This is a genomic window from Campylobacter sp. 7477a (assembly GCF_014892335.1).
GTDB lineage: Bacteria > Campylobacterota > Campylobacteria > Campylobacterales > Campylobacteraceae > Campylobacter_A > Campylobacter_A californiensis.
Genome location: NZ_JADBJH010000004.1, coordinates 1 through 115,343 on the forward strand (window position 1 = coordinate 1; position 115,343 = coordinate 115,343).

General features: G+C 37.5%; 120 protein-coding genes, 2 tRNA genes and 4 pseudogenes (1 of these 126 running past the window's edge). 35 read left to right on the top strand and 91 right to left on the bottom strand.

What is annotated here, in order from left to right:
* Window positions 1-5 precede the first annotated feature (5 nt).
* Complete coding sequence (locus tag CCAL5182_RS02280; RefSeq protein ID WP_336610219.1) at window positions 6-911, top strand: radical SAM protein; 906 nt, start codon at window positions 6-8, stop codon at window positions 909-911.
* Window positions 912-1,055: 144 nt separating this feature from the next.
* A tRNA-Asn gene (locus tag CCAL5182_RS02285) sits at window positions 1,056-1,130 on the top strand.
* A 225-nt stretch (window positions 1,131-1,355) separates the two neighbouring features.
* Here the strand turns inward: CCAL5182_RS02285 and mnmA are convergent.
* The 11 genes from mnmA to aroQ are packed head-to-tail and all read right to left on the bottom strand — an operon-like array spanning window position 1,356 to window position 10,233.
* The gene (mnmA, locus tag CCAL5182_RS02290) at window positions 1,356-2,375 is read right to left on the bottom strand and encodes a tRNA 2-thiouridine(34) synthase MnmA (protein WP_169937239.1); all 1,020 of its coding nucleotides are present in this window, start codon (window positions 2,373-2,375) and stop codon (window positions 1,356-1,358) included.
* 48 nt (window positions 2,376-2,423) lie between these two features.
* Window positions 2,424-3,017 (bottom strand): TIGR00730 family Rossman fold protein, encoded by a 594-nt coding sequence (locus CCAL5182_RS02295; RefSeq protein ID WP_169937237.1) that lies wholly within the window; start codon window positions 3,015-3,017, stop codon window positions 2,424-2,426.
* A gap of 9 nt (window positions 3,018-3,026) precedes the next feature.
* Window positions 3,027-3,881, bottom strand: a complete 855-nt coding sequence (gene fliY / locus CCAL5182_RS02300; protein ID WP_169937235.1) for a flagellar motor switch protein FliY — start codon at window positions 3,879-3,881, stop codon at window positions 3,027-3,029.
* On the bottom strand, window positions 3,871-4,971 hold the full coding sequence (gene fliM / locus CCAL5182_RS02305) for a flagellar motor switch protein FliM (protein ID WP_169937234.1): 1,101 nt from the start codon (window positions 4,969-4,971) through the stop codon (window positions 3,871-3,873). The genes fliY and fliM overlap by 11 nt, the downstream gene beginning before the upstream one ends.
* On the bottom strand, window positions 4,971-5,675 hold the full coding sequence (locus CCAL5182_RS02310) for an RNA polymerase sigma factor FliA (protein ID WP_169937232.1): 705 nt from the start codon (window positions 5,673-5,675) through the stop codon (window positions 4,971-4,973). Before CCAL5182_RS02310 ends, fliM begins: the two co-directional genes overlap by 1 nt.
* A complete protein-coding gene (locus CCAL5182_RS02315; protein WP_169937230.1) occupies window positions 5,647-5,991 on the bottom strand; it encodes a hypothetical protein in 345 nt (114 codons plus the stop codon). The genes CCAL5182_RS02310 and CCAL5182_RS02315 overlap by 29 nt, the downstream gene beginning before the upstream one ends.
* Window positions 5,992-6,003: 12 nt before the next feature.
* Window positions 6,004-6,870, bottom strand: coding sequence for a P-loop NTPase (locus CCAL5182_RS02320; RefSeq protein ID WP_169971803.1), 867 nt, complete (start codon window positions 6,868-6,870; stop codon window positions 6,004-6,006).
* Window positions 6,867-8,243, bottom strand: coding sequence for a flagellar biosynthesis protein FlhF (gene flhF, locus CCAL5182_RS02325; RefSeq protein WP_169971804.1), 1,377 nt, complete (start codon window positions 8,241-8,243; stop codon window positions 6,867-6,869). Before flhF ends, CCAL5182_RS02320 begins: the two co-directional genes overlap by 4 nt.
* Window positions 8,244-8,255: 12 nt before the next feature.
* The gene (folK, locus tag CCAL5182_RS02330; protein WP_169971805.1) at window positions 8,256-8,732 is read right to left on the bottom strand and encodes a 2-amino-4-hydroxy-6-hydroxymethyldihydropteridine diphosphokinase; all 477 of its coding nucleotides are present in this window, start codon (window positions 8,730-8,732) and stop codon (window positions 8,256-8,258) included.
* Window positions 8,729-9,754, bottom strand: coding sequence for a M24 family metallopeptidase (locus tag CCAL5182_RS02335; RefSeq protein ID WP_169937222.1), 1,026 nt, complete (start codon window positions 9,752-9,754; stop codon window positions 8,729-8,731). Before CCAL5182_RS02335 ends, folK begins: the two co-directional genes overlap by 4 nt.
* Complete coding sequence (gene aroQ / locus CCAL5182_RS02340; RefSeq protein WP_169937220.1) at window positions 9,751-10,233, bottom strand: type II 3-dehydroquinate dehydratase; 483 nt, start codon at window positions 10,231-10,233, stop codon at window positions 9,751-9,753. Before aroQ ends, CCAL5182_RS02335 begins: the two co-directional genes overlap by 4 nt.
* Window positions 10,234-10,391: 158 nt before the next feature.
* Here aroQ and mqnF point away from each other — a divergent pair, with 158 nt between their 5' ends.
* Both mqnF and sppA read left to right on the top strand, forming a co-directional pair.
* Window positions 10,392-11,609 (top strand): aminofutalosine deaminase family hydrolase, encoded by a 1,218-nt coding sequence (mqnF, locus tag CCAL5182_RS02345; protein ID WP_336610155.1) that lies wholly within the window; start codon window positions 10,392-10,394, stop codon window positions 11,607-11,609.
* Window positions 11,597-12,460 (top strand): signal peptide peptidase SppA, encoded by an 864-nt coding sequence (gene sppA / locus CCAL5182_RS02350; RefSeq protein WP_336610156.1) that lies wholly within the window; start codon window positions 11,597-11,599, stop codon window positions 12,458-12,460. Before mqnF ends, sppA begins: the two co-directional genes overlap by 13 nt.
* On the opposite strand, the gene ribD is transcribed toward sppA, so the two are convergent.
* From ribD to CCAL5182_RS02405, 11 genes are all read right to left on the bottom strand, one after another.
* Window positions 12,461-13,558, bottom strand: coding sequence for a bifunctional diaminohydroxyphosphoribosylaminopyrimidine deaminase/5-amino-6-(5-phosphoribosylamino)uracil reductase RibD (gene ribD / locus CCAL5182_RS02355; RefSeq protein ID WP_336610157.1), 1,098 nt, complete (start codon window positions 13,556-13,558; stop codon window positions 12,461-12,463).
* A 125-nt stretch (window positions 13,559-13,683) separates the two neighbouring features.
* A complete protein-coding gene (locus tag CCAL5182_RS02360; protein WP_169971808.1) occupies window positions 13,684-15,333 on the bottom strand; it encodes a formate--tetrahydrofolate ligase in 1,650 nt (549 codons plus the stop codon).
* Window positions 15,334-15,750, bottom strand: a complete 417-nt coding sequence (rimP, locus tag CCAL5182_RS02365; RefSeq protein WP_169937210.1) for a ribosome maturation factor RimP — start codon at window positions 15,748-15,750, stop codon at window positions 15,334-15,336.
* Entirely contained in the window at window positions 15,743-16,108 is a 366-nt protein-coding gene (rbfA, locus tag CCAL5182_RS02370) for a 30S ribosome-binding factor RbfA (RefSeq protein WP_169937208.1), read from the bottom strand. The genes rimP and rbfA overlap by 8 nt, the downstream gene beginning before the upstream one ends.
* Window positions 16,105-18,771, bottom strand: a complete 2,667-nt coding sequence (gene infB, locus CCAL5182_RS02375) for a translation initiation factor IF-2 (protein WP_336610158.1) — start codon at window positions 18,769-18,771, stop codon at window positions 16,105-16,107. Before infB ends, rbfA begins: the two co-directional genes overlap by 4 nt.
* Complete coding sequence (locus CCAL5182_RS02380) at window positions 18,758-19,012, bottom strand: DUF448 domain-containing protein (RefSeq protein WP_169971810.1); 255 nt, start codon at window positions 19,010-19,012, stop codon at window positions 18,758-18,760. The genes infB and CCAL5182_RS02380 overlap by 14 nt, the downstream gene beginning before the upstream one ends.
* A gap of 21 nt (window positions 19,013-19,033) precedes the next feature.
* Entirely contained in the window at window positions 19,034-19,918 is an 885-nt protein-coding gene (gene thrB, locus CCAL5182_RS02385; protein WP_336610159.1) for a homoserine kinase, read from the bottom strand.
* An 8-nt stretch (window positions 19,919-19,926) separates the two neighbouring features.
* Window positions 19,927-20,328 carry a glycoprotease gene (locus tag CCAL5182_RS02390; protein ID WP_336610160.1) on the bottom strand — a complete coding sequence of 134 codons (402 nt, stop codon included), beginning with the start codon at window positions 20,326-20,328 and terminating at the stop codon, window positions 19,927-19,929.
* 41 nt (window positions 20,329-20,369) lie between these two features.
* Window positions 20,370-21,254 carry a UDP-3-O-acyl-N-acetylglucosamine deacetylase gene (lpxC, locus tag CCAL5182_RS02395; RefSeq protein WP_336610161.1) on the bottom strand — a complete coding sequence of 295 codons (885 nt, stop codon included), beginning with the start codon at window positions 21,252-21,254 and terminating at the stop codon, window positions 20,370-20,372.
* Between the two features lie 60 nt (window positions 21,255-21,314).
* Complete coding sequence (locus tag CCAL5182_RS02400) at window positions 21,315-22,685, bottom strand: M23 family metallopeptidase (protein WP_169971813.1); 1,371 nt, start codon at window positions 22,683-22,685, stop codon at window positions 21,315-21,317.
* A 59-nt stretch (window positions 22,686-22,744) separates the two neighbouring features.
* Window positions 22,745-23,575, bottom strand: a complete 831-nt coding sequence (locus CCAL5182_RS02405) for a prephenate dehydrogenase (RefSeq protein ID WP_169937195.1) — start codon at window positions 23,573-23,575, stop codon at window positions 22,745-22,747.
* Window positions 23,576-23,670: 95 nt separating this feature from the next.
* Here CCAL5182_RS02405 and bamA point away from each other — a divergent pair, with 95 nt between their 5' ends.
* The 7 genes from bamA to recO all read left to right on the top strand — a co-directional run bounded on the left by bamA (window position 23,671) and on the right by recO (window position 30,373).
* Window positions 23,671-25,908 carry an outer membrane protein assembly factor BamA gene (gene bamA, locus CCAL5182_RS02410; protein ID WP_336610162.1) on the top strand — a complete coding sequence of 746 codons (2,238 nt, stop codon included), beginning with the start codon at window positions 23,671-23,673 and terminating at the stop codon, window positions 25,906-25,908.
* A gap of 148 nt (window positions 25,909-26,056) precedes the next feature.
* Entirely contained in the window at window positions 26,057-27,001 is a 945-nt protein-coding gene (accD, locus tag CCAL5182_RS02415) for an acetyl-CoA carboxylase, carboxyltransferase subunit beta (protein WP_169937192.1), read from the top strand.
* A gap of 3 nt (window positions 27,002-27,004) precedes the next feature.
* Window positions 27,005-27,460 (top strand): 23S rRNA (pseudouridine(1915)-N(3))-methyltransferase RlmH, encoded by a 456-nt coding sequence (locus CCAL5182_RS02420; RefSeq protein WP_169937190.1) that lies wholly within the window; start codon window positions 27,005-27,007, stop codon window positions 27,458-27,460.
* Window positions 27,461-27,469: 9 nt separating this feature from the next.
* Window positions 27,470-27,826 (top strand): RNA polymerase-binding protein DksA, encoded by a 357-nt coding sequence (gene dksA / locus CCAL5182_RS02425; protein ID WP_169937188.1) that lies wholly within the window; start codon window positions 27,470-27,472, stop codon window positions 27,824-27,826.
* A 10-nt stretch (window positions 27,827-27,836) separates the two neighbouring features.
* Window positions 27,837-28,838 carry a LapA family protein gene (locus CCAL5182_RS02430; RefSeq protein ID WP_336610163.1) on the top strand — a complete coding sequence of 334 codons (1,002 nt, stop codon included), beginning with the start codon at window positions 27,837-27,839 and terminating at the stop codon, window positions 28,836-28,838.
* On the top strand, window positions 28,835-29,758 hold the full coding sequence (locus CCAL5182_RS02435; RefSeq protein ID WP_169937184.1) for a tRNA dihydrouridine synthase: 924 nt from the start codon (window positions 28,835-28,837) through the stop codon (window positions 29,756-29,758). Before CCAL5182_RS02430 ends, CCAL5182_RS02435 begins: the two co-directional genes overlap by 4 nt.
* Window positions 29,759-30,373: a recombination protein RecO gene (gene recO / locus CCAL5182_RS02440; protein ID WP_169937182.1), complete on the top strand. Its 615-nt coding sequence runs from the start codon at window positions 29,759-29,761 to the stop codon at window positions 30,371-30,373.
* An 8-nt stretch (window positions 30,374-30,381) separates the two neighbouring features.
* On the opposite strand, the gene CCAL5182_RS02445 is transcribed toward recO, so the two are convergent.
* From CCAL5182_RS02445 to CCAL5182_RS02570, 26 genes and pseudogenes are all read right to left on the bottom strand, one after another.
* Window positions 30,382-31,128, bottom strand: coding sequence for a tRNA 2-thiocytidine biosynthesis TtcA family protein (locus CCAL5182_RS02445; protein ID WP_169937180.1), 747 nt, complete (start codon window positions 31,126-31,128; stop codon window positions 30,382-30,384).
* Complete coding sequence (locus tag CCAL5182_RS02450; RefSeq protein ID WP_336610164.1) at window positions 31,125-31,808, bottom strand: 5'-methylthioadenosine/adenosylhomocysteine nucleosidase; 684 nt, start codon at window positions 31,806-31,808, stop codon at window positions 31,125-31,127. Before CCAL5182_RS02450 ends, CCAL5182_RS02445 begins: the two co-directional genes overlap by 4 nt.
* The gene (gene fabD / locus CCAL5182_RS02455) at window positions 31,805-32,725 is read right to left on the bottom strand and encodes an ACP S-malonyltransferase (protein ID WP_336610165.1); all 921 of its coding nucleotides are present in this window, start codon (window positions 32,723-32,725) and stop codon (window positions 31,805-31,807) included. Before fabD ends, CCAL5182_RS02450 begins: the two co-directional genes overlap by 4 nt.
* Before the next feature lie 152 nt (window positions 32,726-32,877).
* A pseudogene (locus CCAL5182_RS02460) lies at window positions 32,878-33,462 on the bottom strand (FKBP-type peptidyl-prolyl cis-trans isomerase); the annotation flags it as partial.
* A 52-nt stretch (window positions 33,463-33,514) separates the two neighbouring features.
* Window positions 33,515-34,363, bottom strand: coding sequence for a tetratricopeptide repeat protein (locus tag CCAL5182_RS02465; protein ID WP_169937171.1), 849 nt, complete (start codon window positions 34,361-34,363; stop codon window positions 33,515-33,517).
* A 6-nt stretch (window positions 34,364-34,369) separates the two neighbouring features.
* Window positions 34,370-34,873 (bottom strand): OmpA family protein, encoded by a 504-nt coding sequence (locus tag CCAL5182_RS02470; protein ID WP_169971818.1) that lies wholly within the window; start codon window positions 34,871-34,873, stop codon window positions 34,370-34,372.
* A 59-nt stretch (window positions 34,874-34,932) separates the two neighbouring features.
* Complete coding sequence (gene tolB / locus CCAL5182_RS02475) at window positions 34,933-36,198, bottom strand: Tol-Pal system protein TolB (protein WP_336610166.1); 1,266 nt, start codon at window positions 36,196-36,198, stop codon at window positions 34,933-34,935.
* Between the two features lie 51 nt (window positions 36,199-36,249).
* A complete protein-coding gene (locus CCAL5182_RS02480; protein WP_336610167.1) occupies window positions 36,250-37,119 on the bottom strand; it encodes a hypothetical protein in 870 nt (289 codons plus the stop codon).
* 1 nt (window position 37,120) lies between these two features.
* Window positions 37,121-37,519: a biopolymer transporter ExbD gene (locus tag CCAL5182_RS02485; protein ID WP_169971820.1), complete on the bottom strand. Its 399-nt coding sequence runs from the start codon at window positions 37,517-37,519 to the stop codon at window positions 37,121-37,123.
* Between the two features lie 5 nt (window positions 37,520-37,524).
* A complete protein-coding gene (locus CCAL5182_RS02490; RefSeq protein ID WP_169937162.1) occupies window positions 37,525-38,109 on the bottom strand; it encodes a MotA/TolQ/ExbB proton channel family protein in 585 nt (194 codons plus the stop codon).
* The gene (gene atpC, locus CCAL5182_RS02495) at window positions 38,110-38,499 is read right to left on the bottom strand and encodes an ATP synthase F1 subunit epsilon (protein WP_169937160.1); all 390 of its coding nucleotides are present in this window, start codon (window positions 38,497-38,499) and stop codon (window positions 38,110-38,112) included.
* A gap of 18 nt (window positions 38,500-38,517) precedes the next feature.
* Complete coding sequence (atpD, locus tag CCAL5182_RS02500; protein ID WP_169937158.1) at window positions 38,518-39,915, bottom strand: F0F1 ATP synthase subunit beta; 1,398 nt, start codon at window positions 39,913-39,915, stop codon at window positions 38,518-38,520.
* Between the two features lie 18 nt (window positions 39,916-39,933).
* Window positions 39,934-40,821 (bottom strand): ATP synthase F1 subunit gamma, encoded by an 888-nt coding sequence (gene atpG, locus CCAL5182_RS02505; protein ID WP_336610168.1) that lies wholly within the window; start codon window positions 40,819-40,821, stop codon window positions 39,934-39,936.
* A 9-nt stretch (window positions 40,822-40,830) separates the two neighbouring features.
* Window positions 40,831-42,348 carry a F0F1 ATP synthase subunit alpha gene (gene atpA / locus CCAL5182_RS02510; protein ID WP_169937154.1) on the bottom strand — a complete coding sequence of 506 codons (1,518 nt, stop codon included), beginning with the start codon at window positions 42,346-42,348 and terminating at the stop codon, window positions 40,831-40,833.
* Window positions 42,349-42,361: 13 nt separating this feature from the next.
* The gene (locus CCAL5182_RS02515; RefSeq protein ID WP_336610169.1) at window positions 42,362-42,892 is read right to left on the bottom strand and encodes a F0F1 ATP synthase subunit delta; all 531 of its coding nucleotides are present in this window, start codon (window positions 42,890-42,892) and stop codon (window positions 42,362-42,364) included.
* Entirely contained in the window at window positions 42,892-43,404 is a 513-nt protein-coding gene (locus tag CCAL5182_RS02520) for a F0F1 ATP synthase subunit B (RefSeq protein ID WP_169937150.1), read from the bottom strand. Before CCAL5182_RS02520 ends, CCAL5182_RS02515 begins: the two co-directional genes overlap by 1 nt.
* Window positions 43,405-43,413: 9 nt before the next feature.
* Entirely contained in the window at window positions 43,414-43,836 is a 423-nt protein-coding gene (locus tag CCAL5182_RS02525) for a FoF1 ATP synthase subunit B' (RefSeq protein ID WP_169937148.1), read from the bottom strand.
* A 97-nt stretch (window positions 43,837-43,933) separates the two neighbouring features.
* Window positions 43,934-44,800 carry a ParB/RepB/Spo0J family partition protein gene (locus CCAL5182_RS02530; RefSeq protein ID WP_394346903.1) on the bottom strand — a complete coding sequence of 289 codons (867 nt, stop codon included), beginning with the start codon at window positions 44,798-44,800 and terminating at the stop codon, window positions 43,934-43,936.
* Between the two features lie 8 nt (window positions 44,801-44,808).
* The gene (locus CCAL5182_RS02535) at window positions 44,809-45,591 is read right to left on the bottom strand and encodes a ParA family protein (protein ID WP_169937146.1); all 783 of its coding nucleotides are present in this window, start codon (window positions 45,589-45,591) and stop codon (window positions 44,809-44,811) included.
* Window positions 45,588-46,223, bottom strand: a complete 636-nt coding sequence (locus CCAL5182_RS02540; protein WP_336610170.1) for a biotin--[acetyl-CoA-carboxylase] ligase — start codon at window positions 46,221-46,223, stop codon at window positions 45,588-45,590. The genes CCAL5182_RS02535 and CCAL5182_RS02540 overlap by 4 nt, the downstream gene beginning before the upstream one ends.
* Complete coding sequence (gene fmt / locus CCAL5182_RS02545; RefSeq protein WP_336610171.1) at window positions 46,204-47,109, bottom strand: methionyl-tRNA formyltransferase; 906 nt, start codon at window positions 47,107-47,109, stop codon at window positions 46,204-46,206. Before fmt ends, CCAL5182_RS02540 begins: the two co-directional genes overlap by 20 nt.
* 17 nt (window positions 47,110-47,126) lie before the next feature.
* On the bottom strand, window positions 47,127-48,173 hold the full coding sequence (gene obgE, locus CCAL5182_RS02550; protein WP_170015075.1) for a GTPase ObgE: 1,047 nt from the start codon (window positions 48,171-48,173) through the stop codon (window positions 47,127-47,129).
* Window positions 48,174-48,219: 46 nt separating this feature from the next.
* Window positions 48,220-50,019: a Na/Pi cotransporter family protein gene (locus CCAL5182_RS02555; protein ID WP_336610172.1), complete on the bottom strand. Its 1,800-nt coding sequence runs from the start codon at window positions 50,017-50,019 to the stop codon at window positions 48,220-48,222.
* Window positions 50,020-50,158: 139 nt separating this feature from the next.
* Window positions 50,159-50,416, bottom strand: a complete 258-nt coding sequence (gene rpmA / locus CCAL5182_RS02560; protein ID WP_169937136.1) for a 50S ribosomal protein L27 — start codon at window positions 50,414-50,416, stop codon at window positions 50,159-50,161.
* A gap of 11 nt (window positions 50,417-50,427) precedes the next feature.
* Window positions 50,428-50,742, bottom strand: coding sequence for a 50S ribosomal protein L21 (rplU, locus tag CCAL5182_RS02565; RefSeq protein ID WP_169937135.1), 315 nt, complete (start codon window positions 50,740-50,742; stop codon window positions 50,428-50,430).
* Between the two features lie 149 nt (window positions 50,743-50,891).
* Window positions 50,892-51,926, bottom strand: a complete 1,035-nt coding sequence (locus tag CCAL5182_RS02570; protein WP_336610173.1) for a cytochrome-c peroxidase — start codon at window positions 51,924-51,926, stop codon at window positions 50,892-50,894.
* 197 nt (window positions 51,927-52,123) lie between these two features.
* Here CCAL5182_RS02570 and flhB point away from each other — a divergent pair, with 197 nt between their 5' ends.
* Entirely contained in the window at window positions 52,124-53,197 is a 1,074-nt protein-coding gene (flhB, locus tag CCAL5182_RS02575) for a flagellar biosynthesis protein FlhB (protein WP_169937131.1), read from the top strand.
* Window positions 53,198-53,233: 36 nt separating this feature from the next.
* On the opposite strand, the gene CCAL5182_RS02580 is transcribed toward flhB, so the two are convergent.
* Window positions 53,234-54,904 (bottom strand): anaerobic C4-dicarboxylate transporter, encoded by a 1,671-nt coding sequence (locus CCAL5182_RS02580; RefSeq protein WP_169971827.1) that lies wholly within the window; start codon window positions 54,902-54,904, stop codon window positions 53,234-53,236.
* A 262-nt stretch (window positions 54,905-55,166) separates the two neighbouring features.
* Between CCAL5182_RS02580 and larA the strand changes: the two genes are divergently transcribed.
* The 6 genes from larA to ttdB are packed head-to-tail and all read left to right on the top strand — an operon-like array spanning window position 55,167 to window position 60,607.
* Window positions 55,167-56,420, top strand: coding sequence for a nickel-dependent lactate racemase (gene larA / locus CCAL5182_RS02585; RefSeq protein ID WP_336610174.1), 1,254 nt, complete (start codon window positions 55,167-55,169; stop codon window positions 56,418-56,420).
* The gene (gene larC / locus CCAL5182_RS02590) at window positions 56,420-57,586 is read left to right on the top strand and encodes a nickel pincer cofactor biosynthesis protein LarC (RefSeq protein WP_169971829.1); all 1,167 of its coding nucleotides are present in this window, start codon (window positions 56,420-56,422) and stop codon (window positions 57,584-57,586) included. Before larA ends, larC begins: the two co-directional genes overlap by 1 nt.
* Window positions 57,561-58,337, top strand: coding sequence for an ATP-dependent sacrificial sulfur transferase LarE (gene larE / locus CCAL5182_RS02595; protein ID WP_169971830.1), 777 nt, complete (start codon window positions 57,561-57,563; stop codon window positions 58,335-58,337). The genes larC and larE overlap by 26 nt, the downstream gene beginning before the upstream one ends.
* A complete protein-coding gene (larB, locus tag CCAL5182_RS02600; RefSeq protein ID WP_169971831.1) occupies window positions 58,334-59,080 on the top strand; it encodes a nickel pincer cofactor biosynthesis protein LarB in 747 nt (248 codons plus the stop codon). The genes larE and larB overlap by 4 nt, the downstream gene beginning before the upstream one ends.
* A gap of 17 nt (window positions 59,081-59,097) precedes the next feature.
* Window positions 59,098-60,000 (top strand): L(+)-tartrate dehydratase subunit alpha, encoded by a 903-nt coding sequence (gene ttdA / locus CCAL5182_RS02605; protein WP_169937119.1) that lies wholly within the window; start codon window positions 59,098-59,100, stop codon window positions 59,998-60,000.
* Window positions 59,993-60,607, top strand: coding sequence for a L(+)-tartrate dehydratase subunit beta (gene ttdB, locus CCAL5182_RS02610; RefSeq protein ID WP_169971833.1), 615 nt, complete (start codon window positions 59,993-59,995; stop codon window positions 60,605-60,607). The genes ttdA and ttdB overlap by 8 nt, the downstream gene beginning before the upstream one ends.
* Window positions 60,608-60,640: 33 nt before the next feature.
* Here the strand turns inward: ttdB and polA are convergent, their stop codons facing one another.
* From polA to gap, 6 genes are all read right to left on the bottom strand, one after another.
* Window positions 60,641-63,292, bottom strand: coding sequence for a DNA polymerase I (gene polA, locus CCAL5182_RS02615; protein WP_336610175.1), 2,652 nt, complete (start codon window positions 63,290-63,292; stop codon window positions 60,641-60,643).
* A gap of 33 nt (window positions 63,293-63,325) precedes the next feature.
* The gene (locus CCAL5182_RS02620; protein WP_336610176.1) at window positions 63,326-64,348 is read right to left on the bottom strand and encodes an NADH:flavin oxidoreductase/NADH oxidase; all 1,023 of its coding nucleotides are present in this window, start codon (window positions 64,346-64,348) and stop codon (window positions 63,326-63,328) included.
* Window positions 64,349-64,569: 221 nt separating this feature from the next.
* Window positions 64,570-65,388 carry an enoyl-ACP reductase FabI gene (fabI, locus tag CCAL5182_RS02625; protein WP_336610177.1) on the bottom strand — a complete coding sequence of 273 codons (819 nt, stop codon included), beginning with the start codon at window positions 65,386-65,388 and terminating at the stop codon, window positions 64,570-64,572.
* 239 nt (window positions 65,389-65,627) lie between these two features.
* Window positions 65,628-66,302, bottom strand: coding sequence for a triose-phosphate isomerase (locus CCAL5182_RS02630; RefSeq protein ID WP_336610178.1), 675 nt, complete (start codon window positions 66,300-66,302; stop codon window positions 65,628-65,630).
* Window positions 66,299-67,507 (bottom strand): phosphoglycerate kinase, encoded by a 1,209-nt coding sequence (locus tag CCAL5182_RS02635; protein ID WP_169937107.1) that lies wholly within the window; start codon window positions 67,505-67,507, stop codon window positions 66,299-66,301. Before CCAL5182_RS02635 ends, CCAL5182_RS02630 begins: the two co-directional genes overlap by 4 nt.
* A 1-nt stretch (window position 67,508) precedes the next feature.
* On the bottom strand, window positions 67,509-68,510 hold the full coding sequence (gene gap / locus CCAL5182_RS02640) for a type I glyceraldehyde-3-phosphate dehydrogenase (RefSeq protein ID WP_169937105.1): 1,002 nt from the start codon (window positions 68,508-68,510) through the stop codon (window positions 67,509-67,511).
* A 203-nt stretch (window positions 68,511-68,713) separates the two neighbouring features.
* On the opposite strand from gap, the gene nadD reads away from it, so the two are divergent.
* Window positions 68,714-69,589, top strand: coding sequence for a nicotinate (nicotinamide) nucleotide adenylyltransferase (gene nadD / locus CCAL5182_RS02645; protein WP_169971837.1), 876 nt, complete (start codon window positions 68,714-68,716; stop codon window positions 69,587-69,589).
* Window positions 69,590-69,642: 53 nt separating this feature from the next.
* On the opposite strand, the gene ypfJ is transcribed toward nadD, so the two are convergent.
* The 19 genes from ypfJ to gpmI form a co-directional block, all read right to left on the bottom strand.
* On the bottom strand, window positions 69,643-70,506 hold the full coding sequence (gene ypfJ / locus CCAL5182_RS02650; protein WP_169937101.1) for a KPN_02809 family neutral zinc metallopeptidase: 864 nt from the start codon (window positions 70,504-70,506) through the stop codon (window positions 69,643-69,645).
* 64 nt (window positions 70,507-70,570) lie between these two features.
* On the bottom strand, window positions 70,571-70,981 hold the full coding sequence (locus CCAL5182_RS02655) for an SseB family protein (protein WP_169971838.1): 411 nt from the start codon (window positions 70,979-70,981) through the stop codon (window positions 70,571-70,573).
* Window positions 70,982-70,989: 8 nt separating this feature from the next.
* On the bottom strand, window positions 70,990-71,997 hold the full coding sequence (locus CCAL5182_RS02660; protein ID WP_170000380.1) for a YeiH family protein: 1,008 nt from the start codon (window positions 71,995-71,997) through the stop codon (window positions 70,990-70,992).
* Between the two features lie 6 nt (window positions 71,998-72,003).
* Entirely contained in the window at window positions 72,004-73,590 is a 1,587-nt protein-coding gene (gene argS / locus CCAL5182_RS02665; RefSeq protein ID WP_336610179.1) for an arginine--tRNA ligase, read from the bottom strand.
* Window positions 73,591-73,600: 10 nt separating this feature from the next.
* Complete coding sequence (locus tag CCAL5182_RS02670) at window positions 73,601-73,822, bottom strand: Sec-independent protein translocase subunit TatA/TatB (RefSeq protein WP_169971841.1); 222 nt, start codon at window positions 73,820-73,822, stop codon at window positions 73,601-73,603.
* Between the two features lie 47 nt (window positions 73,823-73,869).
* On the bottom strand, window positions 73,870-74,481 hold the full coding sequence (gene gmk / locus CCAL5182_RS02675; RefSeq protein ID WP_169937092.1) for a guanylate kinase: 612 nt from the start codon (window positions 74,479-74,481) through the stop codon (window positions 73,870-73,872).
* Window positions 74,481-75,764: a hypothetical protein gene (locus CCAL5182_RS02680; RefSeq protein ID WP_336610180.1), complete on the bottom strand. Its 1,284-nt coding sequence runs from the start codon at window positions 75,762-75,764 to the stop codon at window positions 74,481-74,483. The genes gmk and CCAL5182_RS02680 overlap by 1 nt, the downstream gene beginning before the upstream one ends.
* 62 nt (window positions 75,765-75,826) lie before the next feature.
* Complete coding sequence (gene fliR, locus CCAL5182_RS02685) at window positions 75,827-76,588, bottom strand: flagellar biosynthetic protein FliR (protein WP_169971843.1); 762 nt, start codon at window positions 76,586-76,588, stop codon at window positions 75,827-75,829.
* Window positions 76,589-76,704: 116 nt separating this feature from the next.
* Window positions 76,705-77,352, bottom strand: a complete 648-nt coding sequence (locus CCAL5182_RS02690) for an ABC transporter ATP-binding protein (RefSeq protein WP_169937086.1) — start codon at window positions 77,350-77,352, stop codon at window positions 76,705-76,707.
* Window position 77,353: 1 nt separating this feature from the next.
* On the bottom strand, window positions 77,354-78,418 hold the full coding sequence (gene tsf / locus CCAL5182_RS02695) for a translation elongation factor Ts (protein ID WP_336610181.1): 1,065 nt from the start codon (window positions 78,416-78,418) through the stop codon (window positions 77,354-77,356).
* A complete protein-coding gene (gene rpsB, locus CCAL5182_RS02700; RefSeq protein WP_169937083.1) occupies window positions 78,418-79,203 on the bottom strand; it encodes a 30S ribosomal protein S2 in 786 nt (261 codons plus the stop codon). The genes tsf and rpsB overlap by 1 nt, the downstream gene beginning before the upstream one ends.
* A 705-nt stretch (window positions 79,204-79,908) precedes the next feature.
* A complete protein-coding gene (locus CCAL5182_RS02705) occupies window positions 79,909-80,124 on the bottom strand; it encodes an acetyltransferase (protein ID WP_169937081.1) in 216 nt (71 codons plus the stop codon).
* A 1-nt stretch (window position 80,125) separates the two neighbouring features.
* Complete coding sequence (pgeF, locus tag CCAL5182_RS02710; protein ID WP_442862136.1) at window positions 80,126-80,830, bottom strand: peptidoglycan editing factor PgeF; 705 nt, start codon at window positions 80,828-80,830, stop codon at window positions 80,126-80,128.
* Between the two features lie 29 nt (window positions 80,831-80,859).
* Window positions 80,860-81,468 (bottom strand): riboflavin synthase, encoded by a 609-nt coding sequence (locus tag CCAL5182_RS02715; protein WP_169971846.1) that lies wholly within the window; start codon window positions 81,466-81,468, stop codon window positions 80,860-80,862.
* 115 nt (window positions 81,469-81,583) lie between these two features.
* The gene (accA, locus tag CCAL5182_RS02720; protein WP_336610183.1) at window positions 81,584-82,519 is read right to left on the bottom strand and encodes an acetyl-CoA carboxylase carboxyl transferase subunit alpha; all 936 of its coding nucleotides are present in this window, start codon (window positions 82,517-82,519) and stop codon (window positions 81,584-81,586) included.
* 2 nt (window positions 82,520-82,521) lie between these two features.
* A complete protein-coding gene (locus CCAL5182_RS02725) occupies window positions 82,522-83,733 on the bottom strand; it encodes a beta-ketoacyl-ACP synthase II (RefSeq protein WP_336610184.1) in 1,212 nt (403 codons plus the stop codon).
* A 38-nt stretch (window positions 83,734-83,771) separates the two neighbouring features.
* Window positions 83,772-84,005: an acyl carrier protein gene (gene acpP / locus CCAL5182_RS02730; protein ID WP_169937071.1), complete on the bottom strand. Its 234-nt coding sequence runs from the start codon at window positions 84,003-84,005 to the stop codon at window positions 83,772-83,774.
* Window positions 84,006-84,062: 57 nt separating this feature from the next.
* On the bottom strand, window positions 84,063-84,806 hold the full coding sequence (fabG, locus tag CCAL5182_RS02735) for a 3-oxoacyl-ACP reductase FabG (protein ID WP_169937070.1): 744 nt from the start codon (window positions 84,804-84,806) through the stop codon (window positions 84,063-84,065).
* A gap of 100 nt (window positions 84,807-84,906) precedes the next feature.
* Window positions 84,907-86,376 carry a 2,3-bisphosphoglycerate-independent phosphoglycerate mutase gene (gene gpmI, locus CCAL5182_RS02740; protein ID WP_336610185.1) on the bottom strand — a complete coding sequence of 490 codons (1,470 nt, stop codon included), beginning with the start codon at window positions 86,374-86,376 and terminating at the stop codon, window positions 84,907-84,909.
* A 76-nt stretch (window positions 86,377-86,452) separates the two neighbouring features.
* Between gpmI and mraY the strand changes: the two genes are divergently transcribed.
* From mraY to CCAL5182_RS02760, 4 genes are all read left to right on the top strand, one after another.
* Window positions 86,453-87,517: a phospho-N-acetylmuramoyl-pentapeptide-transferase gene (mraY, locus tag CCAL5182_RS02745; protein WP_336610186.1), complete on the top strand. Its 1,065-nt coding sequence runs from the start codon at window positions 86,453-86,455 to the stop codon at window positions 87,515-87,517.
* Between the two features lie 22 nt (window positions 87,518-87,539).
* On the top strand, window positions 87,540-88,742 hold the full coding sequence (murD, locus tag CCAL5182_RS02750) for a UDP-N-acetylmuramoyl-L-alanine--D-glutamate ligase (protein WP_336610187.1): 1,203 nt from the start codon (window positions 87,540-87,542) through the stop codon (window positions 88,740-88,742).
* A 79-nt stretch (window positions 88,743-88,821) separates the two neighbouring features.
* Window positions 88,822-88,897 (top strand) — tRNA-Phe (locus CCAL5182_RS02755).
* Between the two features lie 216 nt (window positions 88,898-89,113).
* Entirely contained in the window at window positions 89,114-90,460 is a 1,347-nt protein-coding gene (locus CCAL5182_RS02760; protein ID WP_336610188.1) for a tyrosine-type recombinase/integrase, read from the top strand.
* On the opposite strand, the gene istB is transcribed toward CCAL5182_RS02760, so the two are convergent.
* The 10 genes and pseudogenes from istB to purB form a co-directional block, all read right to left on the bottom strand.
* The gene (gene istB / locus CCAL5182_RS02765; protein WP_336610189.1) at window positions 90,449-91,234 is read right to left on the bottom strand and encodes an IS21-like element helper ATPase IstB; all 786 of its coding nucleotides are present in this window, start codon (window positions 91,232-91,234) and stop codon (window positions 90,449-90,451) included. The two genes, CCAL5182_RS02760 and istB, sit on opposite strands and share 12 nt — an antisense overlap.
* A complete protein-coding gene (gene istA / locus CCAL5182_RS02770; protein ID WP_336610190.1) occupies window positions 91,234-92,331 on the bottom strand; it encodes an IS21 family transposase in 1,098 nt (365 codons plus the stop codon). The genes istB and istA overlap by 1 nt, the downstream gene beginning before the upstream one ends.
* A gap of 213 nt (window positions 92,332-92,544) precedes the next feature.
* Window positions 92,545-92,871, bottom strand: a complete 327-nt coding sequence (locus CCAL5182_RS02775; protein ID WP_336610191.1) for a hypothetical protein — start codon at window positions 92,869-92,871, stop codon at window positions 92,545-92,547.
* A gap of 9 nt (window positions 92,872-92,880) precedes the next feature.
* Window positions 92,881-93,312, bottom strand: coding sequence for a hypothetical protein (locus CCAL5182_RS02780; protein WP_336610192.1), 432 nt, complete (start codon window positions 93,310-93,312; stop codon window positions 92,881-92,883).
* Between the two features lie 101 nt (window positions 93,313-93,413).
* Window positions 93,414-94,539: pseudogene (locus CCAL5182_RS02785) on the bottom strand (molybdopterin-dependent oxidoreductase); the annotation flags it as partial.
* 306 nt (window positions 94,540-94,845) lie between these two features.
* Window positions 94,846-96,714 carry a tRNA uridine-5-carboxymethylaminomethyl(34) synthesis enzyme MnmG gene (gene mnmG, locus CCAL5182_RS02790; protein ID WP_169937515.1) on the bottom strand — a complete coding sequence of 623 codons (1,869 nt, stop codon included), beginning with the start codon at window positions 96,712-96,714 and terminating at the stop codon, window positions 94,846-94,848.
* Window positions 96,715-96,793: 79 nt separating this feature from the next.
* Window positions 96,794-97,102, bottom strand: a complete 309-nt coding sequence (locus CCAL5182_RS02795; protein ID WP_169937516.1) for a hypothetical protein — start codon at window positions 97,100-97,102, stop codon at window positions 96,794-96,796.
* Between the two features lie 44 nt (window positions 97,103-97,146).
* Window positions 97,147-98,097: a WYL domain-containing protein gene (locus CCAL5182_RS02800; RefSeq protein WP_336610194.1), complete on the bottom strand. Its 951-nt coding sequence runs from the start codon at window positions 98,095-98,097 to the stop codon at window positions 97,147-97,149.
* A 119-nt stretch (window positions 98,098-98,216) separates the two neighbouring features.
* On the bottom strand, window positions 98,217-99,617 hold the full coding sequence (locus tag CCAL5182_RS02805) for an anion permease (RefSeq protein WP_336610195.1): 1,401 nt from the start codon (window positions 99,615-99,617) through the stop codon (window positions 98,217-98,219).
* Window positions 99,618-99,793: 176 nt separating this feature from the next.
* Window positions 99,794-101,140 (bottom strand): adenylosuccinate lyase, encoded by a 1,347-nt coding sequence (purB, locus tag CCAL5182_RS02810; RefSeq protein ID WP_169971860.1) that lies wholly within the window; start codon window positions 101,138-101,140, stop codon window positions 99,794-99,796.
* Between the two features lie 206 nt (window positions 101,141-101,346).
* Here purB and CCAL5182_RS02815 point away from each other — a divergent pair, with 206 nt between their 5' ends.
* From CCAL5182_RS02815 to CCAL5182_RS02835, 5 genes and pseudogenes are all read left to right on the top strand, one after another.
* A complete protein-coding gene (locus CCAL5182_RS02815; RefSeq protein ID WP_336610196.1) occupies window positions 101,347-102,111 on the top strand; it encodes a DUF4198 domain-containing protein in 765 nt (254 codons plus the stop codon).
* 87 nt (window positions 102,112-102,198) lie between these two features.
* Complete coding sequence (locus CCAL5182_RS02820; protein WP_169937524.1) at window positions 102,199-102,702, top strand: chemotaxis protein; 504 nt, start codon at window positions 102,199-102,201, stop codon at window positions 102,700-102,702.
* A gap of 151 nt (window positions 102,703-102,853) precedes the next feature.
* A complete protein-coding gene (locus tag CCAL5182_RS02825) occupies window positions 102,854-103,267 on the top strand; it encodes a tetratricopeptide repeat protein (RefSeq protein ID WP_336610197.1) in 414 nt (137 codons plus the stop codon).
* 519 nt (window positions 103,268-103,786) lie between these two features.
* Window positions 103,787-104,266 (top strand): 4Fe-4S dicluster domain-containing protein, encoded by a 480-nt coding sequence (locus CCAL5182_RS02830; RefSeq protein WP_442862137.1) that lies wholly within the window; start codon window positions 103,787-103,789, stop codon window positions 104,264-104,266.
* Window positions 104,267-104,280: 14 nt separating this feature from the next.
* Window positions 104,281-104,370, top strand: a pseudogene (locus tag CCAL5182_RS02835) (formate/nitrite transporter family protein); the annotation flags it as partial.
* Window positions 104,371-104,450: 80 nt separating this feature from the next.
* Here the strand turns inward: CCAL5182_RS02835 and CCAL5182_RS02840 are convergent.
* A pseudogene (locus CCAL5182_RS02840) lies at window positions 104,451-104,669 on the bottom strand (helix-turn-helix domain-containing protein); the annotation flags it as partial.
* Here CCAL5182_RS02840 and CCAL5182_RS02845 point away from each other — a divergent pair.
* Complete coding sequence (locus CCAL5182_RS02845; protein ID WP_336610198.1) at window positions 104,606-104,821, top strand: phage major tail tube protein; 216 nt, start codon at window positions 104,606-104,608, stop codon at window positions 104,819-104,821. The pseudogene CCAL5182_RS02840 and the gene CCAL5182_RS02845 sit on opposite strands and share 64 nt — an antisense overlap.
* A gap of 1 nt (window position 104,822) precedes the next feature.
* Complete coding sequence (locus tag CCAL5182_RS02850) at window positions 104,823-105,053, top strand: phage tail assembly protein (RefSeq protein ID WP_336610199.1); 231 nt, start codon at window positions 104,823-104,825, stop codon at window positions 105,051-105,053.
* Between the two features lie 111 nt (window positions 105,054-105,164).
* Here CCAL5182_RS02850 and CCAL5182_RS02855 read toward each other — a convergent pair whose 3' ends face one another.
* The gene (locus CCAL5182_RS02855) at window positions 105,165-105,425 is read right to left on the bottom strand and encodes a hypothetical protein (RefSeq protein ID WP_170000584.1); all 261 of its coding nucleotides are present in this window, start codon (window positions 105,423-105,425) and stop codon (window positions 105,165-105,167) included.
* A 74-nt stretch (window positions 105,426-105,499) separates the two neighbouring features.
* Here CCAL5182_RS02855 and CCAL5182_RS02860 point away from each other — a divergent pair, with 74 nt between their 5' ends.
* Together CCAL5182_RS02860 and CCAL5182_RS02865 are read left to right on the top strand one after the other, a co-directional pair.
* Window positions 105,500-106,009, top strand: coding sequence for a phage tail tape measure protein (locus CCAL5182_RS02860; protein WP_336610200.1), 510 nt, complete (start codon window positions 105,500-105,502; stop codon window positions 106,007-106,009).
* A complete protein-coding gene (locus CCAL5182_RS02865) occupies window positions 105,972-106,319 on the top strand; it encodes a hypothetical protein (RefSeq protein WP_336610201.1) in 348 nt (115 codons plus the stop codon). Before CCAL5182_RS02860 ends, CCAL5182_RS02865 begins: the two co-directional genes overlap by 38 nt.
* Here the strand turns inward: CCAL5182_RS02865 and CCAL5182_RS02870 are convergent.
* The 4 genes from CCAL5182_RS02870 to CCAL5182_RS02885 form a co-directional block, all read right to left on the bottom strand.
* Window positions 106,264-107,127: a GNAT family N-acetyltransferase gene (locus CCAL5182_RS02870; RefSeq protein ID WP_336610202.1), complete on the bottom strand. Its 864-nt coding sequence runs from the start codon at window positions 107,125-107,127 to the stop codon at window positions 106,264-106,266. The genes CCAL5182_RS02865 and CCAL5182_RS02870 overlap by 56 nt on opposite strands.
* 226 nt (window positions 107,128-107,353) lie before the next feature.
* Window positions 107,354-107,491, bottom strand: coding sequence for a hypothetical protein (locus tag CCAL5182_RS02875; protein WP_336610203.1), 138 nt, complete (start codon window positions 107,489-107,491; stop codon window positions 107,354-107,356).
* A gap of 21 nt (window positions 107,492-107,512) precedes the next feature.
* Complete coding sequence (locus CCAL5182_RS02880; RefSeq protein WP_169937551.1) at window positions 107,513-107,926, bottom strand: acyl-CoA thioesterase; 414 nt, start codon at window positions 107,924-107,926, stop codon at window positions 107,513-107,515.
* Entirely contained in the window at window positions 107,910-108,473 is a 564-nt protein-coding gene (locus CCAL5182_RS02885) for a hypothetical protein (protein ID WP_336610204.1), read from the bottom strand. Before CCAL5182_RS02885 ends, CCAL5182_RS02880 begins: the two co-directional genes overlap by 17 nt.
* A 238-nt stretch (window positions 108,474-108,711) precedes the next feature.
* Here CCAL5182_RS02885 and ciaB point away from each other — a divergent pair, with 238 nt between their 5' ends.
* Both ciaB and CCAL5182_RS02895 read left to right on the top strand, forming a co-directional pair.
* Window positions 108,712-110,550, top strand: coding sequence for an invasion protein CiaB (gene ciaB, locus CCAL5182_RS02890; protein WP_336610205.1), 1,839 nt, complete (start codon window positions 108,712-108,714; stop codon window positions 110,548-110,550).
* Between the two features lie 2 nt (window positions 110,551-110,552).
* Window positions 110,553-112,916 carry a putative bifunctional diguanylate cyclase/phosphodiesterase gene (locus CCAL5182_RS02895; protein ID WP_336610206.1) on the top strand — a complete coding sequence of 788 codons (2,364 nt, stop codon included), beginning with the start codon at window positions 110,553-110,555 and terminating at the stop codon, window positions 112,914-112,916.
* On the opposite strand, the gene CCAL5182_RS02900 is transcribed toward CCAL5182_RS02895, so the two are convergent.
* Window positions 112,892-113,434 carry a hypothetical protein gene (locus tag CCAL5182_RS02900; RefSeq protein WP_336610207.1) on the bottom strand — a complete coding sequence of 181 codons (543 nt, stop codon included), beginning with the start codon at window positions 113,432-113,434 and terminating at the stop codon, window positions 112,892-112,894. The genes CCAL5182_RS02895 and CCAL5182_RS02900 overlap by 25 nt on opposite strands.
* An 87-nt stretch (window positions 113,435-113,521) precedes the next feature.
* Between CCAL5182_RS02900 and CCAL5182_RS02905 the strand changes: the two genes are divergently transcribed.
* Window positions 113,522-115,343 carry the 5' portion of a putative bifunctional diguanylate cyclase/phosphodiesterase gene (locus CCAL5182_RS02905; protein WP_336610208.1) on the top strand. The gene runs 521 nt beyond the window's last position, so only the first 1,822 of its 2,343 coding nucleotides appear in the window; the start codon lies at window positions 113,522-113,524; the stop codon falls past the right edge of the window.

Here is a 115,343-nt window from a genome sequence, read left to right on the forward strand (position 1 = left end):
TGTCTGTGGTGTTTGGGCCGGTTAGTTCGCGTAGATTTGGCATGAGTTTGGGGATCGACCTTTCGCCGCATGCTAAGTCGTGCAACTTTGATTGTGTTTATTGTGAACTAAAGATAGCCAAAAAGGTGGATAAAATTTCAAATCCACCAAGCGTAGACGAGATCATAAACGATGTCTCGTCCGCGCTTAAAGTGCATCCAAACATCGACGTTATAACACTTACGGCAAATGGCGAACCCACTCTTTATCCATACTTAAAAGAGCTTATCGCCAAACTAAATTTAATAAAAAATAGTGCAAAATTACTAATCCTATCAAACGCGACAGGCGTCGTAAAACCTGAAATTTACGACGCTCTCTTAGGACTTGATATAGTAAAATTTAGCCTTGATAGTGCGATAGAAAAGACTTTTCGCAAGATAGACCGAGGACATAAAGAGCTAAATGTAGCGGATATCATAGAAAAAATGACTGAGTTTAAAAGGGATTTCAAAGGCGAGCTCGTCCTTGAAATTTTAGTCGTAAAGGGATTAAACGATGCTGCACAAGAATTTAACGCACTAAACAAAGCCATAAATCAAATTTCGCCAAATCGCATAGACATAAGCACGATAGACCGACCACCTGCCTATCCTGTCAAAGGCGTAAACACAGACATGTTGCGCGAACTATCGGCTCATATCAAAAATATACCTTGCGTTATCGCTAGCGCAAAATACAGCGGTGAAAATTTAGACTTTAGTAAAGACGAACTAATAGCGCTACTTTCTCGTCGCCCACAAAGCGAGATAGATGTAAAAAATAGCTTTTCAAGCATATCAAAGCAAAATTTACAAGAACTCCTAGCCGATAATAAAATCTATGAAATCAGCGTTAGTGGGGTTAAATTTTATAGGACAAATGAGCAATAAACGCCATATAACACTATTTTTATATCACTTGTTAAGCCTATTTTACTCTAAAGAATACAAAATTTGAATATTTTTTAAAATTTAAGCTAAATTTTATTGACAAACGCTTTCAATTTGTCTATAATACGATTTCTTTTAAATTGTTCCGGATTAGCTCAGCGGTAGAGTAGGTGACTGTTAATCACTTGGTCGCTGGTTCGAACCCAGCATCCGGAGCCATTTCTTTTAATATCCCTTTAAAATTCAAAAACTTTATTATCTAAATTTGCCGCCTTGCTTTTAAAAATACTTTATACAGCAATTATTTAATAATTAACACAAAAAATATCTACATATGCCAGCAAAGATAGGATAAAATATATTTTATACACGCAAAAAGATATACAAATTTAACAAGTTGTAACCCCAAGCGGATTATGTTATTTCCGCTTGGTTGGTAGAAGTTTATTTTATAAAGCCGCTAGCGATGACTTTATCTCCGTCATACATCACACAAAGCTGGCCTTGGGCGACACCAAGAGCGTTTTGGTTAAGCATTAAAACTGCCGTTTTATCCTCTTTGTTTATCTTGACCGAAGCTTCGAGTTTCGGACTTCGGTAGCGAATTTTTACTTCACTATCAAATTCATCCTTATCAATAAACAAATTTACATTTTCAAGCTCGACCATCTTTTGAGCCAAATCATCTTTTGAGCCAACTACGATCTCGTTCTTATCGGCGTTGATCTTTAAGACAAAGTGTGGCTCATGCGCACCGTAAATTTCAAACCCGCGACGCTTTCCGATAGTGTAGTGCATGTAGCCTTGATGACGACCCACGATATTGCCGTTTTTATCCACAACATTGCCTGGTAAATTTGTATTGTAATGTTTCTCAAGAACCTGGATATATGTATCTTCCACAAAGCAAATTTCACTACTTTCAGCCTGTGTGCCAAACTCGCTTAGCACATCTATGCTTTTGGCAAGCTCTTTTATATCAGACTTAAATTTATCACCCAAAGGGAAAACAACATCCTTTAAAACCTCTTTTGGAACTTGAGCCAAAAAGTAGCTTTGATCCTTGCTCGGATCCTTGGCTTGCGTAATAAGACCGTCCACAACTTGCACATAGTGTCCTGTGGCAAGCTTTTCACAGCCCTGCTCTTTAGCAAAATCCAAAAGCGCTCCAAGCTTGATAAAGCGATTGCATAAGGCACACGGATTTGGCGTTTTACCCTCTTTATAAAGTTTTACAAACGGATCGTAGACAAATTCGTTAAATTTATCTTGCAAGTCTAAGATGTGAACTTGTATACCAAGATACTCTCCGACCTTTTTTACTTTTCTTATATTTTCTTCATGATAGCCTGGCTTTGTGTGCAATTTCATATAGCAGCCTTGCACTTCATGTCCCTGCTCTTGTAAAATCTTGGCGGTCATCGTGCTGTCCACGCCTCCGCTCATCGCAACCATTATCTTCATAAAAACCTTTGTAAAAATATTGTAAATCAGACATTATATATCTGAATTTTAAATATTTAAAATTTCACTTACGATATAGTCGATATCATCACTTATATGATATAAATTTACATCTTGAGGATTGATAGTTTTTTCATTTACAAGAGTGGTTTTTATGAAATTATCTAGACCGCTCCAAAACTCAGACCCAAAAAGGAAAATTTTAACCTTTTTAGTTCCTACTTGAGCTAAAACCAATATCTCAAAAAGCTCATCAAGTGTGCCATATCCACCAGGAAACACAACAAAGGCGACAGAGCTATCAGTAAGCGCAAATTTACGTGGGCTAAGGCTTGAAAAAAGATAATCAGCGGTCGTGTAAGGATTGGTTCGTTGCTCAAACGGCAAGCGCACATTTAACGCCACACTTGGGCTTTTGCCACTTTCGTAAGCACCCTTATTTGCCGCACACATTATGCCATCTCCTCCGCCAGTAAGCACGGCAAAACCAAGCTCGCCAAGCTTATAAGCAAGCTCTCTTGCGCTCTTATAATACAAATTTTCTTCGTCAAATCTAGCAGAGCCAAAAAATGTTACATTTTTATTATTATGAGCCAAAACACCTTGAAATTTAACAAAATCCTCGATCAAATCACTACTCAAATACCACTCCTATTTTAGCTGTTGTAAGCGCTCGCGTTTTGAGCCTATTTGAGTTATTTGTATGCCGAAATTTCCGTCTATTATCACAACTTCACCCACGGCTATAACCTTATCTCCGATTAAAATTTCAAGCGGGTCGTTTGCAAGTTGATTAAGCTCTATAACAGAGCCGATATCCATGGTTAAAACATCTTTTAATAACATTCTTTTTGAGCCGATACGAACGCGAATAGGCAAACGCACATCCATGATAAGCCCGATATTTCTCATCTCTTCAGCACTAAATTCGCTCTTTAAGGAAGCTTTTGACGGTGCTTCTGCTTGCGCCAAGCCTTGCTCTTGCGATCTTGGATCAAGTATATTCATTAAAGATTGATCACAAGCGATCCCTATGCCTTCGCTTATCTCGTCTATGTTTACATTAAATAAAAACAGCTTCTCATAGCCGCTTAGGTCCAAATTTGAATTTTCATCCAGAAAACTAACGCTTGATATATCAAAACCAAGCTTTGGCAACTCTTTTTGAGCGCCTAGTGAGGTGCTAAACGCTCCTAGTAAATTTGAAAAAATTTCCTTTGCCGCATCAAGCTCATCTACGCCTAAATTTTCATTACGAGAAATTTCCTCCTCACCCATCATCCATTCGCCAACGGCACTTATTAAAACAGGAGTGCAAACTATGGCGATCTTGGCACTTATGTCGCCTTTTGTCATGATGTTTGCAATGGCGACCGGAGGTTTTATGCCGTTTTGACTAGGTGCGTCAAAATCGTTTCTCTCACCAACTTCAAGCATGCGTCCTGTAAGCCCCTCGATGGTCGCTTTTAGCTCATTTGTAAATAAATTAAAAAAATTATTCATCATCTTCGTAGTTCTCTTCTTCTTCTAAATTTTCTGCGTGGTCATACTCCATAAGCTTAGCCTTACGCTCCTCTTCGTAGTGTTCGAGGATAGACTTGATTTCATCCTTATCGGAGCGTATAAGTTTTTCGATCTTGATAGATTTTCTAAACCTATGAAGTCCTACTTCAGCTAAAAATACCTCTTTTTTATCTATGCAAACGATAGCCTTATCGTCCGCACCTCTATCAAGACGCAAGATGTCACCCTCTTTTAAATTTAAAAATTCATTTACACTAACTACGGTTTGACCAAGGATCGCTTCATAAAGCACCTCGGCACGCCCGATCAATGTTTTTAGCTCTTTATTTCTACTTTTTTTAGCGCTCGTTTCTCCAAGCATTATATCACGGTTTGCTAGACGTCCAAGGATCGGCTCAAGGTAGATAACCGGATAGCATAAATTTATCATGCCACTTGAGTTGCCGACTATTATCTCCATAACAACCATGATAACGATCTCATTTTGGCTTACTATCTGAACGACGTTTGGGCTACTCTCTTTTGCCTCGACGTTTGGATACATATCAGTTATCATCGCCCAGCTCTCTTTTAGGCGTTGCATTATCATCCTAAGCACAGCATCAAGTAAATTTATCTCTATATCAGTTAGCTCTCTACTGGTTTCGAAATTCTCACCGTTACCGCCCAATAAACGGTCTATCATAGGAAAAGCTATGCTTGGATTTATCTCCAAAACGCAGTTGCCATCAAGCGGCTTTATCGAAAAGACGTTAAAGCTTGTTGGACTTGGAAGACTCATTAAAAATTCACCGTAAGTCATCTGATCTACACTGTGCAAGCGAATTTCTACTATACTTCTCATCACGCTTGAAATTTGACTAGCCAAGTTACGTGCTAGTTTATCATGTATGCCTTTTATCGCACGAAGTTGCTCTTTACTGACACGGTTAGGGCGCTTAAAATCGTATATAATTATCTGTTTTTGTTCGGTTTGGCTGACTTCTTGCTCGCCTATACTGCTAGTATCGCCACCCTCGTCAACGACTTCAAGTAGTGCGTCTATCTCTTCTTGACTTAAAATATCAGCCATTAAGCCCCCAAACTACTGCGAATTTTGCCTAAAAGGCGTTTATGAATTTGTGAAATTCTACTCTCGCTTATTTGCATTATCTCGCTTATCTCTTTTAAATTTAACTCTTCGTAATAATAAAGCTGAACTATCAGCTGATCGCGCTTATCAAAACCTTTAAGCACCTCTTCGATCTTTTCTATCAAGTCCTCTTTTTCGACATTATACTCAACATCGCTCTCGCCGTAAAGTTCTATTTGCTCGTCGATAGGAAGTATCGTAATGATAGAACTAACACCTCTTGCTTCACGTATCTTTTCTACATCTTCGCCAAGTTTTTGAGCTAGATACTCATCGCTTGGCTCTTCTTCATGCTCGTTAAAATATATATCAATCTCTAAATTTATACTCTTTACCAGTTTTCTATCAGCCCTACTTATCACGTCAAGCTCACGCAAAAAGTCAAGCATAGCACCATAAATTCGTTTTCTTCCATATCCCCAGAATGAATCATTCTGATCCTTGTCGTATCTTCTGCTAAGTTTTATCATCTCTTCGACGCCGATACCTATAAGGTCGTTCACATCTATACTTGGCGGAAGCCTCTCTTTTAGTTTGTAAGCCATCGCACGAAGAGCCGGCATATACTGCAAAACTATCTCATCTTGCTCTTTTTTGATTGTATTTTGATATGCGTTAAGCTGCTTTTGCTTTAATTCTTGCATTCTGCTTGCCTGAAATTTTATCCGAATTTGTAAGCTTTGACATCACATTATCCATACGCTTTTCCCTAATGGCAAGCTCGGAAATGAGATAATCAGCCACCTCTTCATGTCTATCTCTATCAAAAAATCTCTTAACCGTTCGCCCTACATCAATGTAGTTCATGATAATAATATGGATCACAAGATAGAAGAAAAATGTAATAAGCATAGTATAAACTAGCATTTCAACAGGATCGTTTAGCTTTATCAACGTAAAAACCATGCCGATAAAAAACCCACACACCGTAAAAAATGCTATAAAATTTTCAGCCTTCACGCTCACTCCCCGTCAAAATTGTTCTATCAGGCGTTTAAAAAAAGCACCAAAACTTCTGCTTGTGTCGTCTGTAAGCACTTTTCGTTCCAACCTATAAAGCAAATTTGAAACTATCTGTTTTATCTGCATACTTGACAAACCATAAGAAGTATCGTCCGTAAATAGCGTGCGTTGCTTTATACTTCTTGAAACTTCTTTGTCGGCCTCAAGATGACCGATAAGCTCAAGTTTCAGCTCAGGTCCTATGTTTGCCGCGGCAACTCGCTTGATATTTTCAAAAATTCTAACAGCTTCATTTTCGTTTTTCACCATATTCATAAGTAAAAGCTGGTTGTTTTTAAACCTTGAAACTATCTTTATAACAGCATACGCATCGGTTATAGCTGCAGGATCAGGCACGGTAACGACGATTATCTCATCTGCGGCCTCTAAAAATTGCTGAGTATTACCGCCTATGCCGGCTCCCGTGTCTATGATCATAAAATCAAGCTCGTCAAGCTCGCTAGCCTCGTTTAAAAATCGCTCGTATAAAAATTGGTTATTAAATTTTAAGATCTCATCTCCGCTTTCACCTGGGATGAGAGTTAAATTTTTATTAATAGGTATTAAAATTTCTTTTAAAGAGCATTCGCCTTTTAGGACATGAAGCAAATTTTTACCCATCTTTACATTTAGGATGACATCTAAATTTGCAAGTCCGATGTCAGCGTCTAGCAGCCCTACTTTGTATCCGTTTTTAGATAGCACATTTGCCAAATTTGCACTTATCGTGCTTTTGCCAACACCACCCTTGCCGCTTGTTATAGCAATAAAGTGTGTGTTTTTTTTGTTTGTTTTAGAAGAGACGAGAGTTTGAAGCTTTTGAGCTTGATTTATCATTTTTCGTCCTTATCTTCTGAATTTTTAGAGTAGCCTTCAAGCACGCATTCAACTAAAAATTCGCTTTTTGCCTCAAGTAAATCATCAGGCACCTCTTGCCCGACGCAAAAATAACTAACAGGGGTATTTGTCTCATAAATGAGCGAAAAAACATTGCCGAAAATTTTGGTTTCGTCAAATTTTGTTATGATCAAGGTGTCGATATCTAAAAAGCTAAAACCGTTATAAATTTCTATCAAGTCTTCTACTTTAGAGCCGGCAGACAAGACCAAATTTACGTCTATTTGCACATCGCTGTGTTTTAAAAATTTATCAAGCTTGTCAAGTTTTTCTTTATCATACTGCGAATTTCCAGTAGTATCTATCAGTATGATATCGCAGTAATTTAGCGTTTTTAACGCGTTTTTAAAGTCCTCAACCTCTATCACATCAAGGATAGGAAGCTTCATCATCTTAGCATACTGAAAGAGCTGCTCGACCGCACCTATACGATAAGTATCAAGCGTGATAATGCCCGTTTTATAGCGCTTTTCACTTCCGTAAGCAAACCTTGCCGCAAGCTTGGCTAGAGTCGTAGTTTTACCAACTCCAGTTGGGCCTACAAGCATCATTATGCGCTGTTTTCTGTCGTTTATCTCTTTTCTACAAGGAAGCATGTTGCGCAAAAGAGAGTAAAAATACCGCTTAACTGCGGTTGGATTTGCCTTCATTGATGTTGGCATGTTTTCTATCGTAGCGTTTATTATCGCTTCTAAGTGCTCTTGTTTCATCCCGCTTTGTTTTGCGGCTTTGTAGATACTTGCAAACTCCGGTGGTATGGCTAGATTATTACGACTTGGGGCACGCTCGTCCCATATCATGTCAGTTATCAGACCAAGTTTTTCGTTTAAGACGCTTACTTGTTTTGCTACGTCGTCGATTTTTTTATTAACACCGTGAGCTTGCTCATCTACCGCTTTTATCTTGCTCATATCGACATTTGCGATCTGACTTATCTCTTTTGCAGCTTCAGATATATTTAAAAGCACGCTTTCATCGACATCATAAGGACATGCCGGAGTTGTTTTTATCTGAGGTTTTTCTTTTGCGGGCTCTTCTGTGATATTAAATTTAGGCTTTATTGGCTCATAACTAGAGTTAAATTTAGAGTATGCATTCTCGTAATTAACAGCTTTTGGGTTTGGTTTTGGCTTTTGAGGCACATCCTCTTCTTCAACGCTAACTAAAATTTCATAAAGAGGCTTTTTGTTTATGGTCTTAGCCTGAATTTGTTTTGTGGTAACAAGTATCGCTCTCTCACCACATGTTTCTTGCGCTTTTTTTAACGCTTCTATGCTGCTTTCGCCTGTAAATGTATAAAATTTAGTTGCCATATATTTCCCTCTTTAGCTTCTCATCAAACCCATCGGCACTATCACGCTCATCCTAGTTGTTACTCCGGGATGTGGTATGGTTAGTTTAGGACTTCTAAGCACTTTTGCTCCAAAGTATAAAATATCCAGATCAAGCGTTCTAGGCGCATTTTTAAAGCTTCTAGTTCGTTTAAATTTCAGTTCGTATCTTTGTAAAATTTTAAGTAAAGCATACGCAGATACACTTGTTTGTAAATTTATAACAGCATTGCTAAAATCAGCCTGATCTTCATATCCAAACGCCGCATTTACAAGTATCGGCGAAACCTCAACAACATGAAATCTCCTGTCATCAAGCAAAACTCTTATAAATTTATCAAACCTTTTATCGCTTCTACCGATATTGCCGCCAAGACCAACAACAGCGACATACCTAAAGCCATCTTTAAAACCAAAATAACACGGGCAAAATCGGCTACGAACAAGCCCCCTAGCCCCGAGTATTTTCATAAAATTCTTGCTCCGTCCTTGGTTGCCACAACAACATCTTCTATACGAACTCCAAATTCGTTTTCAAGATATATCCCCGGCTCTATGCTAAAAACCATGCCTTCTTTTATAACCGCTTCGCTTCTTGCACCGATGACAGGCAGTTCATGTATATCAACTCCAACCCCGTGTCCCGTTGAGTGGAAAAACGCCTTTTCATATCCGGCTTTTACTATCACATCTCTTGCGGCTTTATCTATCTGGCCAGCTTTTATACCAACCTTTACGGTATCTAACGCGACTTTTTGAGCCTCTTTAACGATCTCATAAATTTCTTGGTGTTTTGGATTTTTAAATTTTTGCTCTTTGCTAAAATTAAAATTCTCATCAAAACACGCCGTTCTTGTCCTGTCCGAGCAGTATCTGTTAAATTTTACTCCCGCGTCAAGCAAGAGCAAATCCCCGTAACGCAAAATTTTATCACCTGGTAAGGCATGGGCTTTAGCTGCATTTTCATTTATAGCAACGATAGGGTCAAAACTTAGCCCAAGTTCGTTTTTACGTTTAAAAATACTTTGAGCGTTAAAGTGAAGTTCTCGTTCGCTCATTCCCTCGCCATTTTTCCTTACAAACTCGGCAAATTCATCAAAACATTCAGCGCCAAATTTCGCCGCACGAGATAAAATTTCTATCTCTTCTTCGCTTTTTATCATGCGCTTTATCTGAGAGAAATTTGCCTTTGGCTTGAAATTTATACCAAGCCCTTTTGACAAAACGGTAAAAGTACTTACGCTAAGTTCGTCGGGATTATAAACCAAGCTTTTTGGTTTTAATTTTCTAAGAAGCATCCTTGCTTCTTGTATTAAATTTCTTTGTGCTAAAACAACGACAACGCCGTGATTTACGAGTTTTTTTGCTTCAAAATAATACCTCGCGTCACTTAAAAAATACTTCACTCCATCAATGCAAAGTAAAATTTCATTATCACAACTGTATCCGCACTCAAAAAATACGGCGTTTTCGTCTTTTAGTATGTAGTTCATTGTTGTTGCTGATTTGCCGCTCTTATGGCTTTTACTTGTTCGAAAATTTGAAGCATGCCTATCATAGCAAGATGGTATCCAACAGGTCCAAAACCTACGATCTGACCCGCACTTACCGGAGCGATAAGGCTTTTATGACGGAAGTCTTCACGTCTGTGGATATTGCTGATATGCACTTCGATAACAGGCAAACTAACTGCACTTAACGCATCTCTAATCGCTATAGAAGTATGAGTGTATGCGGCTGGATTTATGATGATACCGTCAGCATCACCTAGGCACTCTTGAATTTTATCTACGATCTCGCCCTCTAGGTTACTTTGAAAAAATTCAATATCAATATCATTTTGATCGGCTACGATTTTCATTTGCCCATGGATGTCTTCCATCTTCATAGCACCGTAAATTCCAGGCTCTCTAGCTCCTAGCATATTGATATTTGGTCCTTGGATAACCATGATTTTTAGTTTTTTGTCCATATTTTTGCCTTTTGTTAAAATGTCATTTGATTATACATTTTTGTTCCTAAATTTTTGCTACAAGAAGCCCTAAAATGCCCTTTGCGTTGATTAAATTTCAAAATTTAAAGCCTTTTATATCTTTTTTGATACAATTATAAAAATTTTAAAGGTTAAAGATGCAAATTTTAAAAGCAAAATACATCGTAACAAGCGATGAAAATTTCACTATTTTGCAAGATAAAGCCATAGCTTTTGATGATAAAATTTTAGCCATAGCCGATGCTAATGAGCTGATAAAAAGATATAAAAATGCAAATTTTATCGACTTAAAAGAGGCGCTTATCGCTCCTGCTTTTGTTAATGCCCACGTTCATTTGGAATTTAGCTCAAATAAATCCGAGCTAATTTACGGAGATTTCATCACTTGGCTTGGATCTATCATACAAAACGGAGCAAATTTGACTCAAAAATGCACAAAGCAAATCATACAAGAGGCGCTAAATTCGGCACTAAAAAGCGGAACGGCCACATTTGGGGCGATATCAAGCTTTGGCAAAGATCTTGAAATTTTATCATCAAGCCAGGCAAGAGTTGTATTTTTTAATGAAATTTTAGGCTCAAACCCTGAGTTTATAGAGCAAAATCGTCAAAATTTCATCACTCGTTTTAATGAAAGTAAAAAGTATGCGAATGATCGTTTTAGCCCTGGTATTTCGCTTCATTCGCCATACTCTATACATCCAAAATTAGCAGAATTTGCAATAAATTTTGCAAAAGAAAATAATCTTGTCGTCTCCACCCACTTTTTAGAAAGCAAGGCTGAGATGACTTGGCTAAAAAACGGCACTGGTAAATTTAAAAAACACCTAAAAAGATTTGTTAAAGAGCCAAAACCGATGTATGATAAAGACAGCTATTTTACCATGTTTAAGGGCATAAAAACGCTCTTTACTCACTGCGTTTATGAAGATGATTTTACTAAATTTGACCAGAAACTTCACAGTGTTACGCATTGTGCGGTTTCAAATAGATTACTTGGTAAAAAAGCTTTAAATTTAAACAAAATTTTAAGCTCAAGCACAGGGCTTAATATCGGCACAGACGGGCTTAGCTCAAACATTAGCCTAAATTTATGGCACGAGTTAAGAGCTGCTCTTTTTACTCATGCAAATCACGAGTTAAACGCCATTGCGAAAATACTATTTACCGCAGCAACGAGAGGCGGGGGGTTAGCCCTTGGAACAAATAACGGCATAATAGCACCAAACAAACTGGCCGATATAGCCGTATATGATGTGCCAAACTGTGACAAAGACGCACTTATAACACAACTAATCTTACACACAAACGAAGCAAAACAACTATATATAGGAGGAAAAATTTGCAACTTTTAAAGATGATTTTTGCACCCATAGGTGCTATTTTTAAATTTATAAATACCAACTTCAAAGCGCTTGTATTTTTACTGATATTAGCCATGATATTTATGCCAGACGGCGAGATAAAAAAGCCTAATCTAGCGCAAGTTGATATAAAAAATACACTTCTTCAAACCGAAGATATCTTAGAAAAACTACAAGCCCTTAACGACGATGACAGCATAAAAGGTGTCTTGCTTTATATAGATAGTCCGGGTGGTGCGCTAAGCCCTAGCGTGGAGCTTGCCATGCAAGTAAAAAAACTGGCTAAAAACAAAAAAGTCGTAGCATATGCCGCCGGCTCAATGACAAGTGGCAGCTACTATGCCGGAGTAAACGCCCATAAAATAGTGGCAAATCCGGGCTCGTTTATCGGCTCTATCGGTGTTATCATGCAGGTGCCAAACCTCGAAGCTCTAGCCGATAAAATCGGCATAAGCGAACAGGTTGTAAAGGCGGGAGAGTTTAAAGAAGCGGGGACATTTACCAGAAAATGGAGCCAAAGTGAGCGTGATAGTCTGCAAAAGTTAGTTGATGCTTCATACGAGCTATTTACAAGTGATGTCGCGCAAGCAAGAGATCTTGAAACAAGCAAAAAAGATGAGTGGGCAAATGCCAAGATCTTTTTAGCCGGCGAAGCAAAACAAGTAGGACTTATCGATGAGATCGGCGGATACTTTGAGGCCAAAGCGCAGCTAGAAGAGTTAAGCGGTGTTAGCGAAGCAGTTTGGGAGAAAAAACCTCAAATAGAAAAATTTATGGAAAAATTTACAAGCCAAGGCGTAAATTCGATGGCAAATTTACTTTTTAATACACAAATGAGATAGTTAGACTATCTCATACCAACTGTAGCTATCATCTGCAAAATTTGACCTAAAAACGGACTTTAAATAAATTTGTGAAAGCAAATTCGGCTCGTTTTTGAAATTTGAACTTTGGTATAAAAGAAGCCATTTTACGTTTGGTAATGCACCGTTTTTGGCTAAATTTAAAAATTCCTGCGCCCCTTCATACATAACAAGGGGTGATTTTTTGGCTCTTAAGAGAGAATTTGAAATTTCAACTTCGCGTCCTTTGACATGAAAAAGAGGTAAGCTCTCGTCAAATTTTTGCTCTCTAGAAAAGATTAGCACATTTGGACTTTTGCCATTTTTTACAAGTCTTGCATCAAGTTTTGGACGATCTATTCTTACGGTATTTCCACCAATAACTAGCAGATCTACAATACTTCTTATGCTGTGCATGTGAGCGCGACTGGTCTCGTTTGAGATCACTCCGCCAGTTGCCGCGCCATTTACCGATAAAGCAACCTTAAGAAAGCTAAAATTCCCCTCTTGCCAACTTAAAAACGGCTTTAAAAGCATGCTTCCGTCTTGTTTTAGAACGCCTACTTTCACTTTTATCCCGGCATTTTGCAAGATAGAAATTCCACCACTTGCGATTTTGTTTTTATCTTCGCAAGATATCACAACCTCGGCAAATTTTAACTGCACAAACAAATTCGCACAAGGAGGGGTTTTGCCATAATGTGAGCAGGGCTCAAGCGTAACATAAGCCTTTGCACCGTCTAATAAATCACCGTGATTTTGCATTATAAAATCATAAGTAAAAACCGCGTTTAAATACACTTCTTTAAGCTTTTCAAGAAGCTCATGTTTGTCTGAAATATCCAAAAAATTTGTGTTAAATTTTTGATCGTAGTTTAGTATAAATTTATGTAAAAAATCATCACTTATCTCACAAAGTGCAAGCAAGATCGCACTTGGCTCTGCGTGTAAAAAACCAGCCTTTTTGTGAGCACCTATGCTCAAAATTTTACCGCTTTTATCAAGTACGACACAACCGACTGCAGGGTTTGGATAGGTTAGGATCTGATACTTCCAAGCCTCATTTAAGGCTAAATTCATATAAAATTCATCACTCATCTACGCCCTTTAAATTTTAATAACTCTGAATTTCAAAACGATGTTTTTAAATTTGAAAGCGAGTATAAATGCCAAACGTCTATACTCGCTATAACCAAAAAGAAAGGATTATTATTAAGCTAATATCACGCAAGTCCGCTTATAACGCCGTTTTCATCTATGCGCATATCCATAGCGCTTGGTTTTTTTGAAAGCCCCGGCATCAACATTATCTTGCCGCATACTGCCACGATAAAACCGGCTCCGGTGCGAATTTCAAGATCTTTTACGCTAAATTTAAAGCCCTTTGCTCGTCCCAAAAGCTTAGCATCGTCACTAAAGCTATACTGCGTTTTTGCTATACAAACAGGCAAATTATCAAGCCCTAAAGAGCTTATCTTATCAAGCTTACTAAGTGCCATGTCTTCAAAAATAACATCATCTGCGCCGTAAATTTGTGTAGCTACTTTTGTTATTTTGGTTTTTATGTCGTCACTTGCTTTATATATAAAATTTACATGACTTGGCTTTTTAAGCTCTTTTAAAACAAAATTTGCAAGCTCTACTCCACCCTCACCACCTTTGGCAAAATTTTCGCAAACTGCCATTTTAACGCCCATTTTAGCGCAGTATTCGCGAACAAAATTTATCTCATCGTCAACATCAAATCCAAATTTATTTAACGCCACAACCAAATTTAAACCAAATTTGTCTTTTAAATTTTCTATATGACCACCAAGATTTGCGATACCCTCTTTAAGCGCTCTCATGTTTGGCACACTTATCTCGCTCTTATCTGCATTTCCATTGTATTTAAGCGATCTGATCGTTGTCACCAAAACGACCGCGTCAGGCTTTAATCCGGCTTTTGCACATTTTATATCTATAAATTTTTCAGCTCCCAACTCTGAGCCAAAACCGGCTTCAGTCACAACATATTCAGCTAAATTTAACGCGGTTTTAGTTGCGATTATAGAGTTGCAACCGTGAGCTATATTAGCAAACGGTCCACCGTGAACCAAGGTTGGCGTATGTTCGATCGTTTGAAATAAATTTGGCTTGATCGCATCTTTTAAAAGTATACAAACTGCGTCCGCACAACCTAGGTCGCGCACATAAATCGGCTTGCCGTCAATGTCGTAAGCAACCATTATGTTTGAAATTTTCTCTTTTAAATCAGTAAGGCTTGTAGCAAGACAAAGTATCGCCATTATCTCACTTGCCGCTGTTATATTAAACCCATCTTCGCGTTCAACACCATCGGCTTTTCCGCCTTGTCCAACCGTTATAAATCTAAGCGCGCGGTCATTCATGTCCATGCAACGCTTCCATAAGATTTTATCTATTTTAAGAGGATTTTCTTGATGCAGGCTATTATCGATCATAGCCGAAATAAGGTTGTTTGCAGATGTTATAGCGTGAAAATCACCCGTAAAATGCAAATTTAGATCTTCCATTGGTGCAAGTTGAGAGTAACCGCCTCCTGCCGCACCGCCTTTTATACCAAAAACAGGTCCAAGACTAGGCTCTCTAAGAGCTAAGCAGACTTTTTTGCCAAGCAAATTTAACGCATCGGCTAATCCTATAGAAGTGGTAGTCTTACCCTCGCCAAAAGGTGTTGGGTTGGTAGCTGTTACCAGGATAAGTTTTGAGTTAGACTCTTTTAAGTGTGGAGTGATTTTGGCTTTGTATTTGCCATAAAGTTCGATATCGTCCTCTTTTAGCCCCAGCTTTTCACCAATCTTTGAAATATGCTCTAATTTAGCCTGATGTGTGATCTCGATATCACTTAACATTTACCACTCCAAATATGTTTTTGCTTTTTTAATATCTAAAATTTTGATCTCAAAAATTCCTTCGTCATTTTCAATGCAGATGTTTTCTTCATCGGCTTTTACAAGTCTTCCTAAAATTTTTAGCTCAGCAGCTTGGACTTTTACAAGCTCGCCGATACTTGCTTTAAAGTGCTTTGGTAAGCTTAGTTTGCGCTCAAGTCCAGGACTGCTTACTTCAAGGGTGTATTCTCCAGAAACAGGAGGCGTAACGTCAAATATCGGGGAAAGCAGCCTGCTCACGCTCTCGCACTCATCAAGACTTACTCCGCCCTCTTTTGTGATATAAACTCTATAGATAACCTTGCTGTTTTCATTTGCTATTTCGGTGTCGTAAAGCTCGACACCGCACTGCTTAACAAGCTCTTGTAACTCATTCATCTTTATTTAAATCCTTTGAAATTTTGTCAAAAAGTTTATCCATGTGGTTTTGATACTCTAACCTGTCATCAAATTTAAAATGAAAATTCGGCGCCCTATACCAACCCTCAGCCGCCATACAATGGTTTTGCAAGAGTTTTGAAACACGCTTTAGATGTCCTAGGATGTAATTTTGTTCACGTTCGTCAAAACCCGTTTTATCAAGATATACAAATGCATCGTATCTGCCTTTTTTACACTCGACATCCGTTACACAAAGTCCTTTTAAAAATTCATCATCAAGCGTAGCAAGAGCTTCTGGTATAAGCTCTTTTAGTATGCTTTCAGTACGTAGGCGCTTTATCTCGTTTGCATTCATAAAGTAGCTTGCTCCTGTGTCTCTTTAAAGCTTTCGATATAGTCATTTTCTCGTATGTCGTTATAGCCCTCTATACCGACACCGCACTCATAACCTCTGGCAACCTCTCTAACATCATCTTTAAAGCGTTTAAGCGAGCTAACCGTGCCTTCATAAACAACAACACCGTCTCTAATAAGACGAATTTTAGCTCCGCGGTTTATAGTGCCCTCAGTTACCATACAACCTGCTATCGTACCTACTTTAGGGACATTTATAATCTGGCGAACTTGAGCCTGACCAAGCTGCTCTTCGCGGATAATCGGAGACATTAAACCACCCAAGATAGCCTTAACGTCATCGATTAGATTATAGATAACATTGTATGTTTTTATCTCAACACCACTCTCTTTGGCCTTTTCTTTTATCTCGCCTGTCGGACGTATGTTAAAACCGAGTATAACGCAGTTTGCGCTTGCGCTTGCTAAAGATACGTCACTTTGAGTTATGCCGCCAACGCCTGAATGTATAACATTTACTTTTACCTCATCGTTGGCTAATTTCTCCAAGCTAGCCTTGAGTGCCTCTAACGAGCCTTGAACGTCTGCTTTTATGATAACAGGTAGAGTTTTTAGTTCACCCTCGGCGATCTTAGCGCTAAGCTCATCAAGGCTGACTTTTGTTGATTTGCTAAGTTCTTTTTGACGTAGGTATTCAGCCTTTTTCTGGGCATATTCGCGTGCTTCTTTGTCTGTTTTAACACCTATAAGCGTCTCGCCCGCTTCAGCTACCTCGCTAAGACCTACGATAACACCACACTCTCCAGGTTTTATCTCTTTTAGGGTCTTGCCTTGATCATCAAGCAAGCTTCTTATCTTACCGTATGCCACACCCGCAACAACGGTATCCCCTACACGAAGCGTGCCGTTTTCAACGATTATAGTAGCAACTGAGCCTCTTCCTTTTTGTAACGAGCTCTCAACTACAGTAGCCTTTGCATTGGCTTTTGGATTTGCTTTTAACTCTAAAATTTCAGCTTGTAAAAGCACTATCTCAAGCAAATCATCTATACCCATACCGGTTTTAGCAGAAATCGGCACAAATTCGTGCTGACCGCCCCACTCGGTAGGCATTATATCAAGCTCGGCAAGTCCTGTTTTTACAAGATCTGGATTTGCCGCTTCTTTATCCATTTTGTTTATGGCAATGATTATAGGCACACCAGCTGCTTTTGCGTGAGCCACAGCCTCTTTTGTTTGAGGCTTTACGCCATCATCGGCAGCTACAACGATAATAACAATATCGGTAACTCCTGCGCCTCTTTGACGCATCGCAGTGAACGCCTCGTGTCCCGGGGTGTCGATAAATGTTATATTTTTGCCGTTTTTATTTACCATATATGCACCAACGTGTTGAGTGATACCCCCTGCTTCACTTGAAGCAACACGTGACTTGCGGATATAGTCTAATAGTGAAGTTTTACCATGATCAACGTGTCCCATAATGGTTATAACAGGGGCACGTAATACCAAATTCTCATCATCTTTTATCTCTTCTTCATAGGCGGCGACATAGTCAAATTCTTTTTGATCATCGATGATGTTAACCTCAACATTAAACTCATCAGCTAAAATTTCAATCGCATCCTCATCCAAAAAGTCATTTTTGGTAGTCATCATGCCAAGCATAAATAGCTTACCGATTATCTCGCTAGGTTGTTTGTTTAATTTCTCGGCAAATTCATATACACGGATCTCTTTTGGGATATTAACAGAGGTTACAATATCGCTGTTTTGATTTTTTTCCGGCTTCTTATGTTTTTTCCTAGCGCGTCTTTGTATGCCACCCTCAAAAGGATTTGAAGGTGCGTTTTGTGAGTTTTTAAGAACGGGTGGCTGTTTCGTTTTTTGTGTTGGCTGAGGAGTTGGGGTTTTAAATGTAAAATCAGGTAAAACAACTACATTATCATCTTCAAGAACGATATCACCAAAGTCACTTCCTCCAAGAAGTTCAATTCTTTCACTGCTATCTTTTTTTGAATTTACAGGTTGTTTTTTAACATCTTTTTTCTTCTTGCGAGATAAACTTTCATCACTACTTGAAAACATGCTTTTTAAAGAATTTACCTGCTCAGCCTGTGCGCTTTGAGCTTTGCTTTGCGCTTTTAAAGGAGTTGACTCAACCTCTTTGCGCTTTTTAACTATTACAAGTCCGCGACGCTTTTGACTAACATCAGCGAGAGTTTCTTTTGGCTTTTGTTCCTCTTTTTTAGACTCAGCTTCTACCGACTCAGTGGCTTTTACCTCTACTTGAGCGCTCTCTTTTGTAGCTATTTTTGGCTCTTGTGCCTTAGTTTGAGCGTCTTCTTTTTTTGTCTCTTTTGGCTGCCTTACTTCAACTGTTTCAACTTTTTTAGAGCTTTGAGTTGGTTTTTTAGAAGGCTTATCGTCTTTGCTTACATCTATCTTAGACTCTTTTTTAGGCTTACTTTCGCCCTTCTTTTTCTTAAATTTATCAGGCACGATACCTGTTTGAACGTATTCATATATAGCCTCGGCTTCCTCAAAACTAACTGAATTTGAGTGCGTTTTTACATTAAGTCCTAGCTCTTGAGCCTTTTCGACTATTTCTTTATTTGGATAGCCAAGTTCATTTGCTATCTCTGAAATTCTAACACTGCTCATTTAAGAGTTTCTCCTTTAAATTTGACGCTTCTAAGCCGATAACGCTTTTTATATATCTGTCAAGTATTTTTTTTAAAATTTTTTCGTCTTTTTGTAAACATTTGTCGCACAAATAAAAACTGCGACCGTCGCCTTTTCCGGTTTGTATCACACCGCTTATAACTCTATATCTTTTTAATATTATTTGAGGCATTTTGCTTTTGCATGAAACACACGTTCTTATAGGGCTGTTCTTATTCATTATATCTTTTTTTTGCTTTTTTTAGCTTTGTATTATTTGAAAACCGTCGTTGTCAAATGAAAAAATTTCAACCCTAAATTTATTAAATTTACCGGCTAATTTATTTCTAAAATTTTGAGCGTCGTTTGCATAAACGATATTTAAAAAGCTAGACCCAGAACCTGATAAAGAGCTCATTAACGCACCGTTTTCATAAGCTAGCTTTCTAACTTCAAACAACTCATCAAGTGCGCTCATACGCCTTTCTTCATGCATCATATCTTTACACGCTATCTTTAAAAGATCATATCTCTTAGAGCAAAAACAAGATGTTAAAAACGCAGCATGAGATAGGTTGTTTACACACTCTTTTATCGTGTAGTTTTTGGGTAAAATGCTTCTTGATTGATTAGTATTCATGGCAACATTTGGTATAACAACCACGGCTTTTAGACTATCGTCTACTTCAAATTTACTGGCATAAACTCTGCCACTGTCAACAACCGCACTTATAAACCCGCCAAGAGTTGCGGGAGTGATATTGTCAGGGTGATTTTCATAAGTTAAAGCTCTGTTTAAAACAACTTGCCTATCTGCCTTAAATCCAGCCATCACATACGCACTCGCTATGGCCCCGACAATAACTGCAGAACTACTTCCTAGTCCTCTGGAAAATGGGATTTTATTATCAAAAACTACTCTAAAATTTTCATTTTCTCCGGTAAGTTCGGTAAAAATTTCATTAAATATGCTGATAAAAAGATTATTTCTTTTTAAATTTACATTCTCACTACCTTCGCCATTAATGGAAACGGAGCTAAATTTTGCAGGTTGTATACCAACTTCGTTATAAAGACTGACACTAAGCCCTAGTGCGTCAAAACCAGGCCCCAAATTTGCACTAGTTGCGGGAACTATGATATTCAAAAAGACTCCTAAACCGCTTGTATAATATAATCAGGTAGTGTATCTGAATTTAGTTTTAATTTATCTAAAATTTGAGGAAGTTTAAATTTTACGGGCTCTTTTTCTTCAAGCATAATTTTATTATCATACTTTACAAAGCTTAATTTTTTGTTTGCTCTTATTGGGTTGTTTTCATTTAGATCAAATCCGCTTACCGCATAAAACTCACAGCCTCTAACCTCGCAAAAGGTCTTTAAAATCACATAAGCCACCTTTAAACCCATAAAGCTTCCAGGTGTATTTGCATAGATTATTTTTTGTATATTATAGTCTTTATCTAGCTCTTCTAAAATCTCTACCAGAGCTTCGCTGACATGATCTTGGGTGGAAATTTCTTTAAATTTTACGCCGTTTTCATATAGTCCCACCATAAGAGGCGAGACTAATGAAACGACAAGAATATCGATATTTTTTATGCAAAAACCCTTTGGTAGTCTTTTAGCAATTCGCCGCTTAGCGTTACCATTTCGTAGTTTTTCTCATCAGCTAAGATCGCTAACGTTAGCTTGTGGTTTAAGTCATGGCTACCTGCAAATGCGACGTAGTCGCCAAGCAAAGGTGCGCCAAGTAAGCTAAGATCGCCGATGGCATCTAAAATTTTATGCCTTACAAATTCGTTTTCAAACCTTAGCCCTTCAGGATTTAAAATTCTATTATCGTCTATGGCTACTGCATTATCAAGCGAAGCGCCAAGAGCTAAATTTTGAGACTGAAGCATTTGAAGATCTTTTAAAAATCCAAACGTTCTTGCCCTTGCTATCTCTTTGATGAAATTTGTCTTACTAAATTCAAAAACATATCTTTGTTCGCCGATAACCGGGTGGTTAAATTTAATAGTGTAGTCAAATTTTGGGTTTAAAGAAGGCAGTGTTCTAACAAATTTAGACCCCTCAGCAACCTCTACTTCACGACGCACCAAGATAACCTTTTTGCCCTCGTCAAGTTGAACTACGCCAGCTTCGTCAAGTAGCATGCAAAAACTTATCGCGCTACCGTCCATGACTGGAATTTCATTTGCATCAAGCAAAATTCTAATATTATCTATGCCGTATCCGTTTATCGCGCTTAACAAATGTTCTATCGTGCTTACAAAACCTTTTTCATTTCCAACAACCGTTGCCATTTGAGTGTTTACTACATTTGACGGCTCGGCTTTAAAACTTATACCCAGGTCGGTTCTATGAAAAATTATACCCATATTTGTATCAAGAGGCTCAAGCGCTAAATGTATCGGCTCACCCTTGTGAAGCCCGATACCTACGGTCTCGACCCTTCTTGCAATAGTAGTTTGTTTCAACTATTTTCCTTTATAAATTTTAATCGTGAAATAATAGCATTTTAAAGTTATTTTTGCAAATTATTTCTTGTCTATCATTTTTTTAGCAGCATCAAGAACATCGGTAACATTATCCTTTATCCACTTTTTATCCATCCATTGTTGCGGCCTTACTTCTTCGCCTTGCACCAAAATTCCAAAGTGCAAATGATCTCCAAGCGCAAGTCCGCTTATCCCGGTTGTTCCGATCTGCTCTCCTAGAGCAACACTATCTCCCTCTTTTACATTAGAGCTTGAACAGTGTGCATATAAAGAGTAGATACCAAAACCGTGATCTATTATGATATTTAAACCATAAATTCCATTATCTCCCGCAAAAACCACCCGGCCTGCGTTACTTGAAACGATAGGAGCTTGTGCTACGCTAGCAAAATCTATTCCCATGTGCCAAGACTCACTAACAGGTTGTCCGTTGTATGTATAATACCTATGATCCGCAAAGTCAGCCACTTTTTTACCGTTTCTTAACGGATAAAAAGTATTAACCGCAAAGTCGCTAATTAAATTTGCATCAACATTAGATGTTATCTCGGAGATTTTTTTATTATTTTCATTTCGCAAAGTTTCGTTTATAAATTTCATCTTCTCAAGACGTGATAAATTTAACGCATCTTTTGCGTATTGGTCTGTAAGATCTGAAATTTTACCATCCAAGAAATTATCTTTTAACGCGATTGTAGATGTTTTGTATTTTACATTTTGATAAAAATATCTAACGTGAGCCTTGCTTTCGTTGCCCGCAAAATCCCTCGCTATCACATCCGCACTAAAATTCTCGACATTAACCGGCCATGCAAGCACAGCCATATAATAATTTTCTTGATAAAAAGGTATTGCTTTAAACTGCTTCCCATAGCTAGTTTGGACAAAAACCTCTTTCATTTCGTTATCAGTTGCTTTAAATACAACAACCGCACTACCGCCTTTTGATATAGAATACGACTGAGAAAGCACGTAAAGCTCGGGTTTTGTAGTATCTAGTATAACTTGAACTTTTTTTTCTGATTTATTACCTGAAAAGAAATTCCACCTGCTTGTATCAACAGCTTCTATCGTCATCTCATAGGTCTCTTTTGCGCTAAAAAAACCGGTCTTAGGAAATGTTAAATTTATGTCAAGCTGCTGCGTTGGATTGTCGATTACTTGATTTAGTACAGTTAGGTCGTTTTGTCCGTCATTCATGCTTATACGAACAAATTTGACTCCGCTGTCATCTTGAAATTTAATATTCATTGGTGATCTTAAATTCCAATAAACCTTATCTTTTATACCGATAATAGGCTTGTTTCTTTCAAAATTATTAGAACCTAAAAGATAAAAAATACCTCCGCCTATAACCATGATCAATAAAATCAAAACTACAAAAAACCCGCTAAAACCCTGTCTTCTCATTCAAATCACCCTTAAATTTTTCGTGAATTTTACAAAAAAGCGAATAAATTTTAAGTTAATCATAAAATTTCGCGTATCTTTCTAGCCTGACTCATCCAGTCGTAAAGTTCGTTCCACTGCTCGTTTTGAACTAGTTTTTCGCATTCGCTAAGTTCGTTTTTAAATATTTTAATCGCCTCTAAAATATTGTCTTTATTTTGCTTAAAAATATCACTCCACATTATAGGAGAACTTTTTGCAACACGGATCATACCACGAAATGTAGGGCCTCCAAGCGCCATAATATGCCTTGTGTCCTCTTCTTTTAAAACGCCACTTGCCAAAGAAAATGCGATAGCGTGAGGCAGATGCGAGATTATACCGACATGATGATCGTGCTCTTTTGCGCTCATGAAGACGATCTTCATACCAAGATGAGAAAACAACTCAACCGAGCGCTTAACATGCTTTTCACTACTTTCTTCAAAGTCGCAAACCACAACAACTGCATCCTTATAAAGACTTTTAAACGCGGCTTCCGGCCCAGAATATTCAGTTCCCGCCATCGGGTGAGCCGGTATAAAATTTTTACGAATTTCTTTTGGAACGGCTTGGATGATCTTTTGTTTTGTAGAACCAAAATCAATAATCGTAGTATCATCGCTGATATCGTTTAAATTTTGCATAGTTTGGATTATCGCTTCAACCGGTATAGCAAGAAAGATGATGTCGCATTTTCTTTTCATCTCGTCAAGAGTTAAAATTTCATGCACAAGTCCTAGCTCTAGCGCCTTGCTTTGATGCTCTTGTTTTATGTCATATCCACTAACACAAGATATAAGCTTTTCATCCTTTAATGCAAGCCCCAATGAGCCGCCGATTAATCCTAGTCCAACTATCCCAACTTTCATATTTAACGCCCTTTTAAATTTTGTCAATTTTTATATATTTTAAAAATAAATTATGATATTATACGCCTTTATACTCAATATTTAGGTTAAATTTAATGAAAAAAAGCTTATTTTTAGTACTTTTGGCTCTAAGCGGCCTAAATGCGGAAAAAATTCAGTCTATAAATTTCAAAGGACTTATCCACCTTTCACCAGAAGTCGCAAAGGATATAATGGGTCTTAAAGTAGGAGACGAGCTTACCGGCGATGCAACAGACAGGGCGATAATGAACCTTTATAAACAAGGCTACATGCAAGACATCTGGATAGACACGGATAATAAAGGCAACATAACCGTAAACATAAAAGAAAAGCCAAGCATTGCAAGACTTGACATAAAAGGTGTAGTAACAAACGACAAAACAGCTATCGAGTCTTTAATAAGCATAAAGCCCGGCAATATGTATGACGACTTGATCATAGAAAAAACAAAAGAGAGAATTCGCCAATATTACGAATCAAAAGGCTATTTTGACACGGTTGTAGATGTGCAAAAAGAGGCTGTTGCAGGCAATGAAAGCTCACTGTTTATAACAATGAACGTAAACCGCGGCGAAAACATGATAATCAATAAAGTAAATTTAATAGGCGCACAAAAATTCGACTACAGTGACATGGAGCCGCTTGTAGCAAACAAAAGTCGTGAATTTATGGGTTGGATGTGGGGCAGGAATGACGGCAAAGTCAAGCTTCAAGAGCTTCCCAATGATCCTGCAAGAATTCAAGATAGATACTTTCAAAAAGGCTATCTTGACGCAACCGTATCTTCGCCTTATCTAAACTCATCTTTTGATAACTACACAGCCGATCTTACTTACTATATCCACGAAGGTAAACCTTATGACGTGGCAAAAGTCGGCATAAATGCACCAAGTGAACTTGAGCTTGATACGGATGAAATTTTAAAAGACTTTAAGCTCGAGCCTGGCGACCGCATGAATTCGGCTCGTCTTCGTCAAGACATGAAAAAGCTTGATGACTTAGTAGCCGATAAAGGTTATGCGTTTGTTAAGGTCTATCCAAAAACTCAAAAATACGAAAACAACCAAACGGTTGATATTGAATACGAAGTAGATCCCGGCGAACAAGTATATATAAGAAATGTTCAAATTTCAGGCAACGACCGCACTGTTGACCGCGTTGTTAGACGAGAACTATATCTAACCGAGGGAAATTTATATAGCAGAACCGATCTTCAAGACTCAAAAGATGCACTAAAAAGAACGAGCTACTTTGATGATGTTGATATCAAAGAAGAGCGAGTAGATAAAAACACAGTAGATCTAACAGTTGAAGTTAAAGAGGCGTCTACAGGAACCATTAGCGGTGGTATCGGCTATGGTAGCTCTGACGGTCTACTTTTAAACGCTTCACTTTCTGATACAAATATATTTGGCTCTGGCATGCAAGGAACCATCAGTATAGACAAAAGCGACGATGAACTTTCAGGACAAATCAGCCTTACAAACCCGCGTGTATTTGACTCAGAATACAGCTGGGGCGGAAGCATCTATGCAAACGATTACGACTGGGATAGTTATGATGAAAAATCATACGGCTTTAGTACCACAGTCGGTAGAAAACTTACAAGAAATTTAAATGCCTCTCTAACATATGTCATAGAACAAAGTGATATACAAGGACTAAAAGATGTCTTAAAAGAGGTAGGATATAAAGAGGGCAGAAACATAAAAAGCTCTATAATACCAGCTATCTCATACAACAGCACAGACGACTACTATCTGCCTCGTCGCGGTATTATCGCAGGCGCTTCTCTTGAAGCTGCCGGTCTTGGCGGAGATGAGGAATTCTTTAAAAATAGAACAAATTTCAACTATTATCTAGGTCTTAGAGAGTATATCGACTATGACCTAATCATCAGATATAAGTCAAATTTTGGCAAGATATGGGATAACGGATATGTGCCTATCAACGAAAAATTATACCTTGGCGGCATTAGAAATTTACGTGGATATGAAAGCAGAAGCGTTTCTCCAAAAGTGCTAGCCAAAGATGGGCAATGGTATGAAACAGGTGGTCAAATAGCCTTTAATAACTCTGTTGAGTTAAGTATTCCATTAATAGAGCGCGTTAAAATGCGTGGCGTATTGTTTTATGACTACGGTATGATCGGAGAGAAAAACCTAAACGAGATAAAACGTTCATCCGTTGGTGCTGGTATAGAGTGGGTTACACCTATCGGACCACTGCAACTTATCTTTGCAAGAGCTCTTGATAAAAAACATAACGACGAAACAAACACATTTGAATTTACTATCGGAAGAAGATTTTAATCTCTTTGACGCGGAAATTTCCGCGTCACCACTCCTTATATACCAAAAACATAAAGACAATATTTTTATGAATTTAAATCACCTATAAGAAAAAAAAAGGCAATTTTAGATATAATCCGAACAATTTTGTAATTAAGTAGGTCAGAAAATGAATTTTACCGATATTTTTTCCAAAATACGAAAAACGCAGCCACGCCCGGAAGAGGCGCCAACTCACTGGGTAAAGTGTGACCACTGTCACTCGTTAATGTATTATAAAGAGGTTGAGGCGTGTTTTAACGTATGCCCAAAGTGCGCTCACCACATGAGATTAAAACCGGAAGAACGTATAAAACTTATATGCGATGAAGGCACATTTATTGAATTTGATGCAAATTTAAAGCCTGTTGACCCGCTAAATTTTGTTGATAAAAAATCTTACAAAAAGCGTATTAGCGAAAGTAGTGAAAAAACAGGACGAAACAGCTCAGTAATTTGCGGAGAAGCGAAATGCGAAGGTGTTGGTATCCAACTTGTGGTATTTGACTTTGGCTTTATGGGTGGGTCTCTTGCCTCGGTAGAGGGAGAAAAGATCGTTCGTGCCATCAAGCGCGCTATCACAAAGAAAGAAGCATTAGTTATCATAAGCGCTTCAGGCGGAGCAAGAATGCAAGAAAGCACATTTTCTTTAATGCAAATGTCAAAAACATCTGCAGCTCTTAAGCTTCTTGATGAGGCTAAAATTCCTTACATTTCTGTCCTAACAGACCCTACCATGGGTGGTGTAAGCGCTAGTTTTGCATGGCTTGGAGATATTATCATAGCAGAGCCCGGTGCACTTATAGGATTTGCAGGACAGCGTGTTATAAAACAAACTATCGGAGCTGATCTGCCGGACGGTTTTCAAAGGGCTGAATTTTTACTAGAACACGGACTTATCGATGCTATCGTTCCTAGAAACGAACATAAGAAATTTATAAGCGATATGATAAAATTTTTAACAAACAACGCACCGCTTAAGCACAAAAAACCAACCCTTGATGAGTTGGAAAATCAAGAATTTTTAAATTCTAACGATAAGCCGTTTGAATTAAAGTTAAAAAACAAAGGCTAAATGTTGGAAATTTCTGTTTTTAGTATACAAAAAACAAAAGCCGATAACTTTGAAAAAGAGATCAAAGAGTATATAAAAATGTCGGCTAAATTTGCAAATATTAAAGACAAAATACTTTTTAATGATAAAATCGCAAAGGCTCAAAGCATAGGAGCAAATGATGCTTTAAAGGCTTATGACGAAGTTTATGAGCCAAATTTAAAAGGCTACTGCATCATGCTTGATGAGCGCGGAAGCAGTTTAAACAGCAAAGATTTTGCAAAAATTTTTGAAAACAACAATCAAATCAACTTCTTCATCGGTGGCGCTTACGGCCTTAGTGAAAATTTAAAAAATAAAGCAGACAAGATCATTAGTCTAAGCCCGATGACATTGGCGCACAAGATAGCCAAGCTCATGCTATTTGAGCAAATTTTTAGAGGACTTTGTATAAATGCAAACCATCCCTATCATAAATAAAGGACATAGATGACACAAAAAGATTTAGAATTTTTTAAGAAACTTCTTGAAGATAGAAAAATTCAAATAAAAAAGAACATTGACGATGCTGCAAGTGAGGTAAACGGCTTAAGAGATAGTGGCGTAAGTGACGAATTTGACATAGCTTCCATCAATACCGATCAATTAATCGAACAATCAATCTCAGCTCAACAAAGAGCCGAACTTGACGAGATAGCACTCTCTTTGAGTAAAATTTTTAACAATACCTACGGAATTTGCGAAATGTGTGAAGAGGAGATAGGCATGGCTAGGCTTAAAGTAAAACCACATGCAAGATACTGCATAACATGTCGTGAAATAGTGGAAAAAACAGCCAAAAAATAAAGGATATCGGATGAAAACTAGACGATTTTTTATCTACTCTGTCATTTACGTTTGTTTGGTCGGCGCATTTATATACACGCTAGATAACTCTGAACATACATTTAACCTTTTAGATTACTCTTTAACCCTTCCTCTTGCTATATGGTTTATGCTTCCAGTTGCGCTCTTTTCGCTGCTTGCAGTGCTTCATATACTTTATCACAGTTTTAGTATGTATAGATATAAAAGAAACATCAAAAAAGACGGTGCATTATATAAAGAGATGACAAAAGAAATTTTACTTGGTCTTGAGTCAAACAAAGAATTTAAAACAGATATTTATAAAATTCCAGCTCAAATACTTCGCATACTGTCTCCTTGGAATCAAAACAAAGACACTAGTATCGAAGATGCTGAAATCAATAGCGTAATACAAAATGTAAAAAGTGTTCAAAACGGCGACGTTGTTGATATCAAAAAATTTAAACTTCCAAAAGAAAATCCTCTAAATTTAAAGAACGAAGTAAATAAAGTAGAAAAACTAAGCAACTACTACGCTGAAATTTTAAAAAATTCTTCAAATGCAGACGAGTCTTTACTTAAAGCGGTGCGCGAGAAAATGATAAAAACAACAAGCTATCAAGAGATAAAAAGAGCAAATTTTAGCCTTAGCGCTGACGAGATAATTCTTATCGTAAGTAGGTTTGTTAATGATGAGATAGCCTTAGAAAAAGACGAGATAGTTGAGCTACTTAATAATGTCAAAATAACAAAAGAACAATACGTAAAATCAGCTATTTTACTAAAAGACAAACTAAAACCGGATGCATTTATTGCGGTATTTGAACAGTTAAAAACTGATCATGCAGATGCAGAGGAAGCTTACATATATGCCCTATATGAGCTTCAAATGATAGACAAAGTAAGAGATGCAATAGAAGGTAGCGATAACGACGAGTTTAAAGAGATAAAAACTCTATTATTTTTACGAGATTACGGCAAGATAGTATCCACCTCTTTGTTTTATAAATGATCGACTTTTCTAAAAAACCTCTATTTTTAGCTCCATTGGCAGGCTTTTCCGACCTGCCTTTGCGCAGCGTTGTTAAGAAATTTGGCTGTGATGTGACAGTAAGCGAGATGATAAGCGCAAATGCATTGGTCTATGAAGGCTCCGATAAAACATTAGAAATGCTTAAGAAATCTCCAAATGAAAATCCATATATCGTGCAAATAGCAGGTAGCGATGTAGCAAACATCAAAAAAGCCGTTCAAATAATCAATAAATTTGACGATATAGACGGCATAGACCTAAACTGCGGATGTCCTGTGCCAAAGGTTGTACGCCAATGTGCAGGATCGGCGCTTTTAAACGATCTTGAACTTTTAAAACAAATAATAAAAACAATAAAAGAAACCTCCAATAAAAAACTAACAAGCGTAAAAATAAGGCTTGGTTTTAACGAAAAAAACCATGTTAGCATCGCAAAAGCATGTGAAGATGCTGGAGCTGACTACATTGCGATCCATGGACGAACAAGAGCCGGTGGCTATAGCGCGCAAGTTGATTACGACGCTATTGCACAAGTAAAATCATCCATTAAAATTCCCGTTATAGCAAATGGAGATATAAACGCACAAAATGCTGATGAAATTTTAAATACCACAAACTGCGACGCCCTCATGATAGGAAGAGCAAGTATTGGCAAGCCATGGATATTTAATGAGATAAAAAGTGGCAAAAGTGTAGATATAAATTTAAAAAGAGAGATCATCTTGGCTCATTTTGACGCAATGATAGAGCATTACGGCGAACGTGGAAGTAATATATTTCGCAAACATCTACACCAATACAGCAAAGGCATGAGCGAGGCTACAAATTTTCGCAACGAGATAAACCGTATCGAAGATACTGGCGTCATGCGAGCATTGATAGAGAGTTTTTTTGCTTAGATGCAAGGCTACATCATACATACGCAAAAGGTTAAAGACGAAGACCTTTTGGTGTATATTCTAACGGAAGAAAATGTTATAAAATCCTATCGGTTTTACGGCGCTCGTCATGCTAATATTATGACCGGATATAAAATCGACTTTGAACTTGTAGAAAATCAAAATTTCTTACCGCAACTAAGAAGCGTCTTGCATCTTGGTTTTAGATGGCTCACAAATCGTGACAAACTTATTATATGGCAACAATTAATGAGGCTTTTTTATCTGCATTTAAAAGACATAGACAGTGTAGATCAAATTTATTTTAACGAGCTTGAAATTTGCGCCAAACGCTTTGGGCTTGCCAATCCAAAACGTTTAATTATCGAAAGTTATATTAGAATTTTAGAAGCCGAGGGACGTTTACACTCCGAATTTGAGTGCTTTGTTTGCGATGAAGTTATCAAGGATAAAGTGTGCCTAACAAGAGGTTTTCTACTCTCGCATCCACATTGTTTTAAAAGAGATGAATTTGATAAGCAAGCGATAGAAATTCTTTTTAACACCAACAGCACGATAGAACTAAGCGACAATGATGTAAATAAAATTTATCAAATCATCCTAGAAGGATTTTGACATCAAATTTAATATGCCTTAAAAAATGTATCTGAGTGGATATTTTCAAAGGCTGATTTTAATGAAATGAAAAATTTTGGATTTTCACGCTCTAAATTTGATAGCATATCTTTAGTTTCAGCTCGTGCACGTGGAGACTTGCCGCCATATGTTCTAGCAGGACAGCTCTCCTCTTCGTTCATTATAGGAATTTCGTTTTTAACCGCACAATCCCTAAGCTGTCTTTCACGAACTAAGATTAACGGTCTTATAACACTTAGTCCGTTTTCTGCCGCATATTTTGGAGCTAGCGTTCTTAGAGCTCCGTTATATGTCAAATTCATAAAAAAACTCTCGGCAGCATCATCTAAATGATGTGCGATGGCTATTTTGTTAAAGCCGTTTTTTAACGCATAACTGTAAAGATATCCGCGACGCATACGACTGCAAAAGCTACAAAAAGTCGTATTTTCGCGGATCTTTTCCTTACCAAATTCAAAGATATTAGTGTCAATGACCTCGTAAGGAATTTCATGCTCTTTAAAATGCTCTTTTATAGGAACAAAATTCTCACCTATACCATAGCTAACGGTAACAGCTTGAAAATCCCAATTTAACGGGCTTACCGAGCAAAAATGCTTAAGCAAGTGTGCCAAGGTCATACTGTCTTTACCGCCGCTTAGCGCAAGTAAAATTTTGTCATTTTCCTCAAACATTTTATATTTAGCGTTCGTCTGACCGACTACGCGAAGTAGCTTTTTGCTAAGATCTATCATAGTTGCGAAACCATGTCAAGAACAAAATCCGCACTAACTTCAGCCGAAGTATGCAAAAACTCGTCAAAATCACATGTTGCATCACCGCTCGCCTCATCACTTATGGCGCGCATCATAAAAAATGGCACATCTAATTGTGTGCAAACTTGCGCTACACTAGCACCCTCCATCTCAACCGCAGAAGCATTAAATGTATTTTTTATCCAGTCTTTTTTCTCTTGGCGACAAACAAACTGATCGCCAGTTGCGATAATACCGCTTTTAAGATCTATGGCGTGTTTTTTAGCGACACTCTTTGCTATCTCACTTAAACCCTCATCGGTTTTTGTAAAAATTTCAATACCTGGCACATAGCCATAAGGATGACCAAAATCCGTAATATCCAAATCATGTTGAACAAGACTTGTTGCAAAAAGTAAATCTCCTATCTTAAGCCCATCGGCAAGAGCGCCCGCTACACCGGTAAAGAGTAGTTTTTCTGCTTTAAATTTTTGTATCAAAATACTTGCTGTAAGAGCGGCATTGACCTTGCCTATCTTTGAATAAGCAACAACTATATCTTTACCGTTGTAGTTTGATGTATAAAATTTATTACCTGCATACTCAATAACTTCGTAGCCTTGTAGTCTATTTAAAATAGGCGTTATCTCTTCGTTCATCGCACCAAGTATTGCTATCATTTATCCTCCAAAATTTTAACAGCCTCGTCAAGACTTGCCATATCGGTAATGCTGATCGTAGGTGTATCGGTGATTTTTTTATTTATGCCGCTTAGAACCTTTGCACCAAATTCAACAAATATACCAACGGGATTATTTTCTATGCTTTGTTTATAAAGAACTGGCTTGATTAGTTGCTGTTTAAGTAAATTTAAAGCCTCGTTACGACTTTTATAAGGCTTTGCCGTTACATTTGATACAACCGGAGCAAAATCATCTTTTAGATATCTTGCAAGCTCTTCGCCAAGTTTTTGTGAAGCATTTTCAAGCAAAGGACAGTGACTTGCAACCGACATATTTAAAAGCATAGCTCTTTTTGCACCGGCTTCCTTAAATTTTGCCTCAAGTTGTGCCAGATCAGAACTAAGACCGGCTACCACCACTTGACCGTTGCAGTTAAAATTTGCAGCATAGGCACAAAGCCCTTGTGTTCTTGCTTCAAGGCAGATATTATTTATAGTTTCATCAGCTAAATTTAATACAACCATCATGCCGGCACCCTTGCCGTCACAGTCTTGCTGCATAAATTTTCCTCGTAAATTTACTATCTTTAAAGCCTCTACAAACTCGAATGCACCACTAACAGCCAATGCGCTAAATTCTCCAAGTGAGTGACCTAAAGAAAATTCTGAAGAGGTACTAATGCGTTCCTTGAAAGCCAAAAATGTCATAAGCGAATTTAAAACAATAGCCGGCTGGGTAAATTCGCTTATGTTTAGTTTGTCATTCTCTTCAAATAACAAATTTTTAAAATCGATCTTTAGCTCATCTGACGCAAGTTCTAGTAGCTCACGAGAGCTACTGAAATTTTCATAAAATTCTCTTCCCATGCCGAGAGTTTGAGATCCTTGGCCAGGAAATATAAATGCTGTTTTCATGCTATATCTTAATGATGGTGTCTACCGCAGCAGCCGCCACCGTGTCCATGATCGTCATCATCGTCATCATGATCGTGGCCATGACCACCGCAACATCCGCCTTCTCCATGATCATGTCCATGTCCGTGACCGCCACAACACTCACCATCGCCGTGCTCATGATGACCGTGTCCGCCACAACACTCACCATCGCCGTGCTCATGATGACCGTGTCCGCCGCAGCAGCCGCCATCGCCATGATCATGTCCGTGACCGCCACAACCACAAGTGTGAGCACCGGCAACCATGCCTGTAGCCTTTTCATCTTCTGTTGCTTCTCTAACTTCTAGAATTTCAACATTAAATAATAAGTTGCGACCCGCATAAGGATGGTTAAAATCTACTACAACTTCATCGTCTTTAATCTCTTTAACAATTACACGAACACTTGAGCCATCTTCATTTTGACCAAATAGCTCCATGCCCTCTCTTAAATCAATACCCGCGAATTGTTCTTTTGGCAAAGCTTGGATAGCTTCTGCGTTGTATTCGCCGCACGCTTGGGCAGCATTGATAGCAATTTCAGTTCTATCTCCGGATTTTAATTTACTAACTTCTTCTTCTAATTTTTCTATAATGTGGCCACGACCCGTTATAAATGAAATTTCGGCGCCACCTTGCATATTTGACTCTAAAATTTCACCGCTATCGGCATCCTTTAACTCATAAAACATAGTTATGACTTGATCTTTACTCATAAATATCTCCTTATTAAAATAAAAATAAGATTATATCTAAAAAAGTTTAATGTTAATTACGATCTGGAGAGGCTTTGGCTTCTTTACTGTCTGGGTATCCGACCTTAAGAGCCTTATAGAAGCGATTTGCGCTTTGAGTGTCACCTATTTTATCAAAGCTTATCGCCGTATGGTATAGAAGTTTTGGTGTATAGTCAGCCTTGTCGTTGGCTTCTATACTTTTTTGATAGTATTTTATTGCAGTGCTGTATGATTTTTGCTTATATGCAACTTCGCCTAGATAAAAATTTGAAGTAGATGGTTTATAGTTTTTTTTCAAAAGATATTCAAAATACTCTGCAGCTTCGGAAGTTTTATTTGAATTTAAAAGTTTTATACCGTCAGACATTACATCTTTATCATTTTTACCTGAAAAATTTGATTTAGTTTTATTTTGATTTTGATCAGAAGCTTTTTGGCTATTTGAAGTATTTGTATTTTTTTTATCTATCAAACCACTTAATTTATTTAATGTGTCTGTTATATTTTTATAATTTCTATCTTGAATTTTTCTTGTTTCTTCAACATAGGCTTTAAGTGAAGCGAGGCTATTTCCAGAGTTATTTACATCGCCGTTAACTCTAGTTTCTAAGTCATCAACTCTTTGCTCAAGTTTATTCATCCTTAAACTCATGCTTTCAATCAAACTTTGAAGACCTTGAAGCTGTTCTGAAACACTATTCATATTTTCTTCAATATTTTGAACACTACGCCTATTACTTAAGGCAGCTTTTTCCCCGTCTGTTAAACCATAAGGCGAAGCAGTGTTTATATTACCGGCATCAAATGCAGAAACTTCAGCAAAAAGAGAGATTGCGACCCCAAAATTTAGGGCCGCAAGAAGTAATATTTTTTGATTCATTACTAATTATGGAAGAACTTTGAATTCTGCACGTCTATTTTGAGCGTCGCATGCTTTAGTTTTATCTGTGCAAACTGGGTTACTCTCACCGAAACTAACAACAGCTACTCTATCTGCATCAACGCCGTTTCTAACAAGAGCGTCTTTTACGCTTTTAGCACGTTTTAGACCTAGAGCGTAGTTGTACTCATCAGTACCCCACTCGTCGCAGTTACCTTCTACTTTAATAGAAAGAGCTTTTGCTTCTTCTTGATTAAATACTACAGCATTACCGCTTACAACACCTTGTTGGTCAGCTTTAATGTTGAATTTGTCAAAGTCGAAGTATACATTTTTAACTTGACCTTCGATATTTGCGATAAGAGCAGCTAGTCTATCAGCATCGCTCATCATATTTGTATCAGCACCTTTATTAGCGTCAGCGCTCATATCTACCTCAGGGTTTTTAGAGCTACAACCGCTCAACAATAAAGCTGCAACAGCAACACTTGCTAGAACTACTTTTTTCATTTGCAATCCTTTTAATGATTTAAAATTTGTGTGGAATTATACCATAAATTTACAAAAATTTACCAATCTATTGACTGAATTTTACCGATTTTTAATGGAAATTGGAAACTTCTATTCTCATTTAGCCTAATAACCCCCAAAGAACTTTGAGAACCAAGCTGTTTTATAAATACAACACTTTGTCCATCGCTTGAAAATCTAGGGTAGTTATTTTTACCACTTGCCGTTAACTGTCTTATAAAATCAGTTTTAGTAGAGATAAGATAGATGTTAAAAGTTCCGGCATCATTGTTGTCTTCACGGCTAGAATAAACTATGTAATTTTCAAATGTACTTACAGAGTTGTTGTTCTTACCGTGAAAAACCATCTGTTCAACATTTCCGCTTCCGTTTGAATTTATGGCAAATACATTTGGATAGCCAAGTCTATCGGAAACAAAAACCACTCTTTGGTCTGCATCCACAAAATTTCCATTTACGTCTATTCCAGGATAGTTTGTAACTTGGGTGAGTTTTTTGCTGGCGATATTGTATGTATAGATGTCAGGTTGATCTTTTGGCGCCATTGTAAGCAAAATCGTATTGCCGTCTTTGCTAACGTCAGAAGCTATTAACATACCGTTGCTGTCTATGATTTTACTTTTAGTTCCGTTTGAAAGATCATATCTAAAAAGAGTTGGTTTGTTATTCACATACGAAGTGTAGTAAAATTTAGTTTGATCAGCTCCACCCCATTTTGGAAATATATTAAGCCCGCCACTTACTATAGTTTTTTGATATGTGAGTGTGTAGTCTGCCACAACTATTGAACTTTGTCTTGCAGATGTGTATTTTGAAAAGATAATAAATTTCTCCATCCAACCAACAGGAGGTAAATTTAACTCATTTGTCAGCTCAACTATACTTTTGTGTGCCAAAAATGGATATTTCGCACCATCTGGCATTGTATAAATTCTTTCGTATTTAACACTTGCAGTTTTTGCATTAATCAACTTAACTTTTAATGTCAAAGGTGAATTTGCCGAGCCTTCAAGAGCGTATCTAAAAATAAGCTCAACACCTTTACCACCCATAGTATTAGTCTCAGCCGTGCCTTCGTAGGTAGAAGCTATGTGCTCTTCAATAACCTCAAAATCAGAACTAACCTTTAAATCCCCAAGCATAATCTTAAAAAATTTCTCTTTAAAACTTGGATCACTAACCGCCGTAGTTGCGTCTTGCAGAGCGATTTTGGGAAGTGCGATACCTTGATTTATAATAGACATGGTAGCATCGGCGGCATAAAGCCACAACGTACAACACAAAAAAAGAACGATCTTTTTCATACTCTCTCCATTTGATTTTTGTTTTTGGTAATGTATCTAAAATTTTTAAATTTATTCTAATTTATCTTCTAAACTAAGACTAATGGATATCGTTTTACCTGCTGAAAAAGGAAATTTCTCACGAGTTAAACGCTCTAAACACTCTTTAACCTTTTCATTAAAAGCCGCATCATACGGCAATTCTAATATTTCGTAACTGAAATTTCCACTGCCGTCAATAACGGCTTTGATTTTAGCTACACTATTTGAATTTGCTTTATAGCTTTGCCATTTTCTTTGTATCTGTTTTGATATAGCTCCCATAAGCGGATCATAGACACCGCTCATTTGTGATTTTGGAGCTTTTGGAGTCGAGTCTATTTGTAAACTTTTTACTATATCGCTGGCTTGTGAACTAGGCTCAGCAGCATTTGATGTTTCACTTTTTTTACGACTTTGAACTTTTTGCGGTTTTGATATACCGCTATCTTCTTTAAGTTTTGCTGTGTCGATATTTTTAAAGAGATCTTTTATATCCGGAATTTCTGGTTTTGGTTCTTCTTTTGCAAGCTCATCTTGGCTAGGTGGAAGTTTGACTGTGGGTTTGGTCTCTCCTTTTGGAGTAGGCAAACTCGGCGTTGGCAAAGGTTCTTGCGGAACTGCTTTGTTTGTAGTTTCTTGTTTAGGCTCTTCCTTTACCTCCTCTTTAAGAACAGGTTTTGTCTCTTTTTGTTTTTCCTCTTGCTTTGGAGCTTTTATGGTTTCAGCAATTTCGCTTTCAACCATAACAATATCCATAAAAGCATCTTTATCGTCAGTATATTTCTTTGCAGGCTCCGTAAAAAATGTAAGTTTTACGAAGAGAACAAGAATTATTGATATATACATAGATAAAGCTACGAAAAACGAACTAATCGTAGGAAATTTTGAACGATCTGACATATTATCCGTTTGTCTCTAAAGCAACTTTGTTAAAACCGGCATTTTTTAATGTTTTTAAAACAAACATAACATCATCGTATTTTAAATTTTTATCAGCTTTTATATATACGGGTGATGATTTGTCATATTTTACAGCCATTAAAATAACATTATCAGGTAGTTCGGCTAAATTTATTAAAGCCTGTTCTATCCTAACTTTTCTTTCGACATTAATATATACAACCAAGTCTTTTTGCTTTGCTGCAGAAGTTTTGGTCTTGGAACCATCAGGAAGTGCAATATCCTCTTGGTAAACTATAGTTGGTGCTGTTACCATTAAAATAGCGAGCAAAACGAGCATAATATCAACAAGCGGAGTAATATTAAGCTCGGGTTGCCCCTCGTCAAATTTTAAAGCCATATATGCTAAATCTCGTTTTCTTCTCTTTTTAAAGCGATCAAAACATCGGCTTCACGTTCAATAGTGCTTGTTAGCTCGTATGCTTTTCGTTTAATTAGTAGATTAAATGTATATGCTGGGATCGCGACAAAAATACCAGCTCCGGTTGCAACAAGAGCCTCTGATATGGCCGGAGCTATTACGCCAAGTGACGAATTTGCACCGTTGCCAAGTTGTGAAAACGTCTCAAGTATCGATATAACTGTTCCAAAAAGACCTATAAACGGCGATGTTGAAGCTATAATACTAAGCCATGTAAGTCCGCTGGTGGCATTTTTTTCTGCTACACTGATACAAACATTGAGCTTCTCGCGAGAAATTTTGCTTCCCGCACATTTACGCAAGCTTGATTCATTTGGGATATTTTTTGCACCCATTAGCAAAGATTCAAGAGCATTTTGCTCTCGTTTTTGCCACGCCGCAATACCTGCCATTCTTGAAAAAAGTATTGTAAAGCTGATTATAAAATATATAGATAACCAGCTTAAAACAATAATAGTAATAAAGCTACTTCTTTGGACATAGTTTAAAAACAGATCTATTCCGCTCACTTATTTCGCTTTCACCATATTTTCCATTTTTGCGATTGTCGCTGCAAAGGCATTTGTTTCACTACTCATGCTCTCTATAAGCTCCTTAGCTTTATTTAGGGCATTTGCTAGTTCACTCTCGCTTTTACCTGATACATATACAGCTCCATCTGCCAAAACAACGACCTTACCTTCGTCTATCTTGGCATACCCCCAGTTAATAGCAACAATATCATGATTTTTATTTTTATCTTCTATGTCAATAATACCTGCTTTTAAGAGCGATATTAAAGAGGCGTGATTTGGCAAAACGCCAAATTCACCCTCGCTACCCGGAAGCACTACACTACTCACGTCATTTGCAAAAACCTGACCCTGAGGAGTTACTATTTCTAAATGTAATTTATCCATTACGCTTCCTTTTTAAAATTAAGCCTTAAGTTTTTCTGCCTTAGCGATAGCCTCATCAATGCTTCCAACCATATAGAATGCCGCTTCAGGAAGATGATCGTATTTACCTTCAAGTATGCCTTTAAATCCGGCAATGCTCTCCTCAAGGCTTACATACTTACCAGGGCTTCCAGTAAATACCTCTGCAACGAAGAATGGTTGAGATAGGAATCTTTCGATCTTTCTAGCTCTATCAACTGTAACTTTGTCTTCTTCACTAAGCTCATCCATACCAAGAATCGCAATGATGTCTTGTAGGTCTTTGTATTTTTGAAGAACAGCTTGAACGCCACGAGCAACTTTATAGTGATCCTCACCCAAAATTTGAGGGTCAAGCATACGCGAAGTTGAGTCTAGTGGGTCAACCGCAGGATAGATACCTTTTTCAGCAATAGCACGGTTAAGAACTGTTGTTGCATCAAGGTGAGCAAAAACCGTTGCAGGAGCCGGGTCAGTAAGGTCGTCTGCAGGAACGTAAACTGCCTGAACAGAAGTAATAGAGCCTTTTTTGGTTGATGTAATTCTCTCTTGGAATTTGCCCATCTCACTAGCAAGTGTTGGTTGATAACCAACAGCTGATGGGATACGTCCAAGAAGTGCTGACATCTCTGAACCTGATTGAGAGAAACGGAAAATATTATCGATAAACATCAAAACATCAAGTCCCATCTCATCACGGAAGTATTCAGCCATTGTAAGACCAGTAAGTGCGATACGGTTTCTTGCCCCTGGTGGTTCATTCATCTGGCCATAGCATAGGGCAACTTTATCCAAAACGTTTGACTCTTTCATTTCATGATAAAGGTCGTTTCCTTCACGAGTTCTCTCTCCAACGCCTGCAAATACAGAGTAACCGCTATGTTTAAATGCAACGTTGTGGATAAGCTCCATGATGATAACTGTTTTACCAACACCAGCACCACCAAACAGACCAACTTTACCACCTTTTGCATAAGGGGCAAGAAGGTCAACAACCTTAATGCCTGTTTCAAAAATTTCACTTTTTGTGCTTTGCTCTTCAAACGGAGGTGGATCGCGGTGAATAGACCAATGTTTATCAAATTCAACACCTTCGCCTTCGTCTATAAGATCGCCGACAACGTTAAAAATTCTACCTAACACTTTCTCGCCTACAGGCACGGTTATAGGTGCACCAAGAGCCGTAGCCTCTAGTCCACGAGTAAGGCCTTCACTCATATCCATAGCAATCGTTCTTACGCGGTTATCTCCAAGATGAGCGGCAACTTCAAGAACTAACTTATTTTTCTTGCCCTCAACTTCAAAATAAACTTCGATAGCTTCGTTAATTTTCGGGAGATAGTCGCCAAAATCAACGTCAACGACAGGTCCCATAACTTGGCTAATAATACCTTTCATTTATACTCCTTTACTTTCTTACTTCATTGACTCAACACCACTGATAATCTCAATAAGTTCAGTAGTGATAGACTGTTGTCTTGCTTTATTGTAGGCAAGATTTAATTGTCCTACGCGCTCTTTTGCATTATTTGTAGCATTGTCCATAGCCTGCATCCTTGCACTATGCTCAGCTGCAAGCGAGTCAATAAGTGCATAATACATACTATATTCAAAATACTTTTGTAAAAGCTCGTTTAAAATTTGAGAATAATTATCCTCAGGCTCAAATTCCATTAACGAATTTGTTTCAACACCGATAATCTTTGCCGGCTCAATAGGGACAATCTCATTTACTCTAATCTCTTGTGAGATCATATTTTTATATCCGTTATGAACCAAGATAACCTTATCGGTTGCACCGCTTAAGAAGTCATCTATAGCTTCTTTTATGATGCCTTGAGCTTTCTCGTATGTTGGAGAAGAACTTACTCCAACATAACTTTCTAGCAAATCAACGCCTTGAAAGTTAAAAAATTCAATACCCTTTTTACCGATAGCACGAAGACGAACTTTGATCTTTTTGGATTTAAATTCCTCTATCATATTTCTAACGATTTTGATGCTTTGGACGTTAAATCCTCCGCAAAGCCCTTTATCGGCAGTAACAAAAATAATATCAACCTTTTCAATCTTCTCTTTTGTATTGAAAAATTTACTTTCAGCCGCAACTGAAGCGTATTGATTTATCTTATATGCTATCTCCGATAAAACTTCATTTATCTTAAGTGCATACACTCTTGAATATCGTGCCGCTTCTTCCGCCTTACGAAGCTTGGCGGTAGAAACAAGTTTCATCGCACGAGTAGTCTTTTGTGTATTTTGAACACTCTTGATCTTTCGTTTGATATCTTTTAAATTTGACATATTCTAGCCTTAGTTAGCAGAGAAAGTCGCTTTAAAGTCTTTCAACGCTTTATGTAAAAGCTCTTCAACTTCTTTGTCAAGAACTTTTTTAGTTCTAATTTGTTCAAAAATTTCAGGATATTTAGCCTCTATATAAGGATAAAGCTCTGCTTCAAATTTAGTAACACTTGTAGTGGCTATATCATCTAAGTAGCCTTTTGAACCTGCAAATACGATTACAACTTGGTTTTCAACAGCTAGTGGGCTATAAGGAGGTTGTTTTAGAACTTCAACCATTTTCTGTCCACGCTCTAGTTGTTTTCTCGAACTTTCGTCAAGGTCACTTGCAAATTGCGCAAACGCTTGAAGCTCGCGATACTGGGCAAGGTCAAGTCTTAGGTTACCAGAAACTTGTTTTGTAGCTTTAATTTGAGCCGCACCACCAACACGAGAAACAGAAAGACCAACGTTGATCGCAGGGCGGATACCTGAGTTAAATAGGTCAGACTCAAGGAAAATTTGTCCGTCGGTAATCGAAATAACGTTAGTTGGAATATACGCAGAAACGTCACCGGCTTGTGTTTCGATAATAGGAAGAGCCGTTAATGAACCAGCGCCAAGTGCGTCGTTTAGCTTACTTGCTCTTTCAAGTAGTCTTGAGTGTAGGTAGAAAACGTCACCAGGATATGCCTCACGACCCGGAGGACGACGTAAGATAAGTGACATCTCGCGGTATGCAACAGCGTGTTTTGATAAATCATCATAAATAATTAGCGCATGGCGTGAATTATCACGGAAGTATTCACCCATTGTAACACCAGCATATGGAGCAAGATATTGAAGTGCTGCAGCATCAGATGCACCAGCATTTACAACGATAGTATAGTCCATTGCGCCGTATTCTTCAAGTTTTTTAACAACCTGAGCGACGGTTGATTGCTTTTGACCAATAGCAACATAGATACATACAACATCTTGACCTTTTTGGTTAATGATGGTATCTATCGCAACTGTTGTTTTACCAGTTTGGCGGTCACCAATGATTAGCTCGCGTTGTCCGCGACCGATAGGCACAAGTGCGTCGATGGCTTTAATACCTGTTTGAAGTGGCTCATGAACTGATTTTCTAGCCATGATACCTTTTGCTTTTTCTTCTACGAAGCGAGTTTCAGTAGCTTCGATAGGACCTTTTGCGTCTATTGGCTCACCAAGTGAGTTTACAACACGACCGATAAGTGCGTCACCAACAGGAACACGTAAAAGTTTTTTTAGTCTTTTTACAGAGCTTCCCTCTTGTATACCGCTTGTTTTGCCAAGGATAACTATACCTACACTGCTCTCTTCAAGGTTAAGAGCCATGCCTTTTTCGCCGCTCTCAAATTCAACCATTTCGCCTGCCATAATGTTTTTAAGACCATAAACATTAGCAACACCGTCAGCAACCGATATAACCTTGCCCGTTTCTTCAACGTCAACGCTTAGATCGAAATTTTCAATTCGCTCTTTAATTATCGCGCTAATTTCGTCAGCTTTAATTTTTGCACTCACGCTTTTACTCCTTTTAAATTGCTTTTAATATATGTTCGCTTAGTTGAGCTTTTAATCTATCAATAGAGAAATTTACCTCTACCCCCAAACTATCAAGCTCTATCTTAATACCGTTATAATCGCTATTTTCGCCATCAAGCTTCACTTTTGCATCAAAGCATTTTGAGAAATTTTCTTCCAATGACTTAAGTTGATCATCGTTTATATCAAAATTTCCAACAACATTACCGTTGTAAATGTTATTTAGCTTTGCTTGTTGCGCTTTTATCTCTGCAAGTACTGCGGGTATTATTTCAAGTCTTTTGTTGCTGCCTAGCAATTTTATAAAATTTACAAAATTTTGACTAGGGTTATTTACAAGTGACAGTATAAATTCAACCTTTTGCATGCTTTTTAATGTTGGTAAATTTATAATATTTCTAAATTTTTCAACACCAAAAGCAGCTGAAATTTCAGCTAAATTTGCTACAAATTTCTCCAGGTCGTTAGCATTTAGGTTGCCTAAAATAGCTTTTACGTATTTTTTTGTTACCGCTTCATTCATTAGCTAACCTTTTTTAGTATGATATTGATGAGTTCTTTTTGATCGATTTTTAAGCTATCGCTAGCAAAAATTTCATTCAAGATCTCATTAACGACTGTTTTTGTCATCTTGCGCTCTTCAAAATCTTTTTGATCTTTGAAGCTTCTTTCCATGTTTACAATCTCTAGCTCACTCTCTTTTTTAACTTTTTGAACTAAATTTTGAGCCTCTTTTTTAGCTGTTTCAACAAGTGAAGCAGCATTGATTTTAGCCTCTTCAACACGTTTTAAAGCATCATCTTTTTTGGCTTTTGAAGCGCGAAGTTTTTCCTGGATACTTTCAAGCTTATTAGCTATGTTTGCTATCCTATCTAAGTATAGTTGTTTAAGTGGTTTAGCGACAAAGTAGATCAAAATACTAAAAAACAACAAAAAGTTTAATGCTCTTTCGATTATGTCGTAGTTTGCACCACTGTGATCACTAGCAAAAGCAAGTATAGGTAAAACCATTAGAAGTAAAAATTTTATCTTCATAACACTCCTTTAAATTCTAGCCAATTTGCTATTTAACGCTGACTTAAGTTCCGGTAAATTTGCAACCAAATCAGCCTTTAACTGCTCTTTTTGAGCGCTTAAAGAATTTAAAAAACTGTTGTAGTCAGCTTCAAATTCAGCCCTTTTTGCCTCAGCTTCTTTAAAAGCGCTGTCTTTTGCGGCACTCAAGGCATCTTGTCTAATCTTGTTAGCCTCAGCTCTAGCGTTTAAGATGATATTTTCTATCTCTTTTTCATGAACGCTAAGGTCATTTGCATTTTTACTCGTGCTTTCCTCGTCGCTTTTTATAGAGGCGTTTCGTTCATCTATAAATTTCAACATAGGTTTGTAAAGCAGAGGATTTAAAATAGCAATAAGAGCCAAGAAAACCATGGCCGTTAAGACGACTAGAGGCAAATCTATCTCTAACATCCACTCTCCTTCTTTGTTTTTAAGTTTTATTTAATAAATAAAATCGAGCCTAATTTTACAATAATTTAGTAAAAAATAAGATTAAACTCCATAAAAATTATTTTAGTCTATTTATAAAGTCTTGTATCTGCGATATGTCGTCAAATTTTAATATTAAATTTTTTGACTTTATCTTTGCATTTATATTGAAATTTTTAAATATTTTTTGAAGATTTGAAAGTTCACTTTCATACTCTTTAGATACTTCTAAAATCTCTTTTTTGATCTCGTTTCCGGATTTTATTTTTTTGACTAAATTTTCGGTTTCGCGCACACTAAGTTTTTGTCCAATGATAGTATCAACTACCATTTTTTCCTCATCAGGTTTAAGTCCAACTATGACTTTTGCATGACCTTGCGTGATTTTATCTTCTTGCAAAAGTCGTTTTGTTGTTTCGCTTAAAAGCAAAAGACGCATTGTGTTTGTTATTTGCGTGCGACTTTTGTGGATTATATTTGATAGCCCCTCTTGGGTGATTTTATACTCGCTTATAAGTTCTTTATACGAATTAGCAAGCTCTATAGGATTTAAATTTTCACGTTGAATATTTTCAATAAGTGCGATTTCTCTTAAATTTTTTGATTCTAGGTTGGCAACTATCGCCTTTATCTTGCTTTCATTAAGTAGCTTTGTGGCTCTAAATCTACGCTCGCCCGCGATAAGCATATATCCGCCGTCTTTTCTAATAACAATAATAGGTTGAATAAGACCGTGTCGTTTAATACTTTGAGCCAATTCTTTTAAGGCTTCTTCATCAAAATTTTTACGTGGTTGATATGGATTTGGCGATATTTTAGCTACATCAATCTCTTCAACCACATCGGAGCTAAGTCCAAAATAGTCAAGAACATCATCATCTTTGTATGCAGAATTTGCGTCAGAGAGCATATTTCCTAGATTGATTTCTAACTTTTTCTTTGCCATTATTGTCCTTAATTAAGTATCGAATGAGCCAAATTTTGATATGCGATCGAGCCTGGTGACTTTATATCGTAAAGAATAACCGGCTTGCCAAAACTCGGGCTTTCGGCAAGCTTTACATTACGCGGGATAATAACCAAATCATCTTCGCTGTCTTTGCTAACAAAAAGCTTGTGCTTAAAATGCTGCTTTAAATTTGCCACCGTCTCTTTTGAGAGATTGTTTTGAGAACTAAACATGGTCGGCAAAAATCCCTTTATGCTAAGCTTTGGATTTATAGTTTTTTTGATGATTTTTACTGTATTTAGTATAAGCGCAAGCCCCTCAAGTGCATAAAATTCACACTGTATCGGTATAATAACGCTATCGCTAGCACTTAAAGCATTTATCGTAATACTGCCAAGAGCAGGAGGGCTATCGATGATGATAAAGTCATAATCGTCTAAAACCTCGGCTATTTTGTTTTTCAAGATCAGTTTGTAATCTTTACTTTGGTCGTTAAATTCCTGCTCTATGCCAACCAAGCCGATATTTGACGGCGCTAGAAAAAGTGTTGGGATTTCTGTTTTTAGTACTATTTGCGAAAGTTTTTTGCGATCAGTTAAAACATGGTAGATATTAAATTCATAGTCACTTCTACTAAATCCCATTCCCGTAGTAGCGTTTGCTTGCGGATCAATATCAATAAGTAAGACTTTTTTCTCTGCGACTGCTAATGAGGCTGCTAAATTTACTGCCGTAGTCGTCTTACCTACTCCGCCCTTTTGATTTGCTATTGTTATAACTTCACTCATCTTAAAGAATACACCTTTTTATTATCTAACAAAATAGAACCATCTTCACAAAGCGAAGCTGCCGATAAATCCGCTATTTCGCCATTTATATGCGTTATGAAACTCTTTGAACGCTCAAATTCTATCTTAAATTTGCTAAAAATTTGCTTCCACGGGATTTTTTCTTCAAGCTTATCGCAAAAGCCCCAAACAACGTCATTCGGAGTAGTTTTGATGTCTAAAACACCCGTATTTTGGGGAGCGCGGGCTAAATTTAAACCTATGCTTCCGATATAAATTTCGCCTATTTTAGTGCTGATCGTTCCGCCGATTTTAAGGTCATTTACGTAAAAATCATTTGGCCATTTAACCCAAATTTTAGAACCTAAATTTTCTAAAAAATTTTTCATTATCATGGAAAAATAAATAGATATCGACGCGTCATTTAAGTCATCAGGAAGTGCGTTTTTATGCAAGCAAAATGATAAAAAAAGATTGCCCTCAAGTCCTATCCATTTATTTCCCCTACTTCCAACACCTGCTGTTTGGGTTTTAGCGCACATAGCAAATGGCGGCTTTATGACACCGACTCTTACGCCTTGGGTAATTTCATTATGCGTTGAGGCACACTCCTCAAGAAATTCTATCACCAATGCCAAGCCTTTTGCCGTTTAGATACGCCGTCGCATTAACAGCCTTTTTGCTTGGCTCTTGCAGGCTTAAAATTTGCAAAGCACCGCTTTTACAAGCAACAACAAAACCATCTTTTGAAATTTCTAAAATTTCACCGCTTTTTCCGCTCATCTGTAATGGTTTTAGGCTTAAAATTTTAAGTCCGCTTTCTAAAAATATCCCGGGCCAAGGCGTGTAGGCACGAAATTTATTATAAATTTGACTAGCATCTTCGTCAAAGCTAAAAAGTCCACTTTGTTTTTTTATCTTCTTGCAAATCGTAGCTTGCGTGTCATCTTGCGGCTGTGGTGTGATGGTTGGAAAATTTTGCAAAACATCAACTATAAGCTCTCCTGCGATCTTTCCAAGTTCATCAAAAAGCTCTCCGCTTGTTTTATCTTCACAGTTTGTATATGCAAATGCAAGTATCGCACCCGTATCAAGCCCCTCATCCATCAGTATCGCCGTTATACCCGTTGTCGTTTCTCCCGCTAAAAGTGCGCTTTGTATGGGGCTTGCACCGCGATATTTAGGAAGTATAGAGGCATGTAAATTTATACAAGGAGCGATATCTAAAATGGCCTTAGGTAAGATCTGTCCATAAGCTGCAACCACAATAAAGTCAGGTTTTAAAGAACGAATTTGTTCATGTGTTTCTTGCTCTTTTAAATTTATAGGTTGAAACACAGGGATATCTTTATAGTTCTCATTTAAAAAAGTTTTGATGTGCGGCGGAGTCAGAACCTGCTTCCTGCCAACCGGCTTGTCGGGTTGAGTAAATACGCCTACAACCTTGATGTCCGCTTTTAAAATTTCACTTAATATATCCGTAGCATACTCGGGAGTTCCCATAAAAATTATATTCATACTATCTCCTGCGACGGTTACTTATCTTTTTTAAGCAATTCAAGCAAGCTAAATTTAAGCTCGCTTATGTTCTCGTTTGTCGCAGAGCTGATAGGTAATATAAAGTATGGTTTTAAGGCATCAAATTCATAAATATCTTGCTTAAATTTATCTCCAGCCTTAAGACCAAGCTTGCTTATAAATTCACCTACTTTTTCCTCTAAATTTTCTGCCGCATCCATTCTGGTTAGTGCGATAGCATAGTCTCTTTTGGCAAGCTCGGGAGAAAATTTCTCAACCTCGGCACGAAGAGTAAAAAACTGCTCATCAAGCTCACGGTAGTTTGCTAGATCTATCATATAAAGCAGAATTTTAGTTCGCTCGATGTGTTTTAAAAACTGAATTCCAAGCCCTCGTCCATCGCTTGCACCTTCGATTATACCTGGGATATCAGCCATAACAAAGCCGTTATATTCATCAACTTCTACGAGTCCAAGTTTTGGCGTAAGGGTTGTAAATTCATAGTTTGCTATCTGTGGTTTAGCGTTTGAAACAGTCGATATAAGCGTGCTTTTACCAACATTTGGAAAGCCGACAAGTCCGACATCGGCAATTAGCTTTAACTCTAAACGAACATTGCAAATTTCTTCTGGAGTGCCTTTTTGTGCGTATTCAGGAGCTTGGTTGGTCGAGCTTTTAAAATGTACGTTACCAAGACCGCCTTTACCCCCTTTTAAAAACAACACTCGCTCGCCCTCGTTTACTAGATCAAGTAGTAACTCTCCAGTTTCATCATCATACACGGCAGTTCCCGGTGGAACGATAAGCTCCAAGCTCTCGCCTTTTTTGCCAGTCATCCTACGACCCATGCCTGGCTCGCCGTTTTTAGCGCTTAGTTTGTTTTTGCCTTTATATGCCGCTAGTGTATGAGAGTTGTTGTCGATGACAAAATAAACATCTCCGCCATCTCCGCCATCTCCGCCATCAGGACCACCTAAAATAACGTGTTTTTCACGTCTAAAACTTACAGCTCCGGCTCCGCCATGTCCTGAAGCCAATGTTAATTTTACGCTATCTATAAACATATTTTACCTTTAATTTTTAGGCGATTATAGCTAAAATTGCTGAAATTTAAAGCTGTTTGCTACTCATGAGGTTGCGTCTAATTATCTCAAATTCTCCCTCATCTTCGCTTCTAGTAGATATTATTTCGATAATTTTTAACAAATTTCTAGTCATTTCTTTTACGATATCGGTGTCGTTCATGAGCGATGTCGCCATTTTGTTTGAAATTTTACGCTCGTTTAGCAAAATATCAGGTGCAAACTGCACACTTTCATACTCATCATAAAGTCGCCTTAGCTCTTTTAGCCCTGATTTGCTATCTATCTCAAAGTCTTGGATACGCTTTATAACGCGTAAAATATGTAAAATTTTTACACGAAGTTTGTCGTATTCGGCTTTTATGTATTCGTTAGATGAACTCATAAATTTAAATACATTTGGCTGGATATTTTTTACATCTTTTAATGTTTCTGCCAACAAAAGCGCCCCACGACGAATATCCATAAATTTAGCGATATCTTTTTCCGTAGCGTTTGCACTAGCGCTTATTAGATAGCTGATTATCTGACTATAAACTTCTTTAAATCTATTATTATAAAGCTCGTCAAAGTCTATAGCCATTGGTGTATTTTTAGCCTCTATAACCTCTTGTGATGAAAGTGGCGAATCAATATCGTTTTTGCTTATGCTAATTGATTTTGCGATGATAGATGTCGTGTTTTCATATAAATGTGCCATCTCTTTTACTAAAACGATTAACGCACTATCGACGAATTGGATGGATTTTTCATCTAAAAATTTAGCCGTTATCACTTTTGATCGAATTTGAGCCGGTTTTATTAGGCGGTCTAAAAGTATGGTCAGCCTTGTCGTCAAAGGATAAAATATAACAATTCCAATCAGGTTAAACAAAGTATGAAAAATAGCGAGTTTTAGCGAATAATCACTGCCGTCTATGCCCAAAAAATCAGCCACAAAGTCAGTAATGGGAATGATGGAATTTATAAAACAAAGCATTATCGTTGCAGAGGCTATATTAAATATCACATGCCCTAACATCAGCTTTTTACCCTCGGAATTTGCGTTTATCGAACCAATCACAGCTACGACGGTGCTTCCTACGTTTGAGCCTATCGCTATCGCAATAGCGTTTTCATAGCTCATCTGCCCTACGCTTAAAGCCGTTATAGTTAATGTTAGCGTTGCCGTTGAACTTTGCATCAAAACCGTTACGATAATACCTATGAGCGTATAAACCAAAAGCCCTTTAATACCGTCCATAGCGTATGCAGCAAGATCTATAGTATCTTTGATACCGTCAAATCCAGACTTCATATAGTGTATCCCTAAAAATAAAAGCCCTATACTAAAAAGAAAATATCCTCCGCTTTTAATACCTTTTGACTTATTAAAAAACATTATAACGCCGATAATGATAAGCGGCATAGCGTAGTAAATGATCTGGGTTTTTAACCCAACACCTGCAACCAGCCAAGTAGTAGAAACAGTGCCTAGATTTGTCCCATAAATGATAGCTAATCCAGCACCAAGCGTTATAAGACTGGCACTTAAAAAAGATATGGCGATCACACTAACCAGACCGCTTGATTGCATTATAAAAGTAGATATAAGACCAAAAAGGAAACTTTTAAATTTGCTACTTGTTGTATTTTTTAAAAATGTTTCAATACCTGATAAGCCCGAAAAACTAAGCTCTAATACGGAAATTCCATATAAAAATATACAAATTCCAAAGGCTATAACCATGAAGCTTTTGCTAATAAGCATTAAAGCACAGATGGCTGATAAAAACAGCGAAAGAAAGATAAGATTTTTTTGTTGTTTAAAATTTTCAAATAACGGCAATTTAAATTTCCTTGATCAATTTTGCGCAATTATAGCAGGTTTAGTGCAAAAATAAAGGATAAATTTTAGTGATTTGAAATTTTATGAGATATATTTTAAGCTTAAGGGAAAAAGAGGGCAAAAGCCCTCTGGTTTAGGATTAAGCTGCTGGATAAACAGAAACTTTTTTGCGGTTTTTATCTTTACGCTCAAATTTCACATACCCATCAACAAGAGCAAAGATAGTGTGATCTTTACCCATGCCCACGTTATTGCCTGGATGAGTTGCTGTGCCTCTTTGGCGGATTATAATGTTACCTGCACGAACAAATTCGCTACCGAATTTTTTAACACCTAAACGACGTCCGATACTATCACGGTTATTTTGGGTTGAGCCCTGACCTTTTTTGTGTGCCATATCTTTTCTCCTTAGCCTGCTATGCTTACTACTTTAACGCGTGTGTATTGTCTTCTAAAACCGCGTTTAAGCTTTGAGTCTTTACGTCTACGTTTTTTATAGATAACAACTTTTTTATCTTTACCTAGTGCTACGACTTCTAAGACAACTTTTGCACCCTCAACAAACGGTGCACCTACCTTAACTACGCCGTCATTTACAGCCAAAACTTCTGTAATTTCAACGGTTGATTTTGCTTCGGCTTCAAAACGATCTAAATTTAGGAATTGACCTTCGCTAACTCTGTATTGTTTCCCGCCGTTCTTGATAATAGCGTACTTTGACATGCTATCCTTTCATGTGGTAAGTTACCAAAAAGCACTTTTAAATTTTAAAAGATTTATGGAGCTTTGTTGGTTATAAGTAGTGGATTTTACTATAAAATTAATAAATTTTAGTTGAAAGCAAAAGGAGCGCTTAACGCGCCCCTTAAATTTTAGTAGTCAAGTTCAGGTTTTGAAGTTTTATCCGTAGAAGCAGGAAGCATCGGATATTCGATTTTAGGCATTTTGCCTGTTAATGAATTTAAGAACGTTACGATACTGTTAGCCTCATTATCATTTATATCTATGCCAAGCTGTATACTTCCCATAGCTTTAACCGCATCTTTTAAAGACCAGATCGCGCCATTGTGGAAATACGGTGCCGTTAGCTCGATATTACGCAAAGTAGGTGCTTTTACCATACCGTTAGCATCGCCTTTAAAGTCGCCAACATCTGCGAATTCATACTTAGCAGCAACCTCAAACGGCTGAAGTGTTCCGCCTAAATTTACACCGTTGTGACAAGTAGCACAACCTTTATCAAGGAAAATTTGAAGACCTTTTTTCTCAGCATCATTTAGTGCATTTTCATCACCTTCAAGAAATTTGTCAAATCTTGACGGAGTGACAAGTGTTCTTTCAAAAATTCCAATCGCAGTCGTTACAAGATCAAAATTTATCTCGCTATTAAACGCTTTTTTAAACTCATCAACATAAGCAGGGATTGACTTTAGTCTATCCACAACAAGCTCAGGAGTAGATGCCATCTCAGGAAGTGCGGTCATAGGACCTGCAGCTTGTGCGGCTAGATGTGCGGCACGTCCATCCCAAAACTGAACAGAGTTAAATACTGAATTGTAAACAGTTGGAGCGTTTACGTGATGTGGGTTTGGAGTCCATTTATGTCCTGTTGAAGCAGGCACGCCATCAACACCGCCAAGACCTAGGTTATGACAGGTATTACAACTTATGATGCCTGATTTAGAAAGGCGAGGATCAAAATATAATCTCATGCCAAGCTCATAAGCAGCCATAGTAGTAGGATACTCTTTAGCATCAGGCGCTGCGTCATTTATCATCTTAGTAAGTGCTTTTCCATCACTAGGAAGAGGTACTATGCCTGCATCTAATGCGTCTTTTGCAAGATTTCCTGCAAAAAGGGAGCTCGCTAAAGCAACTGAACTTAGGAATAAAATTTTAGTCTTCACAACTACTCCTTTTTTTAAAGATTTAAATTAGGTTTTAATAATAATATAACAAAACTAAAACTACAATAAATTTTATTATTTATAAGTAATTATTTTTAAATATTTTTAAGTATATAAGATAAAATTGCTCTTCTTTTTAAATTTATTTAAAGATATAAATTTAAGATATAATAAGCCAAAAATTTTAGCGAGAAGATATGGCAGGCGAAGACGAAGAGAAAACCGAAGAAGCAACCTCCAAAAAGATAGAAGACGCCAAAAAAGACGGCAACGTCCCCAAAAGTCAAGACATAAGTGGTTTTGCAACTCTGCTTGTTGCGATAACAATGCTTATAGTCATGCTTGGCTTTATGAAAGATCAACTTGTTTCTTTATATATGTATTATCAAAGTTTCATAGGCAAAGAACTAACGGTAAGCGCCATACACATGATAGCTATCAATACTCTTGGTCGCGCGCTTTTAATGATACTGCCTATCTGCGTGTGCGTGGGCATTGTAGGGATAATCGCCTATGTGATGCAGTTTGGTCTTATATTTACCACAAAACCAATAACGCCGGATCTTAATAAGATAAATCCCATAAAAGGTCTAAAAAATTTATTTTCTTTAAAAAAATTAATCGACGGCATAAAGATAGTAGCAAAGGTAAGTGCTGTCTTTGGAGTTGGTTTTTACTTTTTTTTACAATTCATCAAAGAACTTCCGCATACACTTTTTTTGTCGATGTTTGATCAGCTTGCATGGCTTAAAGAAAAGATGATCATCCTTGTTGGGGTCATGCTTCTTATATTATTTATAATAGGACTAATTGATCTTCTAATCGTTCGCTTTCAATATTTTAAAGATCTAAGGATGAGTAAACAAGAGATAAAAGACGAGTATAAACAAATGGAGGGTGATCCGCAAGTTAAAGGACGCATCAGACGGCTTCAAATGCAAACGGCTCGTAAAAGAATGATGCAAAACGTCCCTCAAGCAGACGTAGTTATCACAAACCCTACTCACTACGCCGTAGCCATAAGATACGACAAATCAAGAGATGCTGCGCCGGTTATACTGGCAAAGGGTGTAGATGTGATAGCTATGCAAATTCGCAAAATAGCCCTTGAAAATAGCGTGCAGATCATAGAAAATCCACCTCTTGCACGTGAGCTTTATAAACTCTGCGAAGTAAACGACATGATACCTGAAACATTATTTCGTGCAGTAGCCGAAGTTTTAAGCTTTGTATATATGAGTGATAAGAAAAAATTTGCTGGAAGAATTTGAAATTTAAAAGCCCTCCAAAGAGGGAGGGCTTAAGAATTATTGCATAAAGCCGTAAGCAGTAGCTAAGATATAACCTATCGCGCATGAAGTTAATACGCCGATAAAACCAGGGATAATAAAGCTGTGGTTTATAACATATTTACCGATGTGAGTCGTTCCTGAGCGGTCAAACTGAATAGCAGCAAGGTCGCTTGGATATGTAGGTAGGATAAAGTAACCGTAGCATGCAGAAGCAAAAGCTATGATAACGCCTGGATCAACACCGATTTGAACAGCAAGCGGAACGAATGTAGCAGCTGCTGCAGCTTGTGAGTTAAGGAATTTTGAGATAAGCATACCAACTACGATATAAGTCCATGGATAAGCCACCATGACCGCACCAAGTGAGCTTTTTAACATCTCGATATGTGAGTGGAACATTGTATCTGCCATCCATGAGATACCGTAAATCGCAACAAGAGCAACCATACCACTGTGGAAAATTTCATTTTGAGCGATTTTAGAAGATTTGATGCCTGCATAAATCATCATAATAGAAGCAGCAAGTAGCATGAAAATTTGGATAGTATCAACCATACCTAGTACTTTTGAGCCTTTTTCTTTGCTTGATACGTTAATATAGGCATTTTGATACTCTGTTGTTTCACCTTTTGCATTGGTATAAGTTACAGTACCGTTTTCAGAGCGAACAACACTCTCTTTTTCACCTTTTTTGTTTGTGATCTCAACTGATTGAGCTTTTTGAGATGCGCCTACTTTGCCTTTTGCCACGCTAAATTCTGCTGCTTGAGCTGATATACTTCCGTCTTTTACAGCTATAGCTTTTAGCTCTTTTTTATCAGCCATGATCTGAACTACAGCGCTATCTTTAGAGATAGTCCAGCTTGGGCGAAGCTCTTTGTAATAACCTAAAACCGCAACTACAGCGATAGCTGCAAGGAAGATCCACATTGAGTTCCATTGTTTTGCAGGAAGTTTAACACCGATTAAAGATTTAACATCATCAGAGCCGTAGATATATTTTCTTTGCTCAGGATCAGCTATTTTTGCTTGGAATTCAGGGTCTTTATCAAGGTCTTTACCTCTAAAAATAGACCAAATTCCTATCATAACAACACCCATAAAAGTTGACGGGATAGTTACTTTTAAAAGGTCAACATAGCTTGAAAAGCCCTCAATATGAACTGTACCTGTTCCAAGTAAAACCGCAACCATAGAAACACCGGCAACAGATACCGGGCTTGCTACGATACCCATTTGAGATGAGATAGTTGTTGCAGCCATAGGACGTTCCGGACGAACACCGCTTTTGATAGAAACGTCATAAATAATCGGTAAAAGTGTATAAACAGTGTGTCCTGTTCCGCATAGTATAGTTAGTGTCCAACCAATAACAGGAGCTAGGATACAGACAAATTTAGGATGTTTTCTTAGGACTTTCTCCGCTATTTGAAGCATAACGTCAAGACCACCTGTAGCTTGCAATGTCGCACTAGCAACAACAACTGCAAGGATCGTTAAAATAACATCGACCGCAGGTTTACCTGGAGCCATTTTAAAGCCAAATACTAGGATAATAAGACCTATGCCTCCTAAAATACCAAGAGCCATACCGCCCTTTTTAGCACCATAAAACAAACAACCAAGCACGACAACAAGCTGAAGCATAAACTGCGTGCTTTCACTCAAAGATGTTAAAAATTCCATCTACTATGTTTTCCTTTCTTTAAGAAATCTTAGACCGAATTATAGTTATATTAAAATTAAAAGATAATTAAAATTTTTAAAATTTTGAATATAAATTTACAATCAATTTATTATAAGTTTATTATTACAAAGAAATTTCTTTATATTAAAAATACGACCTTATCGCATCTTTAATATATAAAGTGTAATAAAAATTTTAAAATATATTTTTAAGTAAATTTTATGTTATAATTGATGTTAAACTTATATAAAAGGAAAAAAGATGCAAATTTCTGTAAATTATGGCAAAGAAGATCGTTTTAATATAAATGTAGACGATAAAAATTTAATAGGCATTTTTGAGCCAAATGAAGTGGCAAAGCAAGATGAGACAAAACTCATAGCAGACGCACTAAACGCTCCGCTAAACAAGGCTACTTTTGATGAGTTTATAGATACAAACGAACGCATAGTTATCATAGTAAACGACGGCACTCGCCCAACCCCAACATCAAAAATTCTAAAACAAATTTATCCAAAGCTTCGCAATAAAGAGAAAATTTTCATCATCGCAAATGGTTGCCACCGCGATCCTACCGAGGATGAGTATCATATGATATTTTCAAAAGAAATTTATGAAGAGATAGCTAAGAAAAACGAAGTTCACAGCCATGACTCTAAAAATGATGAGATGACATATCTTGGCGAAAGCAAAAATAAAACTCAAATGTATCTAAATAAAATAGTAGCCGAAGCTAAAAAAGTCATTGCTATCGGTTCTGTAGAGCCGCATTATTTTGCCGGCTATACAGGCGGTAGAAAGGCGTTCTTGCCTGGCGTGGCAAAATACGAAACGATAGAACAAAATCATAAGCTAGCGCTAAGTTCTGACGCACAAGCTCTAAAGCTAGACGGCAACCCTGTGCATGAAGATATGATAGATGCGATGAAAGTTCTAAGCGGCATAGATGTATTTTCCATCATGACTGTTCTTGATAGCGAGCATGGAGTTTATTATGTTAGCACTGGCGACCTAAACGACTCTTTTTATGACTGTATTAAAAAAGCCGATGAGGTATTTTGCGTAAATATCCCTAAAAAAGCCAATATCGTGATCTCTGTAGCTCCTTATCCGATGGATGTTGATTTGTATCAAGCTCAAAAAGCTCTTGATAATGGCAAACTAGCCCTTGCAAAAGATGGAATTTTAATAATGGTAGCAAAATGCCGCACCGGTATCGGTCCAAAACCATTTTTTAACCTAATGGCTTCAGCTAATACTCCTCAAAAAGTTATCGACAAGATCGCAGACGGCTTTCACCTAGGATATCACAAAGCTGCAAAAATGGCTGAAATTTCACTTTGGGCGCAAACTTGGGCAGTTAGCGATCTAAGTGACGATGAGATGAAAGCGGTACATCTAAAACCGTATCATGACCTACAAACTGCGCTAAATGAAGCATTTGCGCAAAAAGGTAAAGATGCAAGCGTGCTTGTTCTACCTGCCGGCTCTATAACGGTGCCAAAAGTAAAATAATGGCGTTTTTGTATTACGACGCGAGTTGTGGCATAAGCGGTGATATGAATATCGCCGCCTTGCTTGATCTTGGCGTTAGTTTTGATCACCTAAAAAGCGAGCTTGATAAACTAGGACTTAATGACGAATACGAACTAGAATTTAAAAGTGTTAAAAAACGTGGCATAAGCGCAAGTAAATTTAACGTTTTGCTTAAAAAACATACTCACGAACGAAGCTTTAAAAGCATAAAAGAGCTGATAGAAAGCTCAAATTTAAACCAAAATGTCAAAGAAATTTCGATAAAAATTTTTAAAACCATCGCGATAGCTGAAGCAAAAGTGCATGGCGTAAGCATGAATACGGTGCACTTTCACGAGATCGGAGCAACTGATAGCATAGTCGATATCGTCGGTGCTGCGATCTGTTTTGATGCGCTTAATGTGGATAAAATTTACAGCTCTCGCGTAGAGCTTGGTGGCGGAAGCGTAAAGTGCGCTCACGGCGAACTTAGCGTCCCAGCACCTGCTGTAAGTGAAATTTTAACACACGTTCCAGTTAGTATAGGAAAGGCAGAATTTGAGCTTACGACTCCAACTGGAGCTGGAATTTTAAAGTCATTAGCTATTTTTAGACAAAAAGCTGACATAAATATCATAAAAACTGGATACGGCGCAGGCGGTAAAGATATGCCACACGCAAATATACTAAAAGTCATGCTTTGCAAAGAAGAGTATGAAGAAAACCACGTGGCAAATACAATGATAGAAGCAAATCTTGATGATATGAGCGCGGAAGAAATGGCGTTTGCTACTAAAATTTTACTTAAAAACGGCGCGTTAGATGTCTTTTTAACACCTATAATAATGAAAAAATCACGCGCAGGAGTAAAGCTAAGCGTTCTTTGCAAAAACAAAGACGTTTTAAATTTAAAAGAGCTTATCTTTAAGCACACTTCAAGCATAGGAGTTAGAGAGTATCTTGTATCAAAGACAGAACTATCTCGCAAAATAGAAAAAATTTCGACAAAATACGGCGAAATCAGCGTTAAAATTTCAACATTTGAAGGCATGGAAAAGATAAAGCCAGAATTTGATGAATGCGAAGCCGCGGCTATAAAATTTAACATAAGCATACAGGAAATAAAAGATGAGGTAATGCGTGCATACAAAACTAGAACAACTTAAAAGCGAGATACAAAATTTAGGCAAACTAGCAGTTGCTTTTAGCGGTGGAGTTGATAGCTCTTTTTTGCTAAAAGTCGCTCACGACGTGCTTGGCGAAAATTTAGTAGCCATCACCATGCACTCGCCTTATATCCCAGCTCGCGAGATCAAAGAGGCGAAGGAATTTACAAGAGATCTTAACATCTCACACAAAATCATCACGGCAAACATCCCCGAAAATATCAAGTCAAACCCGCTAATGCGCTGCTATATGTGCAAGACCGAGGTATTTAAAAACATAATAAAAACCGCAAATGAGCTTGGCATAAAACACGTTTCAGATGGGACAAATTTAGATGATCTGGGTGAGTTTAGACCTGGGCTAAGGGCATTAAAAGAGTTTGGCGTAATGTCTTTGCTTAAAAATTTCACAAAAAAAGAGATAAGAGAGTTGTCTTTTGAGATGGGACTTTATACGCACGATAAGCCAAGTTACGCCTGTTTGCTAACGCGTTTACCGCAGGATTATGAGTTTAGCACTGATGAGCTAAGGCTGGTAGAAAAAGCCGAAGATATCCTCATACAAAATGGATATGCAAACATTAGAGCGAGATTTGACGGTAAGAGCTTTAAGCTTGAAATGCCGTTTGCTCACATGAAAATTTTCATAACCGATGATAAATTTAAATCCATAATCTCCAAACTAAACTCACTTGGTGAGTTTGAGATTACGCTTGATCTAAAAGGTTTTAGAAAGGATGTTCTTTTATGACAAAAAGTGAAATTTCAAATTTCATAAAAGCTGTAAAATCAGGCGAGATAAACGAGGAAAGCGCATTTAAATTTCTTAAAAACTACCCTTTTGAGGACATAGGATGTGCTAAGATAGATAGGCAAAGAGAGCTTAGAAACGGTGTTGCTGAGGTGATTTATGGTGCCGGTAAAAGCCAAAGTGAGATAAGAGCCATAGTCTTAAGCATACTAAAATACGATCAAAATATCCTAATCACTCGCACAAATCGTGAAATTTACGAGCTTTTATCAAGCGAGTTTGAAAATGTAAATTTTAACGAGCGTGGCAACACAATAAGCATCACGCCAAAACCTCTAGCTACGACACAAAGCTATATAGCCATCGTTTCTGCCGGCACTTCCGATGCTGCGGTGGTCGAAGAGGCTTACGAGACGGCAAAGATCCTTGGTAACAGCGTGGTAAAAATTTCAGATATCGGCGTGGCTGGGATACATAGGCTGTTTTTAAATTTAGAAACTATCCAAAAAGCAAAGGTTATCATCGCCGTTGCAGGCATGGAAGGTGCGCTTCCTAGCGTGGTCGCAGGTCTTGTAAAAGCTCCGGTTATAGCTGTTCCTACAAGTGTTGGGTATGGGGCTAGTTTTGGTGGAGTGGCGGCACTTCTTGGTATGTTAAACAGCTGTGCAAACGGGATCAGTGTCGTAAATATCGACAACGGATACGGCGCTGCTTACAACGCAAGTATAATAAATCATCTATAAAATTTAAAGGAGAAGGTATGCAAAAAGAACAAGCTGTCGCAAAAATGACCGATGTCATGGCAAAATTTGTTGGATACAGCGGCAAAGTCTTGCCAGATGACGTAACTGCAAAGCTAGAGGAGCTAAGCAAGCAAGAGAGTGCACCTTTGGCAAAGACGATATATGAAACGATGTTTAAAAACCAAGAACTAGCAAAAAAACTAGACCGCCCATCCTGTCAAGATACCGGCGTTATGCAGTATTTTATAAAATGTGGAGCAAATTTCCCGCTTATTGGCGAACTTGAAGAGCTTTTAAGAGAGGCTACGTTTAAAGCAACCAAAGAAGCTCCGCTAAGACACAACAGTGTTGAAACATTTGATGAGTATAATACAGGCAAAAACATCGGTAAAGGCACTCCTTCGGTATTTTGGGAAATAGTTCCTGATAGCGATGAGTGTGAAATTTACACCTACATGGCTGGTGGCGGATGTAGCTTGCCAGGAAAAGCGACCGTGCTAATGCCAGGCATGGGATACGAGGGTGTTACGCAGTTTGTTATGGATATAATGACAAGCTATGGCTTAAACGCCTGTCCTCCGCTACTTGTTGGAGTCGGTATCGGAACTTCGATAGATGTCGCTTCGCTTTTATCTAAAAAGGCGCTTATGAGACCTCTTGGCACTCATAATCCAAACGAAAGAGCCGCCAAAATGGAGCGCTTGCTAGAAGATGGTATAAACTCTATCGGACTTGGACCTCAGGGCATGAGTGGTCAAAACTCTGTCATGGGCGTGCATATAGAAAATAACGCTAGACACCCTTCTGTCATCGGTGTAGCCGTAAATGTCGGCTGTTGGTCGCACAGAAAAGGGCACATCATCTGGGATAAAAACCTAAACTACAAAGTAACATCGCATAAGGATTTTAGATATGAGTAAGAAAATTTTAACCACACCGGTTAGTGCAAAAGACTTAGAGGATATAAAAATCGGCGACATAATATATCTTAGCGGCAACATCGTGACATGCCGTGATGTAGCTCATAGAAGAGTGGTCGAAGAGGGACGCGACCTGCCACTTGATATAAACGGCGGAGCGATATTTCACGCGGGTCCTATCATAAGAAAGCTTGAAGGAGACGAGCAGTATGAGATAGTCTCGGTTGGGCCTACAACCAGTATGAGAATGGAAAAATTTGAAAAAGAATTTATCGAAAAAACCGGGGTTAGAGTGATAGTAGGCAAAGGCGGCATGGGAGATGGCACTATGGATGGTTGCGCTAAATTTGGCGCGATACACTGCGTGTTTCCGGCAGGATGTGCCGTTATCGCAGCCACTCAGGTTGAAGAGATAGAGAGTGCAAACTGGAAAGATCTTGGCATGCCTGAGACATTATGGAACTGCCGCGTGAAAGAATTTGGACCATTAATCGTCTCCATAGACGCCCACGGCAACAACCTTTTTGAGCAAAACAAGATCAAATTTAACGAGAAAAAAGACGCCGCAGTAGAAAAGATTATCAAAGAAGTTGGATTTATAAAATAACCAAAGGCGGGGGCACTCCCGCCTTATTTGCTTTTACTTTAACTCACCCCAGTTTTTAGCGCTATTTAACGAAGTTTTCAAAGGCACGTTAAGAGTATAAATTTCTTGCATTATCTTTTGAGCTTTTGCGCCAAACTCATCAACATACTCATCGGCTACTTCAAAGATAAGCTCATCATGAATTTGAAGCAACATCTTGGCTCTATCGTCTGTTATACGAGAAATTTCAACCATGGCAAGCTTTATAATGTCTGCCGCAGAGCCTTGAAATTTCGTATTTACAGCTTCTCTTTCATACATTGCGATCTGCATAGGAGTAGCGTTTGTAAAGTCAAAATACCGCTTTCTATTAAACAAAGTCTTTACAAAACCGTTGTTTTTAGCATCTGTTTTGATACCTTCCAAAAAGCCCTTTATACTAGGAAATACCCTAAAATAGCGTTCGATATACTCTTTAGCCTCGGCTCTTGATATGCCTACTTGCGCAGCTAGCTTGCTTGAGCCCATACCGTAAATCAGTCCGAAATTTATACTTTTAGCCACTGCGCGATTATGATCATTGCTCTCTCCAAAGATACTAATCGCCGTTCTTGCATGGATATCCTCATCGTTTGCAAATGCCCTAAGCAAGGCCTCATCCTTACTAAAATGCGCAAGAAGTCTAAGCTCGATTTGTGAGTAGTCAAGTCCAACCAAGCTAAAACCTCTTTTAGCTATGAAAGCAGACCTAACCTCTTTTGCCATACGTCCGCGTGCAGGGATATTTTGCAAATTCGGGTTTTTACTAGAGAGTCGCCCTGTGCTTGTTCCGGTTTGTAAAAAGCTGGTATAAATTCTTCTATCTTCATCTTTTAAAGCCAAATTTAAAAGCGGCTCACAATACGTACTTTGAAGCTTATAAAGCTCTCTATAGTCTAAAATTTTAGCCACCACGGCATGAGTGTCGATGATCTCGCTAAGGACTGCTTCATCGGTGCTATAGCCTGTTTTTGTCTTTTTCTTTACAGGAAGTTTTAGGTGTTCAAAAAGCACTTCACCAAGCTGTTTTACGGAATTTATATTAAACGTTTCGCCGCTAAGCTCGTAAATTTCACTTGTAAGTCGCTTTAAATTTTTATCGTTACTTTCTATCAGTGACCTCATCTTCATCACATCAAGCCCAATACCTTCGTTTTCCATATTAAATAGCGTTAAAATAAACTCAAATTCTAAGTCATTAGCTAGTTTTATAAGTTCAGGATCAAGCAAATTTAAAAACGTATGATAAAATTTAAGAGTTATCCAAGCATCTTCAGCTGCGTATTTTACGGCATTTTCTAGGACAACATTTGCAAATGTCTCGTCCTTTTTTACCACACTTTCAAATTTTATCGTTTCATACTCATAAAGCCTCTTGGCAAGCGCATCCATGCCTACTGCAAGACTTGGCTCACTAAGCCAGGCTAGTATCATTGTATCTTTAAAATTTTTAGGAGGTTTTATGCCAAAATTATTCCACACGATCTTAAAGTCGTATTTTAAATTTTGACCTATGACACAACCTTTATAAATTTGCCCTATCGCCCACTTGGCAAGCTCATGGCTAACTTGCTTTGGCACGCCAAGATAGCTGTGAGCCACAGGAACATAATACGCCTTTGTATCGTTAAAACAAAAGCTAAAACCGACAATACTCGCGTTACTAGCGTCGATACTAGTCGTTTCCGTATCAAAGCTAACAAGCGTATCCGGGGTTATGTTTGAAAGTAGCTCTTCTATCTCGCTCTCATTTGTTAGCAAAACCGCTTCAAAACCAAGCTCTTTTGTTGTATTTTCACTCTCGTTTTGTATAGATTTTAGTATGCGATTTAAATTATACTCCCTTAGCTCGTCCGCGACGTTTAATAGAGGATTTTTCTCGGGAAATTTCGCCTTTTTTATATCTTCTAGTGAAATTTCAACATCATCAAAAAGAGTAGCAAGTTTTTTGCTAAAAAAGGCACTATCTCTACCTTCAAACAGCATGTTTCTTATACGCTCGTTTGAAACTAAGCTTAAATTCTCATACACACCGTCTAAATTTCCAAATTCGTCAAGTAGCTTTTTAGCCCCCTTTGCACCTATGCCTTTTACGCCCGGGATGTTATCCGAGCTATCACCGACAAGTGCTAAAAAGTCACGAATTTGCTCAGGTTTTACACCGTATTTTTCAACACAACTCGCACTATCATGCTCGATCTTACTTTGCGGGCTATAAATGCTTACCTTACCATCTTCGATAAGCTGATAAAGGTCTTTATCGTGGGTAACGATCCGCACAAAAATGCCCTGCTCCTTGCAACTTTTTACCGCACTTGCGATGATATCATCAGCTTCGTATTTATCGCGCGAGATAGAACAAAGCCCCATTTTTTCGATCAGATCGATGCAAACCGGGAGTTGCTCTTTAAGAGCCAATGGTGGCTCTGAGCGATTAGCTTTATATGCCTCACTCATTTCATGGCGTAAAGTTTTACCCTTGCTATCAAGCGCAAAAATTATATAATCACTTTTAAATTCAGCCAAATTCATAATGAAATTTGCAAAACCGCTAACCATTCCGCTTGGCTTTCCGTCGCTATTTTTTAAATTCGGCATGGCATAATAAAGCCTAAAGAAAAATCCAAATGTATCGATAATAGTAAGTGTTTTTTGTTCGTTGTTCATTTTGTTACCTAGTTAAAATTTTAGTTATTGTACTTAAAAAGCTCTTCTATACGGCTTTTCTATAAGCTCTTTTTCACCAAGATCTCTCATAGCCGTTTGAGCAAAATTTGGATTTCTAAGTAGCTCTCTGCCATACGCCACACCGTCACAGACATCTCCAAGCAACAAAGCTTCGCCTTCGCTTGCTGTAGTTATAAGTCCGACCGCTATAACAGGAATTTTTACAACTTCTTTGATAGCCTTTGCATATCCGGCTTGATAAAGCGGCACAAATTTCGGCGCTCTATCGACATTTGCATGCACTCCGCCGGATGATACATGAATAAATGCCGCCCCTAAGCTCTCAAGCTCTTTTGCAAGACGCACGCTCTCATCTATATCATAGTCATCGCTTTTCCAGCTATCCGCGCTTAGTCGCACACCGATAGGGATACTTACTGCTGCCCTCATTTCGGTTAAAATTTCTTTTAAAAGTCTTGTGCGATTTTCAAAGCTTCCACCATAGTTGTCCTCTCTCTTATTTACACTCTTGCTTAAAAATTGATTTATCAAATATCCGTGCGCCGCGTGAATTTCGATGATCTCATAGCCTGCACTTTGTGCACGAATTGCCGCATTGATGAAATTTGACTTCACTTGCGCGATATCATCCAAACTCATTACTTTTGGAATTTGATACTCATCGCTAAATTTGAGTGCACTTGACGCCAAGGGCGTGTCGTCACACTCACTTTTTCGTCCTGCATGCGCTAACTGGATGGCCATTTTTGCTCCGTATTTAACGCACTCCTTAACCAGTCTTGCGTGTGCTTCTTTTTGCTCGTCATTCCAAATTCCAAGATCATTATGAGTGATCCTACCTCTTGGCTCAATCGCTGTAGCTTCTACGATGATTAACCCTGCTCCACCAAGTGAGCGAGCAGCATAATGAAGCCTATGAAAGCATCTTGGAAAGCCATTATCGTCCCTTACCTTATACATACACATCGGCGGCATTACGATACGATTTTTGATCACAGAATTTCCGATTTTAAAAGGTGTGAAAAGTTTTGACATGGTTATCCTTTATTTTGTAGTTTTGTGTAGAGATTTTATATTACCCTAAAATAGGGTTGTTTAACAATAGCATTAAGTTTTGTATCTTATGAACGAAAAGCCACACACCAAAAAACCCTTCAAGCGGCAGCAAGAAAGGTTTTTCGTGCATTGCGGAGCGATGACGGAAGTCACGTCCGCTTTGAGTGAATGAAATACAAAAAATTTTATAGACTTGTTATCTACTTCGCGTCCCACGTTAAGATGGTATTTCCTTCGTTATCTTTTGCAACATCACCCATCCCCATCGTGCTATATCCACAGTCTACATAGTGAATTTCACCCGTTACACCGCTAGCCAAATCACTTAGTAAATACATCGCACTCTTGCCGACATCTTCGGTTGTTACGTTGCGCTTTAGAGGAGCGTTTACTTCATTGTAGCGTAAAATCATCCTAAAGTCACCTATACCGCTTGCAGCAAGTGTTTTAATTGGACCTGCCGAAATAGCATTTACACGGATATTTTTTGCACCAAGATCATGTGCAAGGTAGCGCACTGAGCTCTCAAGCGCAGCTTTGGCTACACCCATTACATTATAATGCGGGACAAATCTTGGTCCGCCAAGATATGTTAGCGTAAGGATCGATCCGCCCTCTTTAAGCACGGGTATCACGGCTTTTGTAAGGCTTAGTAGCGAATACACAGACGTTCCCATAGCGATATCAAACGCCTCTTTTGTGGTGTCAATAAACTCGCCCTCTAAAGCCTCTTTTGGTGCATACGCTACGGCATGAACGACGAAATCTATCTCGCCCAAATCCGCCTTTATCTTATCTGCTATACCTTCTAAGTGCGCTGGATTATTCACATCTAGCTCATAAACAAATTTACTACCAAACTCCCCAGCTATGGGTTCTACACGTTTTTTAAGCGCATCATTTAAATATGTAAACGCCATGGTTGCGCCTTGTTTATGGCATGCCTCGGCGATACCGTAAGCAATTGATTTGGCATTAGCTACACCGACGATTAGACCCTTTTTACCTTGCATTATCATTTTATATCCTCTTAGTCATTCTGCTTATACTGTGAGTTTATGTTTTGTTGATTTGTAAATTTACAAACAGCTTTGTTTAATCTCACGATACTTTGCAGTTTTGTTTATTTGTTTTTTATTATCACTGAAAATATTTTGTGGTGATTTTTGTGATTGCGACAAAACTCCATCCCAAGACTAGGCATATAGCTTGTTGAGGGATGAAATTTTCTAGCTTCGCAAAAATCACACAAAAGAATTCAGCACGACGCTATTAAATTTAAGAAGTTGCTAGCATCCCAACTTGCTGTTCCTACTAGCACTCCGCCACAGTGTTTAACCTTGCAAATTTCAGCGATATTTTTAGCATTTACGCTTCCGCCGTAAAGTAGCGGTGCACTAGTCTTTGAAGCTATAAATTCTAAAATTTCACCCACCTGCTCTGCGCTTGCACTCTTACCAGTTCCTATCGCCCAGATCGGCTCATAGGCGATAACTAAATTTTTATATCCCAGATCGATATTTGCAAGTTGTAAGTCTAGCCATTCGCGTGTTTTTCCACTCTCAAATAACTCTAAGCTCTCGCCGATACAATAAACCACTCTCCAGCCATTTTTGACAGCAAAATCAAATTTAGCTCTCAAAAACTCCTCGCTCTCGCCTAAAATTTCACGTCTTTCCGAATGTCCGATAAGCACGGTTTTGATATTAAATTCATCAAGCATAGCCTTGCCTATCTCACCCGTATATGAGCCGCTTTCGCATGGATAGAAATTTTGCGCCCCAAGGGTAAATTTAAACTCCTCATTTAAAAAGGTAGTAGCAGGGGCAAAGACGAGGACATTTTTGTCTTTTAAATTTTCATTTAAAATTTTAGCATACTCATTAAAGCTATCCCTTGTGTGGTTACACTTTAAATTTGCTGCAAATATCATTGCTCTACACCGCTTCGTCTAAGAGGCTTGACACCTGGAAGCTCTTTGCCCTCTATAAGCTCTAAGCTTGCTCCGCCTCCAGTTGAGATAAAGGTCATCTCATCGGCATCTCCTGCACGAGCGACAACATCGGCCGTATCGCCTCCGCCAACAACCGTAGTTGCATGTGTTTCAGCGATGCTGTGGCTCATTTTTATGCTGCCTTTAGAGAATTTATCCATCTCGAAAACACCCATCGGCCCGTTCCACCAGATAGTTTGAGCATCTATTATCGCCTCTTGGAAAAGTCTAATACTAGCAGGACCGATATCAAGCCCCATCCATCCTGCAGGAATCTCTTGTGCAGTTACAAATTTAACGGCACTATCGTTTGAAAAACTTTGAGCCGCGACAACATCAACAGGAAGATAAATTTTAACACCCAGTTCTTTGCCTTTTTTAAGCACCATTAATGCCTCTTCAACAAGCTCTTCTTCCAAAAGCGAGTTACCGATATTTTCACCCATGGCCTTTAAAAATGTAAACGCCATTCCGCCACCGATGATGAGTTTATCAACGCGAGGCAGTAGGTTTTTAAGCGCTTGGAGTTTGCCGCTAACCTTACTTCCGCCCACAACTGCAACAAAAGGACGAGCCGGTTTTTTGATAAGTTTTTCGGCAAATTCGATCTCTTTTTGTAGTAAAAATCCAGCAGCTTTTGTATTTTCATCATAAAATTTAACCACGGCTTCAACAGAAGCATGAGCTCTATGGCATACGCCAAAAGCGTCGTTTACATACACTTCGCCAAATCCACTTAGCTCGCGAGCTAAATTTTCATCGTTTTTAGTTTCACCCTTTTCAAAGCGTAAATTTTCAAGAAGCAAAATCTCGCCTTGTTTTAAATTTTTAGCTTTCTCTTTTGCATCAGGCCCAATAACGTCGGTTGCCATTTTTACCTCTTGGTGCAGTAAGAACGAAAGTCTCTTTGCTACCGGCTTTAGCGAAAATGCTTCTTCGTAGCCATTTTTAGGGCGTCCTAAATGCGATGCAAGGACTATTTTACAACCTTGATCAAGGCAGTATTTTATGGTAGGAAGTGCAGTAAAAATTCTCCTATCATCGGTTATATTGCCAAATTCATCCATAGGAACGTTAAAATCACACCTTATAAAGACGCTTTTATTTGCTAAATTTATATCTTTTACCGAGATGATTCCGTGCATTTTAGCCCCTTTTGCCCACAAACACACCCATGTCTACAAGGCGTGCAGAGTAGCCCCATTCATTATCATACCAAGCCAAAACTTTTACCATGTCGCCACAGATAACTTGTGTTGTATCAGGGACAAATATAGAACTTGCAGGATCACTCATAAAATCGCTTGAAACGCGGTATTCATCGTCGATTTTGATTAAATTTTTAAATTCATTAAGACTTGCTTTTTTAAATGCCTCATTTACCTCTTCAACTGTCGTTTGTTTACCTAAAACAACCGTTAAATCAACAAGAGAAACATTTGGCATAGGCACGCGTATACTTTGTCCGTGCATCTTGCCAAGCAGGTGAGGCATGACTTTGCCTATAGCTTTTGCCGCGCCGGTTGTAGTTGGTATCATATTTGCAGCAGCAGCACGAGAGCGGCGGAAATCCTTACCCTTAACATCAAGTATGCTTTGTCCGTGAGTGTAAGCATGGATCGTAGTCATCAAACCCTTTTGTATACCAAACGCACTATCAAGAATCTTTGCTACAGGCGCTAGGCAGTTTGTAGTGCAACTTGCATTTGATATGATCGCTTCATTTTTATAATCATCGGTGTTTACGCCGATAACGTAAGTTGGTGTGTCGTCTTTTGCCGGTGCGCTCATAACGACTTTTTTAATACCGTTTTTAATAAACGGTTCGCATTTTTCTGAAGTCAAATTTGCTCCGGTACATTCAAGAACGACGTCTGCACCACATCCGGCAAAGTCAAGCTCATTTGCATCTCTTGTAGAATAAACTTTTATCTTCTTTCCGTCAACCTCTATGCAATCATCACTAACAACCTTAACATCGTGCTTAAATTCCCCATGCACAGTATCAAATTTCAACAAATATCTAGTCATTTCTCTTTTTGCGGTGTCGTTTATTGCGACAAGTTCGCAATCATCGCGTTCTAAAATGATACGTGCAGCACATCTGCCTATCCTTCCAAAACCGTTTATAGCTATCTTAACCGACATTTCAGCTCCTTTAATTGAAGTAGTAACTGTAATTTTACAAAAAAAAGCTACAAAAAAAGCTAAATCAAGAAAAATAATTAAATTTTAAATATAATCACGATTTTAGTTTTTAAATTTAGATTAGAAACTTGGATTTGTGATATTTTATAGCTTGTTTTTAGCTTAATATGCTACAATCTACGAATTTGATTTTAAGGCAAGAGTTGAATATAGCATTTTTTGGCGGGAGCTTCGATCCTCCGCATTTAGGGCATGATAGTGTCGTAAAAATGGCTTTAAATGAGCTAAATATAGACAAGCTAGTCATTATGCCGACCTTTATAAGTCCGTTTAAGAGCGACTACTCCGCGCCTCCCGAACTTCGTTTAAAGTGGATAACAAGACTTTGGGGAGATCTTGATAAGGTTGAAATTTCAGATTTTGAAGTCAATAAGGCTCGTCCGGTACCTACCATTGAAACGATAGATCATCTTTATGAAAAATACGAAATTTCAAATTTATATCTGATAATCGGAGCGGATCATCTTGCAACGCTTGATAAATGGCATGATTTTACAAGGCTAAAAACACTTGTGAAATTTGTAATAGCAGAGCGCGATCACATAGATATACCGGAGAATTTGCAAAAAATGGGCACGCATGTAGACATTAGCTCATCGCAAATTAGACATTCGGAATGTTTAGAAAATTTGCCCGAAGTCTTAAAAGAAGAAATCATAAAATTTTATCAAGGAAAAAATATGGAACTTAGCATGCAACAACGCATAGAAAATATCGTGAAAATTTTAGACGAGAAAAAAGCCGAAGAGATACAAGTGTTTGATATGAGTGATAAGGATTATTTCGTAAAACAAGTCGTTATCGCGACAACAATGGGCGAGCGCCACGCATTATCGCTAACAGATGATCTAAAAGAGAAGCTTAAGCCACTTGGCGAGCAGTTTTTAGGTATAGAAAGCTCTGGCGAGTGGGTTGTCTGCGATCTTGGCGACATACTTTTACACCTTATGAGCCAACAATACCGTGCAAGATACAATATCGAAGAATTTTTAAGCAAGCTAAAAGAGCAACACAACTAAGAATTTAACTTTTGTCGCGTTTATAGTATTTAAATTTATAAACGCGACGATTTTTAAAAACTACAAGAAGCTAGTTTACCACCCTCAAAACCCTTTTTAAACCATTCCATGCGCTGTTTTGAGCTACCGTGCGTGAAAGAGTCGGGCACGACATGTCCTTGGTGCTTTTTTTGCAAAGTGTCATCACCAATTGCACTAGCTGCATTTAATGCCTCTTCAATGTCGCCGTCATCTAAAATTTGATATTTATTCATATAGTGCGCCCAAATTCCCGCATAACAGTCAGCTTGAAGTTCGACTTTAACCTGAAGTGCATTTTGCTCTACTTGTGAAACGCCTGATTTTTGTGACTGAATTTTATTTAGCGTTCCTACTAAATTTTGCACATGATGTCCGATTTCGTGAGCTATAACATAAGCTCTAGCAAAATCACCTCCCGCCTTATGCGTCTTTTCAAGTTCATCAAAAAAGCTTAAATCAAGATATACTTTTTGATCCGCCGGACAGTAAAAAGGCCCTACTTGTGAGCTAGCAAAGCCACATCCACTAGAAACTTGCCCTCTAAAAAGTACTAAATTTGGCTCCACATATGAAGCTTTATGCTCTTTGAAAATATTCGCCCATACATCTTCTGTTTCTGCCAAAACAGCAGAAACAAAGGCAAAATTTTCTTTCTCCTTTGGATCATCTATGGCTTTACTTTGAGTTGTGCCGGCTCCTTGGTCGATAAGAGCAAGAGGATCGTAACCCATAAAATAGGCCACAACACCGATAACTAGCACTATGCGTCCGATCTTTGAACCCATCAAAAATCTGATAATAGGTACAAGCGCACCAAACGAACCAGCGCTACTTACTTGTGAATTTGAACGTCTATCTTCGACATTTGAGCTTTGTCTGCTATCTTGCCATTTCATATTTATCCTTTATTTTTGGCGATTGTATCAAAAAACGACGCTTTTTTAGATAAACCTGACAAATTTAGTCTTTAAAAATAGCTCTAAAGAAATTTAAATCAAGTATAAGCGAATGCGAAAATGCGTCTATTACGATACCCTCATAATTATTTTTATCATCAAGCAACATAGCCCCGTAATCCTTTAATCGCAAATTTATAACTTCTTGCTCGCTATCATTTCTCCATTTCATCAGCTCTTGTCTGCTTGTAAATGCAGGAAAATAGCTCTTGTCGTTTTCGTCATCACTAAGTAGGGCAAATTTGATGTTTGACCCCTCTTCTTCATAAACCGCACTTCCGTCAGGCTTTGCAAGCGGTGCAGCAAGTATAACCGGGGCTAGAAATTCAGCCTTTTTTAGCTCGTTTATTAGACAAATTTCATTATCCTTTGTTGGTTCATTTTTAAAATTTTCAATAGCTTTAATCAAACTCAAAGTATCTCCTAAAAAATAAATTTAATATACGAAAAGCAAAATACAAACAGCCAGGCAAACAGCAAAGCTGCAAGCAAGAATGGCTTAAAGCCCATGTTTGCAAATGTATTTTTATTTAGCCCAAAACCAAGTGCACACATGGCCGCACAAAGTAAAAAAGTAGCAAGATGATTTATGGCGGTAAGTAAAATTTCAGGGACAGCAAAGAGAGAATTTATACAAACCGCTGCAAAAAAGTATAGCGCAAAATACGGAAACACACTCATTTTACCGCTTTTGTTTGAACGAAAAAATATAGACAAAACGATCAAAAATGGCACCAAAGTAAGCACTCTAAGCATTTTTACGATAACAGCACTAGCTTTTGCACTCTCTGAAATATTTGCTCCAGCAGCGATAACATGAGCAACCTCATGAAGTGAAGCACCGGTAAATCTTCCCATCATATCTGCATCAAAACCAAGCAACCCAACTTTAAAAATAAACGGATAAACAAACATGCCTATCGTTCCAAACAGCACAACAGTGCATATAGCACTTGCCGTATCTTGCTCGCTTGCCTTTATCGTGCTTGCACTCGCCATAACGGCAGCCGCACCGCATATAGCGCTACCAGAGCCGATAAGCGCACTCAAACTCTTGCCAAGACCAAGCCACTTGCCTATAAAGATCGCAAGTGCAAATGTCGAAAATACAACCAAAGCAACAAATAAAATACCATAAATTCCAAGCTCACTAATACTATCAAAACTTATACGAAAGCCAAAAAGTATGATACCAAAGCGCAAAATTTGCTTTGTGGCTATACTCAAAATTCCTGTTTTTTTAAGTGTATTAGAACTTTTAGGGGAAAAATTTACCACCATACAACCAAATAACACAGCGACCATAAGTGGACTAAGATGAAATGTGCTAAAAGGTGGAAAATGCGATATAAAAATAGCTAAAATAGCCAGAAAAAACAGACACAGCCAAGCAAATTTAAACTCAAAAATATGCTTTAGTGTCTGTTTCATTTCTCGCTACATGCGCTCTTTTGCAGTTATACCCATAAGAGTTAGAGCTGTTCTTATGCTAAGCGCAACAACCGCAAAAAGCTTAAGCAAAACATCTTCGTTTTTACTTCCTATAACGCGGTTTTCATTATAAAATTTGTGGAAATTCGCACAAAGCGATTTTAGATAATCAGGCAACTTTTGCAAAGCTCTTTGCGAGTAAGCATCTTCTAAAATTTCATTTAAAGTAAGCGCTTCAAAAAGCAAATTTTTACCGCTATCATCAAGCAGATCAAGCGATGCATCTATAACATCGGTAACACTTTTTTGTGCCTTACCAAATACTTGATTTATCCTTGCGTGAGCGTAGTTTATGTAAAAAATAGGGTTTGAACTATCTTCTTTTTTAAGCTCATCTACGTCAAATTCAAGGCTACTCGTGTTTGCTTTACTTATAAAAATAAACCTTAAAGCATCAGCTCCAATCTCAGCGGTAATGTCGCTCATAAGTATGGCGTTACCAGCACGTTTGCTCATCTTATACGGCTTGCCGTCTTTTAGCAAACTAACCATTTGCATAAGTAAAATTTCAAGGCGATTTTCATCATAACCTAAGAAATTTATAGCAGCTTTTAGGCGAGTTATATACCCGTGATGATCAGCTCCCCAAATATTTAAAAACTCATCATATCCACGTTCAAATTTATCATTATGATAAACTATATCACCTGCTAGATACGTAGGCCTGCCGTCATCTCTAACAACGACACGGTCATTATCATCGCCAAGTTTTGTAGAAGCAATATAAGTTGCTCCGTCCTTTTTATACATTTGATTTGAGCGTTCTAATTTTGCGATAGTTGCCTCTAGCTTATCGTAATACGACCTTTCACTAGCCCAATTTTTAATAAAAATATTTGCATCCGATAGATCTTTTTTGATGATATCTAGCACTATATCTTTGCCAAATTCCGCTAGATCTAAATTTTTACTCTCGTCTGTAAAAATTTCTTTGCCGAATTTTTCAAGTGCAGCTTTTGCGATATCTTCTATATAATCGCCACGGTAGTATTTTTCAGGGTATTCTACACTCTGACCAAGTAGATTTTCACGAGCCCAAAGTGAAATAGAGGTACCAAGTAGGTCTATTTGATTGCCCGCGTCATTTATGTAGTACTCGGTTTGTATATCGTAGCCTATATATCTTCCGATACGAGCCAAAGTATCGCCATAAACCGCTCCTCTAACATGACCTATATGAAGCGGACCAGTGGGATTTGCGCTGATGTATTCGATCAACAAGCTTTTATCTTTAGGTTTTGAGGAGGCAAAATTTTCTCCATCTTGCAAAGCCTTGCTTGCGCAAGAGTCCAAAAATTCGCCCTTTAATTTAAAATTTAAATAGCCATTAACCGCACTAACCTCAAAAAGATCATTGTCTTTAAATTTATCGGCAAATTCTTGTGCTATAGCCATAGGCGAACGCTTAAGCTCTTTTGCCAAAGAAAAGGCTAACGGTGTAGCATAGTGGGCTAAATTTTTATCTTTTGGTTTTTCAAGAACAAAATCGCGTCCGATAATCTTTAAAATTTCAGATTTTACTATCTCTTTCAACTTCTAAAGCCTATGCGTTTTTGCTCTCTGTTTTACTCTCGCTAACCTTTGCGTCAACGGCATCTTCTTCTTTTTTCTCAACTTTTTCTACAGGCTTATCATCTTCCATTTCAGCCTTAAAGCTTTTGATACCCTTACCAAGACCTTTTGCAAGCTCAGGAATTTTTTTAGCACCGAACAATAAAACGATAATAGCAAGTATTATTAACAACTGTTGAACACTGATACCCATCTTTTCTCCTTAAATTAAAAGCGTGATTTTAGCATAAATTTTAAATTTTAACAATCAATCCAATTATCGATCGTTTCACGAAGATTGATATTTGTACTTTTTAAACGCATAGCCCGAACGATAGACTTTAACCCGCGATAACTTTTTTCTATATCATCATTTATTAAAAAATAATCATACTCCAAAATGTGTTCCATCTCCCCGACTGCGTTCATTAAACGGTTTTCTATAGTTTCGGGACTGTCGGTATTGCGCTTTTCAAGACGTTTTTTTAGCTCTTTTTTATTTGTAGTAGTGACAAAAACAGATGTTATCTCGGACTTAAATTTCTCTCTTGCTATGGCAAACCCTTGCACGTCTATATCAAAAACAACGATATTTCCACGCTCAAGCTGCTCTTTTACCGGCTTTAAACTTGTGCCGTAGTAGTTTTTATGAACCTGCGCCCATTCTAAAAATTCATCTTTTTTTATACCGTCTTCAAATTCTTCTTTGCTTATAAAATGATAATGAACACCGTCTATTTCGCCGTCTCTTATGGCTCTTGTTGTGCTTGAGATAGAAAAATAAAGCCCTTTTTCCTCCTTAAAGAGCCTGCTTAAAAGAGTGCTTTTACCACAGCCGCTAGGACCGCTGATGAGTAAAATTTGACCCTTCACTACTTCTCCTCAAAGCTTATATTTATCTTTATATTCATATCTTTTAAGGCTTCTTTTAAAGCACTGTCATTTAACGATTTTTTTATCTGTTCGGTTATCTTTTGACTAAGTTCAGCTTTTATATCTTGTGTTTGCTCTTTAGGTTCACTAAGGCTATCTTGCTCACTTTTAGCTCCGTCAAGCCCAAATGCTTTCATCATTAATGCCTGGTCTATCTCATTAATATCATGTATCTCTTCTATGTTTTCTTGTGTGACTTCACTCACTTCTTCCCCAATCTCATCAGCTAAAAGCTCATCCTCTTGTAGCTCGTCTTCTTGTATTAAATTTTCATCAATTTCAAGCTCTTGTTTTGACTCTACATCTTTTTTAGAATCTGTAAATTCTTCGTCTAGTTCTTGCGTGTCCAAACTATCAAGCAAATCATCGATAATGTCATCTTTTGGCTCATTATCCTCATCTTTACCGACATCTTCACTGTCGCTTTCACTCATATGATCTATCTCGTCAACCAAAGAACTTAGCTCATCTATCTCATTTACATCTTCTACGTCTTCTTCTTTTTCTTCGCTCAAATCTTCGTCCAATAAATTCTCTTTTGCCTCTTGCATTTGACTTAGCTCTTCATTTAAAAGAGTATCATCAAGCTCTTCTTGCTTTTCTTTAACGTCTTTTATATCTTCTGATTCACTAAATTCATCAAGCTCGTCAAGACTATCAAGATTATCCTTGCTAAGCTCTTCTAGCAAGTTGTTGTCTTCTTCGCTTGGCAGATCTTCATCTTCGTTTATGCTATCTAAATTTAAATCATTCAAATCGAGATCTTCAAAATTTTCCAAATCATCATCAGGCTTATCTTTATGCTCCTCGTCTATACTAGGCAGCTCAAAATCATCAAAGCCTCCAAGCTCATCAGGCATACTAAGATCATCTTCAAAATCATGAAATTTAGCACTATCTTCTACATGAGTAACCGGCTTGGCATTTGACGTAGTCTCTTCAAACAAGCTTATAAATTCAGTAGGTAAAAACGGTTTTTCAAGATAAGCATCGGCAAATTCCGGTTTTTGACTGCCGCGAGGAACAAGCGCGATGACGCTATTTGAGTGCTGGCTTAAATCAACATCTAAAATTTCAATATCACTGTCGATCACGATACAGTCAAATGACTCTTGAAGCTCTAAAATATCATCAATCTCGTCATAACCGACTCCGATTTTATTTAAACTTAGTGTTATCAAACGTGAAACAGCCGGATTTTTATTTATAAGCGCAACCCTCATCATCTCTCCTTTAAACCTAAATCTAATATTTTATGATATTTTTCATTGCTCTTTTCTTAATTTTAAAAAAACAGGGTAGGCAGATCGTTAATAACTCTTAAAGCAATATCGCTAATCACCTTCATAACACCTGCCAAAATCGCAATCAAAACAACAAAACCGATAGTAACTTTTATCGGATAGCCAACGACTAAAAGGTTAAACTGTGGCATTGTCTTCATAAGCATACCAAATATCACATCAGACAGTAAAGAAAGCGCGATAATAGGAAATGCCAAGATAAATCCAAACATAAACAATTCAGAAAAAATTTTAATCATATAGTGCGCGATCTGGGCTCTTGGATAAAAGTCGCCAAGCGGAATTTGCGCTAAAGAAGAGGCGTAAAACTGCAAAATCAAATGATGCCCGTCAAAAAACAAAAACGTCATAAGTGCCATGAAATTTAGTATATTAGCAATAACTGCCGAATTTATACCGGTTTGTGGGTCAAGCACAGTCGCCATCGAAAAGCCCATAACCATAGATATTTGCTCGCCAGCCATGTGAAGCATGCCAAAGACGATATTTAACAAAACTCCAGCACAAAGCCCAAGCATGAGTTCGCTTAAAATATCTAAAACTAAAAAATTTATGGCATGATCATGAACATGAGACATAGGAAAGAGTACTATCGTTAAAAGCATGGCAAAGACGGTTTTTGCAGTTAGAGGAATTTGATTATGCGAGTAAAACGGAAAAAATACGATAAGTCCGCTAAGGCGTGCGAAAAGCAACATAAATGTTATAACGCGATCCGCGCCTAAAAATTGAACTAACTCCATTTTGCTCTTTTTTAAAATTTTTACGTGATTTTAGCGTTTTTTGCGTTTTGTTTGGATAAATTTTAAACTTTAGCGGATTGAAATTTAACTTAATATGACCAGTTTGTGCTTTAAATTTAAAGAGAAATTTTTAAAAGTTGTTTGTTCTCAAGATGATATGAGTGGTCACATTTTGCGGCTAGCTCGTTATCATGAGTTACCAGTACGAGGCTCGCATCATTTGATTTTATGTATTCAAAAAGAACATTCATCACATCATTTGCGGTATCTTTATCTAAATTCCCTGTTGGCTCGTCTGCATAAATTATACGTGGTTTTTTACTTAGCACCCTTGCAATACTAACACGTTGTTGTTGTCCGCCGCTTAGTTCGCCAACTTTATGGTTTAGAACATGTGAAATTTTAAGTGCATCAAGATAGCTTTTGTCGATAGGCTCGTTTGACAAAATGCTTGCTAGCTCGATATTTTCTAAAGCACTAAACCCCTTAAAAAGATAGTGGGCTTGAAAAATGATACCAAAGTCAAATCTACGAATTTTTATAAGTTCATTTTGCGATAGTGAGTAAAGCGACTTGCTGCCGTATACAACTTCGCCAAAATTTGGCTTTAAAAGTGTGGACAGAATGTGAAGAAGGGTTGATTTACCACAACCGCTAACTCCAAGTATAGCGGTGCTTTCGCCAGAGTTTAATTCTAAATTTATATTATCAAAGAGCGTATAATCATACGCAAAGCCTAGATTAGACGCTCTTAAAATTTGCATTTTAGCCGATTTGAGCTGCAACTTCTGCAGCAAAATCATCAACTTTCTTCTCTAAACCTTCGCCAAGTTCAAAGCGAACGTATTTTACGATCTCGATCTTACCGCCAAGTTCAGCACTTTTTTCCGCTATAACTTGCTCTACGGTTTTTTTATCATCCATTACGTAAAATTGTCCAAGAAGCGTTAAACGTTGATCAAGAACAGTATTATCGGCATAGAATCTATCTATCTTGCCAGGTATGATTTTGTCCCAAATTTTTTCAGGCTTACCTTCAGCTTTTAATTCGTTTTCTATATCTTTTTTGGCTTTTTCAAGCTCTGCTTCACCGATTTGGCAACGGCTTGCATACTCAGGGATATGATGAAGCGGTTTGCCTAAACGTTTAAGCTCATCATTTTCTTTTTCAAGCTCTGCGCGAAGCGCTATAAATTCTTTTCCTACAAATTCCTTATCAAGATCTTTGTAGCTTATCACGCTTGGCTTCATAGCAGCTGCGTGCATACATAAATTTCTTATAAATTCTTGTGCTTTTGCTGCAACAGTCGCATTCTCGCAAGCTGCTCCGATTAAAACACCAACACGTCCGTTTGAGTGAACGTAGCCGTTTACAACGCCGTTTGCATCAGCAGTGATAGTTTCAAAGCGTCTAACAACTAGGTTTTCACCGATAGTTGCGATCTGACCTTTGAAATACTCTTCAAATTTTACGCCGTTGATTACGCTTGAATTTAAAGTCTCTACGTCTTGTATAGATTTAGCTTGGATATGAGCAGTAGTGTCTTTTGTTAAAGCCTGAAATTGTGGATTTCTAGCAACAAAGTCGGTCTCAGAGTTGATCTCGCTAATAGTTGCAGCTTTACACTCAGCACATACTTCAACACTAACAAGACCCTCGCTTGCTAGTCTGTCGGCTTTTTTAGCAGCCTGACCTAAGCCCTTTTCACGTAAAATATCAACGGCTTTTTCTATATCGCCGTTTGCTTCGCCAAGAGCTTTTTTGCAATCCATCATGCCAGCTCCAGTGCTTTCACGGAGCTCTTTAACCATTTGTGCAGTGATTTCCATTACTCTTCATCCTCCGCAAAATCTTCTTCACTAACAGCCTCAGCTACAACTGCGTCTTTTTCGTCTTGGCTAACTTCTTCTTTTACATTTTCGTCAGCATCTTGCTCAAGCAGTGCTTTGCCTTCATTTATAGCTTCAGCCATCTCTTGGCAGAAAAGTTGAACAGAGCGGATCGCATCGTCGTTGCCAGGGATTGGATAATCAACAACATCAGGATCGCAGTTTGTATCGATCGGAGCGATAACAGGCATTTTTAAGCGGTTTGCTTCTTGAACTGCGATTTTCTCTTTAACAGTATCAACAACAAATACCATATCCGGTAAATTTTTCATATTTCTAATACCGCCTAGAGTTGCGATTAGTTTCTCTTTTTTGCGGCGTAGCATTAGAGCTTCTTTTTTAGTTAGAAGGTTAATAGAGCCGTCTTCTTCCATAGCTTCGATTACTTCTAGTTTGCGGATTGATTGGCGGATAGTTCCGAAGTTTGTCATCATACCACCTAACCAGCGGTGATTTACATAAGGCATACCGCATTTTTCAGCATACTCTTTTATAGCTTCTACAGCTTGTTTTTTAGTACCTACAAAAAGGATAGTTTTACCTTCAGCTGCCGCGTCACGAACGATGTTGTAAGTATAGCGGAAGTAGCGGATAGTTTTTTGTAGATCTATAATATAGATACCTTTTCTCTCGCCAAAAATGAATTTTTTCATCTTTGGGTTCCATCTGCGTGTTTGGTGTCCGAAGTGAACGCCGCACTCTAACAAATCTCTCATAGTTACCATTGTGGTTCTCCTTGTGGGCTTTGCCCGAAATTTAGGTTTTTCCTCCACACCCTTTAACGACATTTTAAAGATGTCGCAACCAAATTTTAGGATTGATGTGTGTGAATTAAAGGTTGGATTATACTTAAAAATTTATAAATTTAAGCTAAATTTTATTGCCAAGTTGCTTGTTTGGCATTGCAAATGACTTGTTTAAAGTTTTATAAAATTCATGCATTCTGCTTTTGTTTTTAATAGCATTTGATGATTTTATTTTAAAGTCCAACAGCTTATTTCTAATTACGAGCATATCTTTGATTATCTCTTCATTAGAAACATATTCACTAAAGAGTGTTTGGGTTATCAATGTTTTAAAATATTAATAAAAGTTTTGGTAAGCAATAATCAAATACAAAAATATTGCTAAAACATGATTGTGTTCAGGATCTTTTTTTCTAAAAATACGGTTTTGCATAATAGACTATGCCTTTATTTGAAAAAGTTTTTACAATAAACACTGTTATTTTTGATTTCATTTAACATAAAAAGCCTATTCTCTTTAAAATATGCAATAAATTTTTTATCAACGATCTCATAAATCCAGTATTTTACATTGTTGCTTATTATTTTACAACTTTATCTTAAAAATAATTATAAAGTTTCATCACCTAATTTGGTGCACATAGAATATAATGCGAAGCGTCTGTATTTTATTTACAATCCCTGCTATTTACTTAACTGAATTTCCTCTTCTATTTTCATTAATTTTACGAAAATTTCTTCTATGCTATCACGCTCGTTTTGACTAAGAGTAAATTTTTGAGAAGCAAGCAAAGTCTTAAGCATAGCTTCGTTTTCAAGTGCTTCTATGTCAAATTTCTTTGCATTTTCGATTATCTTAGCAACTCTTGGATCTTTTATAACAAAACTTTCATATCCCATTTTATCCCCTCATCATAACAAATCCGGCAAAACGTCCCGTTACGCCCTCTCTGCGATATGAAAAATACATCTCGTCACAGTGCGTGCAGCTTGGCTCAAATTTGATCTTAGTTACACCAAGGCTTGATATCTCGTCACGCAGCGCCATGTTCATATCAAATTTATCATTAAATTTATAACGACCAAGCTCGCCAAGATCGATGCCTTTTACCTCGTAGCAGCTGCCTTTTATATTTGCTCCGACAAAAACTTCCAAATTTATAGCTTCGCAACCAAAATTATTTTCCATTAAATTTATAGCTTTGGTACAAATTTTTTTCATCACCCCGGCGCGCCCTGCATGTATAACGCAAATCACTTCACAAACAGGGTCTATGATCAAAACAGGAGAACAATCGGCCGTCATTACGCAAAGTGCGGTATTTTTTAGAGTTGTTATAACTGCATCACAGGGGATTAGCTTTTGATCTTTTGAGGTTAAAATTTCAACTTTGTCTGAGTGAATTTGCTCCATAAAGATCAAATCACCCAGCTTGACACCAAGAAAATTGGCTAAAATTTCACGATTTTTAAGCACGCATTCTTTATCATCTCCAACATGTAAGGCTAAATTTAATCCAGCATACGCACCCTTGCTAAGTCCGAATTTTTTGGAAGTAAAACCGAGTAAAAAACGATCGTCATCTATTTCAAATTTCATTGACATACTTTCAAATTTATTTACTCGGTTTTAAACTAATACAAGCTAGCAATGTGATCTATCTCATCCCAGCTTGGTTTGGGTTTGAAATTTAATTGATGAGCGATATATCTTGCTAGCAAATCGCTTTCGATATTTACGCGTCTGCCAACTTTAAATTTACCAAATAAACTATCTTGAAAAGTAATAGGAATCACTGTAAGACGAACGCCGTTTTTTAGCGTTTCATTTATCGTCAAGCTTACTCCTTCTACACAAATACTGCCCTTGTTTGCCATAAGAGGCATCATACTATTTGGTAAATTTATATAAAAATCAACGCCATTTTCGTGTTTGGTGATTTTATCTATCGTGCCTATCGCGTCGATATGTCCTTGAACCAAGTGCCCATCCACTCTGTCGCTTAGTCTCATGGCTGGCTCTATATGAACCTCTCCTTTTAAATTTTCAACAGCTATATGCGATCGTGTTTCAGCGCTAAGCTCTACGCTAAAACCACCGCTAAAAATATCCACAACGCTAAGACAAGCACCATTAACGGCTATACTATCGCCCAAATTTGGGACATGTTTTGCCTTTAAGGTAAGTTTATTATCTTGATAGCTAATAACTTCGGCTATCTCCCGAATCAATCCGTTAAACATTTATCCTCTTTTAAGAAATTGGATAATTATAGCAATTTATGTATAAGATATATATAAGAAAGAAAAAGGATGTTATTTTATGGGATATAAGAGAAATTTATACAGATGTATAAATTTACTCTTCATATGCCCCAACGGATAAAATTTTATCCATTCGTCTTTGTATTAACTCATCAACGCTTAGCTTTTCAAGCTCGCTAATTTGTGTAATAAAATAATCAGCAAGAGCTTTTGCAACGGTGTCTTTATCTCTGTGAGCACCATTTATTGGCTCGTCTATCACGTCATCTATGAGTTTTAAATTTTTAAGATCATCGGCTGTAATTCTCATCGCTTTTGTGGCATGCTCTTGCTTACTTGGATCATTCCAAAGTATCGCAGCACAACCCTCCGGCGATATAACAGAAAAGACGGAATTTCTCATCATGGCAAGTTTATCCGCTACTCCGATAGCTAAAGCACCGCCGCTTCCGCCCTCGCCTATAACAACTGCTATAGTTGGGGTTTTTAAATTTGCAAACTCATAAAGATTTCTTGCGATAGCCTCACTTTGACCGCGCTCCTCAGCCCCTACACCAGGATATGCACCCGGTGTGTCTATGAGAAATAGTATAGGAAGGTTAAATTTTTCAGCCATTTTGGCTACCCTTAGAGCCTTGCGGTATCCCTCTGGATGTGGCATACCAAAATTACGTCTAAGTTTATTTTTAGTTCCGCGTCCTTTTTGTTCGCCGATAACTACTACTTTTTTGCCACCTATATATCCCATATAACAAACTATTGCAGGATCATCGCGATAAGCTCTATCACCATGAATTTCATAAGCATCAACAAGCATAAATCTAATATAATCAATAGAATAAGGGCGGTCAGGATGTCTAGCTAGTTGCAAACGTTGATATTCGTTTAAATTTTTATAAACTTTTGAAATTTCTTTTTCCAAATTTTTATTTAGAATTTCGACTGCGTGCTCATCGCCCTTTATTCTAGCGCTTGCTATATCATCGTCAATTTGCTTAATGCTTTTTTCAAAATCCAAATAGTTTGACATAATTACAACTTTTTAAATATTACAACACCGTTTGTCCCACCAAAGCCAAACGAGTTGCTCATCGCAACATTAATGTCGGCTTTTCTGGCAACATTTGGAACATAATCAAGATCACAATCCGCATCAGGTGTTGTGTAGTTAATAGTCGGAGGCATTATGCCATCACGCATTGCCATTATTGAAATTACAGCTTCAATGGCTCCTGCAGCACCTAAACAGTGTCCTATCTGACCCTTTGTTGAGCTAACAGGCGGAACATTTGCCCCAAAAGCTTGTTTTAGCGCAGCTGTTTCGTTTTTATCATTTACCGGAGTTGACGTGCCGTGTGCATTAATATAATCAACCTTAATATCATCTCCAGCCATGCTAAGAGCTTGTTTCATTGCACTTAATGGACCTTCAAGAGAAGGTGATGTGATATGATGAGCATCGCCACTCTCACCAAATCCTACAAGTTCAGCATAAATTCTGGCTCCCCTTGCCTTAGCACTTTCATACTCTTCAAGCACAAGTGCACCGGCACCCTCACCCATAATAAAACCGTCGCGATCTGCGTCAAACGGACGTGAGGCTTTAGCCGGATCGTCATTTCTTGTAGATAGAGCTTTCATCGCCGCAAATCCACCAACTCCAACACCGCAAATAGTCGCTTCGGCACCAACAACAAGCATACCCTTTGTTTGTCCTACAAGTATGCACTTTGCAGCTTGAGATATAGCGTGTGTTCCGGCAGCGCAAGCTGTTACGCTTGACAGGTTAGGTCCCTGTAAGCCGTGGTTAATAGAAACCATGCCACCAAGCATATTTACAAGAGCTGATGGGATGAAAAACGGTGAAATTCTCTTAACGCCTTTTTCGGCAAGAGTAACTGAGTTTTTTTCTATATTTGGCAAACCGCCTATGCCGGCAGCTGAGCTAACACCAAATTTTGACGCATCAAAATCGCCCAAATTTGCGTCTGCCATGGCTTCATTTGAAGCTTTTATACCAAGCTGTATGAAACGGTCGGCTTTTTTTACCTCTTTGCCGTCAAAAACAGTAAGAGGATCAAAGTCGGTTATTTCAGCAGCGATCTGAACCGGAAAATCACTCACATCAAACGACGTAATGCGTTTTACGCCGGTTTTGCCTTCGCAAATAGCTTTAAAAGAACTTTCTTTATCAAGACCAAGCGAGTTGATCATGCCAATACCTGTTACTACGACTCGTTTCAATACATCTCCTTATACAAAAACTTTTTTGGCGAGGTTAATTACTTTCCAAGTTTTTCTATGTAATTTACAACGTCAGAAATACTAATAAGCTTCTCAGCCTCAGTATCAGGAATTTCTACTTCAAATTTCTCTTCAAGAGCCATAACTAACTCAACAACATCAAGTGAATCTGCGCCTAGATCTTCGATAATTTTAGACTCTAATTTTACTGCCTCAGGATCTACGCTAAGTTGCTCTACAACTACTTCTTTTACTTGATCAAAAACTGCCATTTTAATTCTCCTTATAAAAAATGTCCGATATTTTAATATATTTAAGCTTAAATTAGCCTACATGTAAAGTCCGCCGTTTATTTTTAAGACTTCTCCGGTTGTGTAACTTGCGTAGTCACTTAGTAAAAACGCCACGCCGTTTGCAACATCTTCCGCACTTCCTAATTTCTTCAAAGGTATATTCTGTATGTAATTTTCTTTTACTTCATCGCTTAAAACAGCTGTCATTTCAGTCTCGATAAATCCAGGAGTTATGGCATTAAAGCGAACATTACGGCTCGCACCCTCTTTTGCGAAACTCTTTGTCATGGCTATCATTCCGCCCTTACTAGCAGAGTAGTTTACCTGCCCTGCATTACCCATTTCACCAACTATTGAAGCGATATTTACTACTGCACCGAAGCGTTTTTTGCTCATCACTTTTAAGGCCTCTCTTGAGCCTATAAAAGATGAGGTTAAATTTGCGTCTATTACGCTTGTAAAATCCTCTGTTTTCATTCTTAATGCAAGTTTGTCGTTTGTAATGCCTGCATTATTTACAAGATAGCTTAGCTCGCCGTCACTATCAACTATCAAATTTATACCTTTTATAAATTCATCTTCGTCAGTAACGTCAAATTTAATAACTGCAGCATCGCCTCCGCTAGCTATTATCTCATCTTTAAGCGCGTCTGCTATTTCCGGTTTTGAACGATAATTTATCCAAACTTTTAGACCCATGCCGGCTAGCACTTTAGCTATTTGAGCGCCTATACCGCGGCTTGCGCCGGTTATTAATACATTTTTACCTGAAAATTTCATTTTTATCCTTTTTTATGATTTATTCTTATATCAAATTCCGAGTTTATCAGCTTTTCATAAATTTAAAATAACTTAGACAAAACAAACACCAAAGCTACAGCTAAAATATAGCCTCATCCATCTCTTGCGGTATTTTTAACCCCATTAGTTTTAGCACACTAGGAGCGATATTGCTTAATCCCATGCCCTCTTTTAGCTCATCAACCCCATGCGCCAGCACAAAGCAAAATACATCAAATGTCGTGTGATTTGTCAACATGTCGCCGTTTTCATCTCTCATGGCTTCGCAGTTGCCGTGATCGCTGATTTGGATATAAGCATAGTCTTTTTCTTTAGCTTTTGAGATTATCCTACCCAAACACTCATCAACTGCCTCAACAGCTTTTATCGCCGCATTGATATCGCCTGTATGTCCGACCATATCGCCGTTTGCAAAATTTACAACGATAAAATCCTGCTCGTCATCCATCCCTTTTAACACGGCTTCACAAACCTCGTTAGCGCTCATTTGAGGCTTTTCATCGTATGTTTTTACCTTTGGACTAGGAACTAAAATCCTGGTTTCGTTTTTTACAAGTTCCTCAACTCCTCCGTTAAAGAAAAACGTTACGTGTGCGTATTTTTCAGTTTCTGCTGTATGAAGCTGTCTTAGTCCTGTATCGGCGATAACTTCGCTTAATGTATTTTTTAAATTTTCTTTAGGGATTAAGATCGGGAAGTTAAAATTTGCATCATACTGGGTCATTGTAACTAAATTTTTAACTAAAATTTCACGCTCAAAGCCGTCAAAATTCTCCTCGCCAAAAGCACTTACAAGCTCGCGAACCCTATCATTTCTAAAATTTATAAATATTACTCCATCATCTTTATCGATACCCTTAAAGCCATTAAATTTAACAGGTTCGATAAACTCGTCCGTGATATTTTCTTCATAACATTTTGCGATATATCGGCTAGGTTTTGCCTCGCAAATTTTCTCGCCAGCCCCCATATACACATCATACGCTCGCTTAACGCGATCCCATCTTTTATCTCTGTCCATCGCGTAAAATCTTCCACAAACAGTCGCTACGGTAAATTTATCTTCGATATTTTTAACAAACTCACTCCCGCTCATAGGTAAAACATCACGTCCGTCGGTAATGATATGCGCGAAAACTTCACAACCGCTATCTTTAGCAAGAGCACAAAAATAGTCAAAATGAGCAAGATGAGAGTGAACTCCACCGTCGCTGTAAAGTCCGATTACATGGATATTTTTGCATTTTTTAAATAATTTTTGTAGCTTTTCATTTCTTGCAAAGTCACCGTTTTTGATCGCAAGGTCTATTTTGACTAAATTTTGATATAAAATTCTTCCACTTCCTATAGTCATGTGTCCGACTTCGCTGTTTCCCATTTGCCCTTGCGGAAGTCCAACAGCATGCCCGGATGTTTTTATTAAAGTATTTGCGCTATTTTTAAACAACCAATCAAAAGTCGGCTTTTTTGCACTGCTAAAGGCATTAAATTTATCGCTTGGATTGTAGCCTATGCCGTCGGTTATCACAAGTACTGTTTTTTGAGCCACACTGCCTCCAAATTTTATAATTTTTTTAACGACATTATACTAAAATTACTATTTTTTATAATTAAAGGCATAAAATTTGTTCTATTATATCTACGAGCTTATAAATTTAAATTTCTTCCAATACCTTACCGTTCGCGCAGGGATGTCGTTTTTCATATCATTTACGCTAACCATTTGGCTTATGCCTAAATTTATCCGTTGGGCTAGAGTAAAAAACGCAAACCAGCCGATCTATGAGCTTGCTCCGCAAAACCATCAAAAAAAAGGCAAAACACCGACGATGGGCGGACTTGTTTTTATATTTACGGCAGTTGTGGCAAGCCTGCTTTGCGCTAGATTAGAAAATATCTATGTGATAGTAAGCTTGATAACTTTGGTTGGTTTTTGCGCGATAGGATTTGATGATGACTTGGGTAAAATTTTAGGCGCTCAAAACCATGCAGGCATGAAGCCTCGCGTAAAAATGCTCTGCCTTAGCACACTTGCGCTAGTAGTCGCTTCGATACTATACTTTGCAAGCGATATCGGCGCTGAACTTTTTGTGCCGTTTTATAAATTTCCTATGTTAAATTTGAGCTTTTTTGCCATATTTTTCTGGTCATTAGTCATCGTAGCCACTTCAAATGCGGTAAATTTAACCGACGGTCTTGATGGGTTAGCAACCGTTCCTAGTATATTTTCACTTCTTACCCTAGCCATCTTCGCGTACCTTAGCGGACATGCGCTTTTTAGTTCGTATTTATTTTTACCAAAGATCGCAAATTTAGGAGAAGTTATCATCATCGCTACCGCTTTGATCGGCTCTTTACTTGCGTTTTTATGGTATAACTGCTACCCTGCACAAGTGTTTATGGGAGATAGCGGAAGCCTAAGTATAGGCGCATTTATAGGGCTGATGGGCGTAATGAGCAAGAATGAATTTTTACTCATCATTATATGTTTTGTATTTTTTATAGAAACGCTAAGCGTTATTTTGCAAGTTGGAAGTTTTAAAATTTTTAAAAAGCGAATTTTTCTCATGGCGCCGATCCATCACCATTTTGAGATAAAAGGCTGGGTAGAAAACAAGATCATCGTTAGGTTTTGGATCATCGCGCTTTTAGCAAATATCATCGCGCTAATCGCAATCAAGCTAAGATAAATTTATCGACTAAGGAATAAAAGTGAAAAAGAGCTTATTTGGCTACGGCGGAACGATAAAAGCTATCGCAAAAAGCGGTGACTGGGACATTTATGACGATAAATTTAACTGCTGTATGGAGGATGAATTTGGCAACAAGCTGCTACCAGCAAGTGCTTTTGATCCATCTTTTAGCGAACTTGAGATAACTTCTCCAGGTATTGCACCAAACAACGAGCTTATAAAAAAAGCCAGAAATTTAATAAGCGAATATGATTTTTTCGCTTCTAAAATGCCTTTTAACATCTGGATAAGCGGCACAAACGGCAAGACAACTACAACAAAAATGATGCAACACTTGCTTGAGAAATTTGGCTCGCAAATGGGTGGAAACGTTGGAACTCCGTTGGCCGACTTAAGCCTTGACGCAAAAATTTGGATACTTGAAACAAGCTCATTTACCATACACTACACAAACGTAGCAAAGCCGGATATTTACGTGCTTTTGCCCGTCACTCCCGATCATTTAAGCTGGCATGGAAATTTTAATGAGTATGAAAAATCCAAACTAAAGCCTTTTGGCATGATGAGTGAAAACGGCGTTATCATATCTCCTAAAATTTATGCCAAAACACCGACAAAAGCGCATGTTATAAGCTATGAAAACGAATTTGACTTAGCTAAATTTTGCAACATCAATATAGATGATATAAAATTTAAAACACCGTTTTTAACAGACGCCCTTTTAGCTCTTTGTGTAGAAAAAATTCTACTAGATCGCTGCGACGTAGAACTGCTAAACAAATTTATTATAGAAAACAACAAGCTTGAAGAACTTTATGATAAAAGCGGTAGACTTTGGGTAAACGATACGAAAGCTACAAATATTGACGCTACGATACAAGCTTTAAAGCGATATGAAAATCACAAGATCCACATAATACTTGGCGGTGATGATAAAGGCGTGGATATGAATCCTGTTTTTGAAGTGTTAAGTAACGCAAATGCCGAAATTTACGCCATAGGCTCAAATACAAACAAAATGGTCTCCTTAGCAAACAAATTTAATATCACGGTTCATAAATGTGAATTTTTACAAAATGCAGTTAATGAAATTTCAAAAAATATGCAAATTGGCGAAGTCGGGCTCTTAAGCCCCGCATGCGCGAGTATTGATCAGTTTAAAAGCTATGCCGAGCGAGGAGATAAATTTAAAGAATTTATAGCAAATTTTACAAATGATTAAAAAATTATATAAATTTGGCATGGTTTAAACATATTTTAAATTTAAAAAGCTATAATTAGATTTCTTTTTTACTACCGGTGGTTGGATAGCTCAGTCGGTAGAGCAGCAGACTGAAAATCTGCGTGTCGGCAGTTCGATTCTGCCTCTAACCACCATTTAAGCTTCTTTTAAGTTTCAATCAATTCCTTTTAGTTCTATTAAATGCCGTTTTTTAGGGCTTTTGTCTGATTTTAGCTTCCATTTGGTTCTGTTTGTAGCCTTTTGTGTTATAATCATTTCCAGATAATTCAGGGACTAATTAGGGGACTTTTTTTAATTCAGGGACTTTTTGCTTAAAAACTGAAAGCAAATAACGAAATGAAGGGAATTAAATGGCAAACATATCCAAGGTAAATCTACAAGATAAAGACATTAGAAAACTAGAAATTCCAAAATCTAAAAAGAAAATAGCCGTAGGAAATCCAAAAGAACTATATCTATGGTTAAACCCGAGCGGCAAAAAGACATTTTTCATTAGGACTTCAAACGACAAGACGCTTACCATAGGTGAATTTCGCGAAGGAATATATAGTGTAAGCGAAGCTAGAAAAGATGCGATTAAAGTTCTTAAAGAGCTAGAAACGGGAAAAGATATAAAAGAGATCAAAGGAAAGTCTGAAAAATATAAATTTATAAATATGTTTAATACCTATATAGATGGGAAAATAGCAAAAGGTCTAAAACAAAGCTACATAGATAAGATAAAGGGGCATTTTGCCCACTATATAATTCCAAAGATAGGCGAATGCGATGTCAAAGATATAAAATACACTCAGTTAAGAGATATTTTAATGCCTATATTTAACCCCAATAATCCTGCAAAATCAAGGCTAAGAACGATACATGAGATAATAACTCACATGCATAGCGTATTTGCAATAGCCATAAAAGACGACTATATACATAAAGACCCAAGCTTTGGACTATCCAGTGAGTTTTTATCTACTCAAAAATTTGCCCAAAAACATGATTTAAATACAAATATGCCTGCAATTACGGATACCGCTACGTTAAAAGAGTTTTTAAGCGATCTAAAAAACGACAACAAAATGGACTTTCAAACTAAAAATGCCGTCTATATGCAAATTTTTACCGCCAACCGCCCTGCTAATACCGCAGCCGCAAAATGGGAAGACATTGATATACAAAATGAAATTTGGATCATACCCGCTAGTCAGATGAAGATGGGGGTAGCTCATACCGTAGCCCTATCAAAACAGGCTCTACACATACTAAAGATACAAGAACGGAATAAATTTGGGAATAACCCGTATGTATTCCCTGCCGTAAACAAGCAAAATCATCTACACAGAGATAGTATCTCTAAAGCCATTAGGAATTTAGGAGGCGAGAATAAATACAAAGGCATTACGACGAGCCACGGATTTAGAGCAACTTTTCGTACAATATGCACTACCAATATGGCTACGCTAATAAACCTAGGAATAACCGACGATACTATTGAAGCCGTGCTGGCCCACAAAGAACGTAATCAAATAAAAGCTAGATACGAGCGAGCGAAGGCTACGGACGAGCAACTTAAAATTTTACTTCAATGGTATTGCGATTATTTAGATGATATAGAGCCTTTTGGACTAGTTAAACGAACTATAAAACTAGGCAATCATAAATCGTCCAAACCTAAAGTTACTCACCAGACATTATATCTAATTTTTTGAGACATCTTTATAATTTTCTGAAATTAATAATCCCTCCTCCCTCTTTTCTTTGGCTCGGTAGCTATTTCCAAGAATATTTACTATATGAGAATGATGAATAATTCTATCCAGTATAGCAGACATTACTTTATTGCTATTGACAGCCAAAGTTTCCCATTGACTAAAAACCAAATTTGAAGTAAAAATAATCGACCCTTTCTCGTATCTTTTAGAAATAATCTGAAAAAGGTGATTTGTTTCTTCTTTACTCATGCTAAAGTATCCGATCTCATCTATTATTAATATAGACGGAATAGACATAAGTTTGAGAAAATTATTGTATTTTCTATCTCTTTTGGCTTTATTGGCTTGATGGAGTATCTCTTCAAGCGTCATAAATTTTACTTTATATCTATTTTGGACAGCCCTATAGGCTATGGCTATCGCCAAATGCGTTTTACCGACCCCGCTTTCTCCCAAAAACACTATGTTTTCATGATGCGATATAAAAGATAGAGTCGCTAGCTCTTCTATCTGTTTTCTATTAACACCTACGCTATAGGTAAAGTCAAACTGCTCTAGTGTTTTAATTGAAGGAAATCCGGCCATCTTAGTTAAAACCACTTTTGAGCGATTTATCCTGACACTAGCTTCTCTTTTAAGCAATTCTTCCAAAAACTGCAAGTATCTCCAATTTTCTTTAGTGGCCGTATTGGATATATCGTGAAAATTTTCCTCTATGCTAGATAACTTTAGCTCTCTGCAGAGCTTCCCAATAGAATTTTCTATTTGCATTAGTTCCCCTTGGTTGTTGTTTCATGTATTTGCAGTATAAATTCATCATAGCACCTCATATCTCTTTGTGGTATCTTGTAAATATCATTTAAGAAATCTAAACTATTGCTAGGGATTGTTCGGTTTTCATTGTAACTTTTTACGACTATATCAGGATGAATACCTTGATAATTTTTTTGTATAGGTAATAAAAATTTTCTCTCTTCTTCAAGCAACTCAAAAGGTTGTTTTTTAGTGGTACTGTGTATTCTTTTATTAGCTTTTTCATCTAGCCATTTTAAAACTTCGACATTGGCTATATCTATAGTTAAGTGATAGTTTTTTATCTTAAATTTTACTATCATAGGATTATGGAAGCTATATCGTAAATATCTATTAAAACGCTCGACCTTGCCTTTAGTTTCGGGCCTATATGGTCTGCATACCGATATTTTAAAGCCGCAATGTTTGGCAAAATCTTCAAATAGAGGATTATATTTATGTTTAGCATATCCGTAAAAATGCCTTTTAAGTATGATTGTTTTCATATTATCGTATAAACATTCCCTGCAGATACCGCCAAAATAGTTAAAAGCATTCATATGACATCTTATGAGAGTCTGTATGCTTTCATTATCTACATATTCCACGTATGAGGTTCTTGAGTAGCCTAATGTCGCCACGAATGCAGATAGTCCGTCTTTTTTAAACTCTATCCAGTCGATTTGCATTTGGACACCGGGGTTCGTTTCAAAACGAACGATCATGGCTTGATTAAATCCAAGCTCTTTTATTTTTCTGGTTTTTATAAATTTTTGAAGCCATCTTAATGTGCCTTTATACCCCATATTTTTAATCTCATCGTATATAGCCGATACCGGAATCGCACTATTTTGTTCATTGGATACTTTAAGCATGTTTTCTATTGTGTTCATATATGGAGCGATACGCTCGCAAGGATAGTTTCTGGTTTTAAATTTTAGACACTCTTTAAAATTTAAATCAGCATATCTTTTAACGGTATCTCTTGATATACAAAGCCTCTTGGCGATAGCCCTTTTACTTACATTTTTATTTAGTAGCTTCTTTATCGTCATTACTTGACCTTTCGTTAACATTTAAATTTCCTCTTGAATGATTTAAAAAGAAAATTTATCCAAAAAATAAGGACAATGATTGCCTAGTTTTATAGTTCGTTCGATAGTTTTTCATAGATAATCTAATAAAATTCCAAGTAGATTAATCTACTTGGATAGAACAAATTTACAACATGCCCATTTCTAGTTTCTTGTCTATTTTTAAAACTTTTTCAAGCTTCTTTCTATTAACACTTATGAAATCTCCAATCTTAGCGATACAGCTTTTAATATCTCGCTTACTTGATTGTTGAAAAAATTGGAATTTTCCATCTGCAAATTCTCTAAATTCTTGTTTAAATTGTCGTATTCGCCCTTGAGCGTATCTTCTAAAATTTGTCGTTGCCGACTCACAATGTCCAAGAGTTCTATGTATTGAGTTTGAAGTGTTTGATATTCGCTCTCTAGTTTGCCATATTGCGCCGATATCTCCTTGTAGCGCTGTGTTATTTGCTCGTTGTAGTTTGCCAATTCGTCTAATTTGCTCTCTAGCAAACTGATTAAGTCGCTCGTCGTCTGCATCCGTGTCCTTTAAAAAATTTGTATCCATTTGAACATTATATATGTCAAAAAAGCTCCCGCAATCGCCCCTACCAATAGAGCTATCAAGATTGATACCATACTTCTTGTCAGAGACCTGTCTATACGGTTGTTCATCCCGTTTATTAAATTCGTTAATTTCACTTCCACTTGCCGTATCGTCTTCCTTAATGCCTGCTCTGTCTCTTTCGTATCCTCTAACCTCGCTTGGTCCATTTTTTCCAGACCCTCTTTGACCAGGTTTTGAATATCTTGAAACATTAAATTTAGCTTTTGTGAGTTTTTGTACATCAAGCTCTCACTCAAGCTTTGCAATGAGTTCTGTATTTCTTGAATTATGGCTACGTTTAAACTCTCGCTGTCTAATTTCGATGTCTGCAATCTCTCTTGCAATGCTTTCAATCCCTCTAAAATGTTCTGCATAAATACCTCCCGTAAATCTTTTTGCTTTAGTTGCATTTGGTAATTTTAGGCTTAATCCATGTTCATTTTGCCTAGTGATTTTAATATTTGCCGCCTCACATAAGCTCAAAGTGCCACACCTTGCGTGCTTGCTCTTGTGCGTAAGGACTATTTACAGCGCCTGCAGGTATGACGTTAGGAAGTGCACCCATATCACATGCGCCTTGGACGTTATTTTGTCCGCGAAGAGGATTTACACCCGCACCTTTTTTTGCCTAAATTTCCGGTCATTAAAGCCAAATTTGAAAGACTAAAGACATTAGAAGTTCCATCGGTAAACTGCGTAATGCCCATAGTATAGCAAATCGCAGCCGTCCCTGCTTTGGCATACATTCTAGCGGCCTCTATGATAAGACTTGCTTTAATCCCTGTTTCTTGTTCAAATTTTTCAGGCGTAAAGTCTTTAACCACCTCTTTTAAATACTCAAAACCGTGAGTATAATTTGCGATAAATTCGTCATCTTGTAAATTTTCACTCAAGATGACATTCATCATTGTGTTTAGCGTTTTTATGTTTGAGCCTATAGGAATTTGCAGATAAATGTCTGCTTTTTTAGCCATATCGGTGCGCTTTGGATCGATAACGATCATCTTTGCACCACGCTCAAGTCCTCGTTGTATCTGCATGGCGATTATAGGGTGACACTCGCTAGTGTTTGTGCCGATTAACAAAAATACATCAGTATATGTAGCAAACTCCACAAGGTCGTTTGTCATCGTTCCGTTACCTAGTGTATTGGCAAGACCTGCCACGGTAGGAGCGTGTCAAAGACGAGCGCAGTGATCTACGTTGTTGCTGCCTTGTGCACGAAAAAATTTTTGAAATACATAGTTGTCTTCATTGTTTGATCTAGCCGAGCTAAATCCCATGATAGAGTCGCTTCCGTATTTTGCCACGGTTGTTTTAAATTTATCCGCGATAAAATCATAAGCCTCATCAAAGCTTACCTCTTCTAAATCCCCATGCTTGTCAAAAACACCGTTTCGTTTACGCATCAAAGGGCGTGTTATACGTTTTGGAGAATTTACAAATTCCCAACCAAACATACCTTTTAAACAAAGCTCGCCGTCATTGACATGGTGATCTTGAGTAGGTTTTGCACCAACTATCCTGCCGTTTTTAACGACAAGGTCAATACCGCAACCGGTACCGCAATACGGACAGGTCGTCTTTACGATCGTTTCCATCGACTCTCCTTTTAAATTTTATGCACGGCTATTATACGACTAAAAAATATTAAATTAATTTTAATATTTAAGCTTATTTTAAAATATGCAAAAATAGCATATTTTAAAATACCGTAAAATAGGCTAAAATTATAGAAGAAGTGATGTTTTAAAAGATTAAATTTTCTGAAAAAATTTTATAAAAATAAATTTTTTAACAGCATAAGATACAATTTTTTATAAATTTTATGCTATAAGTTTATAAAATATAATTAATATAAAATTTAAATAAAAAATAAATTTAAGAGGCAAGACAAGCGGGAAATCCTACTTGTCTTTTTTGTTAAACATCTTTATGTAGATATGCAAGATATCAACAGCAGCGGGAGTTATGCCTGAAATTTCACTTGCCGCAAAAAGCGTAGCGGGCGCAAATTTCTCAAGCTTTTCTACTACTTCGTTACTAAGTCCGCTAATGCCTTTAAAGCTAAAATTTTCAGGGATTTTAACGCCAAGCATCTCTTTCATGCGTTCGATTTGGTTTTGTTGTTCGCCGATATAGTGTTGATATTTACTTTGAACTAAAATTTGTTCCAAGCTTATCTCGTCAAGCTCTTTAAAGAACTCATCAAGCAGTGTCAACTTCTCACGAGTAAAGCTCTTTCTAGCTACTATCTTTTGCAAAGTTGCTTTTTCGCTGATTATCTCCTCGCTCATAGATGCCAAAAATGCCAAATTCTCTTTTGAAGGAGTTATCTCTTTGGTATTTAGTAGTTCCACGCCGTCTTTTAAATTTTGTTTGATATTTTCGATGCGGTTAAATGTTTCATCATCAAGCAACCCAAGCTCATGACCATATGCGCCAAGCCTTAGTATAGCGTTATCTTCGCGTAACAAAAGCCTATACTCTGCTCTTGAGGTAAACATACGATAAGGCTCTTTAGTTCCCTTTGTTACAAGGTCGTCTATCATCACGCCTATATATGCCTCGTCACGGCGCAAGACAAGCGGTTCTTTGCCTTTAAGACTTAAAGAGGCATTTATACCAGCCATCAGCCCTTGCGCTCCGGCCTCTTCATAGCCTGTCGTGCCGTTTATCTGTCCTGCAAGATAAAGTCCTTTTATCTTTTTAGTCTCCAAACTATGCCTTAACTCGGTAGGCTCGACATAATCATACTCGATCGCATACCCATGGCGCACTATCCTAGCATTTTCAAAACCTTTGACAGAGTGAAGCATCGCCACTTGCACATCATAAGGTAAACTTGTAGAAAAGCCGTTTATATAATACTCCGTGGCGTCTGCGGTTTGTGGCTCGACAAACAAATGATGACGATCGCGATCGGCAAAGCGGTTGATCTTATCTTCGATACTAGGGCAGTAACGAGGTCCAACACCTTCTATCTGCCCCGTAAACAGTGGCGCTTTATCAAAATTTGAGCGGATAATCTCATGAGTGGTTTCATTAGTATAAGCGATATAACAAGGAAGTTGATTGGGATTAAAATTTTTAGTTCTAAAGCTAAAAGCTATCGGGGCACCGTCTCCGTCTTGCTTTTCAAGAACGCTAAAATCAATACTTTTTGCATCTATCCTAGGACAAGTCCCGGTCTTTAAACGCCCCATCGCTAGTCCTAAGCTTTTAAGGCTTGTACTTAAATTTTTAGAACTTAATTCGCCCACACGCCCGGCTTCTATCTTGTTAAACCCCACATGAATTAGTCCATTTAAAAACGTGCCAGTGGTGATGATTAATTTCTTGCAGTTATAAGTGTTGCCAAGGTTGGTTTTAACACCGCAAATTTCATTATCTTTGGTTAAAATTTCTGTAGCCATCTCTTGTGTGATGTCAAGATTTGGCGTATTTAAAAGCACGTTTCGCATATAAACACGATATCTGTCCATATCTATCTGAGCTCTTGAGCCACGCACCGCCGGACCTTTGCTCTCATTTAGCATACGAAATTGAATCCCCACCGCATCGGTAGTTAAACCCATCTGACCGCCGAGTGCATCGATCTCTTTTACTAAGTGTCCTTTGGCGAGACCTCCGATAGCAGGGTTACAGCTTGCGGCTCCGATTTGCTCTGCAAGGATTGTTATCAAAAGTGTCTTATGGCCCGTTTTGGCAGCCGCCAAACATGCCTCGATGCCAGCATGTCCGCCACCCACAACGATAATATCATAACTATTCATTAAATTTAACCTTTTAAAATTTTGAGCGATTTTATCCTAAAAAGCATAAAATTAATGTGAAAGTTGTGCAAAAAAGCTCTTAAATTTCACTTGCGATCTTTGTCATCTTGGCAAAAATTTCAGCCCTCTCTTTATCGTTTAAATTACCAAATTGCAGCCTATTCATAAGTCGCATAAAGTCAAATTGCTTAAACATTTTAGCGTCTTTGGCGACCTCTTTTTCAAGCTCTTTATAAACGGTTGAATTTCCCTTTTCGTTCTGTGCTAAATTTTCCAAAAAAGAGCCGTATTCGTTACTTTTCATATCGCTTAAATTTAAAGCATTTGCATTTTTTGAAAGGTTTTGAAGCATGATGTTTTTTATATCATCGTTGGTTGGAATTTTCATTTTTATCCTTTTTTGGATAAAAAGCAAAAGATATTCCAAGTCATTTAAAATTTGACATTTAAATTTAAGAGATATCTTTTTGCCAACTCGCTAAATTTATCTCTTGCACTAATTGGCGAGATAATGATAAAGTCAGGAAACCACCTACGAGCAAGCATTAAGATCATATCATCGCTTGTTATTTCAAAGGTGATCTTAGTCCAGCCGTTTTGCAAACTCTCTGCGATATTTTGAGTTTTAAAAAATTTCTTGACCTTAAAAAATTTTAAAATTTCATCACTTACCGCCACCTCACAAAGATACGGTTCACATTTATACCCATCCCAAAAGCTCTCTAAATTTCTGATGAAGTTTTCGGTATAGGTGCTTATATTAAAGGTATGAGAGTGGATATTGACTTTATCTATAAAGCAAAGTCTTATCACGCTAAAACCGTTATTTTGAGGGTCTTGGGGGTTTATAACAGCTAGCTGCCAGTTGCCTTTGCAGTAAATTATCTTTAACACCTTAACCTCTTTTAACCACCTGCCCTCACTGTAAATATCACAATACTTTCTAAATTTTATAGCCTTTTTTAATTGGCTTAATATCTCTATGTTTATTGGTTTTTCATGTGGACTTCCTTTTATCAAAAATGCGTCGGCAAGCTCTTTACCAAGCTTATCATCGATACGCTTATACGCACTTGGCAAGACCTTTGTAAAGCCGGGGTTTATTATATGAAGAAGATCGATTAATTTTTCAAACTCATCGCTCTCTTTTTGGCTTGGAAGCAAGACCGTGCTAAGCAGGTCTTTATCTACGGCGATGTAGTTTCCACGGGAAGTTATCATGATGGAGTCTTCGCCAAAATACTCCCTTATATCACTTAAATATCGCCTTATCGTTCTTTCGCTAAGAGCTGTTTTTAAGGCGTAATTTTTAACATTTATCTCGCTGGTTTTAACCAGTTCTTTTAATAAATTTAAAAGTTCAAAGCTCTTTTTATTTTGCATTTTTCACCCTTTAAACTTACAAATTCTAGCAAATTTAGTTATTAAAAATTTATAAAATTTGACACAAGATAAGTAGTTTCACCATAGTGTCAAATTTTAAATTTAGAACATTCGCAAAATTACCAAAGTCCAAGCACTTTCCACCAAAGAGAGCCAACGCATGCCCAGATAAATAAATTTACAGCCGTAGTGATAAAGCCGAGTCTCCACCACTCATTTTGCGTGACATATCCCGCACCAAAGATGATAGGAGCAGGTGCACCGCCGTAATGCGTGATAGGCATCATCAAATTTGAAGCAAATGCCAGCAAAAGCGCCACTAGCATAGCAGGTGCATTTGCAGCTATCGCAACCGCACCAAATGTCGCATACATCGCAGTGATATGTGCTGTAAGGCTTGCAAAAAAGTAATGCGTATACACATAAATAAGTAGCAAAATTCCAAGTGCAACAACCCAAGATATACCGCCTACAGCGCCCGCTGCGTAAGCTGCAAACCATTTTACAAAACCAAGCTTGCTAAGCCCACCCGCTAGCGTGATAAGAGAGCCCATCCATACAAGCGTATCCCAACCGCCCTTTTCAGCCAACACATCATCCCAACTAAGCACCTCAAAAACGACAAGCACACAAACAGCAAGTAGTGCAACCGTAGTAGCGTTTAGTCCTGTTAAGCTACCGGTAGCCCAAAGTACTAACGCACCTACAAACACTCCTACTACAACCTTTTCACCATAGCTCATGTCACCCATTTTTTCAAGCTCTGCCTTTGCTATGGCTTTACCTTCTGGGTATTGTTTAACCTCCGGCGGATAAATTTTATAAAGCAAGTAAGGTATCAAAGCTATAGAGACAAGACCTGGGAGCAAAGACGCTAAAGCCCAAAGCGTCCAAGAAATCTCCACATGAAATGTATCTGCCGCAAATTTTGCTATTAACGGGTTTGCCGCCATTGAAGTTAAAAACATCGCATTTGTTATAGTATTGCCTTGCCAAAGCGTCTGCATAAAAAATGCTCCCGCACGCTTTCTACTTCCGTCAGGCTCTGAACCTAAAGCACTGCTTAAACCTTTTACGATAGGAAATAATATACCGCCCGCTCTTGCTCCACTACTTGGCATCGCAGGAGATATGACAAGGTCGCTTAATACTATGCCGTAGCCGATTTTAAGAGTGCTATCACCAACAAGGGAGATGATCTTATAAGCTATGCGTCTGCCAAGTCCTGTCTTTATAAATCCTCTTGCCAAAATAAAGGCACAAAATATAAGCCAAATGGTTGCATTTCCAAAACCAGCAAGCGCGTCTTTTACACTTAGAGTTTTTGTTAAGATAGCTATCGTAACGCCGATAAATGCTACAGCTCCGATAGGCAAAGGCTGCAAAATAAGTCCTAAGATAGTAGCAACAACGATAGCAAAAAGATGCCATGCATTTGGCGCTACTTCGACAGGATGAGGGCAAAACCATATTATAACACCCACTGCAATAACAATGAGAGATTTTGTTAATTTGTTCATCTTATATCCTTTTAAATTTCAAGGTATTTTATAGTTAGATACCGTGAAAATAAACCGCAAACTATTTTTAGACGCCCTTTGCTAGTGTGTAGTAAAATTTTAGTGTAAATAAAATATTTATTCATCAAGCCAAAAATTTTACAACTTCGCAAAGAGCCTCTAAAAGGGAGCGATTATTACTTTTTACTATCAGCTAGCACACGATCTACAAAAGCCGCACTCTCACCCACATAAAGCTCCGGATTCATTATCTTTTCAAGATCGGCTCTTGTAAAGTATTTTGCCACCTCATCACGCTCTAAAAGATCATCTATTACAGGTTTTCCGTCAGTAAAAGCTTTCATACAAACTTCATATACGATCTCGTGAGCACTTAGGCGCCCTAGCTTTTCCCCAAGATGAAGCATGACGGCTTCACTTAACATCGCACCTTTTAAAGCGTCCAAATTTCGTTTCATATTTTCAGGATAGACGATGAGATTTTCTAAAATATCGTTTTGTTTTTCAAGTGCAGCAGCTAGGCAAACAGAAGCGTGCGGCACGATATCCCACTCAACAGCCTCGCAACCCCAATCACGCTCATTTTCACACCCCATAACCTCTACAGCCAAAGGAGCTTGAGCACGCACTATGCGAGTTAGAGCGATAACACTTTCACAAACTTGAGGATTGCGCTTATGCGGCATCGTAGAGCTTCCTACTTTACCCATAAAAAACGGCTCTTCAACCTCGCAAATTTCAGTGCGCTGCAGGCTTAAAATTTCTCTAGCGATACGTCCGATAGTGCCTGCGATGATCGCCTCAAGGCTAACAAATTCAGCTATATGATCACGACTTGGATGCCATGAGATCACAGGAACATTTAATCCAAGATCAGCAAACATTAGTTCTTGCATCGCAAAACCTTTTCCCTCTTGAGAAGCCATAGTTCCTACCGCACCGCTTAGCTGACCGACAAAAAGGCGCGGCTTTATCTCTTCAAGACGCTCTAAGCTTCTTTTTATCTCTTGTGCCCACATGGCAACTTTAAAGCCAAATGTTATAGGAAGTGCGTGTATAACGTGAGTACGGCCAGCCATAACGGTATTTTTGTATTTTTGAGCGATCTTTAAACACTCATTATAAGTTTTTGTTAAAAGTTTTGTTAAAAGCGTGTGAGCTTCGCGAATTTGAAGCACCATACCGTTATCCATTATGTCTTGACTAGTCGCACCCCAATGCGCAAATTCACCGCTATCATCGTCAAAAACCTTTTTAAATTCTTTCAAAAGTGGCACGATCGTGATAGAACTTTTATAATTTTCACCTATCGCGTCGATGTCAAGCAACTGGGCTTTTGCGAATTTTGTTATCTGCTTTGCTTGATGCTCGGTAATGATACCAAGCTTTGCTTGTGCACGAGCAAGCGCAGCCTCTGTATCAAGCCATTTTTGCACACGATTTTCATCGCTAAAAATTTTTTTCATCTCTTCGCTTGCAAAAAGCACCCCAAAAACTCTACTGTCTATACTACTTGAAGCCATCTTATACTCCTTAGGTTGATTTTGTTGTGATTTGCAAATCTTTAGTGAAAGTATAACCGAGTGTGCGGACAAAAACTGACCGATAAGAAAGTAATATTAAATAAAATTTACAAAGATGGATTAGTTATAAAAATACAAAAATTTAAGCTTTATTCAAACAATATATGATATTATTATGATTTTAATTCTCAAAATAGGAGGAACTTATGCAGTTAAGTAAGGCTGTATCTATTTTATTATCAGGTGGGCTCTTTTGCTCTGTTTTGGCGCATGACTTTTGGGTAAGCGGAACAAATGAGGATAAATTTAATGCTCATATCGGCTATGGACACGACTTTCCAAAACCTGAAGCCATCCCCGAAAATAGAGTAAAACTCTTTAATCCTCTTTATATAGTTAAAAGCGACGGTGAAAAAAGCGAGCTAAAACAAAATGGGGCAAATTACGAATTTCAAGGCTCAAAACTAGCAAACGGAAGCTATGTTTTAGCTGGGGATTATAAACCTACGTTTTGGACAAAAGACAGTGAAGGCAAGTGGCACATGGACGGCACTAAAGACAACGTCAAAAATAGCGCATTTTGCGAGCTTGCTGTGATGAATGCCAAACAAATCGTGATCGTTGGCGATAAAAAAGACGAATTTATCCACAAGACTATCGGTCAAACTATCGAGATAGTCCCGCTTGATGATCCAAGAGATATTAAAGTAGATAAGCCTTTTAAAGTGCAGGTATTTTTAGAGGGCAAGCCGCTAAAAACCGGCAAAGTTACCGGAACTTTTGATGGATTTTTACAAGATAAGCACGCATTTTCCGGCACAACAGATCTAAAAGGTATCATCGAGATCGTAGCTTTAAGACCCGGAAAATGGCTACTTGAAGCAACTCACGAGAGAGACTATAAAGATCAAAACAAATGCGATGAAGAGATACTTCTTGCAACTCTTACGCTTGAGGTAAAAGACAAATAACAACTTCTAGCCCGTCAAATTTTTACAATGGCGGGCTTATTTATCACATTTTGGTAAAATATCTTAAATTTATATGCGAGAAATACAATGATAAAATTTAAGATAATTTACAAATTTGCACTTGTTTTCATGATATTTTTTACCGTTTGTTTTTTGCTATATTCCGGGGTAAAATTTAGCCTTGGCGAGTATAGCGATACTTTGACTACGGCTCATAAATTTTTAGGCTTTACACTGGGTTTTATTATCTTGCCTCATATCATCATCAACAGAAAAAAGCTCATAAAAATTCTAAACGAATTTTACGACCTTGCAAGCGCTAGTAAAAACCCATCTTTTTGCAACATGGACAGGCTAATAAAAGCACTTGAAAACTACACGATCGTAGAACTTGCTAAAAAAATGGAACTTGATGAGGATAAACTGTTTAACGCCATAAAAAACGGCGAAGTAAATATCAAAAACAAGTCCCAAACCCTAAGAGAGATAGCAAAGATAAACGATGAGAAAATTTTCTACACTCTTGTTTTGATTATGGAGCTTAAATTTGGCGGTAAAATTTCAGAAGAAAAGGCTTGCTCTTTTAATTAAAAGAGCGCATTAAGGCTGATTGTCGCTTGCGATTAGCTAGGATAAATTTAAATATTAAATCAAAATTTACGCTATGATTAACCACGGTTACTTTTCGTTTTATTAACAAAAAAGTGCTATCATCGCAAAAAATAAAACAAAAAGGACATATATGAGAAAAATCCTCCTATCTCTCGTTTTCTTATCACTTAGTGCATTCGCAAACCAAAATTTCGAACAAAGTCTAACAAGCTGTATCACAAAAAGCAACGAAAACGCCTGCAAAGTCGTTACCGACACACTTGAAGCAAAATGCTACGTTGGCGATAGAGTATCTTGCTTTTTCTTAGCCGACATGCTAGGACGCGGACTTGGTATCTCAAAAGACGTAGTTAGATCATACGAGATGTTTAAGAAACAGTGCGAACAAGGAAGTAGCGAAGCATGCTACGAGCTATCGGTAAAATATCTGCAAGGAAACGGCACTGAACATAGCTTTGACCTCTCAGCTGCCGCACTTGAAAAAGCCTGTAAGCTAGGAAGCAAAAGAGCTTGCGATGTCCTTGCTTTAGTTCCTAACGAATAACTCTTAGCCGACCCATGTCGGCTCTTTTTAATCCTTTTAAATTTAAAAATTTTATATCTAAACTTAAAAATATTTTTATTAATAAAAAGTAAATTTTTATTTTAAGAATTTACTTGAAATTTATGCTCATATATACAAAAAATACACATGACCAATATATCTTAAATTTAAATTTATCAATATTTTCTTCGATAAAAAGCCAAAATAAGTATTAATTTTTTACTATCTTAAAATAATATAAATTAACAATATTAGTATAAAAAATACAAAATATGTCAGATAGCTGACAGTAATTTTCTATAAATTCATATAAAATGACATGAAAATTTAATAGAAAGGGGTTAAATAAGATGAAAACTAGGTTTTATCCTGATAAATTTAAATTAAAAAAATTTTTCAGTATAGAGCATGAAATTTCATCTATTTGAGGATTTATGAAACAGCATAAATTTGTAATCGCCGATTATAAGCGCTGCATAGGTTGCGCCACATGCATGGCAGCCTGTTTTAAAAGCGCTTATGAGCGAGGCAAACTCTCTAAAGCAAGGACTGGCAGTTCTTCGTCAAGCAGCAGGTGTCATGCCGACACAATGCCGCCAATGCGACGATGGACCTTGTGCAAATGTCTGCCCTACGGGAGCACTTAGGTTTAACGATGACTGTATCGAGCTTCACGAAGAGATATGTATAGGCTGTAAGCTATGCACTATCGCGTGTCCTTACGGTGCTATCACTTCAAATGCCGAGCTAATGCCTTCGGTAAATTACGCAGTTAAGCCTAAGTATTATCTTGAGGTAGAGTCTCAAGCAGGTGCGAAAAATATCGCCATAAAATGTGACATGTGCTACGGAAGAGAGGGAGGACCGGCTTGCGTTGAAGTCTGTCCGACAAGCGCGCTTTTGATGATAAGCCCAAAAGACGGCAATCACAAACTAGGCAAAAGAGCGACTTCTCAGATCACCGACGCTTTCATGCAAAAAATTTTACAGGAGGCGTGAGATGATAACTGTTTATATGGCTCTTTAACTTTGCAGGCGGCGCTCTTATAGCTTATATGTATTACTACTCCGGACTGCCGTTAAAATACGACGGTTACAGGCTTTATGGCTAATCAATTTGAAATGAAAAAAGATAAATAATAACCCTCCTTTAAGACAAGGCTCGTGTAAAAGCGGGTCTTGGCTATATCACGTAACTTTGAAGCTTTTCAAAGTCTATGATCAAAAACTCATGAGGTGTTATCTTGCGGATGATATCATCTTTTACAAGCTCGTTAAACGCTGTTGATGCACTTTGTCTTTTTAGTCCCACAAACGATGATAAAACCTTTAAAGAAAATGGCAAAAACAGATAATAATACCCGTTTTGTTTTAAGTCTTGCTCTTTTGCAAGCTCTATTAAAAGAGGTTGAAGTAAGCGTAAAGCTCTCAGCTCACTTCTTAGATATTAACATCGATAACGTGCCAATGGTGGTTAAAGATGTAGAAAATATGATATGCCTAATCTCAGGCGTTGATTATATGGCAAAAGTTAGAAGTAATTTAGGAGAGTAAGATGAAAGAGATAACACTAGAAAACGGCGAAATTTTACAGATGCAAGAGCCTACCGTAAGGGTGCTAAAAAACGCGGATAAAAAAGAAGGCGAGATGGAAAAGGCTATTTATATGATAGCTACGCTTACAAATAAAACCGAGCAGGAGATTGAGGCTCTTGGACTAAAGGACTATATGTCTTTACAAAAAGCTTTACAGGATTTTTTGGTAGAAGCGGGGGTTACGGCATAGAAGCCGTCGCCCTCGTGGCCCATATCCTAAATTTCGGTTATAACGAAATTTTAGATACGGAAATTAGCGAATTTTTGCAATTTGTAAAAATCTCGCAAGAGATTTTAAAGGCTAAGAGCGTGTTATGAAAAACAGCTTTGTTAGGGTTTTATATGAGCCCTTAAATAGCTTTTTAAAAATAAAAGAACAAAGTATCGATAGGGGGATGGTTAAAGGAAAAAGAATAAGTGCCGCAAACGGAGCACCGATAATAGAGTAAAGCAGTGCATAAGGTTCGTCTATAAAAGCAAATAGCAAAACAAAACCGATAAGCACGGCAAAGGCTTTATTTAAAAACATATCGGCATTAAGCTGGGCGTTTATTCTATTCATCTTATCCTCTCTTTTTGGCAGATTATACAATATTTTTTTGACAATGGCACATAAAAACAAAAAAGGATCAAAAAATGGCTGATACGTCAGTAGGCATAGCTTTAAATTTAGCAGTTAAAGGGCTTGCTAATATCGATATGTGCGGGGCATCTATGAAAAAGCTTGCACTTTCTATTAAAGGAACAGGTAAAGAGGCGCGCCATTTGATGAAGGATTTAAAGGCTATTAAGGTAAATAATTTAAAGCTTGACGGCATAAAAAGACAAATGGACGGCTTTAAATCGCAAGTGATGGAGCGAGCCGCTACAGCCGTAAGCCTAGCAATGCCGGTAAAATTTGCCATTGATTACGAGAGTGCCATGGTCAATGTTAAAAAATACATTGAGTTTGAGAGCGAAGAGCAATTTAAGCAAATCGGAAGCGAAATTAAGCAGCTATCATCTCATCTTGGAGTTGGTTTTACAGAGATTGCCGACATAGCCGCTAGTGGAGGCCAACAAGGTTTAAAGGCTAATGAAATAATGGATTACACTAAGCTTGTAACAATTGCCGCCGCTTGCTACTCTAGCAGACGGACTGGCTAAGGCGTCAAATTGGTTAAGCGAATTAACCGAAAAAAGCCCTATCGTAAGTAAAATTATAAGCGGACTTGGCGTAGCTATAATGGGCTTTGCCGTGATTTTACCTGCCGTAGGTTATGCAGCGGCTTTTGTAAGCGGCGGGCTATTAAGGCTTAAAAACGTGTTTTTGCTCTTAAAGATTGAGGCCTCGCTGGCTACTATAAAATTAAAGGGGCTAACGGCTGCTCTTTGGCTAAAAGACAAAGCGATGAAAGCACTTACGGCCACGACAAAGCTACTAACTTCTTGTTATGAGGCTTGCAATATGCAATAAAATTGGACAAGTTATCAAAACTACACAAGTCTCTATACTCTTCTACGATGCATAAGGAGGTTGCAACAGACGAATAATTCGCACTTTGTGCATTATCGTCCTTCGTCCTATAAATTAGTATACAATCACCTTTTTTTAGTTGTTCGATACCTGACATTTTTGCTATATAAACCTTATGAATACTATTTGACTCCGACATATCTTTTAATATATTATAACTCTCTGTTTTTAACATAGAATCTGAAAACATACCGGTATGATATTTTGGATAAATACTTAAAAGATATTTATTACTTGTCGCATTAACGGTGGGATAATCTAATAATATATCTTTTTTTAGGGTTTGCATAGAGGTTGGTATATTTTTCGTTAATACTAACTCATTGATTTTTTTGCCATGCTGGACAAACCCATATCTTTTTAATAATTTTATTAAAGGTGCTTGTTTTTCAAAAGACGTTACATAGATATTATAAATGTTGTTTGCTACGGCAAAATCAAAAATCTTCTTTATAAGACGCTCTCCAAGCTTTGTCCCATGCGCATCTATTTTAAGAGTTCCTATCTTTAGCCATGTCGCATTCGTGTCAAGTGCTGGATTTATATCCGTATTATCTATTGGGCTTTCTATTTTTAGATACAAAAAGGCCACTATTTTGGTATCATCAAAAAGTATATATGCTTTTTCACCAGCGTTTGCTTTTTTCTCTATCCATGTATCAAAACCTTTATAGTCTTGTCTTAAAGAATCAAAAAAGGAATCAGATGTGTTAATTTCACGTATATATTTTTCTTGAATATTTGACATTTTAATACCCTTTTAAAATTTCTAGATGATTGTATCAAAGATTATCTAATTTTATTCTTTTAAAGCTACTGTCGCAATATCGGCGGGGATCTTTAAAAGTATTTTTTTGAATTTAAAACGATAATTGAAAGATTAAAAAATTTACGTTAGAAATCAAAGTGAGAAAATGTTGTTCTTAACTCACTTTGATTTTAAGCGTAAATCTACTTTGATTTGAAAAGCGGTTTTACATCACTATCTTTAGATCGTCAGAATAAAGCATACTTCCTTTTGATAGGATTTTATGCTCGAAATTCAAAAGCTCGCCCGAAGACAAAAAAGACAAACTCTTGCTGTCTAAAAGTCCAAGGCGAGTTTGCTTCATCTGTCTTCCGATACTGTGCTTTTAAAATCCATGAAGCTTTTTAAGCTCGGGATCTATCGGCTTTTTATGTCCGTCTTTAGTTACGCTTACATAGGTTGCTATAGCGCTTGTTACGCGCACACACTCGCGAAAACCGTTTTCGTTTAACCTAAGTGCGGTTACTTCTATCTCTGTTTTTATAGAAGTATTACCAACCTCTATGATCCTAGCATAACAACTAACCACATCACCTATAAAAACAGGCTGTTTAAATATCACCTCTTGCATCGATATCGTTACGACACGTTCAGGCGATATCTCTCTGGCCGCGGTTGCCCCGGCTAAGTCTATCTGGCTCATTATCCAACCGCCAAATATATTTCCTGCCGAGTTTGTATCTTTTGGTAAAGCCACAAGCTTGATACGTGGCTCTCCGAATTTACTTAAATCTTGCATATTGCTCCTTATTAAATTTTAATACATACCTTCCATATAAAACAGCAGACATCAAGCATAAAATATAGCCAAAAAGTTCAAGTCCTTCTTGCACCGTATTTTTTACGAGAGATGCCATATTTTTATCGTTTAGGACATGCATCCAAAACGACATTGTGCCAAAAACACGCGAGAACACAAGCACTACCGTTAAACCATAAAGCGCTACGATAAAAGATCTAGTCTTTAAATAACGCTCAAGCTCATCGTTTAAATGCTTTGGATATTTAAACGCATAAGCTATACTAGAAATAGCGACCAAAAGTGCGGGATAAATCCAGCTTCCATGCCTTATCTCGTCAAAAAATGCGTCTAACTCCCTTATAAGCATGGTAGTGAAAAACCCAAAAATTAAAACACTTAATCTATGAAATTTCGCTTTATTTTTAATGCACATCGCATAAATGACACATATTATAAGAAAAACCATCTCTTGAGTTACCTCGCTAAGAGAAATTTCGCCTATACTTTCTAGCTTAAATACGAAAAAATCAACATATAAGCACAAAACAGGCGTCAAGCAAAAGATGCAAAATATTGCAAAAATCTTAATCAATCTAAAGACCGAACCCAAACATATCCTCCTAAAAAACGTTAATTTTACAATATTTAATCTTTAAAACTATAAAATTTAACCCCTTTATGATAAAATACGAATTTATCGGCAAAATGAGGTGTTTAAGGCTCACGGCGTGATCTTGCTTATACAAAACTCATGATAACCTAGGTATAAAAACGGAGAATAAATGAATAATTTTAAAAGACTAAACGAGATAGTAGCTCAAAAAAAACTTGAACTAAATGAAATTTATAAAAATTTAAACAACAAACTCATAGATGAAGCGCTTGAAATTTGTGCGCTTAAAGGTAGTGGTTCCGAGCGTATGGCAGTTGCAAGAAGGATAATCGATCTAAAAGTAGATCCGCTTGAAAATGAGTTAAAAAAGCTAGGAAAAAGTGAAGATGAGATAGCTAAAATAAAAATCGCAATGTTTAACTTTGTGCGTAAAATTTATGAAAAAAGACACAAAGAGCTTATCTCTCAGGCTCTAAGCGAAAAAATTTTAGATAAATTTTATATCGCTTTAACAAAAGGCATGCACGACATAGGTCTAACCCTAAACACATGGCAGATAACCTGGGAAGATAAAATTTTAAACACAACAAACAAGGAATTTGACAAGCGCTTTAACTCCTTATCTCAAGCGGCTGAATTTATCGACAAAAATAGACTTTTTCAACTTGATGAAAATGGTCAAAAGGCAGACAGAACATACGGCGCAGTGGTGCAAAATGGCGAAAATTTCAGCTTTGCGCCGTATGCGGTTGTGTTTGAAAACGAGGTTAAAAACGTTAAAAATGAGTTTGAAATTTTGATACAAAACTTAAAAAATTTAAGCGATGACAGCGACGAACATGAAGCTTATATAAGGTATTTTTCAAAGCTAAGAGATGCCTTTTGCGAACAACAAAACGATAAAACGATAAAGGCCTGGCAAGAAGCAGAGATCGCCTGGATGGATGTTAAATCACCTCTTCAACCGGGTCATCCTCTAGAATACTACGAAGATGCTTACACACACGCGGTTGCACTTGAGTGGGATATACGCTTGGTTGATAGCACAGCCGTAAACGAAGAGGAATTTAAACAAAAAATTCTACAAACATACTCAAAAGTAAGCAAAAGTATAGGTGCTAAAAACGAACGCATGCACGAACAAGTAAATGCAAACGTTAATCGCACACAGCTTTATGTTAGTGTGCCGATGATCTACTACGGTGCTGAGCTAAACGGACTTTTTAGTGCACAAGTCGTGCCAAATGACGAAAGTGTAAGCGCCAAATGCGGTAAGAAAATTTTTGCCTTTGTTAATCACGTATACGAAAGCGCAAAAGCAAAGCCGTTTATGAAGCTAAGCAGTGAAATTTTTAGTAAGGAATTTTTGGATTTCGGGCGTGAAATTTTATTTTTAAAGCCTGAAATTTGGAAAAAAGTATATGAAATTTCAACCATCGGACATGAATTTGGTCATATTTTATTTATCGATACTGATACGGAAAATATCATGAACAAAGGTGGTGTTTTTAAATTTATCGAAGAGTATAAGGCGACTACGGGCGGACTTGTAAATTTCTTCTATCACGAAGATGAGAGATATAAAATGTCCGTTTTTCACGAGCTTATCGCACGCGCAGTAGGACTTATCGCATGGAAAAACGTTGGCGAAGTTAGAGCTTATTACTGCGAAGGGCTAGTGCATTTAAATCTTTTGTTTAAAGCCAAAGTTTTAGAATTTAAAGATACAAAGCTTAGTGTTGATTTTAGCGAACAAGGCTATGAGAGATTTAAAATTTTATGTCTTAAAAACTACGAAGAGCTTGCGACTTGTTATGCAAATAAACATGAAGCCGGTGAGTTTTTAGCTAAATTTTGTGTTAAACACGACGCTACTTATTTGCCAAAAGATAGTGAAGTTCGCAAATTTGTAGAGCATTTTTATGCACGTTATGAAGCCATAGGAAACGAGCTTGATACAAGTGGCGAATGGGAAAAATGGCAAGAAAAAGTTAAAAATTTAGGATAAAAATGACAGATAGGTTTTCACCGATAACAAGTGCTAAATTGGCTTTTATACTTTACTGTGTCGCACTTTTTGCGTTATATAGTTTTGCTATACATACAAAAAACACGATACTGTGTAACATAGTTTCGTCTATATCAAATTTAAGCATGGGCGCGATGATAACATATCAAATATGGGTAAAGCACAACTTTGATACATTTTGGAAGTGGCTTTGTATCGCCATTTGCTTTTGGGGTATAAGCGATGTTTTTTGGCTATATCATGACTTTATCGGTTTTAAAAACAGTGAGATAGAAACCACCTATATCGTGCAAGTAATGTATCTTGTGCCGATATTATCTGTATTTACCGCAGCTTTGTTAATGTTTGAATACAGCATGAAACAATACGCAAAGATGCAGTCTTTTGTCGATATTAGCGTTTTGATCATCATGTATATGAGCTTTTTTTGGTTTGTCGTTTTTGAAAGTAATATCGAAATTTTCTTCTCTGTCAAAGAGACGTTTCACTTTCTTTATCTAGTACTTAACGTCATCACTTTTACAGTTGCTTTTATCGTTTATCTTGCGATAGATACCAGACACATCAAACGACACAAGTCCTTTTATATGGCACTTATTGCCATCATCATGTTTGGAATTTATGATATGTATTACTCCATATCTGTCGTCAAAGGTAAAATTTTAGCCAATACATACTACGAACTCGTGCTAGAAATTATATTTTTTATAGTGCTTATCGCCTCATTTTATGCAAAAGACGGCGACGTAAAAAGAAAATTCGGTAAAAACAAGGAAGCCCCAAATGTTATCTTAATAAGCAAACTCGGGCTACTCGTCTCGCTCATCATTGTTGCTATCTTAGTGAGAGGACGAATAGACCTGACATGGATATCCGTTGTTATGGTTTTACTGCTTTTTTACGGCGTTTTAACACATAACATCTCAAACGTGAAACATAACCAAGCCCTAACAAAAAAAGAGTATATCTTAAGACGAAATTTAGATGGCATCATAAAAGACAGGATAAAAGAGCTAAACAGCAAAAGCGAACAGCTAAAAAAGCTTAACCACATCGACCCGCTAACCGGCGCGCTAAACCGCGAATACTTTTTAGAAAAATTTGGCGAATTTATAAAGACAAAGCCGATTGGCCAAACAACTGATGTTTATAGTCTTGATTTAAAACGCTTTAAAGTCATAAATAATGTTTACGGGCGCTATATAGCCGATGAAGTTTTAATAGCTTTGGTGGAGAAATTTAAAAAGATATTTTCTAAAAATTCTCTCATATCAAGGTTTAGTGGAAGTGATTTTGTTATAGTTTCAAGATCCGGCAGTGCAAACGCAAGACGCGAAACGATAAATAAACTTTTAGCCACTATACAAGATCCTATCACGATAAACGATCATACGATCCACCTTAAGGCAAATATCGGCATAGCTCAAAGCGAAACCAGCGAGATAAAGCCTAGCGACCTACTATCTTACGCTAACTTCGCACTTGCAGAAGCCAAAAAGGACTCAGGCAAAGACTTTGTGGTATTTAGCGACGAGCTTATGACTCAGATGCAAGAGCAAAACTACATCAATATGCTAATATCTACTATGGATTTTGATAAAGAGCTGGACTTAAATTTCCAACCTCAATACAACCTAAAAAGCGAGAAGCTAACCGGAATGGAAGCACTTTTATACTGGAAGTCACCAGTAAAGGGCTTTATACCCTCCTCGCAGTTTATCCCCATAGCAGAGCAAAGTTCTCTCATAGTAGACATAGGTCAATGGGTATGTAATAAAGCTATCAAACAAATGGCAACATGGAGTCACAAATACGATCTTAAAGAGCTAAAACTACACATAAACGTCTCTCCAAAACAGATAGATAATACAAATTTCATACAAAATATCATGATGCTCTTAACCACCAACAGGCTTGAGGGCAGTTCTCTTGGTATGGAGATAACAGAGATGAGTCTTATAGATAACGAAAACCTCGTGCAAAATAGCCTTTTTGTGTTAAAAAATCACGGTATAACACTGTCTATAGATAACTTTGGCGCAGGATTCTCATCGATCGGTTATGTTAAAAAATTTAAATTTCATAAGCTAAAAATAGCAAAAGAGCTGATCCAAAATATAGCCACAAACAGCCAGGACAAAGAGATAGTAAAGACAATTATAGAGTTAGCTAAAAGCATGGGACTAAAGAGTGTAGCAGAAGGTATAGAAAACAAGGAGCAACTTGAAATTCTAAAAGAGCTTGGCTGTGACGAAGGTCAAGGATATCTGCTATCAAGGCCGATGAAAGCAAGCTCTTTTGAAAAGCTTCTTAAAAAGATTTACGCTAAAAATACACTTTCATAGTCGAGTTTTTCATATCTTGCGATAGGTTTTTTTGTATTTTTGGCTATCTTTTTGATAAGCTCAGTGCTCTCGTCGTCTTTTGGTATTATGATGTGAATTTTGTCGTGCAAAAATATCACAAAGATATTTTTAAGCTCATAAATTTCACTAACTCTATCAAATTCAAATTTCTCTTTATCTGAAATTTCACTCTCATAAAATGCAAAATATTCATCATTTACTGCAAATTTCATACTTTTTTGACTATCTTCGCCCTTTATCTTTCTAAGCGCATTTAGTCTTTTTCGTTTTAAAAACACAGGATAAGCAAAAAGCCAAATCACACCAAAAATAATACCCGCGATCGTGTAATACTGCGTATTTGCAAGCTTATCCACAATAAAGCCTGCTATCATAGCCTCGGCAAAAACACCAAGAGTGTTAAAAAAATGCTGGTTACGTGCGCGCCTTGAGCCAAAAAGCACAAAGGCATGATAATCAAGCACGTCCTTGCTTGTCAAAACAACATCTTTTATCATTAAAAGCTCCTAAATTTTTTGTTGATTATATCTAAAAACAAGGATTAAATTAGTATAATCCCTATTATTTTGCAGGAGAAAAGTGCTTTGTTCAAGCGTTTGTTTGCCACCTTGGATGGGGCTCAAAAAATCGCCATTATCAGCGTAGGGGTTTTATTTGCGCTTACTTGCTTGATGTCGATTTTAGGCTATGTTTACTTTCAAATTTTATTCTACACTTTAGCCTTTTTTATCATAGTCCATACATCCTATAGATACATAACAGCTCCTCAAACGATAAGATATCACTGGCTTTGCGTCTGTCTCGCGGCTATATTTTTAGTAGCTGCCGATATTTTGTGGCTCTTTTATAGTTTTATACTGCTAGCCTCTTATGATAGATATAATTTCTTAAATATCGCGTATATATTTCCATCTTTGTTTGTGCTATTTGCCATATCCATGTTTTTATACACTAAATTTAAAGAGATGAGGGCAAAGGCGGCTATATTTGCACTAGACTCGATAAGTATATTTTTATTTATCGCAACCATGCTCTTTAATGCGATTAGAAATTTCGACATAAATTTGATATTTACAAGCGCTGATCACTTTACATCTTTTGCAAACATCATCATAAACTCCCTTATCGCGATCATAACGCTTAGCATCCTAATAAACGCAGGACTTATCAAGATAAGAGTAAGCGGCTTTTATCTACTAGTATCTGTGCTACTATTTGCCGTAATAAATTTATACATATACGCCATTCCGTGCTGCGTATATAAGAGCACAAATGTTTTATATCTCATTTGTGCCTTGGTGTTTATGATAGGTTCGTTCAAATTAAAAACATCAAATGAGATCATCGTCCCAAGGAAAAACAGCCCCACTGTCATTTCAAAGATATTGCCGATCATTACGATTATCATACTTATGGTATATGGCGACTTTACTTCTCTAGTAAGTGTATTTATACTTTTTGTAGTCGTATCACACTCGCTAGTTAGCTACTACATAAAAAACAGCATAGCTACAAATGAAATTTTACAGCGCGAACTTAAACTACATGCCGAGCTTGAAAAGATCATGCACGATCGCACAAATGAATTCATTCTTGCAAATTTAAAACTTCAAGACATATCTGAAAGAGACTATCTCACGGGTCTTGGAAGTAGAAATTTTTTAATAAAAAATTTAAAAACCGCTATCGAGTCCATAGGCAAGCAAGATGAATTAGTTGTTTATTGTATAAATATAAACAACTTTAGATCCATAAACACATCATATGGCCACGGGATAGGTGACAGGGTGCTAAAAGCCTTTGGTAGAAGACTTGTTGATATTTGCGATAGTAACGAATTTATCTCTCGTATCGGAGCTGATGAGTTTATAATCTTTGCCAAAATGGGTAAAAACAGCAAAAGCGAATGCCTAAAGCTAGCAAATACCATAAAAGACGGCGTGCAAGAGCATATATTTATAGACAAATACCATTTTAGACTAAACTGCACGATAGGCTTTTATATCACAGACTACACTAGCAGGAAGATCGATGTCTCAACAGCCATCAAAAATGCCTACAGAGCAATGTGTTTTGCTAAACAAAAACCAAGTCTTAACCCACTAGAATACGATGAAAAGATCGATAAAACAGTTCATATCAACCTCCAAATGGAAGCCTTGATACAAACTAATGAATTTGAAAAAGAATTTAAGGTATTTTACCAACCGATATTTGATGTAAAAAACAAAAAGATCATAGACGCCGAAGCTCTTTTAAGGTGGGATAGCAAGGAGCATGGATTTTTAGAAGCGTCGGCTTTTTTAGATATCTTTAAAAACACAGAAATTTTAAGCAAATTTTGTGGTCTAACTTTTGAAAAAACGATAAGACAAATTTCAAGATGGCAAAAAGCAAACATCACCC

Coding starts and splice junctions, on each gene's coding strand:
- accD (WP_169937192.1), top strand. CDS start 26,057: ATGAATTTTACCGATATTTTTTCCAAAATACGAAAAACGCAGCCACGC.
- dksA (WP_169937188.1), top strand. CDS start 27,470: ATGACACAAAAAGATTTAGAATTTTTTAAGAAACTTCTTGAAGATAGA.
- CCAL5182_RS02670 (WP_169971841.1), bottom strand. CDS start 73,822: ATGGGTATCAGTGTTCAACAGTTGTTAATAATACTTGCTATTATCGTT.
- CCAL5182_RS02535 (WP_169937146.1), bottom strand. CDS start 45,591: ATGAGTGAAGTTATAACAATAGCAAATCAAAAGGGCGGAGTAGGTAAG.
- rpsB (WP_169937083.1), bottom strand. CDS start 79,203: ATGGTAACTATGAGAGATTTGTTAGAGTGCGGCGTTCACTTCGGACAC.
- pgeF (WP_442862136.1), bottom strand. CDS start 80,830: ATGTCAATGAAATTTGAAATAGATGACGATCGTTTTTTACTCGGTTTT.
- CCAL5182_RS02525 (WP_169937148.1), bottom strand. CDS start 43,836: ATGTTAGAGATAGATTTGCCTCTAGTCGTCTTAACGGCCATGGTTTTC.
- ciaB (WP_336610205.1), top strand. CDS start 108,712: ATGAATAATTTTAAAAGACTAAACGAGATAGTAGCTCAAAAAAAACTT.
- CCAL5182_RS02405 (WP_169937195.1), bottom strand. CDS start 23,575: ATGAAAGTTGGGATAGTTGGACTAGGATTAATCGGCGGCTCATTGGGG.
- accA (WP_336610183.1), bottom strand. CDS start 82,519: ATGTCAAACTATTTGGATTTTGAAAAAAGCATTAAGCAAATTGACGAT.
- CCAL5182_RS02895 (WP_336610206.1), top strand. CDS start 110,553: ATGACAGATAGGTTTTCACCGATAACAAGTGCTAAATTGGCTTTTATA.
- CCAL5182_RS02815 (WP_336610196.1), top strand. CDS start 101,347: ATGCAGTTAAGTAAGGCTGTATCTATTTTATTATCAGGTGGGCTCTTT.
- fabD (WP_336610165.1), bottom strand. CDS start 32,725: ATGAAAACAGCATTTATATTTCCTGGCCAAGGATCTCAAACTCTCGGC.
- tsf (WP_336610181.1), bottom strand. CDS start 78,418: ATGGAAATCACTGCACAAATGGTTAAAGAGCTCCGTGAAAGCACTGGA.
- mnmG (WP_169937515.1), bottom strand. CDS start 96,714: ATGAATAGTTATGATATTATCGTTGTGGGTGGCGGACATGCTGGCATC.
- CCAL5182_RS02845 (WP_336610198.1), top strand. CDS start 104,606: ATGGCAAAAACAGATAATAATACCCGTTTTGTTTTAAGTCTTGCTCTT.
- CCAL5182_RS02775 (WP_336610191.1), bottom strand. CDS start 92,871: ATGCAGACGACGAGCGACTTAATCAGTTTGCTAGAGAGCAAATTAGAC.
- fliM (WP_169937234.1), bottom strand. CDS start 4,971: ATGGCTGATATTTTAAGTCAAGAAGAGATAGACGCACTACTTGAAGTC.
- infB (WP_336610158.1), bottom strand. CDS start 18,771: ATGAGCAGTGTTAGAATTTCAGAGATAGCAAATGAACTTGGCTATCCA.
- CCAL5182_RS02850 (WP_336610199.1), top strand. CDS start 104,823: ATGAAAGAGATAACACTAGAAAACGGCGAAATTTTACAGATGCAAGAG.
- acpP (WP_169937071.1), bottom strand. CDS start 84,005: ATGGCAGTTTTTGATCAAGTAAAAGAAGTAGTTGTAGAGCAACTTAGC.
- CCAL5182_RS02360 (WP_169971808.1), bottom strand. CDS start 15,333: ATGTTAAGTGATATCGAGATCACACATCAGGCTAAATTAGAGCATATT.
- larC (WP_169971829.1), top strand. CDS start 56,420: ATGGCGTTTTTGTATTACGACGCGAGTTGTGGCATAAGCGGTGATATG.
- CCAL5182_RS02465 (WP_169937171.1), bottom strand. CDS start 34,363: ATGAATCAAAAAATATTACTTCTTGCGGCCCTAAATTTTGGGGTCGCA.
- ttdB (WP_169971833.1), top strand. CDS start 59,993: ATGAGTAAGAAAATTTTAACCACACCGGTTAGTGCAAAAGACTTAGAG.
- istB (WP_336610189.1), bottom strand. CDS start 91,234: ATGCAAATAGAAAATTCTATTGGGAAGCTCTGCAGAGAGCTAAAGTTA.
- atpD (WP_169937158.1), bottom strand. CDS start 39,915: ATGAAAGGTATTATTAGCCAAGTTATGGGACCTGTCGTTGACGTTGAT.
- CCAL5182_RS02390 (WP_336610160.1), bottom strand. CDS start 20,328: ATGGTGGGACTATATGAAAACGGCGTAAAATTTAAAGAAATTTCCACC.
- atpC (WP_169937160.1), bottom strand. CDS start 38,499: ATGGATAAATTACATTTAGAAATAGTAACTCCTCAGGGTCAGGTTTTT.
- larA (WP_336610174.1), top strand. CDS start 55,167: ATGCAAATTTCTGTAAATTATGGCAAAGAAGATCGTTTTAATATAAAT.
- rimP (WP_169937210.1), bottom strand. CDS start 15,750: ATGAATGAGTTACAAGAGCTTGTTAAGCAGTGCGGTGTCGAGCTTTAC.
- ribD (WP_336610157.1), bottom strand. CDS start 13,558: ATGAGTGATGAATTTTATATGAATTTAGCCTTAAATGAGGCTTGGAAG.
- fabG (WP_169937070.1), bottom strand. CDS start 84,806: ATGAAATTTTCAGGTAAAAATGTATTAATAACCGGCGCAAGCCGCGGT.
- gap (WP_169937105.1), bottom strand. CDS start 68,510: ATGTCGGTTAAGATAGCTATAAACGGTTTTGGAAGGATAGGCAGATGT.
- polA (WP_336610175.1), bottom strand. CDS start 63,292: ATGAACAACGAACAAAAAACACTTACTATTATCGATACATTTGGATTT.
- CCAL5182_RS02800 (WP_336610194.1), bottom strand. CDS start 98,097: ATGCAAAATAAAAAGAGCTTTGAACTTTTAAATTTATTAAAAGAACTG.
- CCAL5182_RS02805 (WP_336610195.1), bottom strand. CDS start 99,617: ATGAACAAATTAACAAAATCTCTCATTGTTATTGCAGTGGGTGTTATA.
- CCAL5182_RS02430 (WP_336610163.1), top strand. CDS start 27,837: ATGAAAACTAGACGATTTTTTATCTACTCTGTCATTTACGTTTGTTTG.
- tolB (WP_336610166.1), bottom strand. CDS start 36,198: ATGAAAAAGATCGTTCTTTTTTTGTGTTGTACGTTGTGGCTTTATGCC.
- ypfJ (WP_169937101.1), bottom strand. CDS start 70,506: ATGAAATGGCAAGATAGCAGACAAAGCTCAAATGTCGAAGATAGACGT.
- CCAL5182_RS02660 (WP_170000380.1), bottom strand. CDS start 71,997: ATGAAACAGACACTAAAGCATATTTTTGAGTTTAAATTTGCTTGGCTG.
- CCAL5182_RS02870 (WP_336610202.1), bottom strand. CDS start 107,127: ATGTCAAATATTCAAGAAAAATATATACGTGAAATTAACACATCTGAT.
- CCAL5182_RS02530 (WP_394346903.1), bottom strand. CDS start 44,800: ATGGCAAAGAAAAAGTTAGAAATCAATCTAGGAAATATGCTCTCTGAC.
- CCAL5182_RS02900 (WP_336610207.1), bottom strand. CDS start 113,434: ATGATAAAAGATGTTGTTTTGACAAGCAAGGACGTGCTTGATTATCAT.
- CCAL5182_RS02435 (WP_169937184.1), top strand. CDS start 28,835: ATGATCGACTTTTCTAAAAAACCTCTATTTTTAGCTCCATTGGCAGGC.
- CCAL5182_RS02760 (WP_336610188.1), top strand. CDS start 89,114: ATGGCAAACATATCCAAGGTAAATCTACAAGATAAAGACATTAGAAAA.
- CCAL5182_RS02780 (WP_336610192.1), bottom strand. CDS start 93,312: ATGCAGAACATTTTAGAGGGATTGAAAGCATTGCAAGAGAGATTGCAG.
- flhF (WP_169971804.1), bottom strand. CDS start 8,243: ATGGCAACTAAATTTTATACATTTACAGGCGAAAGCAGCATAGAAGCG.
- rbfA (WP_169937208.1), bottom strand. CDS start 16,108: ATGAATGCAAACGAGATAAAGCGCCTACGTACTGAAAGCATACTAAAA.
- mnmA (WP_169937239.1), bottom strand. CDS start 2,375: ATGAAGATAATGGTTGCGATGAGCGGAGGCGTGGACAGCACGATGACC.
- CCAL5182_RS02690 (WP_169937086.1), bottom strand. CDS start 77,352: ATGCAAATTTTAAGAGCGTCTAATCTAGGCTTTGCGTATGATTATACG.
- obgE (WP_170015075.1), bottom strand. CDS start 48,173: ATGTTTATAGATAGCGTAAAATTAACATTGGCTTCAGGACATGGCGGA.
- fliY (WP_169937235.1), bottom strand. CDS start 3,881: ATGATGAATAATTTTTTTAATTTATTTACAAATGAGCTAAAAGCGACC.
- CCAL5182_RS02445 (WP_169937180.1), bottom strand. CDS start 31,128: ATGATAGATCTTAGCAAAAAGCTACTTCGCGTAGTCGGTCAGACGAAC.
- CCAL5182_RS02310 (WP_169937232.1), bottom strand. CDS start 5,675: ATGCAAGAATTAAAGCAAAAGCAGCTTAACGCATATCAAAATACAATC.
- fliR (WP_169971843.1), bottom strand. CDS start 76,588: ATGGAGTTAGTTCAATTTTTAGGCGCGGATCGCGTTATAACATTTATG.
- CCAL5182_RS02470 (WP_169971818.1), bottom strand. CDS start 34,873: ATGAAAAAAGTAGTTCTAGCAAGTGTTGCTGTTGCAGCTTTATTGTTG.
- CCAL5182_RS02620 (WP_336610176.1), bottom strand. CDS start 64,348: ATGTCAAAACTTTTCACACCTTTTAAAATCGGAAATTCTGTGATCAAA.
- folK (WP_169971805.1), bottom strand. CDS start 8,732: ATGAAAATACTCGGGGCTAGGGGGCTTGTTCGTAGCCGATTTTGCCCG.
- fabI (WP_336610177.1), bottom strand. CDS start 65,388: ATGATAATGCAAGGTAAAAAGGGTCTAATCGTCGGTGTAGCTAATGCC.
- rplU (WP_169937135.1), bottom strand. CDS start 50,742: ATGTCAAAGTACGCTATTATCAAGAACGGCGGGAAACAATACAGAGTT.
- ttdA (WP_169937119.1), top strand. CDS start 59,098: ATGCAAAAAGAACAAGCTGTCGCAAAAATGACCGATGTCATGGCAAAA.
- CCAL5182_RS02680 (WP_336610180.1), bottom strand. CDS start 75,764: ATGAGGGTTGCGCTTATAAATAAAAATCCGGCTGTTTCACGTTTGATA.
- fmt (WP_336610171.1), bottom strand. CDS start 47,109: ATGAATATAATTTTTATGGGAACTCCCGAGTATGCTACGGATATATTA.
- CCAL5182_RS02875 (WP_336610203.1), bottom strand. CDS start 107,491: ATGAAGCAAACTCGCCTTGGACTTTTAGACAGCAAGAGTTTGTCTTTT.
- CCAL5182_RS02515 (WP_336610169.1), bottom strand. CDS start 42,892: ATGAATGAAGCGGTAACAAAAAAATACGTAAAAGCTATTTTAGGCAAC.
- CCAL5182_RS02335 (WP_169937222.1), bottom strand. CDS start 9,754: ATGAACTACATACTAAAAGACGAAAACGCCGTATTTTTTGAGTGCGGA.
- CCAL5182_RS02635 (WP_169937107.1), bottom strand. CDS start 67,507: ATGCACGGAATCATCTCGGTAAAAGATATAAATTTAGCAAATAAAAGC.
- CCAL5182_RS02520 (WP_169937150.1), bottom strand. CDS start 43,404: ATGAAGATAAAATTTTTACTTCTAATGGTTTTACCTATACTTGCTTTT.
- mqnF (WP_336610155.1), top strand. CDS start 10,392: ATGCAAATTTTAAAAGCAAAATACATCGTAACAAGCGATGAAAATTTC.
- recO (WP_169937182.1), top strand. CDS start 29,759: ATGCAAGGCTACATCATACATACGCAAAAGGTTAAAGACGAAGACCTT.
- CCAL5182_RS02705 (WP_169937081.1), bottom strand. CDS start 80,124: ATGGGATATGAAAGTTTTGTTATAAAAGATCCAAGAGTTGCTAAGATA.
- bamA (WP_336610162.1), top strand. CDS start 23,671: ATGAAAAAAAGCTTATTTTTAGTACTTTTGGCTCTAAGCGGCCTAAAT.
- CCAL5182_RS02450 (WP_336610164.1), bottom strand. CDS start 31,808: ATGATAGCAATACTTGGTGCGATGAACGAAGAGATAACGCCTATTTTA.
- CCAL5182_RS02830 (WP_442862137.1), top strand. CDS start 103,787: ATGAGCGAGGCAAACTCTCTAAAGCAAGGACTGGCAGTTCTTCGTCAA.
- CCAL5182_RS02855 (WP_170000584.1), bottom strand. CDS start 105,425: ATGAATAGAATAAACGCCCAGCTTAATGCCGATATGTTTTTAAATAAA.
- CCAL5182_RS02880 (WP_169937551.1), bottom strand. CDS start 107,926: ATGCAAGATTTAAGTAAATTCGGAGAGCCACGTATCAAGCTTGTGGCT.
- CCAL5182_RS02715 (WP_169971846.1), bottom strand. CDS start 81,468: ATGTTTAACGGATTGATTCGGGAGATAGCCGAAGTTATTAGCTATCAA.
- CCAL5182_RS02400 (WP_169971813.1), bottom strand. CDS start 22,685: ATGAGAAGACAGGGTTTTAGCGGGTTTTTTGTAGTTTTGATTTTATTG.
- flhB (WP_169937131.1), top strand. CDS start 52,124: ATGGCAGGCGAAGACGAAGAGAAAACCGAAGAAGCAACCTCCAAAAAG.
- CCAL5182_RS02630 (WP_336610178.1), bottom strand. CDS start 66,302: ATGATATTTGCAGCAAATTTAAAGTGTAACCACACAAGGGATAGCTTT.
- CCAL5182_RS02860 (WP_336610200.1), top strand. CDS start 105,500: ATGGCTGATACGTCAGTAGGCATAGCTTTAAATTTAGCAGTTAAAGGG.
- atpG (WP_336610168.1), bottom strand. CDS start 40,821: ATGTCAAATTTAAAAGATATCAAACGAAAGATCAAGAGTGTTCAAAAT.
- CCAL5182_RS02580 (WP_169971827.1), bottom strand. CDS start 54,904: ATGGAATTTTTAACATCTTTGAGTGAAAGCACGCAGTTTATGCTTCAG.
- CCAL5182_RS02485 (WP_169971820.1), bottom strand. CDS start 37,519: ATGGCTTTAAAATTTGACGAGGGGCAACCCGAGCTTAATATTACTCCG.
- CCAL5182_RS02795 (WP_169937516.1), bottom strand. CDS start 97,102: ATGAAAATTCCAACCAACGATGATATAAAAAACATCATGCTTCAAAAC.
- CCAL5182_RS02480 (WP_336610167.1), bottom strand. CDS start 37,119: ATGTCAGATCGTTCAAAATTTCCTACGATTAGTTCGTTTTTCGTAGCT.
- larB (WP_169971831.1), top strand. CDS start 58,334: ATGACAAAAAGTGAAATTTCAAATTTCATAAAAGCTGTAAAATCAGGC.
- CCAL5182_RS02320 (WP_169971803.1), bottom strand. CDS start 6,870: ATGATAAATCAAGCTCAAAAGCTTCAAACTCTCGTCTCTTCTAAAACA.
- rpmA (WP_169937136.1), bottom strand. CDS start 50,416: ATGGCACACAAAAAAGGTCAGGGCTCAACCCAAAATAACCGTGATAGT.
- purB (WP_169971860.1), bottom strand. CDS start 101,140: ATGGCTTCAAGTAGTATAGACAGTAGAGTTTTTGGGGTGCTTTTTGCA.
- CCAL5182_RS02825 (WP_336610197.1), top strand. CDS start 102,854: ATGAGAAAAATCCTCCTATCTCTCGTTTTCTTATCACTTAGTGCATTC.
- istA (WP_336610190.1), bottom strand. CDS start 92,331: ATGTTAACGAAAGGTCAAGTAATGACGATAAAGAAGCTACTAAATAAA.
- aroQ (WP_169937220.1), bottom strand. CDS start 10,233: ATGGACAAAAAACTAAAAATCATGGTTATCCAAGGACCAAATATCAAT.
- CCAL5182_RS02380 (WP_169971810.1), bottom strand. CDS start 19,012: ATGAATAAGAACAGCCCTATAAGAACGTGTGTTTCATGCAAAAGCAAA.
- CCAL5182_RS02820 (WP_169937524.1), top strand. CDS start 102,199: ATGATAAAATTTAAGATAATTTACAAATTTGCACTTGTTTTCATGATA.